This is a genomic window from Pantoea sp. JKS000250 (genome assembly GCF_003201065.1).
GTDB classification, from domain to species: Bacteria; Pseudomonadota; Gammaproteobacteria; order Enterobacterales; family Enterobacteriaceae; genus Pantoea; species Pantoea vagans.
The window spans coordinates 3,207,905-3,320,041 of the sequence record NZ_QICZ01000001.1; the positions used below are offsets into that span (position 1 = coordinate 3,207,905).

114 protein-coding genes, 1 tRNA gene, 1 other RNA gene, 1 pseudogene and 1 other annotated feature (2 of these 118 only partly in view) are annotated in these 112,137 nt (G+C 55.4%); of the genes and pseudogenes, 61 read left to right on the top strand and 56 right to left on the bottom strand.

The window, feature by feature from the left end; genetic code table 11:
* Both BY447_RS15090 and lysM read right to left on the bottom strand, forming a co-directional pair.
* Positions 1 to 466, bottom strand: the 5' portion of a protein-coding gene (locus BY447_RS15090) for a DUF3251 domain-containing protein (protein ID WP_107319378.1). Its footprint begins 113 nt before the window's first position; 466 of the gene's 579 nt are visible here — the first part of the coding sequence; the start codon lies at positions 464 to 466; its stop codon lies beyond the left edge, outside the window.
* Between the two features lie 16 nt (positions 467 to 482).
* Positions 483 to 920, bottom strand: coding sequence for a peptidoglycan-binding protein LysM (lysM, locus tag BY447_RS15095; protein WP_033782154.1), 438 nt, complete (start codon positions 918 to 920; stop codon positions 483 to 485).
* A gap of 186 nt (positions 921 to 1,106) precedes the next feature.
* Between lysM and nrdR the strand changes: the two genes are divergently transcribed.
* From nrdR to pgpA, 6 genes are all read left to right on the top strand, one after another.
* A complete protein-coding gene (gene nrdR, locus BY447_RS15100; RefSeq protein ID WP_009091750.1) occupies positions 1,107 to 1,556 on the top strand; it encodes a transcriptional regulator NrdR in 450 nt (149 codons plus the stop codon).
* Positions 1,557 to 1,559: 3 nt separating this feature from the next.
* Positions 1,560 to 2,660, top strand: a complete 1,101-nt coding sequence (gene ribD / locus BY447_RS15105) for a bifunctional diaminohydroxyphosphoribosylaminopyrimidine deaminase/5-amino-6-(5-phosphoribosylamino)uracil reductase RibD (RefSeq protein WP_013356974.1) — start codon at positions 1,560 to 1,562, stop codon at positions 2,658 to 2,660.
* A gap of 90 nt (positions 2,661 to 2,750) precedes the next feature.
* Positions 2,751 to 3,221 (top strand): 6,7-dimethyl-8-ribityllumazine synthase, encoded by a 471-nt coding sequence (ribE, locus tag BY447_RS15110; protein WP_013356975.1) that lies wholly within the window; start codon positions 2,751 to 2,753, stop codon positions 3,219 to 3,221.
* Between the two features lie 19 nt (positions 3,222 to 3,240).
* Positions 3,241 to 3,660 (top strand): transcription antitermination factor NusB, encoded by a 420-nt coding sequence (nusB, locus tag BY447_RS15115; protein ID WP_013356976.1) that lies wholly within the window; start codon positions 3,241 to 3,243, stop codon positions 3,658 to 3,660.
* A 55-nt stretch (positions 3,661 to 3,715) separates the two neighbouring features.
* Complete coding sequence (gene thiL, locus BY447_RS15120) at positions 3,716 to 4,693, top strand: thiamine-phosphate kinase (protein ID WP_033731746.1); 978 nt, start codon at positions 3,716 to 3,718, stop codon at positions 4,691 to 4,693.
* Positions 4,638 to 5,177, top strand: coding sequence for a phosphatidylglycerophosphatase A (gene pgpA / locus BY447_RS15125; protein ID WP_110331451.1), 540 nt, complete (start codon positions 4,638 to 4,640; stop codon positions 5,175 to 5,177). Before thiL ends, pgpA begins: the two co-directional genes overlap by 56 nt.
* Before the next feature lie 60 nt (positions 5,178 to 5,237).
* Here the strand turns inward: pgpA and BY447_RS15130 are convergent, their stop codons facing one another.
* The 4 genes from BY447_RS15130 to xseB form a co-directional block, all read right to left on the bottom strand.
* Positions 5,238 to 6,212 (bottom strand): aldo/keto reductase, encoded by a 975-nt coding sequence (locus tag BY447_RS15130; RefSeq protein WP_033782158.1) that lies wholly within the window; start codon positions 6,210 to 6,212, stop codon positions 5,238 to 5,240.
* Between the two features lie 81 nt (positions 6,213 to 6,293).
* The gene (gene dxs / locus BY447_RS15135) at positions 6,294 to 8,159 is read right to left on the bottom strand and encodes a 1-deoxy-D-xylulose-5-phosphate synthase (RefSeq protein WP_013356980.1); all 1,866 of its coding nucleotides are present in this window, start codon (positions 8,157 to 8,159) and stop codon (positions 6,294 to 6,296) included.
* Positions 8,160 to 8,178: 19 nt separating this feature from the next.
* On the bottom strand, positions 8,179 to 9,078 hold the full coding sequence (gene ispA / locus BY447_RS15140) for a (2E,6E)-farnesyl diphosphate synthase (protein ID WP_110331452.1): 900 nt from the start codon (positions 9,076 to 9,078) through the stop codon (positions 8,179 to 8,181).
* Positions 9,078 to 9,320 carry an exodeoxyribonuclease VII small subunit gene (gene xseB / locus BY447_RS15145; protein WP_013356982.1) on the bottom strand — a complete coding sequence of 81 codons (243 nt, stop codon included), beginning with the start codon at positions 9,318 to 9,320 and terminating at the stop codon, positions 9,078 to 9,080. The genes ispA and xseB overlap by 1 nt, the downstream gene beginning before the upstream one ends.
* Positions 9,321 to 9,552: 232 nt before the next feature.
* Here xseB and thiI point away from each other — a divergent pair, with 232 nt between their 5' ends.
* Positions 9,553 to 11,001: a tRNA uracil 4-sulfurtransferase ThiI gene (gene thiI / locus BY447_RS15150; protein WP_110331453.1), complete on the top strand. Its 1,449-nt coding sequence runs from the start codon at positions 9,553 to 9,555 to the stop codon at positions 10,999 to 11,001.
* A 66-nt stretch (positions 11,002 to 11,067) separates the two neighbouring features.
* Here thiI and yajL read toward each other — a convergent pair whose 3' ends face one another.
* A complete protein-coding gene (gene yajL / locus BY447_RS15155) occupies positions 11,068 to 11,664 on the bottom strand; it encodes a protein deglycase YajL (protein WP_110331454.1) in 597 nt (198 codons plus the stop codon).
* Positions 11,618 to 12,538: a 2-dehydropantoate 2-reductase gene (panE, locus tag BY447_RS15160; protein WP_033782161.1), complete on the bottom strand. Its 921-nt coding sequence runs from the start codon at positions 12,536 to 12,538 to the stop codon at positions 11,618 to 11,620. The genes yajL and panE overlap by 47 nt, the downstream gene beginning before the upstream one ends.
* Positions 12,539 to 12,673: 135 nt before the next feature.
* On the opposite strand from panE, the gene BY447_RS15165 reads away from it, so the two are divergent.
* Complete coding sequence (locus BY447_RS15165) at positions 12,674 to 13,165, top strand: YajQ family cyclic di-GMP-binding protein (protein WP_003852530.1); 492 nt, start codon at positions 12,674 to 12,676, stop codon at positions 13,163 to 13,165.
* A gap of 602 nt (positions 13,166 to 13,767) precedes the next feature.
* On the opposite strand, the gene BY447_RS15170 is transcribed toward BY447_RS15165, so the two are convergent.
* The 8 genes from BY447_RS15170 to BY447_RS15205 form a co-directional block, all read right to left on the bottom strand.
* Positions 13,768 to 15,132 (bottom strand): MFS transporter, encoded by a 1,365-nt coding sequence (locus BY447_RS15170; RefSeq protein WP_033782162.1) that lies wholly within the window; start codon positions 15,130 to 15,132, stop codon positions 13,768 to 13,770.
* 132 nt (positions 15,133 to 15,264) lie between these two features.
* Complete coding sequence (cyoE, locus tag BY447_RS15175; RefSeq protein ID WP_061061826.1) at positions 15,265 to 16,152, bottom strand: heme o synthase; 888 nt, start codon at positions 16,150 to 16,152, stop codon at positions 15,265 to 15,267.
* Positions 16,153 to 16,165: 13 nt separating this feature from the next.
* Entirely contained in the window at positions 16,166 to 16,495 is a 330-nt protein-coding gene (locus tag BY447_RS15180; protein ID WP_110331455.1) for a cytochrome o ubiquinol oxidase subunit IV, read from the bottom strand.
* Positions 16,495 to 17,112: a cytochrome o ubiquinol oxidase subunit III gene (locus BY447_RS15185; protein WP_013356987.1), complete on the bottom strand. Its 618-nt coding sequence runs from the start codon at positions 17,110 to 17,112 to the stop codon at positions 16,495 to 16,497. The genes BY447_RS15180 and BY447_RS15185 overlap by 1 nt, the downstream gene beginning before the upstream one ends.
* Entirely contained in the window at positions 17,112 to 19,094 is a 1,983-nt protein-coding gene (gene cyoB / locus BY447_RS15190; protein ID WP_013356988.1) for a cytochrome o ubiquinol oxidase subunit I, read from the bottom strand. The genes BY447_RS15185 and cyoB overlap by 1 nt, the downstream gene beginning before the upstream one ends.
* A 4-nt stretch (positions 19,095 to 19,098) precedes the next feature.
* Positions 19,099 to 20,025 carry a cytochrome o ubiquinol oxidase subunit II gene (cyoA, locus tag BY447_RS15195; protein WP_033731758.1) on the bottom strand — a complete coding sequence of 309 codons (927 nt, stop codon included), beginning with the start codon at positions 20,023 to 20,025 and terminating at the stop codon, positions 19,099 to 19,101.
* 444 nt (positions 20,026 to 20,469) lie between these two features.
* Positions 20,470 to 21,960: a muropeptide MFS transporter AmpG gene (ampG, locus tag BY447_RS15200; RefSeq protein ID WP_110331456.1), complete on the bottom strand. Its 1,491-nt coding sequence runs from the start codon at positions 21,958 to 21,960 to the stop codon at positions 20,470 to 20,472.
* Between the two features lie 57 nt (positions 21,961 to 22,017).
* On the bottom strand, positions 22,018 to 22,596 hold the full coding sequence (locus BY447_RS15205; protein WP_110331457.1) for a lipoprotein: 579 nt from the start codon (positions 22,594 to 22,596) through the stop codon (positions 22,018 to 22,020).
* A gap of 287 nt (positions 22,597 to 22,883) precedes the next feature.
* Here BY447_RS15205 and bolA point away from each other — a divergent pair, with 287 nt between their 5' ends.
* The 9 genes from bolA (at position 22,884) to BY447_RS15250 (ending at position 33,305) form a co-directional block, all read left to right on the top strand.
* Positions 22,884 to 23,198, top strand: a complete 315-nt coding sequence (bolA, locus tag BY447_RS15210; protein ID WP_033731761.1) for a transcriptional regulator BolA — start codon at positions 22,884 to 22,886, stop codon at positions 23,196 to 23,198.
* Between the two features lie 293 nt (positions 23,199 to 23,491).
* Entirely contained in the window at positions 23,492 to 24,796 is a 1,305-nt protein-coding gene (gene tig, locus BY447_RS15215) for a trigger factor (protein ID WP_110331458.1), read from the top strand.
* Between the two features lie 335 nt (positions 24,797 to 25,131).
* The gene (gene clpP / locus BY447_RS15220) at positions 25,132 to 25,755 is read left to right on the top strand and encodes an ATP-dependent Clp endopeptidase proteolytic subunit ClpP (protein WP_010255410.1); all 624 of its coding nucleotides are present in this window, start codon (positions 25,132 to 25,134) and stop codon (positions 25,753 to 25,755) included.
* 135 nt (positions 25,756 to 25,890) lie between these two features.
* The gene (gene clpX / locus BY447_RS15225; protein WP_003850494.1) at positions 25,891 to 27,162 is read left to right on the top strand and encodes an ATP-dependent protease ATP-binding subunit ClpX; all 1,272 of its coding nucleotides are present in this window, start codon (positions 25,891 to 25,893) and stop codon (positions 27,160 to 27,162) included.
* 186 nt (positions 27,163 to 27,348) lie between these two features.
* Entirely contained in the window at positions 27,349 to 29,703 is a 2,355-nt protein-coding gene (lon, locus tag BY447_RS15230) for an endopeptidase La (protein WP_003850493.1), read from the top strand.
* 214 nt (positions 29,704 to 29,917) lie between these two features.
* Positions 29,918 to 30,190, top strand: a complete 273-nt coding sequence (hupB, locus tag BY447_RS15235) for a nucleoid-associated protein HU-beta (RefSeq protein ID WP_033731763.1) — start codon at positions 29,918 to 29,920, stop codon at positions 30,188 to 30,190.
* Positions 30,191 to 30,437: 247 nt separating this feature from the next.
* Positions 30,438 to 32,306: a peptidylprolyl isomerase gene (gene ppiD, locus BY447_RS15240; RefSeq protein ID WP_013356996.1), complete on the top strand. Its 1,869-nt coding sequence runs from the start codon at positions 30,438 to 30,440 to the stop codon at positions 32,304 to 32,306.
* 140 nt (positions 32,307 to 32,446) lie between these two features.
* The gene (locus tag BY447_RS15245; protein WP_033782171.1) at positions 32,447 to 32,806 is read left to right on the top strand and encodes a ComEA family DNA-binding protein; all 360 of its coding nucleotides are present in this window, start codon (positions 32,447 to 32,449) and stop codon (positions 32,804 to 32,806) included.
* A gap of 100 nt (positions 32,807 to 32,906) precedes the next feature.
* Positions 32,907 to 33,305 (top strand): YbgC/FadM family acyl-CoA thioesterase, encoded by a 399-nt coding sequence (locus tag BY447_RS15250; protein WP_110331952.1) that lies wholly within the window; start codon positions 32,907 to 32,909, stop codon positions 33,303 to 33,305.
* Positions 33,306 to 33,355: 50 nt separating this feature from the next.
* Here the strand turns inward: BY447_RS15250 and queC are convergent, their stop codons facing one another.
* A complete protein-coding gene (gene queC / locus BY447_RS15255; RefSeq protein WP_110331953.1) occupies positions 33,356 to 34,051 on the bottom strand; it encodes a 7-cyano-7-deazaguanine synthase QueC in 696 nt (231 codons plus the stop codon).
* A 41-nt stretch (positions 34,052 to 34,092) separates the two neighbouring features.
* Positions 34,093 to 35,811: an SgrR family transcriptional regulator gene (locus tag BY447_RS15260; protein WP_110331459.1), complete on the bottom strand. Its 1,719-nt coding sequence runs from the start codon at positions 35,809 to 35,811 to the stop codon at positions 34,093 to 34,095.
* Between the two features lie 92 nt (positions 35,812 to 35,903).
* Between BY447_RS15260 and cof the strand changes: the two genes are divergently transcribed.
* A complete protein-coding gene (cof, locus tag BY447_RS15265; RefSeq protein WP_095707601.1) occupies positions 35,904 to 36,725 on the top strand; it encodes an HMP-PP phosphatase in 822 nt (273 codons plus the stop codon).
* Between the two features lie 34 nt (positions 36,726 to 36,759).
* Here the strand turns inward: cof and BY447_RS15270 are convergent, their stop codons facing one another.
* Complete coding sequence (locus tag BY447_RS15270) at positions 36,760 to 37,794, bottom strand: PLP-dependent cysteine synthase family protein (protein WP_110331460.1); 1,035 nt, start codon at positions 37,792 to 37,794, stop codon at positions 36,760 to 36,762.
* A gap of 117 nt (positions 37,795 to 37,911) precedes the next feature.
* Here BY447_RS15270 and BY447_RS15275 point away from each other — a divergent pair, with 117 nt between their 5' ends.
* From BY447_RS15275 to amtB, 5 genes are all read left to right on the top strand, one after another.
* A complete protein-coding gene (locus BY447_RS15275) occupies positions 37,912 to 38,373 on the top strand; it encodes an Lrp/AsnC family transcriptional regulator (RefSeq protein ID WP_033782182.1) in 462 nt (153 codons plus the stop codon).
* A 24-nt stretch (positions 38,374 to 38,397) separates the two neighbouring features.
* Positions 38,398 to 40,167, top strand: a complete 1,770-nt coding sequence (locus BY447_RS15280; RefSeq protein ID WP_110331461.1) for a SmdA family multidrug ABC transporter permease/ATP-binding protein — start codon at positions 38,398 to 38,400, stop codon at positions 40,165 to 40,167.
* Positions 40,160 to 41,935, top strand: a complete 1,776-nt coding sequence (locus tag BY447_RS15285) for a SmdB family multidrug efflux ABC transporter permease/ATP-binding protein (protein ID WP_110331462.1) — start codon at positions 40,160 to 40,162, stop codon at positions 41,933 to 41,935. Before BY447_RS15280 ends, BY447_RS15285 begins: the two co-directional genes overlap by 8 nt.
* A 257-nt stretch (positions 41,936 to 42,192) precedes the next feature.
* Complete coding sequence (gene glnK, locus BY447_RS15290; RefSeq protein ID WP_003850469.1) at positions 42,193 to 42,531, top strand: P-II family nitrogen regulator; 339 nt, start codon at positions 42,193 to 42,195, stop codon at positions 42,529 to 42,531.
* A gap of 34 nt (positions 42,532 to 42,565) precedes the next feature.
* On the top strand, positions 42,566 to 43,852 hold the full coding sequence (gene amtB, locus BY447_RS15295) for an ammonium transporter AmtB (RefSeq protein WP_013357006.1): 1,287 nt from the start codon (positions 42,566 to 42,568) through the stop codon (positions 43,850 to 43,852).
* Positions 43,853 to 43,909: 57 nt separating this feature from the next.
* Here the strand turns inward: amtB and tesB are convergent, their stop codons facing one another.
* Positions 43,910 to 44,773: an acyl-CoA thioesterase II gene (tesB, locus tag BY447_RS15300; protein ID WP_110331463.1), complete on the bottom strand. Its 864-nt coding sequence runs from the start codon at positions 44,771 to 44,773 to the stop codon at positions 43,910 to 43,912.
* Positions 44,774 to 44,963: 190 nt separating this feature from the next.
* Here tesB and BY447_RS15305 point away from each other — a divergent pair, with 190 nt between their 5' ends.
* Positions 44,964 to 45,521 (top strand): YbaY family lipoprotein, encoded by a 558-nt coding sequence (locus BY447_RS15305; protein ID WP_013357008.1) that lies wholly within the window; start codon positions 44,964 to 44,966, stop codon positions 45,519 to 45,521.
* Between the two features lie 28 nt (positions 45,522 to 45,549).
* On the opposite strand, the gene BY447_RS15310 is transcribed toward BY447_RS15305, so the two are convergent.
* Positions 45,550 to 45,867 (bottom strand): MGMT family protein, encoded by a 318-nt coding sequence (locus BY447_RS15310; protein ID WP_110331464.1) that lies wholly within the window; start codon positions 45,865 to 45,867, stop codon positions 45,550 to 45,552.
* 187 nt (positions 45,868 to 46,054) lie between these two features.
* Between BY447_RS15310 and ffs the strand changes: the two genes are divergently transcribed.
* An RNA gene (gene ffs / locus BY447_RS15315) (signal recognition particle sRNA small type) lies at positions 46,055 to 46,151 on the top strand.
* A gap of 138 nt (positions 46,152 to 46,289) precedes the next feature.
* Here the strand turns inward: ffs and BY447_RS15320 are convergent.
* The 3 genes from BY447_RS15320 to BY447_RS15330 form a co-directional block, all read right to left on the bottom strand.
* A complete protein-coding gene (locus tag BY447_RS15320; protein ID WP_003850458.1) occupies positions 46,290 to 46,505 on the bottom strand; it encodes an HHA domain-containing protein in 216 nt (71 codons plus the stop codon).
* Between the two features lie 24 nt (positions 46,506 to 46,529).
* The gene (tomB, locus tag BY447_RS15325; RefSeq protein WP_013357010.1) at positions 46,530 to 46,907 is read right to left on the bottom strand and encodes an Hha toxicity modulator TomB; all 378 of its coding nucleotides are present in this window, start codon (positions 46,905 to 46,907) and stop codon (positions 46,530 to 46,532) included.
* Positions 46,908 to 47,054: 147 nt separating this feature from the next.
* Positions 47,055 to 47,408, bottom strand: a complete 354-nt coding sequence (locus BY447_RS15330; protein ID WP_041456682.1) for a hypothetical protein — start codon at positions 47,406 to 47,408, stop codon at positions 47,055 to 47,057.
* A gap of 329 nt (positions 47,409 to 47,737) precedes the next feature.
* Between BY447_RS15330 and BY447_RS15335 the strand changes: the two genes are divergently transcribed.
* The 3 genes from BY447_RS15335 to BY447_RS15345 are packed head-to-tail and all read left to right on the top strand — an operon-like array spanning position 47,738 to position 50,140.
* Positions 47,738 to 48,406 carry a metal ABC transporter ATP-binding protein gene (locus tag BY447_RS15335; RefSeq protein ID WP_033782191.1) on the top strand — a complete coding sequence of 223 codons (669 nt, stop codon included), beginning with the start codon at positions 47,738 to 47,740 and terminating at the stop codon, positions 48,404 to 48,406.
* Positions 48,403 to 49,242 carry a metal ABC transporter permease gene (locus BY447_RS15340; protein WP_110331465.1) on the top strand — a complete coding sequence of 280 codons (840 nt, stop codon included), beginning with the start codon at positions 48,403 to 48,405 and terminating at the stop codon, positions 49,240 to 49,242. The genes BY447_RS15335 and BY447_RS15340 overlap by 4 nt, the downstream gene beginning before the upstream one ends.
* A gap of 19 nt (positions 49,243 to 49,261) precedes the next feature.
* Entirely contained in the window at positions 49,262 to 50,140 is an 879-nt protein-coding gene (locus BY447_RS15345) for a metal ABC transporter substrate-binding protein (RefSeq protein WP_110331466.1), read from the top strand.
* 45 nt (positions 50,141 to 50,185) lie between these two features.
* Here BY447_RS15345 and ykgO read toward each other — a convergent pair whose 3' ends face one another.
* The 4 genes from ykgO to BY447_RS15365 all read right to left on the bottom strand — a co-directional run bounded on the left by ykgO (position 50,186) and on the right by BY447_RS15365 (position 55,120).
* The gene (ykgO, locus tag BY447_RS15350) at positions 50,186 to 50,326 is read right to left on the bottom strand and encodes a type B 50S ribosomal protein L36 (RefSeq protein WP_009091664.1); all 141 of its coding nucleotides are present in this window, start codon (positions 50,324 to 50,326) and stop codon (positions 50,186 to 50,188) included.
* 11 nt (positions 50,327 to 50,337) lie between these two features.
* Positions 50,338 to 50,592: a type B 50S ribosomal protein L31 gene (locus BY447_RS15355; RefSeq protein ID WP_033782196.1), complete on the bottom strand. Its 255-nt coding sequence runs from the start codon at positions 50,590 to 50,592 to the stop codon at positions 50,338 to 50,340.
* Between the two features lie 162 nt (positions 50,593 to 50,754).
* A complete protein-coding gene (locus BY447_RS15360) occupies positions 50,755 to 53,910 on the bottom strand; it encodes a multidrug efflux RND transporter permease subunit AcrB (RefSeq protein ID WP_033782198.1) in 3,156 nt (1,051 codons plus the stop codon).
* Between the two features lie 16 nt (positions 53,911 to 53,926).
* Positions 53,927 to 55,120 (bottom strand): efflux RND transporter periplasmic adaptor subunit, encoded by a 1,194-nt coding sequence (locus BY447_RS15365; RefSeq protein WP_013357016.1) that lies wholly within the window; start codon positions 55,118 to 55,120, stop codon positions 53,927 to 53,929.
* 142 nt (positions 55,121 to 55,262) lie between these two features.
* On the opposite strand from BY447_RS15365, the gene acrR reads away from it, so the two are divergent.
* Positions 55,263 to 55,901, top strand: a complete 639-nt coding sequence (gene acrR / locus BY447_RS15370) for a multidrug efflux transporter transcriptional repressor AcrR (RefSeq protein WP_033731781.1) — start codon at positions 55,263 to 55,265, stop codon at positions 55,899 to 55,901.
* Here the strand turns inward: acrR and rsmS are convergent.
* Genes rsmS through priC form a run of 3 tightly spaced genes read right to left on the bottom strand, consistent with a single transcriptional unit; the run spans position 55,898 to position 56,892 of the window.
* Positions 55,898 to 56,050, bottom strand: coding sequence for a pleiotropic regulatory protein RsmS (rsmS, locus tag BY447_RS15375; RefSeq protein WP_013357018.1), 153 nt, complete (start codon positions 56,048 to 56,050; stop codon positions 55,898 to 55,900). The genes acrR and rsmS overlap by 4 nt on opposite strands.
* 8 nt (positions 56,051 to 56,058) lie before the next feature.
* Positions 56,059 to 56,304: a membrane protein gene (locus BY447_RS15380; RefSeq protein WP_013357019.1), complete on the bottom strand. Its 246-nt coding sequence runs from the start codon at positions 56,302 to 56,304 to the stop codon at positions 56,059 to 56,061.
* Between the two features lie 57 nt (positions 56,305 to 56,361).
* The gene (gene priC, locus BY447_RS15385; protein ID WP_033782201.1) at positions 56,362 to 56,892 is read right to left on the bottom strand and encodes a primosomal replication protein PriC; all 531 of its coding nucleotides are present in this window, start codon (positions 56,890 to 56,892) and stop codon (positions 56,362 to 56,364) included.
* Between the two features lie 57 nt (positions 56,893 to 56,949).
* Between priC and BY447_RS15390 the strand changes: the two genes are divergently transcribed.
* The 9 genes from BY447_RS15390 (at position 56,950) to BY447_RS15435 (ending at position 66,761) form a co-directional block, all read left to right on the top strand.
* Complete coding sequence (locus tag BY447_RS15390) at positions 56,950 to 57,339, top strand: DUF454 family protein (protein ID WP_110331467.1); 390 nt, start codon at positions 56,950 to 56,952, stop codon at positions 57,337 to 57,339.
* 144 nt (positions 57,340 to 57,483) lie between these two features.
* Entirely contained in the window at positions 57,484 to 58,035 is a 552-nt protein-coding gene (gene apt, locus BY447_RS15395; RefSeq protein ID WP_013357022.1) for an adenine phosphoribosyltransferase, read from the top strand.
* A gap of 158 nt (positions 58,036 to 58,193) precedes the next feature.
* The gene (gene dnaX / locus BY447_RS15400; RefSeq protein ID WP_110331468.1) at positions 58,194 to 60,263 is read left to right on the top strand and encodes a DNA polymerase III subunit gamma/tau; all 2,070 of its coding nucleotides are present in this window, start codon (positions 58,194 to 58,196) and stop codon (positions 60,261 to 60,263) included.
* Positions 59,605 to 59,666: a sequence feature (DnaX frameshifting element), on the top strand. Its footprint overlaps the gene before it by 62 nt.
* Positions 60,264 to 60,318: 55 nt before the next feature.
* The gene (locus tag BY447_RS15405) at positions 60,319 to 60,651 is read left to right on the top strand and encodes a YbaB/EbfC family nucleoid-associated protein (RefSeq protein WP_003850423.1); all 333 of its coding nucleotides are present in this window, start codon (positions 60,319 to 60,321) and stop codon (positions 60,649 to 60,651) included.
* A complete protein-coding gene (recR, locus tag BY447_RS15410) occupies positions 60,651 to 61,256 on the top strand; it encodes a recombination mediator RecR (RefSeq protein WP_013357024.1) in 606 nt (201 codons plus the stop codon). The genes BY447_RS15405 and recR overlap by 1 nt, the downstream gene beginning before the upstream one ends.
* Positions 61,257 to 61,353: 97 nt before the next feature.
* A complete protein-coding gene (htpG, locus tag BY447_RS15415; protein ID WP_013357025.1) occupies positions 61,354 to 63,228 on the top strand; it encodes a molecular chaperone HtpG in 1,875 nt (624 codons plus the stop codon).
* Positions 63,229 to 63,684: 456 nt separating this feature from the next.
* The gene (gene adk / locus BY447_RS15425; RefSeq protein WP_110331470.1) at positions 63,685 to 64,329 is read left to right on the top strand and encodes an adenylate kinase; all 645 of its coding nucleotides are present in this window, start codon (positions 63,685 to 63,687) and stop codon (positions 64,327 to 64,329) included.
* Between the two features lie 113 nt (positions 64,330 to 64,442).
* Positions 64,443 to 65,402 (top strand): ferrochelatase, encoded by a 960-nt coding sequence (gene hemH / locus BY447_RS15430; protein ID WP_013357028.1) that lies wholly within the window; start codon positions 64,443 to 64,445, stop codon positions 65,400 to 65,402.
* Between the two features lie 57 nt (positions 65,403 to 65,459).
* Entirely contained in the window at positions 65,460 to 66,761 is a 1,302-nt protein-coding gene (locus BY447_RS15435) for an inosine/guanosine kinase (RefSeq protein WP_033782211.1), read from the top strand.
* 280 nt (positions 66,762 to 67,041) lie between these two features.
* Here the strand turns inward: BY447_RS15435 and ybaL are convergent, their stop codons facing one another.
* The gene (gene ybaL, locus BY447_RS15440) at positions 67,042 to 68,736 is read right to left on the bottom strand and encodes a YbaL family putative K(+) efflux transporter (RefSeq protein WP_013357030.1); all 1,695 of its coding nucleotides are present in this window, start codon (positions 68,734 to 68,736) and stop codon (positions 67,042 to 67,044) included.
* Between the two features lie 595 nt (positions 68,737 to 69,331).
* Here ybaL and ushA point away from each other — a divergent pair.
* Complete coding sequence (ushA, locus tag BY447_RS15445) at positions 69,332 to 71,047, top strand: bifunctional UDP-sugar hydrolase/5'-nucleotidase UshA (protein WP_416376691.1); 1,716 nt, start codon at positions 69,332 to 69,334, stop codon at positions 71,045 to 71,047.
* 34 nt (positions 71,048 to 71,081) lie between these two features.
* Here the strand turns inward: ushA and BY447_RS15450 are convergent, their stop codons facing one another.
* Positions 71,082 to 71,513, bottom strand: a complete 432-nt coding sequence (locus BY447_RS15450) for a multidrug/biocide efflux PACE transporter (RefSeq protein WP_013357032.1) — start codon at positions 71,511 to 71,513, stop codon at positions 71,082 to 71,084.
* An 89-nt stretch (positions 71,514 to 71,602) separates the two neighbouring features.
* Between BY447_RS15450 and BY447_RS15455 the strand changes: the two genes are divergently transcribed.
* On the top strand, positions 71,603 to 72,472 hold the full coding sequence (locus BY447_RS15455) for a LysR family transcriptional regulator (protein WP_041457183.1): 870 nt from the start codon (positions 71,603 to 71,605) through the stop codon (positions 72,470 to 72,472).
* Here the strand turns inward: BY447_RS15455 and ybaK are convergent.
* From ybaK to copA, 3 genes are all read right to left on the bottom strand, one after another.
* Positions 72,469 to 72,948, bottom strand: coding sequence for a Cys-tRNA(Pro)/Cys-tRNA(Cys) deacylase YbaK (gene ybaK, locus BY447_RS15460; RefSeq protein ID WP_110331472.1), 480 nt, complete (start codon positions 72,946 to 72,948; stop codon positions 72,469 to 72,471). The two genes, BY447_RS15455 and ybaK, sit on opposite strands and share 4 nt — an antisense overlap.
* Positions 72,949 to 73,121: 173 nt before the next feature.
* Positions 73,122 to 73,925: a TraB/GumN family protein gene (locus BY447_RS15465; protein ID WP_110331473.1), complete on the bottom strand. Its 804-nt coding sequence runs from the start codon at positions 73,923 to 73,925 to the stop codon at positions 73,122 to 73,124.
* A gap of 71 nt (positions 73,926 to 73,996) precedes the next feature.
* A complete protein-coding gene (copA, locus tag BY447_RS15470) occupies positions 73,997 to 76,510 on the bottom strand; it encodes a copper-exporting P-type ATPase CopA (protein ID WP_110331474.1) in 2,514 nt (837 codons plus the stop codon).
* A gap of 97 nt (positions 76,511 to 76,607) precedes the next feature.
* On the opposite strand from copA, the gene cueR reads away from it, so the two are divergent.
* Positions 76,608 to 77,012, top strand: coding sequence for a Cu(I)-responsive transcriptional regulator (gene cueR / locus BY447_RS15475; RefSeq protein ID WP_013357037.1), 405 nt, complete (start codon positions 76,608 to 76,610; stop codon positions 77,010 to 77,012).
* On the opposite strand, the gene BY447_RS15480 is transcribed toward cueR, so the two are convergent.
* The 5 genes from BY447_RS15480 to tesA all read right to left on the bottom strand — a co-directional run bounded on the left by BY447_RS15480 (position 77,000) and on the right by tesA (position 80,786).
* Positions 77,000 to 77,446, bottom strand: coding sequence for an NfeD family protein (locus tag BY447_RS15480; RefSeq protein ID WP_110331475.1), 447 nt, complete (start codon positions 77,444 to 77,446; stop codon positions 77,000 to 77,002). The two genes, cueR and BY447_RS15480, sit on opposite strands and share 13 nt — an antisense overlap.
* Positions 77,446 to 78,360: an SPFH domain-containing protein gene (locus BY447_RS15485; RefSeq protein ID WP_013357039.1), complete on the bottom strand. Its 915-nt coding sequence runs from the start codon at positions 78,358 to 78,360 to the stop codon at positions 77,446 to 77,448. Before BY447_RS15485 ends, BY447_RS15480 begins: the two co-directional genes overlap by 1 nt.
* A 58-nt stretch (positions 78,361 to 78,418) precedes the next feature.
* Entirely contained in the window at positions 78,419 to 79,276 is an 858-nt protein-coding gene (locus BY447_RS15490; protein WP_013357040.1) for a thioredoxin family protein, read from the bottom strand.
* A 79-nt stretch (positions 79,277 to 79,355) separates the two neighbouring features.
* Positions 79,356 to 80,129, bottom strand: a complete 774-nt coding sequence (locus BY447_RS15495; protein ID WP_107320161.1) for an SDR family oxidoreductase — start codon at positions 80,127 to 80,129, stop codon at positions 79,356 to 79,358.
* 30 nt (positions 80,130 to 80,159) lie between these two features.
* Complete coding sequence (tesA, locus tag BY447_RS15500) at positions 80,160 to 80,786, bottom strand: multifunctional acyl-CoA thioesterase I/protease I/lysophospholipase L1 (RefSeq protein ID WP_187266175.1); 627 nt, start codon at positions 80,784 to 80,786, stop codon at positions 80,160 to 80,162.
* Here tesA and ybbA point away from each other — a divergent pair.
* Both ybbA and ybbP read left to right on the top strand, forming a co-directional pair.
* Positions 80,754 to 81,440 carry a putative ABC transporter ATP-binding protein YbbA gene (ybbA, locus tag BY447_RS15505; RefSeq protein ID WP_110331476.1) on the top strand — a complete coding sequence of 229 codons (687 nt, stop codon included), beginning with the start codon at positions 80,754 to 80,756 and terminating at the stop codon, positions 81,438 to 81,440. The two genes, tesA and ybbA, sit on opposite strands and share 33 nt — an antisense overlap.
* Entirely contained in the window at positions 81,437 to 83,854 is a 2,418-nt protein-coding gene (ybbP, locus tag BY447_RS15510; RefSeq protein WP_110331477.1) for a putative ABC transporter permease subunit YbbP, read from the top strand. The genes ybbA and ybbP overlap by 4 nt, the downstream gene beginning before the upstream one ends.
* A 90-nt stretch (positions 83,855 to 83,944) precedes the next feature.
* Here ybbP and purK read toward each other — a convergent pair whose 3' ends face one another.
* The 4 genes from purK to ppiB form a co-directional block, all read right to left on the bottom strand.
* On the bottom strand, positions 83,945 to 85,009 hold the full coding sequence (gene purK / locus BY447_RS15515) for a 5-(carboxyamino)imidazole ribonucleotide synthase (RefSeq protein ID WP_110331478.1): 1,065 nt from the start codon (positions 85,007 to 85,009) through the stop codon (positions 83,945 to 83,947).
* Entirely contained in the window at positions 85,006 to 85,512 is a 507-nt protein-coding gene (purE, locus tag BY447_RS15520; RefSeq protein ID WP_033782237.1) for a 5-(carboxyamino)imidazole ribonucleotide mutase, read from the bottom strand. Before purE ends, purK begins: the two co-directional genes overlap by 4 nt.
* Before the next feature lie 130 nt (positions 85,513 to 85,642).
* Positions 85,643 to 86,359: a UDP-2,3-diacylglucosamine diphosphatase gene (gene lpxH, locus BY447_RS15525; protein ID WP_110331479.1), complete on the bottom strand. Its 717-nt coding sequence runs from the start codon at positions 86,357 to 86,359 to the stop codon at positions 85,643 to 85,645.
* Positions 86,359 to 86,853 carry a peptidylprolyl isomerase B gene (gene ppiB, locus BY447_RS15530; protein WP_013357047.1) on the bottom strand — a complete coding sequence of 165 codons (495 nt, stop codon included), beginning with the start codon at positions 86,851 to 86,853 and terminating at the stop codon, positions 86,359 to 86,361. The genes lpxH and ppiB overlap by 1 nt, the downstream gene beginning before the upstream one ends.
* Positions 86,854 to 87,065: 212 nt before the next feature.
* Here ppiB and cysS point away from each other — a divergent pair, with 212 nt between their 5' ends.
* Both cysS and BY447_RS15540 read left to right on the top strand, forming a co-directional pair.
* Positions 87,066 to 88,451 (top strand): cysteine--tRNA ligase, encoded by a 1,386-nt coding sequence (cysS, locus tag BY447_RS15535; RefSeq protein ID WP_110331480.1) that lies wholly within the window; start codon positions 87,066 to 87,068, stop codon positions 88,449 to 88,451.
* A gap of 33 nt (positions 88,452 to 88,484) precedes the next feature.
* The gene (locus BY447_RS15540; protein WP_110331481.1) at positions 88,485 to 89,591 is read left to right on the top strand and encodes an AAA family ATPase; all 1,107 of its coding nucleotides are present in this window, start codon (positions 88,485 to 88,487) and stop codon (positions 89,589 to 89,591) included.
* Positions 89,592 to 89,618: 27 nt separating this feature from the next.
* Here the strand turns inward: BY447_RS15540 and ybcJ are convergent, their stop codons facing one another.
* Together ybcJ and folD are read right to left on the bottom strand one after the other, a co-directional pair.
* Positions 89,619 to 89,831, bottom strand: a complete 213-nt coding sequence (gene ybcJ / locus BY447_RS15545; RefSeq protein WP_003849455.1) for a ribosome-associated protein YbcJ — start codon at positions 89,829 to 89,831, stop codon at positions 89,619 to 89,621.
* Positions 89,832 to 90,698, bottom strand: a complete 867-nt coding sequence (folD, locus tag BY447_RS15550; RefSeq protein WP_110331482.1) for a bifunctional methylenetetrahydrofolate dehydrogenase/methenyltetrahydrofolate cyclohydrolase FolD — start codon at positions 90,696 to 90,698, stop codon at positions 89,832 to 89,834. It abuts the gene before it with no gap.
* A gap of 173 nt (positions 90,699 to 90,871) precedes the next feature.
* On the opposite strand from folD, the gene BY447_RS15555 reads away from it, so the two are divergent.
* Both BY447_RS15555 and BY447_RS15560 read left to right on the top strand, forming a co-directional pair.
* The gene (locus BY447_RS15555; RefSeq protein ID WP_110331483.1) at positions 90,872 to 91,375 is read left to right on the top strand and encodes a DUF1198 family protein; all 504 of its coding nucleotides are present in this window, start codon (positions 90,872 to 90,874) and stop codon (positions 91,373 to 91,375) included.
* A gap of 94 nt (positions 91,376 to 91,469) precedes the next feature.
* A tRNA-Arg gene (locus BY447_RS15560) sits at positions 91,470 to 91,546 on the top strand.
* Positions 91,547 to 91,578: 32 nt separating this feature from the next.
* On the opposite strand, the pseudogene BY447_RS15565 reads toward BY447_RS15560, so the two are convergent.
* Positions 91,579 to 91,845: pseudogene (locus BY447_RS15565) on the bottom strand (site-specific integrase); the annotation flags it as partial.
* An 18-nt stretch (positions 91,846 to 91,863) separates the two neighbouring features.
* On the opposite strand from BY447_RS15565, the gene BY447_RS15570 reads away from it, so the two are divergent.
* Together BY447_RS15570 and BY447_RS15575 are read left to right on the top strand one after the other, a co-directional pair.
* Positions 91,864 to 92,619 (top strand): hypothetical protein, encoded by a 756-nt coding sequence (locus BY447_RS15570; protein ID WP_323859493.1) that lies wholly within the window; start codon positions 91,864 to 91,866, stop codon positions 92,617 to 92,619.
* Positions 92,616 to 93,839, top strand: a complete 1,224-nt coding sequence (locus BY447_RS15575; protein ID WP_110331484.1) for an XRE family transcriptional regulator — start codon at positions 92,616 to 92,618, stop codon at positions 93,837 to 93,839. The genes BY447_RS15570 and BY447_RS15575 overlap by 4 nt, the downstream gene beginning before the upstream one ends.
* Positions 93,840 to 94,234: 395 nt before the next feature.
* Here BY447_RS15575 and BY447_RS15580 read toward each other — a convergent pair whose 3' ends face one another.
* The gene (locus tag BY447_RS15580; RefSeq protein ID WP_110331485.1) at positions 94,235 to 94,561 is read right to left on the bottom strand and encodes a SymE family type I addiction module toxin; all 327 of its coding nucleotides are present in this window, start codon (positions 94,559 to 94,561) and stop codon (positions 94,235 to 94,237) included.
* 514 nt (positions 94,562 to 95,075) lie between these two features.
* Here BY447_RS15580 and ddpX point away from each other — a divergent pair.
* Positions 95,076 to 95,657: a D-alanyl-D-alanine dipeptidase gene (gene ddpX, locus BY447_RS15585; RefSeq protein WP_110331486.1), complete on the top strand. Its 582-nt coding sequence runs from the start codon at positions 95,076 to 95,078 to the stop codon at positions 95,655 to 95,657.
* Between the two features lie 168 nt (positions 95,658 to 95,825).
* On the opposite strand, the gene BY447_RS15590 is transcribed toward ddpX, so the two are convergent.
* Positions 95,826 to 96,062 (bottom strand): DUF2171 domain-containing protein, encoded by a 237-nt coding sequence (locus BY447_RS15590; protein WP_098051257.1) that lies wholly within the window; start codon positions 96,060 to 96,062, stop codon positions 95,826 to 95,828.
* 341 nt (positions 96,063 to 96,403) lie between these two features.
* Here BY447_RS15590 and BY447_RS15595 point away from each other — a divergent pair, with 341 nt between their 5' ends.
* From BY447_RS15595 to BY447_RS15615, 5 genes are all read left to right on the top strand, one after another.
* Positions 96,404 to 97,000: a DUF1349 domain-containing protein gene (locus BY447_RS15595; protein ID WP_110331487.1), complete on the top strand. Its 597-nt coding sequence runs from the start codon at positions 96,404 to 96,406 to the stop codon at positions 96,998 to 97,000.
* Positions 97,001 to 97,096: 96 nt separating this feature from the next.
* Entirely contained in the window at positions 97,097 to 98,116 is a 1,020-nt protein-coding gene (locus tag BY447_RS15600; RefSeq protein WP_110331488.1) for a DUF481 domain-containing protein, read from the top strand.
* Positions 98,117 to 98,217: 101 nt separating this feature from the next.
* Complete coding sequence (locus BY447_RS15605; RefSeq protein WP_013357061.1) at positions 98,218 to 99,183, top strand: magnesium and cobalt transport protein CorA; 966 nt, start codon at positions 98,218 to 98,220, stop codon at positions 99,181 to 99,183.
* Between the two features lie 108 nt (positions 99,184 to 99,291).
* A complete protein-coding gene (locus tag BY447_RS15610) occupies positions 99,292 to 99,423 on the top strand; it encodes a DUF421 domain-containing protein (RefSeq protein WP_226892923.1) in 132 nt (43 codons plus the stop codon).
* 268 nt (positions 99,424 to 99,691) lie between these two features.
* Entirely contained in the window at positions 99,692 to 99,925 is a 234-nt protein-coding gene (locus BY447_RS15615; RefSeq protein ID WP_041457185.1) for a hypothetical protein, read from the top strand.
* 7 nt (positions 99,926 to 99,932) lie between these two features.
* Here the strand turns inward: BY447_RS15615 and BY447_RS15620 are convergent, their stop codons facing one another.
* Entirely contained in the window at positions 99,933 to 100,829 is an 897-nt protein-coding gene (locus BY447_RS15620; RefSeq protein ID WP_110331489.1) for a lipid kinase, read from the bottom strand.
* Positions 100,830 to 100,997: 168 nt separating this feature from the next.
* Here BY447_RS15620 and BY447_RS15625 point away from each other — a divergent pair, with 168 nt between their 5' ends.
* From BY447_RS15625 to BY447_RS15635, 3 genes are all read left to right on the top strand, one after another.
* Entirely contained in the window at positions 100,998 to 101,270 is a 273-nt protein-coding gene (locus tag BY447_RS15625; protein WP_110331490.1) for a cupin domain-containing protein, read from the top strand.
* Positions 101,271 to 101,282: 12 nt separating this feature from the next.
* The gene (locus tag BY447_RS15630; RefSeq protein WP_110331491.1) at positions 101,283 to 101,708 is read left to right on the top strand and encodes a DUF4186 domain-containing protein; all 426 of its coding nucleotides are present in this window, start codon (positions 101,283 to 101,285) and stop codon (positions 101,706 to 101,708) included.
* Between the two features lie 138 nt (positions 101,709 to 101,846).
* Complete coding sequence (locus BY447_RS15635; protein WP_033731819.1) at positions 101,847 to 102,164, top strand: hypothetical protein; 318 nt, start codon at positions 101,847 to 101,849, stop codon at positions 102,162 to 102,164.
* Positions 102,165 to 102,226: 62 nt separating this feature from the next.
* Here BY447_RS15635 and BY447_RS15640 read toward each other — a convergent pair whose 3' ends face one another.
* Positions 102,227 to 103,465 carry an AI-2E family transporter gene (locus tag BY447_RS15640; RefSeq protein WP_033731820.1) on the bottom strand — a complete coding sequence of 413 codons (1,239 nt, stop codon included), beginning with the start codon at positions 103,463 to 103,465 and terminating at the stop codon, positions 102,227 to 102,229.
* 352 nt (positions 103,466 to 103,817) lie between these two features.
* Between BY447_RS15640 and BY447_RS15645 the strand changes: the two genes are divergently transcribed.
* Complete coding sequence (locus tag BY447_RS15645) at positions 103,818 to 104,147, top strand: hypothetical protein (protein ID WP_013357070.1); 330 nt, start codon at positions 103,818 to 103,820, stop codon at positions 104,145 to 104,147.
* Positions 104,148 to 104,160: 13 nt separating this feature from the next.
* On the opposite strand, the gene BY447_RS15650 is transcribed toward BY447_RS15645, so the two are convergent.
* Positions 104,161 to 107,922: an NAD(P)-binding protein gene (locus BY447_RS15650; RefSeq protein WP_110331492.1), complete on the bottom strand. Its 3,762-nt coding sequence runs from the start codon at positions 107,920 to 107,922 to the stop codon at positions 104,161 to 104,163.
* 578 nt (positions 107,923 to 108,500) lie between these two features.
* Between BY447_RS15650 and BY447_RS15655 the strand changes: the two genes are divergently transcribed.
* A complete protein-coding gene (locus tag BY447_RS15655; protein WP_110331493.1) occupies positions 108,501 to 109,193 on the top strand; it encodes a YetF domain-containing protein in 693 nt (230 codons plus the stop codon).
* A gap of 17 nt (positions 109,194 to 109,210) precedes the next feature.
* On the opposite strand, the gene BY447_RS15660 is transcribed toward BY447_RS15655, so the two are convergent.
* The gene (locus tag BY447_RS15660) at positions 109,211 to 109,942 is read right to left on the bottom strand and encodes a GNAT family N-acetyltransferase (RefSeq protein WP_110331955.1); all 732 of its coding nucleotides are present in this window, start codon (positions 109,940 to 109,942) and stop codon (positions 109,211 to 109,213) included.
* A gap of 187 nt (positions 109,943 to 110,129) precedes the next feature.
* Between BY447_RS15660 and BY447_RS15665 the strand changes: the two genes are divergently transcribed.
* Positions 110,130 to 110,336: a hypothetical protein gene (locus BY447_RS15665; protein ID WP_110331494.1), complete on the top strand. Its 207-nt coding sequence runs from the start codon at positions 110,130 to 110,132 to the stop codon at positions 110,334 to 110,336.
* A gap of 55 nt (positions 110,337 to 110,391) precedes the next feature.
* Here BY447_RS15665 and BY447_RS15670 read toward each other — a convergent pair whose 3' ends face one another.
* The gene (locus tag BY447_RS15670; protein ID WP_013357075.1) at positions 110,392 to 111,585 is read right to left on the bottom strand and encodes a zinc-dependent alcohol dehydrogenase; all 1,194 of its coding nucleotides are present in this window, start codon (positions 111,583 to 111,585) and stop codon (positions 110,392 to 110,394) included.
* Positions 111,586 to 111,735: 150 nt separating this feature from the next.
* A protein-coding gene (locus tag BY447_RS15675) for a hypothetical protein (protein WP_110331495.1) crosses the window boundary here: on the bottom strand, positions 111,736 to 112,137 show its 3' portion. The gene runs 189 nt beyond the window's last position; only the last 402 of its 591 coding nucleotides appear in the window; its start codon lies off the right edge, out of view; its stop codon occupies positions 111,736 to 111,738.

The following is a 112,137-nucleotide window of genomic DNA, read 5'->3' on the forward strand; positions in this document are numbered from 1 at the left end:
TGCTCGCCGAATGCTGCGGCAGCAGCGAGGCAGGCAGCGCGACCGTCTGCGTCAGACTGTCACTGCTCAGCGGTTTACCGGTCGCCGGGTCGAGTTCACCCCAGATCACCGTCGCGTGCAGGGCGGGCAAAGGCCGATCGTCCATTGAGCGTACGGTCAGGGTTGCCCGCGAACCGCTGGCTTCCGCAGTGACAGGGGACAGCGTCAGTCGCAACGTGCCGAGCTGAGTCTGCAGCGCCACTGGCGTGTTCGCCTGTGGCACCAGCCAGGCACCCTGCTGCAACTGGCTGTTAAGCTGTCCCTGAATCTCCAGCGCGCTGGCCTGCGTGGTCAGATGCTGCATCTGCTGATTGAGCTGACTCACTTCCTGATGCAGCTCTCTGACCTGCGGGTTACCTGCACTGCTACTGCAGCCGCTCAGCGCCACCAGTGAGAACGCCACCGGAACCCAAACCATCCTGCTCATAAGTTATCCTTGTCCGTTATTTTGGAATACGTAAAACCTGGCCAGGATAGATCTTATCAGGATGGGTGAGCATTGGCTTATTCGCTTCGAAAATCTTGTTATATTCGTTAGCGTTACCGTAAACCTGTTTAGAAATAGCGCTCAGCGTGTCGCCTTTCTTCACGGTGTAAAGCTCTGACTCGGCCGCGCTGTCTGTCACGGTGACCTTGTCTTCCACTTTTGTGATGCCTGCCACGTTACCTGCCGCGATCAGAATCTTCTCTTTCAGCTCCTGAGAAAGGCCATCGCCGGTCACGGTCACGGTATCGCCATTGACCTTTACGTCCACCTTGTCGCTGTCTGGCAAGCCGAGCTTGTTGATGTGATCCTGCAGCTTTTTATTCTGATCGTCACCGCCGTTTACGGCGTCCCAGAGTTTTTCACCGGCTTCTTTCACAAAGTTAAACAGACCCATACAACCTCCAATGTGTTAGTGGAAAATTTTAATTACAGCTCTTAAAGCGTAGTCCCTTTTGCCGCAGACGAAATTTAGCATCGTTTATCCTGCGATGAGAAGCCCGCGAAAGACACGGAAGAGATTTTGTTGATTCGCAGTTCGCGCTACACTGTATGGCCCATCACTCTCGCGTCAGGAAACGTCATGCATTGCCCATTCTGCTCCGCTGTGGACACCAAAGTGATTGATTCTCGTCTGGTTAGTGAAGGCTCCTCGGTGCGACGCCGCCGCCAGTGTCTGATGTGTCATGAACGCTTCACCACCTTTGAGGTGGCGGAACTGGTGATGCCCCGCGTGGTGAAAAGCAATGATGTGCGCGAGCCTTTCAATGAAGACAAAATGGCCAGCGGGATGATGAAAGCGCTTGAGAAGCGTCCGGTCAGCGCCGACGCGGTAGAAAGCGCCGTAAACCATATTAAAACGCAGCTGCGCGCCACCGGCGAACGTGAGATCCCCAGTAAGCTGATTGGCAATCTGGTGATGGATGAGCTGAAAAAGCTCGATAAAGTCGCCTATATTCGCTTCGCCTCGGTTTACCGCAGCTTTGAAGATATTCGCGATTTTGGCGAAGAGATCGCCCGGTTACAGGATTAGAGTATGGACGAACGCTACATGGCGCGTGCGCTGGAACTGGCGCGACGCGGCCGTTTTACGACCATGCCGAACCCGAATGTCGGCTGTGTGATTGTGCGCGATGGTGAAGTCGTAGGTGAGGGCTGGCATCAGCGTGCTGGTGAACCCCATGCCGAAGTCCACGCTCTGCGCATGGCTGGCGAGAAAGCGCGTGGCGCAACGGCCTATGTCACGCTGGAGCCGTGCAGCCATCATGGCCGCACGCCGCCCTGCTGTGATGCGCTGATCGCCGCAGGTGTGATCCGTGTCGTCGCCGCCATGCAGGACCCGAATCCGCAGGTCGCGGGGCGCGGACTGCACCGTCTGCATCAGGCGGGCATCGACGTCAGCCATGGTCTGATGATGCCGGAAGCCGAAGCACTCAATCGCGGCTTCCTCAAGCGCATGCGCACCGGCTTTCCCTGGATTCAGCTCAAGCTGGGCGCGTCACTGGATGGCCGCACGGCCATGGCCAGTGGCGAGAGCCAGTGGATCACCTCTGAGGCTGCCCGCCGTGATGTGCAGCGTCTGCGGGCGCAAAGCGCCGCCATTCTCAGCAGTAGCGCTACGGTGCTGGCGGACGATCCCTCTCTGACCGTGCGCTGGTCTGAACTCAATACCGACAGCCAGGCTCTGGTTGATGAGCAGCAACTGCGTCAGCCGGTACGTGTGATTATCGACAGCCAGAATCGCGTGACGCCGCAGCATCGGCTCATCTCACAGCCGGGCGAAACCTGGCTGATGCGCCATCAGCCGGATCAGCAGCTCTGGCCCGCTGACGTCACGCAAATCGCCGTGCCGCTGCGCGAACAGCAGCTGGATCTGGTGGCGATGATGATGCTGCTGGGACAGCGACAGATTAACAGCGTCTGGGTTGAAGCGGGTGCGACGCTCGCCGGTGCCCTGTTACAGGCCGGGCTGGTGGATGAACTGATCGTTTATCTGGCACCTAAGCTGTTAGGTCATGAAGGACGCGGCCTGTGTCAGCTGCCGGGGCTCAGCCAGCTGGCTGACGCACCTGCGTTCCGTTTCAGCGATGTCCGGCAGGTCGGTGACGATTTACGTCTGACCCTGACACCGCAATAGCATGCCCGGAAAAGCGAGAGCACGCCGCCTAAGAGTATGATAGAATCCGCCCCCCTGCGCGGGGCCAACCAAACCCCTGAAAGGATAAGTATGAAAGTTATCGAAGCTGCTGTTGCAACGCCTGAGGCCAATGTTGCCATCGTCATCGCGCGTTTTAACAACTTCATTAATGACAGCCTGCTGGATGGCGCAGTTGATGCCCTGAAACGTATCGGCCAGGTCAAAGATGAAAATATCACCGTTGTCTGGGTGCCGGGTGCTTACGAACTGCCGCTGGCAGCACGTGCGCTGGCGAACTCCGGCAAACATGATGCGATTATCGCACTCGGCACCGTTATTCGTGGTGGCACTGCGCACTTCGAATATGTGGCGGGTGAAGCCAGCTCTGGTATCGCCAGCGTTGCCATGAACAGCGACATTCCTGTCGCGTTCGGCGTGCTGACCACTGAAAGCATCGAGCAGGCCATTGAGCGTGCCGGCACCAAAGCGGGTAACAAAGGTGCTGAAGCGGCGCTGACTGCGCTCGAAATGATCAACGTATTGAAAGCCATTAAAGCCTGATTTTTGTAAGGGGAATTTTGTGAAACCTGCTGCTCGTCGTCGCGCCCGTGAGTGCGCTGTTCAGGCGCTTTACTCCTGGCAGTTGTCGAATAACGACATTGCCGATGTGGAATACCAGTTTCTGGCGGAACAGGACGTCAAAGACGTCGACATTACTTACTTCCGCGAACTGCTGTCCGGTGTGGCGACCAACAGTGCGTATCTGGATGGACTGATGAAGCCCTATCTGTCGCGTCAGCTCGAAGAGCTGGGCCAGGTAGAAAAAGCTATCCTGCGCATCTCGCTGTATGAGTTGAGCAAGCGTGATGATGTGCCCTATAAAGTGGCCATCAACGAAGGGATTGAGCTGGCGAAAGTCTTCGGTGCCGAAGACAGTCATAAATTTGTTAACGGCGTGCTGGATAAAGCCGGTCCACAAATTCGACCCAATCGCAAATAAACAAAAAGGCCGGCTTGCCGGCCTTTTTTCATGAAGAGTTAAGCGGAACGTAATTATGTCTTGTGGTGAATTTGAACTCATCGCACGCTACTTCAACCGCAGAACACGCAGCCGCCGTGATGTCGAACTCGGCATCGGTGACGATTGTGCGTTACTTAGCGTGCCGGAAAAACAGACGCTGGCGATCAGCACCGATACCCTGGTCGCGGGTGTGCACTTCTTACGGGATATTCATCCTGCCGATCTGGGTTACAAAGCCCTGGCTGTTAATCTTAGCGACCTCGCTGCCATGGGCGCCGACCCCGCGTGGCTGACGCTGGCCTTAACGCTGCCGCAGGTCGATGAGAGCTGGCTCTCTGCCTTTAGCGAAAGCCTGTTTGAACTGCTGGAATATTACGACATGCAACTGGTGGGCGGTGACACGACCCGTGGCCCGCTGAGCCTGACGTTGGCGATTCACGGTCTGGTGCCGCAGGGCCGCGCCCTGAAACGCTCCGGAGCGAAGCCGGGCGACTGGATCTACGTGACCGGCACGCTGGGTGACAGCGCAGCGGGTCTGGCGCTATTGCAGCATCACTGCCGCATCAGCGATCCGGCGGTGCATGAGGCGCTGATTAAACGGCATCTGCGTCCGATGCCGCGCATTCTGCAGGGCCAGGCACTGCGTTCGCTGGCCTCTTCAGCGGTGGACCTTTCTGATGGCCTGATTTCCGACCTCGGCCACGTGCTGAAAGCCAGCGGCTGTGGTGCACGGCTTAACCTGGATGCGTTGCCGCTGTCGCCGGCGCTGCGCGACCATTTTGACCCTGAGCAGGTATTGCGCTGGGCGCTGAGTGGCGGAGAAGATTACGAACTCTGCTTCACCGTGCCTGAAGTGAATCGCGGCGCGCTTGATGTGGCGCTGGGGCATCTGGGCGTGCCTTATACCTGCATCGGACAGATAGCACCGGAATCAGAAGGCTTAACGCTGCTGGATAATGGCAAACCTGCCACATTCCATCATAAAGGGTTTGATCACTTTGATACTAAATAACGACGTGGCGAAGAGACGCCTGCGGATGAGCAATCCCTGGCATCTGCTGGCCACCGGTTTCGGCAGCGGATTAAGCCCGGTCGTGCCTGGTACCATGGGATCGCTGGCGGCCATCCCATTCTGGTGGCTGATGACCTTTCTACCGCAGGATCTCTATTCGCTGGTTGTGCTGGTGGGTATCTGCGTCGGTGTCTATCTCTGCCATCGCACCGCCAAAGATATGGGCGTACACGATCACGGCAGTATTGTCTGGGATGAATTTATCGGCATGTGGATTACGCTGATGGCGATCCCGGTCAACAGCTGGCAATGGGTGCTGGGCGGCTTTGTGCTGTTCCGTATTCTTGATATGTGGAAACCATGGCCGATTCGCTGGTTTGACCGCAATGTGCATGGCGGCATGGGCATTATGGTGGATGACATCATTGCTGGCGTGATTTCTGCGGCCATGCTTTATGGCTTTGGGGTCTGGCTAGAGGGTTAATCAGCCGAGGCTGAACGCCTGAATAAGAGGTGACGCCCGGCCAGGGCGTCACATTCTGATTTATTCGAATCCCACCGCCTGATGCGGCTGATAGACCTCTTCCAGCAGGGTAATCTCGTCGTCACTCAGGGTGACATCCACCGCCTTCACCAGATCCTCAAACTGCTCAGCGCGCGATGCACCAATAATCGGTGCCGTAACGGCAGGCTTGCTCAGCAGCCAGGCCAGCGCCACCTGCGCCCGCGTCACACCTTTACTTTCCGCCACCTGTGCCAGCCGCTCTGCAATCACGGCATCGTTCTCTTCGGTGTTGTCATAGAGCTTTGCCATCACCTGATCGGAGGCGGAACGTGCAGTGTTCTCACCCCACGGGCGGGTCAGCTTACCGCGCGCCAGGGGACTCCATGGCAGCACGGCGATCTGCTCTTTCAGGCAGAGCGGATGCATTTCCCGCTCCTCTTCACGCTGAATCAGGTTGTACTGATCCTGCATGCTGACAAAGCGATGCCAGCCCTGATCTGACTGCAGCTGCAACGCCTGCGCAAACTGACTGGCGTGCATGGATGAGGCGCCGATATAGCGGGCTTTGCCGGACTGCACTACGTCATGCAGCGCTTCCAGCGTCTCTTCCAGCGGTGTCTCGTAGTCCCAGCGGTGAATCTGCAGCAGGTCGACATACTCCATGCCGAGACGCTGAAGGCTGTCATCAATGGATTGCAGGATATTTTTGCGCGACAGTCCCTGTGAGAGATTGGTCAGTGGAAAATAGACTTTAGTGGCGACCACGATCTCTTCGCGGCGGGCAAAATCCTTCAGCGCCCGGCCCAGGATCTCTTCACTGCTGCCATCGGAGTAGCTGTTGGCGGTATCAAAGAAGTTGATGCCCGCGTTCAGCGCCTGCTGGATCAGCGGACGGCTGCTTGCTTCCGGCAGCGTCCAGGCATGATTACCGCGCGTTGGCTCGCCATAGGTCATACAGCCAAGACAGAGACGCGACACCTGCAGATCGGTAGTACCCAGTTGAATCGTTTTCATGGTGGAGGCTCCTGCGAAAGTGCAAAGGTTACAGCATAGCAGGATGTTGCGCTCCCCAGGGGGGAGCGCAGAGAGGAGAGGTTACTGCGCCAGCCAGCGGGCGATCTGTTGCTGAATGCCCTCCGCGTCCAGCAGATAGTCATGACGCACTTCATCCTGCGTGCCCTGCGGGATGAACTCATCGGGCAGGCCGATGTTCAGTACCGGAATGCCCAGGCGTTTCGCCATCACAAACTCATTTACGCCACTGCCCGCACCGCCTTTGATGGCGCCTTCTTCCAGCGTTATCAGCGAGTCGTGGGTGTTAGCGAGCTCGGCGATCAGCGCTTCATCCAGCGGCTTCACAAAGCGCATATCGACCAGGGTCGCGTTCAGCGCTTCTGCCGTGGCGGCGGCTTCCGGCAGCAGGGTACCGAAGTTCAGAATCGCCAGCTTTTCACCCTGACGTTTCACGACTGCTTTACCCAGCGGCAGGCTCTGTAGTGGGGCCAGCGGCGTGCCGACGCCCGTGCCGCGCGGATAGCGCACCGCACTCGGGCCAGCCTGATGGTGATAGCCGGTATAGAGCATCTGCCGACACTCATTTTCATCGCTCGGCGTCATGATCACCATATCCGGCACGCAGCGCAGATAGGCGAGATCAAACGCGCCCTGGTGAGTCTGACCATCCGCGCCAACAATGCCACCGCGATCGATAGCAAACAGGACCGGCAGTTTCTGGATGGCAACGTCATGGATCAGCTGATCGTAGGCGCGTTGCAGGAAGGTGGAATAGATGGCCACAATCGGTTTATAGCCGCCAATCGCCATACCGGCCGCGAAGGTCACCGCATGCTGCTCGGCGATTGCCACGTCAAAATATTGTTTCGGGAATTCGCGAGAGAAAGCCACCATGCCGGAGCCTTCACGCATCGCCGGGGTAATCGCCATCAGCTTCGGATCGTCGGCGGCCATTTCGCACAGCCAGTTGCCGAAGATTTTAGAGTAGCTCGGCAGACCCTCTGCGCTTTTCGGCAGTTCGCCAATCGCCGGGTCAAATTTAGGAACGGCGTGCCAGGCAATCGGATCTTCCTCTGCCGGGGCGTAGCCTTTACCTTTCTTCGTCATGATATGCAGGAACTGCGGGCCTTTCAGGCTGCGCATGTTGCTCAGCGTATTGACCAGCGTCAGCACATCGTGACCGTCAACCGGGCCAATATAGTTAAAGCCCAGCTCTTCAAATAGCGTGCCCGGCACGACCATGCCTTTGAGATGCTCTTCGGTGCGTTTGACCAGCTCTTTGATTGGCGGCAGATTTGTCAGCACGCGTTTACTGCCTTCGCGCAGTCGTGCGTAGGTTTTCCCCGACAGGATCTGCGCCAGGCGATTATTCAGCGCGCCGACGTTTTCGGAAATCGACATCTCGTTATCATTGAGGATGACCAGCATGTCCGGCTTGATATCACCGGCATGGTTCATCGCTTCAAACGCCATACCTGCGGTAATCGCACCATCGCCAATAATACAGGCGGTGCGACGGCCCTGACCTTCACGTTCTGCCGCCGCTGCCATGCCGAGACCGGCACTGATAGAGGTCGATGAGTGACCGACGCTCAGGACGTCATATTCACTTTCACCGCGCCACGGAAACGGGTGGACACCGTTTTTCTGACGGATAGTGCCGATGCGATCGCGGCGACCTGTCAGAATTTTATGCGGATAAGCCTGATGACCCACATCCCAGACCAGATGGTCAAACGGGGTGTTATAGACATAATGCAGCGCGACCGTCAGTTCAACCACGCCCAGACCCGATGCAAAATGGCCGCTGGAGCGGCTCACACTGTCTAACAGGTACTGACGCAGTTCATCACACAGCGCAGGCAACTTCTCTTTTGGCAGGGCGCGCAGCGCCTGAACCGTGTCTGCCAGCGCCAGTGTCGGGTATTTAGCAATATCAAAACTCATCAGAGACTCATTATGGAAGTTATTTGTCGCGTTCAATTATGAAGCTCGCCAGCGCCTGCAGTGCTGTAGTGTTATAAGAGTGCGCAGCGAGCAATTCTAAAGCATCAAGAGCTTCCTGATACAAATCCCGCGCTTTGGCACGGGCACTTTCAAGGCCTAACAGTGAAGGATAGGTGCTTTTCCCCAGATCCTGATCGGCACCCTGACGTTTTCCGATCACCGCTGTGTCGCCGATCACATCCAGAATGTCGTCCTGCACCTGAAACGCGAGACCAATCGCCTCTGCATAGCGGTCGAGCAGCGGCAGCGCTTCGCGACCCGCATCGCCTGCCGTTAATGCGCCTAACCGAACCGCTGAGCGGATCAGGGCGCCGGTTTTGTGGCGATGGATCTGTTCCAGCTGATCGAGATCGATGGATTTGCCTTCCGCCGCTAAATCCAGTGCCTGCCCGCCACACATCCCGGCTACGCCACTGGCTTTTGCCAGTTCGGAGAGCATCATCAATCGATATTCGGCGCTGACACCGGGCATTGCTTCATCGGCCAGAATGGAAAAGGCCAGCGTCTGCAGGGCGTCGCCCGCCAGAATCGCGGTATCTTCGCCATATTTAATATGACAGGTTGGCTGCCCGCGACGCAGTGCATCATCGTCCATCGCAGGGAGATCGTCATGAATCAGAGAGTACGCATGAATGCATTCAACTGCGGCGGCAGGAGCATCCAGACTCGCCGGATTGGCGTGGAGCATTTCGCCGGTCGCGTAGACCAGAAAAGGACGCAGACGTTTACCGCCTAATAATGCCCCATAATGCATGGCATTCACCAGAGGAGAACTCTGAAAAGGAAGTGGCTCTATAAAACGCGTCAGCGCGGCGTTCACCTGCTGCTGATAAACGTCGAGTAAGCGGGCAAAATCCATTAGTCATTTTCCGGCGTGAAAGCAGTGAGGTCGGCATCTTTATCATCGTTCAGCAGAATGCGGACCCGCTGTTCAGCCTGTTGCAGCGTCTGCTGGCCATTCCGCGCCAGCTGCACGCCGCGCTCAAATTCGTTCAGGGCTTCTTCCAGCGGCAGTTCACCACTTTCCAGACGGCTGACAATCTGCTCCAGCTGCTGCAATGACGTTTCAAAGCTGGCTGGCTGTTCGGCTTTTTTCGGCATATTTCGTGTCGACTCACGGTTGGGACATTATCTCGCAATCGGTCATGGTAGCTGAGACCCTATGATTAGCAAAATAATCAATGCGGCGGCTGATGAAGAAGCAGTCACCTGACAAAGGTGATATACTCCCGCGCCTCGGATGCGGTTGCGCCTTGCAGCCCGCAATTTTGTGATTTTACCAGCTAAGTGCCGCCTGTTTTAGCACTTATTTGCCCAACGAAGCTGTGTCGCCATGAAGTTTATCATCAAGTTATTTCCTGAAATCACCATCAAGAGTCCGTCGGTGCGTTTGCGCTTTATCAAGATTCTTGCCAGCAATATCCGCAACGTCCTGAAAACCGTCAGCGACGACATCGCCGTTGTGCGCTACTGGGATCACATTGAAGTGCGGTCAAAAAATGCGGCGCTGGCGGACATTATTCCCGATGAGCTTTCCCGCATTCCCGGTATCCATCACGTTTTAGCGGTTGAAGATCGCGAGTACACCGATATTCATCACATCTTTGAACAGACGTTAGCGCAGTATCGCGACAGTCTTGAGGGCAAGAGCTTCTGCGTGCGTGTGAAACGTCGCGGTAAGCACAGCTTCAGTTCGCAGGATGTAGAGCGCTATGTGGGTGGTGGTCTGAATCAGCATATTGAAAGCGCCCGCGTGCAGCTTAAAAATCCTGACGTGACGGTGAACCTTGAAGTTGAAGAGAATCGCCTGACGCTGGTGACGGCGCGCTACGAAGGTCTGGGCGGTTTCCCGATCGGCACGCAGGAAGATGTGCTGTCGCTGATTTCCGGCGGTTTCGACTCCGGTGTCTCCAGCTATATGCTGCTGCGCCGCGGCAGCCGCGTGCATTACTGCTTCTTTAACCTTGGCGGTGCCGCGCATGAGATTGGCGTGCGTCAGGTTGCGCATTATCTGTGGAATCGTTTTGGTCGTTCACACCGCGTGCGCTTCGTGGCGATCAATTTTGAGCCGGTCGTCGGTGAGATCCTCGAAAAAGTGGATGACGGCCAGATGGGCGTGGTGCTGAAGCGCATGATGGTGCGTGCCGCCTCGACGATTGCTGAGCGCTACGGCGTGCAGGCGCTGGTCACGGGTGAAGCGGTAGGGCAGGTGTCGAGCCAGACGCTGACCAACCTGCGCCTGATTGATAACGCGTCGGATACGCTGATTCTGCGTCCGCTGATCTCTCATGACAAAGAGCACATCATCAGAGTTGCCCGGGAGATTGGCACAGAAGATTTCGCCAGCACCATGCCGGAATATTGTGGTGTGATCTCAAAAAGCCCGACGGTGAAGGCGGTGAAGGCGAAGATCGAAGCGGAAGAGCAGAATTTCGACTTCTCAATTCTGGATCGGGTGGTGGAAGAAGCGACCAATGTCGATATCCGTACTATTGCTGAGCAAACGGAAGAGGAGGTGGTGGAAGTTGAGACCGTCGCGCTTCTGAGTGACAACGATGTGGTGCTGGATATCCGCTCTATTGATGAGCAGGAAGAGAAGCCCCTGACGCTGAACGCCACGGAAGTGAAGTCGCTGCCATTCTACAAACTCAGTACGCAGTTTGGCGATCTCGATCAGAACCGCACCTGGTTGCTCTACTGCGATCGTGGTGTGATGAGCCGTCTGCAGGCGCTCTATCTGCATGAGCAGGGCTTTAAGAACGTTAAAGTCTACCGCCCGTAGTCATCGCTCTGAGCCAGTCAGTGCCTGTTCAGGGCTGACTGGCTTTCTCGTTTTAAGCCTGAGTCTTTACGCCTGATAGTCATAAATGCCGGGAGCCAGCACCAGCTGTGCAGCGACCTCACGTGCCATCTCTTTTCCCACCAGCAGATCGATCAGCTTCAGCGCAAAATCCATTGCCGTGCCAGGTCCCTGGCTGGTCAGCAGATTAACGCGGGGATCCCAGACGACACGTCGCTCCATCCACTTTTCCTCCGGAATCGTCTCTTTCAGGCCAGGAAAGCCGGTCATGTTACCGACCGGGAAGAGATCGTGAGGGATCAGTACCGTGCCTGCGGCTGCGCATATCGCGGCGACAATCTTCTCATTGAGGTGAAACTGACGCACCGTTTCGACCAGCAGCGGACTGTCACGGAAGGTCTCAGCCCCTTTCAGGCCGCCGGGCAGAACAATGGCGGCGAAATCGTTATCGGCGACTTCGACCAGCGTGACGTCAGCCAGCAGACGAACACCGCGTGAGCAGACAATCTCCCGGCTGCCATCGCTTTCGACGCTGGCGGTGACAACCTTCAGCCCGGCCCGAACCAGCAGGTCGATGATGGTGACAGCTTCGGTTTCTTCACTGCCATGTGCCAGGCAAACCAGCACTGATGCGTTCGCGGTCATAATGGGACTCCTTGCGTTTTACAATGTCATACAGACGGGTGTTCTCCGTCAGCACCAGGCCGTGCGTCCGGGCGCGGCGCAGCAGAAAGCCGCTGATATAGTCGATTTCGGTGAGCCGCTGGGCGCGAACGTCCTGCAGCATCGATGAGGTATTGGCCGCCGTGCTTTCGATCACGTCGAAGATGATGTCCTGCAGGCTGTCACTGGCGACGTTCTGGCCTTCACGATCCATAACCCAGCTGATCTCTTCGCACAGTTGCGCGATCTGCTCCGGATACGCGCGCAGTGCGCCGTTCTGGCACTCATACTCCACGCTGAGCGGGTTGATGACGCAATTGACGGCCAGTTTGCGCCAGCAGGCCGCCCGGATGTTGTCATGCCAGGCAACATCGGGCAGGGCAGGGTGCAGGATGTCGGCGAGGTCACTGTAAGCGGCGCTTTTGCGGTTACCGGGACCAATGTGGGTGATGCCACTGGCGATGTGCTTGATAACGGTGCCATCACGCATCGCCGCATGCGTGGTGACGCCACGCAGGAGTGGCTGAGTCAGCCCTTTGAGTTCCTCCAGCGTACCCATACCGTTGTGCAGCAGCAGCACCGGGCAGTTTTCTGGCAGCACACTTTCCAGATTCTTCACGGCGGGTGAAACCTGTGGCGCTTTGAGCGTGACCAGCAGCAGCTGGCTTTCCGCCAGGAACAGCGGATCGTTGGCGATAAACGTGCGATTCGAGATGTTGCCCTGAGGATCGATTACATTGGCTGAGCAGTAAGGCTGCGGCACGCGCAGCCATCCCTGTACTTCATGTCCCTGGCGGGCAAGCGCTGTCAGCCAGACCTGACCCAATGCACCGCAACCTAACACGGTAATTTTCATGCTGCCTCCCGCTGGCGGGCTATCCATCTGTTATTTACTGTCACACCTACATTATAGCGTTGTGTGCAGCCTGATTTTATTTAGCACCTTAAGACGCGTATTATGCATGTCACTTTAGCGTCAGGAGAAGAAGAGATGCCATCTTTCGATATCGTTTCAGAAGTCGATCTGCAGGAAATTCGCAATGCGGTGGAGAATGCTAACCGTGAAGTGTCTACCCGCTTCGATTTCCGCAACGTGAGCGCCGAGTTTGAGCTCAACGAAAAGAATGAAACCATCAAGATCACCAGCGAGTCTGATTTCCAGGTTAAGCAGCTGGTCGATATTTTGCGTGAGAAGTTGTTGAAGCGCGGGATTGAAGGCGGAGCCTTAGAGGTGCCGGAAGAGATCGAGCACAGCGGCAAAAGCTGGGCGGTCGATGCCAAACTGAAGAAAGGCATTGAGAGCGACGTGGCGAAGAAGCTGGTAAAGCTAATTAAAGACAGCAAGCTGAAAGTACAGACCCAGATTCAGGGTGAAGCGTTGCGTGTGACCGGCAAAGCGCGTGATGATTTGCAGGGTGCGATGGCGATCGTGCGCGGCAGCAATCTGGGCCAGCCTTTCCAGTTTAAAAACTTCCGCGATTAAGTGGGAGAGGCTGAATTTTCAGCATGAATGCAGTGATAAAAAACCCGGCTCAGGCCGGGTTTTTTGTTATTAATAGGGGATATTACTTTGAAAATGTCTAGCGTATAGAGCAGGTTAGGAGTTGCGGCGTCTGCAAGATCGTGTACCGGCTCAGGGAGCCAGTGCCTTACGCAAAGACGCAACAGCGCCATCCATGGCGGGCTCAGCGCGGGCGATTACGCACCTCATCCCTGAGGTGCGCCCGTTGCCGGGCCAACGCTCTGCGTTGTTCAAAAACGCTCCCGGCGTTTTTGTCCCGGGCCCGCGATGCTTTGCTACAGGCACAGGCTCCCATCGCTTTAAGCTGGTTAGTGGTCTGTAAAAAGGATTGCGCGGGTTGATATTTATTCAGAAACTTAAATGCGGGTGAACCTGGCAGCAGCGCAAAAGCTCAGGGGCGCAGGGAACAGGGTCAGAGGAGGAAAGCGTCCCGCGCCAGGACGGCGCGGGCCGAGCATGCCATGGATGGCGGCTTTTGCGACTTTCCGATCTGACCGTTTTCCCTGAGCCAGCTCGATCTTACAGCTAAACGGGCAGATGGTGTCGCTAGAACAGTTTGGAAATCAGCAACTCCCCAGCAGCGCTTCCAGCTCAGGCCGGCTGGTGACCTTACTATCAATTTTGATATACGCGCTTTTCTCTTCCGGCACAATAAACACGGAATTAACGCCCTTCTGCGCCTTCAGTCGCTGCTCCAGATTCGGCACAGCCAGTGCCGCATCACTCAGCACGATGCGTAGGCTGCTGACATAAGGCGGCTCCTGCATCGTCATGCTGACAAACAGCCAGGCTGCAGCCACCATCGCGCCCACCAAAAACACGGTCTGCGCATCGAAATGACCAAACACCCAGCCACCCATGCTGCCGCCAACGGCCACGCCCAGGAACTGGCTGGTGGAATAAATCCCCATCGCCGTACCTTTGTAACCTGCGGGTGACTCTTTACTGATCAGCGAAGGCAGAATGGCTTCCATCAGATTAAAGGCGAAGAAGAAGAGCTGAACACCCACTACCAGCGTCCAGAAGTGGCCTTCTGCACCCCACAGCACGATCTCCGCAATGACAATCATCCCGACGCAGCCGACAAAGACGCGCTTCATACGGCGCTTCACTTCAGCATAAATGATGAACGGCACCACGCCGGCAAAGGCGATTAGCATCGTGGAGAGATAGACTTTCCAGTGCTCGGGGGCCGGGAATCCAGCCTGTTCAAACTGCCCAGGCAACGCAACAAAGCTCGACATCAGCAGGACGTGCAGACAGAAAATACCGATGTTGAGCTTTACCAGACGCGGGTTAGCCATCACTTTGCGGAAGCTGCCTTTCACCATGCCTGATTCACGGTTCAGGACATGATGGGAGGCGGATGGCACTACCAGCAGGGTGATCACGATTCCCAGTGACGCCAGAATCGCAATCATCCAGAACAGCGCATGCAGACCCAATGCATGAGTCACAACCGGGCCGACCACCATCGCAATCGCGAAGGTCACGCCAAAACTGATGCCGATAAAGGCCATCGCTTTGGTGCGGTTCTGCTCACGGGTTAAGTCTGATAACAGCGCCATCACCGCAGCCGCAATCGCGCCCGAGCCCTGTAATGCGCGGCCCAGAATAATGCCCCAGATGGAGTCGGTGCAGGCTGCGATAACGCTGCCCAGAACAAACAGCAGCAGTCCGCCAACGATCAACGGCTTGCGGCCGATGCGATCAGAGAGCAGACCAAAAGGAATCTGAAATATCGCCTGGGCAAGGCCATAGATGCCAATCGCCAGACCAATTAAGGTTTCACTCGCGCCCTGTAATGCCATGCCATAAGTGGTCAGTACCGGCAGGACCATAAACATCCCAAGCATACGCAGGGAAAAGACCGTACCGAGGCCCCATGTGGCGCGCAGCTCCACCGGAGTCATTTTATTATCGTTCATTCCAACCTCTGTTAATGTGCTGCATTTATTCTAGGGGGCGGGGCAGGGCGGGTAAAACAATAGTTTTTAAGCAGTGGTAACAAAAAGAAAGGGCGCGAAAATCGCGCCCTTTTCATGCTGTATCGGTGCCGGTTACCAGACGTAGGTCAGCAGGTCCTTCGAAGCCGGAGCCATCGAATCTACCGACATCATCACGCTCAGCGCGGTGATGGTTACGATAGAGAAGACAAACAGCTTACGCGCCCAGACACGATCATCTGCGGTTTTGTAACCCGATAACGCCATGCCCAGCCACCAGACGCTGACCGCAGCGGCCACCACCAGATATTTGTAGCCCGCGTAACCGCCCAGCGTCAGCATCAGCGTGGCAATCATAAACGCCAGAATATAGAGCGTAATATGATTCTTCGCGACGGAAATGCCTTTCACCACCGGCAGAACCGGGATGTTCGCTGCCTGGTAATCTTTAAAGCGGAAGATAGCAATCGCGTACGAATGCGGCATCTGCCACAGGCTAAAGATAGCCAGCAGGATCAACGCGCCAGCATCAAACTGGTTAGAGACGGCGCAGTAGCCGATAACCGGCGGCGCAGCACCCGACAGACTGCCAATCAGCGTTCCGTAAACGGAATGACGCTTCATGTACAGACTGTAGATGCCCACGTACACCACGAAGCCCATCACCGCCAGCCACATGGCCAGCGGATTAGCACCGAAGTAGAGCAACGCAAAGCCAGCAATACCCAGCACAGTGGCATAAACCAGGCTTACTTTCGCGGAGATAAGGCCTTTTACCAGCACCCGATTCCTGGTTCTCTCCATCTTGATGTCGATGTCGCGGTCAATCACGTTGTTGAAAACACAACCCGATGCAACCACCAGTGACACGCCCACCAGGGTGATGAGAAACAGGGCGTAATCCGTGTTGCCTTTGGAGGCCAACAGGAATCCGCCGATCACAGAAATTAAATTCCCGAAAATAATTCCTGGTTTTGTAACTTGCAGGTATTGCTTAAACATTACGCGTGACTCTTTAGTGAGGCATCATGTTGTAGTTGAGGTTCCACATGATCCACAGTGAGCCTACTACGACAATCAGGATGATGATGGCCGAGAAAACAATGGCTACCATGTTCCAGCCACCCTCAGATTTGCTGTCTAAGTGCAGGAAGTACACCAGGTGAACCAGCACCTGAATGACCGCACACACCAGAACAATACCGAGGATAGTACCGTGAGATGCACTGCCATCCATCACCATCCAGAACGGGATTGCCGTCAGGATGATAGAGAGGATGAAGCCGATCATGTAGGACTTCACGCTACCGTGTGAAGCGCCATGTTCGTTAACAGAATGACTCATTACATGGCTCCCATCAGGTAAACAACGGTGAAGACGCAAATCCAGACCACGTCCAGGAAGTGCCAGAACAGGCTCAGACACATGATACGGGTGCGGTTAGTCGCGTTCAGGCCACGTTTAGACACCTGGAACATCAGAACCAGCATCCAGATCAGACCGGAGGTCACGTGCAGACCGTGGGTACCGACCAGCGTAAAGAAGCCAGACAGGAAGCCACTGCGATCCGGACCAAAGCCTTCAGCAATCAGGTGATGGAATTCATAGATTTCCATCCCGATGAAGCCCAGACCGAACAGGAAGGTCAGCGCCAGCCAGCCGATAACGGCACCTTTTTGCTCCTTGTTCATGGAGATAACAGCCATGCCGTAAGTGATCGAACTCAACAGCAGCAGGGCGGTTTCTACCAGAACAAACGGCAGCTCAAAGATATCTTTACCTGCCGGGCCACCGGCAGTGTTGTTGACCATGACGGCATAGGTCGCAAACAGGGTTGCGAAGATAATGCAGTCACTCATCAGGTAGATCCAGAAGCCAAAGACTTTATTGGCTCCTGCATCGTGATGCCCATGCTCCGCATGGGCGTCGTGGTGATGTTTAATCAGAGTTTCAGTTGACATTATTTCAGACCTGCTTTGCTGATTTCGTCAAAGTGCTGGTTCTCAATCTTCTGAACTTCGGCAACCGGAACGTAGTAATCCACGTCTTCGTCGAAGCTCTTCACGATCCAGGTAACGATCATGCCGAGGAATGAAAGACCCGCCATCCACCAGATATGCCAGATCAGCGCGAAGCCCATCACAGTAGCGAATGCGCAGATGACGATTGCCGCACCACTGTTTTTCGGCATATGAATTTCTTCATACGATGCCGGCTGTTTGTACGCTTCGCCTTTCTCTTTCATTTCCCAGAACGCATCACGCTCATGGACATGTGGGATCACAGCAAAGTTATAGAACGGTGGTGGTGAAGAGGTTGCCCATTCCAGCGTACGACCGCCCCACGGGTCACCTGTCACATCACGGTTCTGATCGCGGTCACGTACGGAGACGTAGAACATGGTCAGCTGACACAGGATACCCAGTGCAATCAGACCCGCACCGACCGCAGCAACCACCAGAAGAGGGTGGAACTGTGGATCGATATCCTGGCTCAGACGACGGGTCATACCCATGAAGCCCAGTGCGTACAGCGGCATAAAGGCAACGAAGAAGCCAATGATCCAGAACCAGAATGCGCGCTTACCCCAGGTTTCGTTCAGGGTGAAGCCGAATGCTTTCGGGAACCAGTAGGTCACGCCCGCCATACAACCGAAGACCACACCACCGATGATTACGTTGTGGAAGTGTGCAATCAGGAACAGGCTGTTGTGCAGAATAAAGTCAGCGCCCGGAACGGCCAGCAGTACGCCGGTCATACCCCCTACAGAGAAGGTTACCAGGAAGCCAACGGTCCACAGCATGGCAGAGTGCATCTGAATGCGGCCCTGATACATGGTGAACAGCCAGTTAAAGATTTTAACCCCGGTCGGAATCGCGATGATCATCGTCATGATACCGAAGAAGGCGTTAACGTTGGCACCCGCACCCATGGTGAAGAAGTGGTGCAACCAGACGATGAACGACAGCACGGTAATGGCGATAGTCGCCCATACCAGCGAGGTATAACCAAACAGACGTTTTTTGGAGAAGGTCGCGGTAATTTCTGCGAACACACCAAATACCGGCAGTACCAGGATATACACTTCCGGATGGCCCCAGACCCAAATCAGGTTGACGTACATCATCATGTTCCCGCCCATTTCATTGGTGAAGAAATGGAAGCCGAGATAACGATCAAGGGTCAACAGCGCCAGGGTCACGGTCAGAACCGGGAACGCAGCGATGATCAGGACGTTGGTGCACAGCGCGGTCCAGGTAAAGACCGGCATTTTGAACAGGCTCATGCCCGGTGCGCGCATCTTCAGGATGGTCACGAAGAAGTTAATACCGGTTAAGGTCGTACCAATACCTGAGAGCTGAAGGCTCCAGATCCAGTAATCGACCCCGACGCCGGGACTGTACTCCGCGCCGGAGAGCGGCGGATAAGCCAGCCAGCCGGTCTGTGCGAACTCGCCCACACCCAGAGACAGGTTAACCAGGATCACACCGACCGCGGTAAACCAGAAGCTCAGGTTGTTCAGGAACGGGAACGCAACGTCACGTGCACCAATCTGCAACGGAACGGCGATGTTCATCAGGCCAACCACGAAAGGCATCGCCACGAAGAAGATCATAATCACGCCGTGCGCGGTAAAGATCTGGTCGTAGTGGTGCGGTGGCAGAATGCCCGCTTCACCGGCCGAAGCCATCACCTGCTGGGTACGCATCATAATGGCATCTGCGAAGCCACGAATCAGCATGACGAACGCCATGATGATATACATGATACCCAAGCGTTTGTGGTCAACTGACGTCAGCCATTCAGACCACAGATATTTCCACTTACCAAAATAGGTGAGCGCAGCGACCAGCGCAGCACCACCTATCAGGATAGCGGCAACCGTAACCATGATAATCGGCTCATGATACGGCACTGCATCAAGTGTTAATTTTCCTAACATCGTATTATTCCTCGGCTCCCGCGGAAGCGGCGTGACTCATGTCCATACCTTCATGCTGTGGCATGTCCATTTTCCCGTGGCTCATCCTGAACTTGTCCATAACCTGCATGAACAGTTTCGGATCAGCTGAAGAGAAATATTCCACCGGATGATTTTCGCTTGGCACAGCCACTTTCTCGAAATCTTCCATGGTGGTCAGCGTGTTAGGGGCTGCTTTGACTTTAGCCACCCACTGCTGGAATTCCGCATCGTCTTTGGTTGCAATGGCTTTAAACTTCATGCCAGAGAAACCGCGACCACTGAAGTTCGCAGAGATACCGTCGAAAGTGCCTGGTTCATTCGCAATCAGATGCAGTTTGGTCTGCATACCCGCCATCGCATAAATCTGGCTGCCGAGTGTTGGAATGAAGAAAGAGTTCATGACGGAGTTAGAGGTGATTTTAAAGTTCACCGGAGTATTTGCCGGGAAGGCAATCTGGTTCACGGTCGCAATACCCTGTTCCGGGTAAATGAACAACCATTTCCAGTCCAGTGCAACCACATCGATCTCAACCGGTTTCACATCAGATTGCAGCGGTTTGCTGGGCTCCAGTGCGTGGGTTGATTTCCAGGTCAGTACGCTGAGGAAGAGAATGATCAGGATCGGAATGGTCCAGACCACGGCTTCAACCTTGTTAGAGTGTGACCAGTTAGGGCTGTACTTCGCATTCGTGTTGGACGCCCGATACTTCCAGGCAAACACCACGGCCATCAGGACTGCAGGAATCACGACGATCAACATCAGGCCAAAGGCAGTCAGTATCAGCGAACGTTGCTCCAGTGCAATCTGTCCTTTGGGATTTAACAATGCACTATCGCAGCCACTCATTAATAAAGTGCCTGCAATTAATGACAAAATCCCCAAACTTTTATTGTATTTACTGAGTCTCATTTAACGACCTCAATGACAAAGGGCTCTATTGTCGTTTAAGTGTGCGCGCATTTTACGGGAAGGTTTATGCAGTGTAAACCAGCTTAAGGATGTGTCAGATACGTGTTGACACCTTTTGCTAAGGGTGTCACAGATGTTGCACCAGGTGACAAATAATTAACGCAGACAAGCAGTTGGCATCAATATAACAAAAACCGATGGAAGTAACCGTAAAAAAATCAGGGAAAGGAATAACCCTTACTTTTAACTCCCAAATATTTAACAAGTCTGCATCATTTGCGCGATGAAATTTAACTAAAGTAATTGCTAACCGGTTTTTAGTATTTCCGCTACGCCTCCTCAGGATCTATTCTTATTTTTTAAAAATAACACGCGATGATAAATGACGGCGACTTATCCGGACGTCACAAAATAAGCCGCAGCCCGTTAACCTATCGATTTCACTTAAGCATCTGACGCGGGCAACACCGGCGTTCTCTTCAGCGCCCTGTAATCCAGCAACACCCCGGCAAGCACCGCCAGCAGAGAGAGGCTCATGCCCAGCTCAAACAGGCGGGTCAATAGCGGTGCCAGCGCAGTCAGCCCCAGTTCATTCAGTGCCAACGCGAGCAGCCAGAGAGCCAGCACGCCGCAACCGGCTGCAAACAGACGATTAGTCCAGCGATAGCCATGAGGATAGTAGCTTCGTGTGAGGAAATTGCCACTCTGCTCGACCTGATTAAGCGTCTGGCGGCAAAAAGCCAGCAGCACCAGGCCCGGCACACCCGCGATCACCGTGAAAGCATAAAAAGTTGGCCAGCCCCAGAGTTCTACCAGCCACCCCGCTGCGGGGCCGACATAGACCCGGCCCACTGCGGAGAGCGCCGATAACAGGGCAAACTGGGTAGCTGAGAACGATTTATTGCACAGCGTCATTAACAACGCGACAAAGGCCGCGGTGCCCATGCCGCCGCAGAGGTTTTCGACAAAGACTGCGCTGGCCATGCTCCACAACTGTTTGTCGGTCACCGCCAGCAGCCAGTAACCAAAGTTTGAAACCGCCTGCAGCACGCCGAAAATCAGCAGCGCCCGGAACAGACTCAGGCGCTGCATCAGTACGCCGCCATAAAGCGCACCGATGATGGTCGCCAGCAGGCCCAGCGTCTTGTTAACCAGGCCGACGTCACCGGCATTGAACCCGACGCCGCGGATCAGAAAAGTGGTGGTCAGCGAGGCGGCAAAGGCATCGCCCAGCTTGTAGAGAATAATCAGCGTAATGAGTAGCCAGGCGTTGTTGCGCTGAAAGAAATCTTTCAGCGGGTCGACAACTGCCTCTCGCAGTGAATGCGGGGTGGAAGTGCGCGTGTCCGGCTCGCTCGCCATCAGCGTGGCAATAATGCCTGGCACCATCATCAGTGCCATCAGCCAGTAGGTCGCCTGCCAGCCCAGATAGCGGTCAGCCAGCCACAGCGCCAGCCCGCCTGAAACCAGCATCGCCAGTCGATAACCCAGCACGGTAATCGCCGCGCCGCTGCCGCGCTCTTCAGGTGGCAGAATATCGGTTTTCCAGGCGTCAAAAACGATGTCCTGTGAGGCGGAGCAGAAGGCGATCAGTACTGCCAGCGCCGCCATCAGGGTCAGATCGCGGCCTGGCTGCAGAAATCCCATCGCGACAATCCCGCCCACCAGCGCCAGCTGACTCAGCAGTAACCAGCCGCGACGCCGGCCAAGAAACGGCGGCGTATAGCGGTCCATCATCGGCGACCAGAGAAATTTAAAGACATAGGCCTGGCCGACCAGTGAAAAGAAGCCGATGGTTTTCAGATCGACATTTTCCACCGTCATCCATGCCTGCAACGTACCCGAAGTCAGTGCCAGTGGCAGTCCGGAAGCAAAACCAAGGATCAACAGTACAGCGGCGTTTTTCTGGCTGAAGAGGCGAAGATAGTGGTTCATGCGGATCCTGCAGATAACAAAAAGCCCTGCACGAGGCAGGGCAGAGGTGAGACGGTATTAACGGGTGTTCTGCTTGATGAAGTCGTTAACGCTGGTGTCCTGTGCCATATCCGCGATTACATCGCTCATGGTGGCGTTGACCGCGTTAGTGATCTTCTGGTTATTAGCGTTGAACGCGCCTTCTACGCTGTAAGTCTGGCGGTAGTTTTTAACCTGCTTGTTGCCGTTTTTGGCGGTCGCGATGATAGAGATGTCCGCTTTGGTGGTGATGCTGTAGCGCACATTGCCCTGCGTCACGTCAGCGTAGAGATTGTTAACCACAATCTGCAGATCGACCGCGCCATCAGGACCAATCATATAACCACGTGCGGTCATCTGCTTCTCCAGCACTTCCTGCAGCAGGAAACGGAGATCGCGCGATGGCGTCAGGGTCACTAACTGACCATCACGGTTAACTTTTGCCAGCGCCTGATCTTTACGCTGGTCGGCACCATTGATGCTCACAGTCACGCCCATCAGGCCCGGATCCTGCTGCGGCAGCTGAATTTTAGGCTGGATAGTGAGGGTATTATTGCTGGTTGCACAGCCGGCTAAAATGAACGCAGCCAACAGTGGGAATAACAGTTTTTTCAACATACTTTTTCTCGTGGGTGTCAGGGGGGTTGGTTTGCAAAAACTGCGGCCATCATAGCATTGCCCGGCAGTGAAAAAAGCCCTGTTACGGGTGAAATTGTCTCTGAAACCGTTTTAAGCCTCTTCTCTGACAGGCTGGTTTGCTGATGGTTTCGACTGCGTTATGATGCCTGCCGGAAGCGGGCTGACATAAAATGCAATATTTAGCGTCCGCCGGCGGGTAAGCGCACTAAAAGCGACTAAGATTGAATAAGATGGGGCACCGCGCTCGCCATTGAGGAGTAATAGCCATGATCCGTGAACAAATAGAAGAAAAGCTGCGTGTGGCGTTTCAGCCAGCTCATCTGGAAGTTCATGACGAAAGTTACCGGCACAACGTGCCTGCCGGATCGGAAAGTCACTTCAAAGTGGTTATTGTCAGCGACTGCTTTGCAGGCCAGCGCTTCCTGGCGCGTCATCGTCTGATTTATAGTGAACTGGCGGCTGAATTAGCGGGCAGTGTCCATGCCTTAGCCCTGCATACTTACACCCTGAAAGAGTGGGAAGGGTTGCAGGATACCGTTCTGGCTTCACCTAACTGTCGTGGTGCCGGAAGTCTCGCCTGATCTCCCTTCTCTGAAACGGCCTGCTGGCCGTTTTTTCTGTGATTTAGCGAAAAACGCGATCCCTGGCTCAAAAAAGCAGCAAACCTGCTGAAAAGTGGTGAGTTAGCGTCCTCGACTCATTCCAGCGATGCCGCTATAATGCTGCGTCTATTTTTCCGGAATGTCTTCGGGACGCTTCTGGTAACAGGGATCAGGTTCTCTTCACGGAAGCCGTCCCGGTTGTTGGATACGGCGCATTTCACGATGTGTGGTGTCTGAAGTTGACCGAGCACGTGATTTTTTGAGGTAACAAGATGCAAGTTTCTGTAGAGACCACTCAGGGCCTGGGCCGTCGCATTACGATTACTGTTGCAGCTGACAGCATCGAAAGCGCAGTAAAAAAAGAACTGGTTGACGTTGCCAGGAAAGTTCGCATCGATGGTTTCCGTAAAGGCAAAGTGCCGATGAACATCGTAGCGCAGCGTTACGGCGCTTCTGTCCGTCAGGACGTGCTGGGCGAGCTGATGACGCGCAACTTTGTTGACGCCATCATCAAAGAAAAAATTAATCCGGCTGGCGCACCAAACTACGTGCCAGGCGAATACAAAGAAGGTCAGGATTTTACCTACGCGGTTGAATTCGAAGTTTATCCGGAAGTTGAGCTGAAAGGCCTGGAAAACATCGAAGTTGAAAAACCTGTCGTTGAAGTGACTGATGCTGACGTTGATACCATGCTGGATACCCTGCGTAAGCAGCAGGCCAACTGGATCGAAAGCGACGCAGCTGCAGGCCCGGAAGATCGTGCAACTATCGATTTCAACGGTTCTGTTGACGGCGAAGAGTTCGAAGGCGGCAAAGCCACTGATTTCGTTCTGGCCATGGGCCAGGGCCGCATGATCCCAGGCTTTGAAGAAGGCGTTGTGGGCCACAAAGCGGGCGAAACGTTCACTATCGACGTGAAATTCCCGGACGACTATCACGCAGAAACCCTGAAAGGGAAAGATGCGAAGTTCGAGATCGTGCTGAAGAAAGTTGAAACGCGTGAGCTGCCAGAGCTGACTGAAGAGTTCATCAAACGTTTCGGCGTTGAAGATGGTTCAGTTGCCGGTCTGCGTACTGAAGTGCGTAAGAACATGGATCGCGAGCTGAAAGGCGCTATCCGTAACCGCATCAAAACTCAGGCGATCGACGGCCTGGTTGAAGCGAACGAAATCGACGTGCCAGCTGCGCTGGTTGACAGCGAAATCGACGTTCTGCGTCGTCAGGCTGCACAGCGTTTCGGTGGCAACGAACAGCAGGCGCTGGAACTGCCACGCGAACTGTTTGAAGAGCAGGCTAAACGCCGTGTTGTTGTCGGTCTGCTGCTGGGCGAAGTGATTCGTACCCACGAGCTGAAAGCTGACGAAGCGCGCGTTAACACCATGATCGAAGAGATGGCTTCTGCGTATGAAGATCCGAAAGAAGTTATCGAGTTCTACAGCAAGAATAACGAGCTGATGAACAACATGCGCAACGTCGCGCTGGAAGAGCAAGCGGTTGAAGCGGTCCTGGCGAAAGCTAAAGTGACCGAGAAAGAGACCAACTTCCAGGAACTGATGAATCAGACCGCTCAGGCCTGATCACGCAGTTAACCGTCTGTGCTAAGCCCGTGACTGAAAAGTCGCGGGCTTTTTTGTGTTTTGCGTACAGAACGCGACTCTTCGCCGCTATTTGCTTAATTAATCGGCAAGTTATTCACGCATCGCTTTTTCCGGGTTAGCGAACAGGGAAAAGATTGTTATGCTTGAAACATGCGTGCAGCATCCCCAAATAGTGGGAGTATGCAGAATGAAGAGTGAGGCTGGCTGATTAACCGTCCTGAAGGTGTCGGAAAAGGTGCGACGTGGAGTTTCCCGCGCGTCTTACGTAGAATCGGTACAGAATGTTGCCAATGAAATTTATCCAGGAGACGGTAATGTCATACAGTGGCGATCGTGAATATACTGCACCGCACAATGCGCTGGTGCCAATGGTGGTTGAACAAACTTCGCGTGGTGAGCGTTCTTACGACATCTACTCCCGTCTGCTGAAAGAGCGCGTTATCTTTCTGACTGGCCAGGTTGAAGACCACATGGCGAATCTGATCGTGGCGCAGATGCTGTTTCTGGAAGCTGAGAACCCGGAAAAAGATATCTATCTTTACATCAACTCGCCAGGCGGTGTGATCACGGCCGGTATGTCGATTTACGACACCATGAAATTTATCAAACCGGATGTCAGCACCATCTGTATGGGACAGGCCTGTTCAATGGGTGCGTTCCTGCTGACAGCGGGCACTAAAGGCAAGCGTTTCTGTCTGCCAAACTCGCGCGTGATGATCCACCAGCCGCTGGGCGGCTATCAGGGCCAGGCGTCAGACATTGAAATCCATGCACGTGAAATCCTTAAAGTTAAACAGCGTATGAATGAGCTGATGGCTGAGCACACCGGTAAAACGCTGGAAGAGATTGAGCGTGATACCGAGCGTGACCGTTTCCTCTCTGCAAATGAAGCGGTAGAGTATGGATTAGTCGATTCAATTCTGACGCATCGCCAATAAGACCCCGACTTACCGTTGTCCCTGGTCTATAGTTAACAGGACAACGGTACTATTATGGGTTGAATGAATTTCGGCCGTCCCTGTACGGCCTGAGCCGTACGCGGGTATGGCCTGAGAACAAGAAGAGGTTAACTGATGACAGATAAGCGCAAAGACGGTTCAGGAAAGTTGCTGTACTGCTCTTTTTGCGGCAAAAGCCAGCATGAAGTGCGTAAGCTGATTGCCGGGCCGTCAGTGTATATCTGCGATGAGTGTGTTGACCTGTGCAACGACATCATTCGCGAAGAGATTAAAGAAGTTGCCCCGCATCGTGAACGCAGTGCGTTGCCAACCCCACATGAAATTCGCCATCACCTCGATGATTATGTTATCGGTCAGGAAAGAGCGAAGAAAGTGCTGGCGGTTGCGGTTTATAACCACTACAAGCGTCTGCGTAACGGCGATACCAGCAATGGCATCGAACTGGGCAAAAGTAACATTCTGCTGATCGGCCCGACCGGTAGTGGTAAAACGCTGCTGGCAGAAACGCTGGCGCGCCTGCTGGATGTGCCATTCACTATGGCTGACGCCACCACGCTGACTGAAGCCGGTTACGTGGGTGAAGACGTTGAAAACATCATCCAGAAACTGCTGCAGAAATGTGACTACGACGTACAGAAAGCACAGCGCGGCATCGTTTATATCGATGAAATCGACAAAATCTCACGTAAGTCAGATAACCCGTCGATTACTCGTGACGTGTCAGGCGAAGGTGTACAGCAGGCTCTGCTTAAACTGATTGAAGGCACCGTGGCTGCTGTTCCGCCGCAGGGTGGACGTAAGCATCCGCAGCAGGAATTTTTGCAGGTTGATACCTCAAAAATTCTGTTTATCTGCGGCGGCGCATTTGCCGGCCTGGACAAAGTGATCTCCCAGCGTGTGGAAACCGGATCCGGTATTGGCTTCGGCGCTACCGTAAAAGGGAAGTCGCAGAAAGCCAGCGAAGGCGAACTGCTTTCACAGTGTGAACCTGAAGATTTGATCAAGTTTGGTCTGATCCCTGAGTTTATCGGTCGTCTGCCTGTGGTCGCGACCCTGAGTGAACTGAGCGAAGAAGCGCTGATTCAGATTCTGCGTGAGCCGAAAAACGCCCTGACAAAACAGTACCAGGCGCTGTTTAACCTGGAAGGCGTTGAGCTGGAGTTCCGTGACGAGGCATTAACCGCCATTGCGAAGAAAGCGATGTCACGTAAAACCGGTGCGCGTGGTCTGCGTTCCATTGTTGAAGGCGCGCTGCTGGAAACCATGTATGACCTGCCTTCCATGGATGACGTGGAAAAAGTAGTGATTGATGAATCAGTTATTGAAGGTCAGTCTGAGCCCATGCTGATCTACGGCAAGCATGAAGCGCAGGCATCTGGCGAATAATTAAACAGATCGTCCATGTTGTTCTATTAAAAAAGGGGAAAATGTTTCCCCTTTTGCTTTTCTCGCCTCTGTGACGTTGAATGTCGGACAATCATCCCCATATACTCAGATACCTGTGGGTTTAACTGCATACCTGCCTGATGCGGTTCCCATCACCTGGCGGACATTAAACAAAGAGAGAGCTCTATGAATCCTGAGCGTTCTGAACGCATTGAAATCCCCGTGTTGCCGCTGCGCGACGTGGTGGTTTATCCGCACATGGTAATTCCGTTGTTTGTTGGCCGGGAAAAATCAATTCGGTGCCTTGAAGCCGCAATGGATCATGATAAAAAAATCATGCTGGTCGCACAGAAAGAGGCTTCAACGGATGAACCTGGCATTAACGATCTCTTTTCAGTAGGGACCGTTGCCTCAGTATTGCAAATGCTGAAACTGCCGGATGGCACGGTCAAAGTCCTGGTGGAAGGTTTACAGCGCGCCCATATTACGACGCTGGCCGACAACGGTGACCATTTTGTGGCTCAAGCTGAATATCTGGTTTCGCCAGAGATTGAAGAGCGCGAGCAGGAAGTGCTGGTGCGTACGGCGATCAATCAGTTTGAAGGCTACATCAAACTTAATAAAAAGATCCCACCCGAGGTTTTAACCTCACTGAATAATATTGACGATGCGGCCCGCCTTGCCGACACCGTTGCAGCACATATGCCACTGAAACTGGCAGACAAACAGTCTGTGCTGGAGATGTCCGACGTCAATGAGCGTCTGGAATATCTGATGGCGATGATGGAATCTGAGATCGATCTGCTGCAGGTTGAGAAGCGTATTCGCAACCGTGTTAAGAAGCAGATGGAGAAGAGCCAGCGCGAGTACTATCTGAATGAGCAGATGAAGGCAATTCAGAAAGAGCTGGGCGAGATGGACGATGCGCCTGACGAGTATGAAGCGTTAAAACGCAAAATCGACGCGGCAAAAATGCCGGAAGAAGCGCGTGAAAAAGCAGAAGCTGAGCTGCAGAAGCTGAAAATGATGTCCCCGATGTCCGCTGAAGCGACCGTGGTTCGCGGCTACATCGACTGGATGGTGCAGGTTCCGTGGAACGCGCGCAGCAAAGTGAAGAAAGATCTGCGTAAAGCGCAGGAGACCCTGGATACTGACCATTACGGCCTGGAGCGCGTGAAGGATCGTATTCTTGAGTATCTTGCGGTTCAGAGTCGCGTCAGCAAGATTAAAGGGCCGATTCTGTGCCTGGTCGGACCGCCAGGGGTAGGTAAAACCTCTCTGGGACAGTCGATTGCCAAAGCGACCGGACGTAAATATGTCCGTATGGCGCTGGGTGGCGTGCGTGATGAAGCGGAAATCCGTGGTCATCGTCGTACCTACATCGGCTCCATGCCGGGTAAACTCATCCAGAAAATGGCGAAAGTCGGGGTTAAAAACCCGCTGTTCCTGCTGGATGAGATCGACAAAATGTCTTCGGACATGCGCGGCGACCCGGCTTCAGCGCTGCTGGAAGTGCTTGATCCAGAGCAGAACATTGCGTTCAACGACCACTATCTGGAAGTCGACTACGACCTCTCTGATGTGATGTTCGTGGCAACATCGAACTCAATGAATATCCCGGCACCGCTGCTGGACCGTATGGAAGTGATTCGTCTGTCGGGTTACACCGAAGATGAGAAACTGAATATCGCTAAGCAGCATCTGCTGACCAAGCAGATTGAACGCAACGCCCTGAAAGCCAGTGAAATTACGGTTGAAGATAGCGCGATTGTCGGCATTATCCGTTACTACACCCGTGAAGCCGGCGTGCGTAGCCTTGAGCGTGAGCTGTCGAAATTGTGCCGTAAAGCGGTGAAATCACTGCTGATGGACAAGACGAAAAAGCACATCACCATCAATGGTGAAAACCTCAAGGACTTCCTGGGCGTACAGCGCTTCGACTATGGTCGTGCTGACAGTGAAAACCGGGTGGGTCAGGTCACCGGCCTGGCGTGGACGGAAGTGGGCGGCGATCTGCTGACTATTGAAACTGCATGCGTACCGGGTAAAGGCAAGCTGACTTACACCGGTTCTCTGGGCGAAGTGATGCAGGAGTCGATTCAGGCTGCGCTGACCGTGGTGCGTGCCCGTGCCGAGAAGCTGGGCATTAATGGTGACTTCTACGAAAAACGTGATATTCACGTTCACGTGCCAGAAGGCGCCACACCGAAAGATGGTCCAAGTGCGGGTATCGCAATGTGTACCGCGCTGGTCTCCTGTCTGACCGGTAACCCGGTGCGTGCGGATGTCGCTATGACCGGTGAGATTACCCTGCGTGGTCAGGTTCTGCCGATTGGCGGTCTGAAAGAGAAACTGCTGGCAGCACACCGTGGTGGCATTAAAACCGTGCTGATCCCGGACGACAACAAGCGTGATCTGGAAGAGATTCCACAGAACGTGATTGCCGATCTGGAGATTCATCCGGTGAAACGCATTGAAGAGGTGCTGAATCTGGCACTGGAAAATGCGCCTTATGGCATGCAGGTCGCAACAGCAAAATAGTGATTAACGGCATAAACCGTTAAAAAGCGGAGCTGGCAAGGCAATTGGCGCTTGCCAGCTTTTTTTTGTGCCGCTAATTTAGGTGGCTGTCGGGGCGACGTTCTCAGAGAAATTCCGTTGTTTCGGCTCCACAGGCTTGATATAACTTGCTGCGCGTTCGTACCCGGCCGGAAGCCCGGTACGATGTGAAATAATAAAAGAGGGGATGAAGAGAGTGAATAAGTCACAATTGATCGACAAAATTGCTGCCGATGCTGATATTTCTAAAGCTGCAGCAGGACGTGTTTTAGATGCATTTATGGGCTCAGTTTCAGATGCGCTGAAAGAGGGTGATGAAGTGGCTCTGGTGGGTTTCGGCACATTCTCTGTGCGTGACCGCGCTGCACGTACCGGCCGCAATCCGCAAACCGGTAAAGAGATCACCATCCCGGCTGGTAAAGTACCCGGTTTCCGTGCTGGTAAAGCATTGAAAGACGCTGTCAATTAATAACAACGAATAGATTCATTGACGCATTTTCTTCAGTGGATTAGAGGACGATTAACCCGTTCTCATGTAACATACGGGCACATCAATGAGATGTGCCTTTTTTGTTTTAACCGGTGAGAATCGGGCCGTAAGATGGACCTGGACCGGATTGAGACTGCCAGCTAAGCCAGCAGTTGCGTGAGTCGCCAGCCAGTGGCGAATTGCGACCGAGCTTTACATTCACACTACAGCGGAGTGTTGCCATACCATGATGGACAATTTACGCGCGGCGTCGAACCATGTCGTGCTCAAGATTATTCTGGGACTGATTATCGTCTCTTTTGTGCTGACAGGCGTTGGCAACTATCTGATTGGCGGCAATAACGACTATGCGGCCAAAGTTAACGGTCAGGAGATAAGCCGGGGACAGCTGGAGCAGGCGTTTAACAGCGAACGCAGTCGCCAGCAGCAGATGCTGGGTGACCAGTTCTCGCAGCTGGCCAGCAACGATGGCTTCATGCAGCAGATGCGTCAGCAGGCGCTGTCGCAGTTGATCGACCAGGCGCTGCTCGACAGCTACATCAAAGAGCTTCATCTCAGCATCAGTGACGATCAGGTTAAGCAGGCTATCTTCAATCAGCAGGCTTTCCAGACCAACGGCAAATTCGACAATGCTAAATATCTGGCGCTGATCGGCAATATGGGTTTCAGCGCCGACCAGTATGCTGAAGCGCTGCGCAAGCAACTCTCCAATCAGCAGTTGATCAATGCGGTGGCGAACACAGACTTCACGCTGAAAGGCGAAGCCAGCAAACTGGTGGACCTGGTTTCACAGCAACGTGATATTCGTCAGGCGACGCTGGACGTTAATGCCCTGATGGCGAAACAAACCGTCACCGACGACGAAATCAGTCAGTACTATCAGCAACATAAAACCAGCTTTATGGCGCCGGAACAGTTCCGCGTCAGCTACATCCTGATGGATGCCGCCAGCATGCAGCAGGATGCCAGCGAAGCAGATATTCAGGCCTGGTACGACCAACATAAAGCAGACTATTCGCAACCACAGCGTAATCGCTACAGCGTTATTCAGACCAAAACGGAAGCGGATGCCAATGCGGTACTGGCTCAGCTGAAAGGTGGCGCTAACTTCGCGGATGTGGCGAAAGCCAAATCAATCGACCCCATCTCTGCGCGTAAGGGCGGTGATATGGGCTGGCTGGAACCGTCAACCACCCCGGATGAGCTGAAAAATGCGGGTCTGACTGAGAAAGGCCAGATGTCAGGCGTGATCAAATCGTCAGTGGGCTTCCTGGTGGTTCGTCTCGACGACATTCAGCCAGAGCAGGTTAAACCACTGGATGAGGTTCGCAGCGCTGTTGCAGCGAAAGTGAAGCAGGAGAAGGGCGTTGATGCCTTCTACAAACTGCAGCAGAAAGTCAGTGAAGCAGCCAGCAATGACAATGAGTCACTGGCGGGTGCCGAGCAGGCTTCGGGTCTGAAAGCGAAAGAGACCGGCTGGTTCAGTCAGGACACACTGCCAGACGCACTTAACTTCGATGCGGTGAAGCAGGCGATCTTTAACGGTGGTCTGGTGGGTCAGAACGGTGCGCCGGGTAACAACTCCGATATTATCACCGTCGATGGCGACCGTGCCTTTGTACTGCGTATCAGCGAGCACAAACCGGAAGCGGTAAAACCGCTGGAGCAGGTGAAGGCGCAGATTACGGATACGCTTAAGCATGACAAAGCGACACAGCAGGCTAAAGCCCAGGCCGATAAACTGCTGACCGACCTCAAAGCGGGCAAGCTGGACGCACTGACTGCAGCAGGCCTGACACTGAGCGTCAGCAAAACCGTTGATCGCAATGCACAGGATCCGGTGGCACAGGCCGCCTTTAACCTGCCTCAGCCTGCTGATAATAAGCCTTCATGGGGTGTCAGCGAAGATATGCAGGGCAATGTGGTGCTGGTGGCGGTAGATAAAGTTAAAACCGGCAGCATGCCGCAGGCGCAGATTGACGAAATGGTCAAAGGCGTTACGCAGAATAATGCGCAGCTGACGTTTGAAGCCCTACTGCAAAACCTGCGTAAAGAGGCCAAAATCAAGTACGGCGCTGCCGCACAAATGCAGTAAGCCTCGCAAAAATTACGCAACGACTGTAACAATCAAAGGCCGCATTCGCGGCCTTTTCCATTTCTGATATTCCGCTTTTGAGCCTTGTGCGGCGTAGTGCCACTCTGTCGCTGCTGTTTACACACAAGGAGAAACACAGCATGGCTAAATCTAAACTTGTTGCCTTTTATCTCTCACTCGCACTGGGCGGTGTACTCTGTCACGGCAGCGTCTCTGCGGCACCTGAACCTGCCAGTCCGGCGGTCTCGCAGAACACACATCCTGCACCGAAGCCGGAGACAGCCGCGCAGCTGCAGCCAAAGCAGGAGCAGGTCAGCATCAATGAAGCGACAGCGGAACAGCTCTCTGCCGCTATGAATGGTGTGGGGCTGAAGAAAGCGCAGGCGATTGTGAACTATCGCGAACAGTACGGACCCTTTAGCGCGATTCAGCAACTCAGTGAAGTACCGGGTATCGGTAACGCGCTGATAGAGCGAAATGCGGCCCGGCTGAAATTGTGAGGCAGTACACATCTGTGATGCTTAATCCACGCTAACCAGACGACTCTGCTAAAGTGAACAGGTCCAACCAGTTAACTCACAGTAGCAGGAGAGCATGATCATGCAGACCACCATAAAAGTGCGTGGCTATCATCTGGATGTCTATCAGCACGTCAACAATGCGCGCTATCTTGAGTTTCTTGAGGAGGCGCGCTGGGAATGGCTGGAAGTGGCTGAAGCGTTCCACTGGTTGCAGGAACAGAAACTGGCTTTTGTGGTGGTCAATATCAACATCAACTATCGTCGCCCGGCCGTGCTGGGCGACGTACTGGTTATCGACAGTGAGATTACGCAGTTAAATGGCAAAAGCGGCATTATTGCCCAGCGGGTGTTGCTGGCAGGTCAGGAGACCGTGGTGGCGGATGCCGTACTCACGTTTGTCTGTATTGATTTGCGGACCCAAAAGGCGGTTGCGCTGGAAGGGGAGTTACGCGAGCGACTGATGCGTCTGATGGCATGAGCCGATAAAAAGCGGCAAACCGAACTGCTTTGCCGCCACGCCAGACAGCCTTAATTAAGGCCGCTCTTTGCTTTCATTGCTGCCATGACGCCAGCACGATCGTTGAGATAACCCTGGAGGCCATTAGCCCGTAAATGACAGGCAGCACACTCACCACATCCGTCGCCTTTCACACCGTTATAGCAGGTCAGCGTCTGCTCGCGTACCAGCGCAAGCTGCTGCCAGTAATCTGCAAGCGCCCAGGTTTCCGCTTTATTGAGCCACATCAGCGGCGTCTCAAAACGCACCTCGCGCGCCATGCCAAGCGACACCGCATGGTTCAACGCTTTGACAAACTCATCGCGGCAGTCGGGATAGCCGGAAAAATCGGTTTCGCAGACGCCGGTGATGACCGCTTCTGCTTCGACCTGATACGCGTAAACCGAGGCCAGCGTCAGAAAGAGAATATTGCGGCCCGGCACGAACGTACTGGGTAAGCCACTGGCCTCAGAATTATAAGCCGGCACCGGAATGTTATCCCGCGTCAGGCTGCTGACGGCGAGTTCGTTCAGCATGGTCACGTCTAGCACTTTGTGTGCGCGCGCACCCAGTGTCATCGCCAGATCGCGGGCGACCTCGATCTCTTCCCGGTGGCGTTGTCCATAGTCGAAAGTGACGCAGTGAACTTCATCATAAAGCTGTACAGCCTGAATCAGGCAGGTAGTGGAGTCTTGTCCACCGCTGAAAACTACAACCGCGCGTTTCATGGTGTTTCCCTGATAATTAATTTTGCGCTTATGGTAATGCCTCAGTCCGCCGCTGAACAGCTGCAAGGCGGATCAATAGGCGGCGGAATCCATGCGCGGCTGAAATCAAACCAGCCCAGCGTGTTCAGCTCTATCCCTTCAACGGCAGGGGGGGCATAAATCTGGTAGCGATAATTGAACAGGGGCAGCAGGATGCCGTCCGTCATCAGTTGATGATAAAGCTGCTGCAGCGCACGGGTACGACTATTGCCGTCTGATATCTGCTGGATAGCCAGCAGTTGCGCCTGGACTTCTTCGCCCTGCGGTGTGGGCCACAGCCGACGCCATAGCGGGTCAATCTGTAACCAGCTCGCCAGTGTGAAGACCGGCGCATCGCCAATCAACCGATCGCCCATCACGATATCCGCCTCATCAGGCGGGGCGATATGATGCCAGCTTTTGACCGGATGAAAAACGACGTTCAGAGTACAGCCGTGCTGTTTTAACAGGGCGACCAGTGCCTGTGACATCTGATGCAGCTCAACCGGCAACTGATAATGCAGCGTCAGGGTGGGGGGCAAGGGGACCGGAACACTATCAATCAGCGGTACTTCCCAGCCGGGTAACAGCTCTTTGCTTGGGGTAATCAATCCCTCATCCAGTGGTAACCGGCTGACGATGCCGCTTTGCTGGATGAGCTGAAAAAGCGTGCGCGCCTGATCGGGTGTAAATCCGGCTCGCGGGCGGCAGACCAGATAACAGAAGCCGAGACTGATGCTACTGCTGACCGGCTTCAATGTCCTGAGCTCTGCTGCATCGCCAATGGCAATCTGCACCGGATGGCGACAGCTGCTGCCGAGTGCGGCATCAAACAGCTGAGGAGTAATCCAGTACTCTACCGCCTGCAACAGCGGACGCTGCAGATGCCAGCGCGCATGGCTTTCAATCCTGACCAGCTCAGCGCTGAAATGCCTGAGTTTCCATGGCCCGCTGCCTGTGGCGGGATAATCGGGATGGGGCAGCAGGCACAAAAGATGGGCAAGCCGGTGAGGCAGCCAGAAATCAGGTCGTCGCAGGGTAAACCGCACCGCCAGCGGGTGAGGCGCATCCACGCTGACCACATCGGCAAGCAATATTCTGACACGCGTATCCTGCAGCAGCTGGCGGAACTGCACCACCAGTTGCGCAGCCTGCACCGGCTCGTCGTTATGCCACATCAGCTGAGGCCGTAACCAGAATAACCAGCTACAGGATGCTTCATCGTGCTGCCAATGATGCGCCAGATCGCCGACCGGCTCATCCTGCTTAAAACGGGTCAGACCGGAATAGATCTGACGAACCAGATGCTGTTCAGCCCGTCCGGTAATCTGGCGCGGCTCGGTACTCTCCATCGGACGATAGTAGGGGATGCGCAGAACCGGCGTGTCGTTCTGCCACTGTCCACCCATTAACGGCCGCAGCATATTAATCAGCCTTTCCGGCGGCAGATCCAGCAGCTGTAAAGCGTCAGCTGCCTCTCCGGCATCAAGCTGTTTTTGCAGCAACTGCTGCCGTAACTGTTCAGGCGAGCGCAGAAACACTAACCGACCCTGTTTGCCACGGCCCGGTTCCCCGTGCCAGCTAAGCCAGCCAGCGTGCTGCCACTGTGACAGTAACGTGCGCAGATGACGCTCGCTGCAGATGCAGTGGCGCGCCATCTCTGCCACGCAGGTCTGCTGAGGGACGCCCTGGCTCTGCTGCCACAGGCGCTGAAACTGATTAAGGCGGTTAAGCTGACGCATCGTAAACCCGGAACAGTTTTTTAAAAGTATTCACTATTACTTCCGCAATTAACAGGCAATAGTAAGCTCATCTTTTCAGCAGGAGGGTAACCATAATGCGTTTAGCCGCATTCGATATGGATGGCACATTATTGCTGCCGGATCATCAACTGGGTCAGCAGACGCTGGACAGTCTGCAGGCGCTACATCTGCGCGGCGTTAATCTGGCGCTGGCGACAGGCCGCCATCTGCTGGAGATGCAGATTCTGCGGGAGAAATTAACGCTGCCCGCGTGGCTGATTACCGGGAATGGCACCCGCGTACACGATCGGTCTGGCAATCTGATCTTTGCCCGCGATCTGCCCTCTGCGGTAGCTGAAGAGGTCATTCATCGCCATTGGGAAACACCCGCGTCGATCCACGTTTTCAACGATCAGGGATGGTTTACCGATCGACCCCAGCCTGAGCTGCTGGTGGCCCATCAGATGAGCGGATTTGGCTATCAGCTGTGCGATCTGAAAAGGCTGCCCGCGCATCAGGTAACAAAAATCTGCTTTATCGATCAGCATCAGCGTCTGTGCCAGCTGAAAACAGAACTGGATGCGGCGCTGGGTGAGCAGGCAAATATCTGCTTCTCTGCGGTGGACTGTCTGGAAGTGTTGCCCGCCAGCTGCAACAAAGGCAGCGCGCTGGCACTGTTGTGCGACCATCTGTCACTGACGCTGGCGGAATGCATGGCGTTCGGGGATGCAATGAATGACAGAGAGATGCTGTCGCAGGTTGGACGGGGTTTCATCATGGGCAATGCGATGGCGCAGCTGAAAGCCGCGCTACCGCATCTGCCGGTATTAGGGCATTGCGAGACACAGGCGGTGTCTCACTATTTAAATCACTGGCTGGCTACACCCGACCTCGCGTATTCCCCCGAATGCTGAGGATTGCCGTGAACCGGACAGGATGTCCGGTTTTTTATTCGAGTTCGCGCTGCCACGGCGTGATATCGCCAATATGTTTTGCCACCCATTCCGGCTGATAGTAGCTATCGGGATAACGTTCGCCACTGTCGCACAGCAGTGTCACCAGGGATCCCTGCTGATTCGCTGCCCGTAACCTTTTCGCCACCTGCATCATGCCCCAGAAATTGGTGCCGGTAGAGGCGCCCGGTTTGCGTCCCAGAATCTTTTCCAGCTTCAGCATGGCGGCCAGCGTTGCACCATCCGGTACTTTGATCATTTCATCAATCACGTCAGGCATGAACGACGGCTCCACGCGCGGACGGCCAATTCCCTCGACCATGCTGCCACGTGTGCTGGTCAGCGTTGCATCACGCTGTTGCCAGTAATCGAAAAACACCGAATGCTGCGGATCCACCACCAGCAGTTTCGTATCCAGGCCCTGATAACGGATATAGCGGCCCAGCGTCGCCGAGGTGCCGCCGGTGCCCGCGCTCATAATCACCGTATGGGGAATCGGATAGGGCTCATGCTGCATCTGACGGAATATGCTTTCAGCAATATTATTATTACCGCGCCAGTCGGTAGCGCGTTCAGCATAGGTAAACTGATCCATAAAATGGCCATTCAGCTCACGTGCCAGCCGTTCAGATTCTGCGTAAAGCTGGCAGGGATCCTCGACAAAATGGCACTGTCCGCCATAAAAGGTGATCTGCTCAATTTTACGTTTCGCCGTACTGGCGGGCATCACCGCAATAAAGGGCAGGCCTAGCAGCCTTGCGAAGTACGCCTCAGAAACGGCCGTGCTGCCTGATGAGGCTTCGATAATCGGCGTATTCTCTTTAATCCAGCCGTTGGAGAGACCGTAGAGAAACAGGGATCGTGCCAGCCGATGTTTCAGACTGCCACTGGGATGGGTACTCTCATCTTTCAGGTAGAACCAGATGCCGGGAAAATCCGCCAGATCGAAACGGATCAAATGGGTTTCAGCCGATCGTTGAAAATCAGCGTTAATTTCGTTGATAGCGTGGCGAATCCAGCAGGTCTGCATCTCAGGCATCCGGTAAAGAAGTGATGCGGCTATTTTATGGCACGTGCAGGAAAAAGAGATTGCAAAAATACCGCTAAAATCGCGGTAATGGAGAAAATGATTCTCCCGGAGTCCCGTATGTTAGATAAAACTGACCTTAAACTGCTCTCACTGCTGCAGCAGGATTGCACGCTGTCACTGCAGGCGCTGGCGGATGCCGTCAACCTCACTACCACACCCTGCTGGAAGCGCCTGAAAAAGCTGGAAGATGATGGCATTATTCGCGCCCGGGTGGCGCTGCTGGATGGGGATAAAATCGGACTGTCACTGACGGCGTTTATGTTTGTGAAGACCCAGCAGCACAGCCGCGACTGGTATCAGGCTTTTGTCTCGGTGGTCAGCAGCATGCCCGAGGTAATGGCCTTTTACCGGATGGCAGGTGAGTATGATTACCTGCTGCGCATTCAGGTGGCGGACATGAAGAGCTATGATGCGTTCTACAAGCGATTAGTGAACGGTGTGCCCGGCCTGATTGATGTGACATCCAGCTTCGCTATGGAAGAGATTAAATACACCACGGCTTTACCTGTCGCCCCCTGAGGGCCTGAGATTGAGAGCAGCGTTGTGCGATTATTCAGTCAATTAAGTTGGTATTTTCTGCGGGAGTGGCGGCGCTATCTGGGCGCGGTCATCCTGCTGATTGTTATTGCTGTTCTGCAATTACTGCCGCCGCATGTCGTCGGTGTCATTGTTGATGGTGTCACACGTGACAACATGAGTACCAGCCGCATCATGATGTGGATTGGTATCATGCTGGCAACCGCAGTGGTGGTCTATCTGCTGCGTTATGTCTGGCGCGTGCTGCTCTTTGGTGCCTCCTACCAGCTGGCGGTTGAGCTGCGCGAAGATTTCTATCGCCAGCTGAGTCGGCAGCAACCGGCATTTTATCTGCGTCACCGTACCGGTGACCTGATTGCGCGAGCCACTAACGACGTGGATCGGGTGGTGTTTGCGGCCGGGGAAGGGGTGCTGACGCTGGTCGATTCGCTGGTGATGGGCTGTGTGGTGCTGCTGGTGATGAGTACGCAGATCAGCTGGCAGCTGACCCTGCTGGCGCTGGTGCCGATGCCCATTATGGCAATCGTCATCCATCGCTACGGTAATCAGCTTCATCATCGGTTCAAACTGGCCCAGGCGGCCTTCTCCAGCCTTAACGATCAGACGCAGGAGAGCCTGACCAGCATCCGGATGATTAAATCCTTCGGTCTTGAACAGCATCAGTCGCAGCAATTCTCCGATATCGCCCGCGATACCGGTGATAAGAACCTGCGCGTGGCGCGGGTCGATGCCCGTTTCGATCCCACAATCTACATCGCTATTGGTTTCTCAAACCTGCTGGCGATTGGCGGCGGCAGCTGGCTGGTGTGGCATGACCAGATGACGCTGGGGCAGTTGACCAGCTTTGTGATGTATCTCGGCCTGATGATCTGGCCGATGCTCGCCCTGGCGTGGATGTTCAATATCGTCGAACGCGGCAGCGCCGCCTGGAGCCGCATCGGTGCATTGCTGGCGGAAGCGCCCGCGGTGGAAGATGGCGATAAGTCTCTGCCACCTGAACCGGGCACGCTGCAGGTCGCGATTCGCGCCTTTCACTATCCGGCCAGCGCGGCTCCGGTGTTAAGTGATGTCAGCTTCCAGCTGAAGCCCGGCGAAATGCTGGGACTGTGTGGGCCAACTGGCAGCGGAAAAAGTACCTTACTGAGCCTGATCCAGCGCCATTTTGATATTCATCAGGGCGACATCCGTTATCACCAGATCCCGCTGACGCAGTTGCGGCTGGACAGCTGGCGCAGTCGTCTCGCCGTGGTCAGCCAGACACCATTCCTGTTTTCGGACAGCGTAGCGAACAATATTGCGCTGGGGAAACCGGGCGCAACCCGGCAGGAGATTGAACAGGCCGCCACGCTGGCCTGCGTGCATGACGATATTCTGCGGCTGCCGCAGGGTTATGAAACTGAAGTCGGGGAGCGAGGTGTGATGCTGTCGGGTGGACAGAAGCAGCGTCTTTCAATTGCCCGGGCACTGCTGCTGAACGCAGAAATCCTGATTCTGGACGATGCGCTCTCTGCGGTGGATGGTCGTACCGAGCACGAAATCCTGCATAACCTGCGCATCTGGGGGCAGGGAAAAACACTGATTATCAGCGCGCATCGCCTGTCGGCGCTGACGGAAGCCAGTGAAATCCTGGTGTTACAACAGGGCAGCGTGGCACAGCGTGGCGATCATGACGCGCTGACCACCAGCGCTGGCTGGTATCGTGACATGTACCGTTACCAGCAACTGGAAGCGGCGCTGGATGATGATGAAAATGAGAAAGGAGTGCCGCATGGCTAAGTCTGCCCGCTTGTGGCCCACCCTGAAGCGCCTGCTGAGCTACGGTAAGCCCTGGCGTAAATCCCTGTCGCTGGCGGTAGGCATGCTGTGGATCGCTGCCGCGGCGGAAGTAACCGGTCCGGTGCTGGTCAGCTATTTTATCGATAACCTGGTGGCGAAACATCAGATGCCCTGGGGGCTGGTGGCCGGTCTGGTCATCAGCTTTGTCCTGCTTCAGCTACTGGCCGCCGGGCTGCACTACTGGCAGGCGCTGCTGTTCAATCGCGCCGCCATTGGTGTGGTGCAGCGGTTACGCAGTGACGTGATGAATGCTGCGCTCTGTCAGCCGCTGAGCGCTTTTGATACTCAGCCGGTCGGGCAGATTATTTCGCGCGTGACGAATGACACCGAAGTGATCCGCGATCTTTATGTCACGGTAGTTTCAACCGTACTGCGCAGCGCTGCGCTGGTCGGCGCCATGATGGTGGCGATGTTCAGTCTTGACTGGCGCATGGCGCTGGTAGCAATGATGATCTTCCCGCTGGTACTGATAGTGATGCTCATCTATCAGCGTTACAGCACGCCGATTGCCCGACGGGTTCGCAGCTATCTGGCTGACATCAACAACGGCTTCAACGAAGTGATCAGCGGCATGAGTGTGATTCAGCAGTTTCGTCAGCAGGCGCGATTTGGTGAGCGTATGGGCGAAGCGAGCCGCTCTCACTATCTGGCGCGAATGGAGACGCTGCGTCTTGATGGCTTTCTGCTGCGTCCATTGCTGAGCCTGTTTTCAGCGATGGTGTTGTGCGGGCTGCTGATTCTGTTCAGTTTTTCGGTGCCTGGCGTGTTTGAAGTGGGGGTGCTCTATGCCTTTATTACTTACCTGGGCCGTCTGAATGAGCCACTGATTGAGCTAACCACCCAGCAGTCGATGCTGCAGCAGGCGGTGGTGTCTGGCGAGCGTATCTTCGAGCTGATGGATGCCGCCCAGCAGCAGTATGGTGCCGATCAGCAGCCACTGGCTTCAGGTCGTATTGCCCTGAACAACCTCAGTTTTGCTTACCGTGAAAACCGCGATGTGCTGAGTGATATCAATCTTGACGTCGCACCGCGTGAGTTTGTGGCGCTGGTGGGCCATACCGGCAGTGGCAAAAGTACCCTGGCTAACCTGTTAATGGGTTATTACCCGGTAACGCGCGGCGAAATTCGTATTGATGATCGTCCGATTGGCGACCTGAGCCATGCCGTGCTGCGACGCGGTATCGCGATGGTGCAGCAGGATCCGGTGGTGCTGGCCGATACGCTGCTGGCCAATGTGCGGCTGGGCCGCGACATCAGCGAAGAGGCCGTCTGGACCGTGCTGGAACAGGTGCAGCTGGCACCGCTGGCGCATGCCCTGCCGGAGGGGATTCACACCCGGCTGGGCGAGCAGGGCAATAATCTGTCGGTCGGGCAGAAGCAGCTGCTGGCGCTGGCCCGGGTACTGGTTGATCTGCCGCAGATCCTGATCCTCGACGAGGCGACCGCTAACATCGACTCCGGCACCGAGCAGGCCATTCAGCATACGCTTGCGACGCTACGGCAACACAGCACGCTGGTGGTGATCGCTCACCGCCTCTCAACGATTATCGATGCGGATAAGATTCTGGTGCTGCATCGTGGTCGTGTGGTTGAGCAGGGCACTCATCAGCAACTGCTGGCGCTACAGGGACGTTACTGGCAGATGTATCAGCTGCAACAGGCAGGGGAAGATCTGGCGTCGGGCGTACCTGTAACATCTGAAAGCTGACTTGCACCTTTTTTGCGCAGCTTTATCGGAATAATCTGTATAAATGCACTCCTTTGACGCCTGGAGCACCAAAGTAGTGCAGTCTCAGGCTGCGATCCCTGTCACACACCCATTCTCATTCATATCTTCCTTGAAGCATCCCTTGCTCCGTCTCGCCTGACTCACTGATTAAGGGCACTTTTACACTCTGGCACAGGCTTTGCTTATATCCCTGCGTGTCCATAAACGTTACCTATTTACTCGCTGGAGGGGATCCAATGAAGCTGGTTACCGTCGTAATTAAGCCATTCAAACTGGAGGATGTACGTGAAGCTTTATCCTCTATCGGCATTCAGGGACTGACCGTCTCCGAAGTGAAAGGTTTTGGTCGTCAGAAAGGCCATGCAGAGCTCTATCGTGGCGCAGAGTACAGCGTTAACTTCCTGCCGAAGGTCAAAATTGATATCGCGATTGCCGACGATCAGTTAGACGAAGTGGTGGATGTCATCAGTAAAGCGGCCTACACCGGCAAAATTGGCGACGGTAAAATTTTCGTGGCTGAACTGCAGCGCGTCATCCGTATTCGTACCGGCGAGACCGACGAAGCCGCTCTGTAATTAAGACTCAGTACTGTGATGGGATGGAATAAAAATGAATAAAATTTTCACGAAGCTGGGCCTCACCAGCCTGGCACTGTTACCCTCACTCGCAATGGCTGCGCCTGCCGTTGCGGACAAGGCTGATAACGCATTTATGATGATTTGCACCGCGCTGGTGCTCTTTATGTCAATTCCAGGTATTGCGCTGTTTTACGGCGGTCTGATTCGTGGCAAAAACGTTCTGTCGATGCTGACGCAGGTTGCTGTGACCTTCTCGCTGGTCTGCGTGCTGTGGGTGGTCTACGGCTATTCACTGGCCTTCAGTGAAGGCAATGCCTTCTTTGGCGGCTTTGGCTGGGCCATGCTGAAAAACATTCAGCTCACCGCCGTTATGGGCAGTTTCTATCAGTATATCCACGTAGCATTCCAGGCCTCGTTTGCCTGTATTACCGTGGGCCTGATTGTTGGTGCCATTGCAGAACGCATCCGTTTCTCTGCCGTACTGATCTTCGTCGGTGTCTGGCTGACGCTTTCATATTTACCTATCGCACACATGGTCTGGGCGGGCGGTTTCCTGGCTCAGGATGGCGCTCTGGACTTCGCTGGCGGTACCGTGGTGCACATCAACGCGGCTGTCGCAGGTCTGGTGGGTGCTTATCTGGTGGGCAAACGTGCGGGCTTTGGTAAAGAGGCGTTCAAGCCACATAACCTGCCGATGGTCTTCACCGGCACCGCTATTCTTTATGTTGGCTGGTTTGGCTTTAATGCCGGTTCAGCTTCAGCAGCAAACGAAATCGCCGCACTGGCTTTCCTGAACACCGTGGTGGCAACAGCGGGTGCCGTACTGGCATGGACCTTTGGCGAGTGGGCGGTACGCGGTAAGCCTTCATTGCTGGGTGCCTGCTCAGGCTTTATTGCGGGTCTGGTCGCCATTACCCCAGCCTGTGGTTATGTCGGCGTTGGCGGTGCATTAATCATCGGTCTGGTCGGCGGCCTCGCGGGACTGTGGGGCGTCACCACCCTGAAAAAATGGCTGCGCGTCGATGACCCGTGCGATGTATTCGGTGTGCATGGCGTCTGCGGTATTGTCGGCTGTATCCTGACCGGCGTGTTTGCTTCCTCTTCACTGGGCGGCGTCGGCTATGCGCAGGGCGTCACCATGGGCCATCAGGTCTGGGTGCAGCTCTTCAGCGTGGGTCTGACGATTGTCTGGTCCGGCGTTGTCGCTTTCATCGGCTTCAAGCTGGCCGATCTGATTGTCGGACTGCGCGTACCGGAAGAGCATGAACGCGAAGGCCTGGATGTAAACAGCCACGGCGAGAATGCTTACAACCAGTAATGGACAGGCACTGAAATGAACAATCGGGGGCGAGCAATCGCCCCTTTTTTATTGTCTTTATTCGCTGCGCTGGCGCATTACCCCTTCCTGAACGGTTGAGGCTACCAGCACACCCTGCTGATTGTAGAACTCGCCGCGGACAAAACCGCGTGCGCCAGAAGCTGAGGTACTGACCACGCTGTAGAGCAGCCATTCAGTGAAGTCGAACGGGCGATGGAACCACATAGAGTGGTCGATTGTGGCGACCTGCATATCCGGCTCTAAAAAGCCTTTGCCATGCGGCTGCAGCGCGACCGGCAGGAAGTTGAGGTCAGAGGCATAGCCGAGCAGGTACTGATGGATACGCAGGTCATCGGGCAGGGGGCCGGTGGCACGGATCCAGACCTGACGCTCCGGTTTATCCACATGTCCACGAAGCGGGTTATGGATCTGCACCGGGCGAATCTCCAGCGGACGTTCAGCAATAAATTTTTCACGTAACTTTTCTGGCAGCAGATGCGCCATTTTCTGCGCCATCGCCTGTTCGGTTAACAGGTTTTCTGGCCCCGCCACCTGGGGCATCAGATTCTGATGCTCAAATCCGCTTTCCGGTGACTGGAAAGAGGCCGTCATATAAAAAATCGGCTGGCCATTCTGAATGGCGCTGACCCTGCGTGCGCTGAAACTTTTGCCATCACGCAGCGTTTCAACATCATAGATAATCGCTTTCTGGCTATCGCCGGGCCGCAAAAAATAGCTGTGAAATGAGTGAATAATGCGATCTTCCGCGACGGTTTGCTTCGCGGCATACAGTGCCTGACCCACCACCTGACCGCCAAACACCTGGCGCAGTCCCAGATCTTCGCTCTGGCCGCGATATAAACCCTCTTCCAGTTTTTCCAGATTCAATAAATTCAGCAGATTTTGCAGTGCCTGACTCATGGCGCATTCCTCAATATAGTGACCCACTCAGTGTGAAAGATCGGACCAGTTGACGTCAATCAGACTTTCCGCTTTGCCTGTGCCAGGCAAAATTTCATTTTTGTGCCAATATTAAGCACATACGGCGAGTGAAGCGCTGTAAGCAGGATTCGCTGCCGACAATCATTTTGATCAAATGGAGACGACATCAATGAAACTCAGGCATGTGTTCAGTGGGGTAGTTATTGCGGTTGCTGTTGCGGGATGTGCCGACAAGAGTAAACCAGTGCCAACACCAACGCTGGGTTCTGCAGTTGCAGGACAGACGGCCGCGATTGCGCAGCCAAACGTAAGTGGTTCAGTCTTTATCCGCCAGCGCATTGCGCTGCCGCCGGATGCGGTATTAACCGTGACGCTTTCTGATGCCTCTGTATCCGACGCGCCATCAAAAGTGCTGTCGCAGCGCGTGGTGCGTACTGAAGGCAAACAGGCACCGTTCCAGTTTGTATTACCGTTTAACCCGGCCGACATTCAGCCCAACGCGCGCATTCTGTTAAGCGCAGCCATCTCAATTGATGGCAAGCTGGCCTTTGTCACTGAAGGCGTGAAGCCGGTCATCAACCAGGGCGGCACTAAAGCTGAACTGCTGCTGGTACCGGTACCGTCAGTAGCGATGCCAACTCAGCCAGGCGCAGCGACGACTGTTCCGTCGACGTCACCCACTCAGGTGACGCCATCGGCTGCTGTTCCGGCACCAACCCATATTTAATTTATCGGGGCGACGTTGTCGCCCCTTTTTACTGCCTGAAATCCCAGCGATAAGTTTCAAGATCGAGCTGTCCCTCATTACTGACCTCTATACCTTCCGCTTCCAGCGCATCCCGCTGCCGCAACAGACTGTCGCCCTGCAGTGAGATAGTACCGTGACGATTGACGACACGATGCCAGGGAAGCGTGGTGCCTTCTGGTAACCGGCTCAGCACGCCGCCCACCTGACGTGCCGCGCGCGGGGAACCCGCCAGTCGCGCAACGTCGCCATAGGTCGCGACGTGGCCATAGGGAATGGCGGCAACAATTTGCCAGATGCGTTGCCGGAAAGAGTCAGGCTGATCCATGTGCTTATTTCGTCTGCTTTTTTCATCAGGAATAGGGTTTTAACTTTAGCATGGCGAGGATGAAGAGACAGTGCCAGCACGTTGGTTGTTCAAGAAAACAACGGTTGTCCCGACTACGCTTGCAATTGCCACCTCCTTCCCAGATAATGCCCCCGCTCTCGTAAAGAGGGCTTGTCAATGGGGGCCCTGTTGGTTCTCCCGCAATGCTAGCTTGTGAACTCGGTCAGATCCGGAAGGAAGCAGCCGCAGCAGGTGACGCGTGTGCCGGGATGTAGCTGGCAGGGCCCCCACCATTTTCTCCCTCTGAATATCTCCTCTCCATAAACTGCAGACAGGCAAAACCCGCCTGGGCCGATCCTTTGCCGGCAGGCAGGAATATCTGGTACTAAAGAGGAGATTAAACGTAGCAGCAATCCGTCAGATTAGCGGACAAATTTCCATACTGAACCTGGGACTTTATCATAAAGCTTGTTCATCGTCAGTTCCGCCAGGCGATGGTCAGCTGCAGAGTAAAATACCGCTAATTCATCCTCGGGTAATTCATACTTATTTTTTTCAATGACCCTTTCCAGGGTATCCAGAGAGCGGCAACGCCGCAGTCGCATCAAATAATCGGTTTTAGTCAGGGTTTTGTTCATAAATAAACCGTTCTCATGTCTGTACTATAATGAATGGCTTGGTTGCTGGAGAAAAGCGCACTCTTCAGTAAACAGATTAAATAAGCGTTTTGCTGAACGTTGCCACCGTTGAAGATCCGGACTATTGATACCATAGTTGCTGAATAGCATAAAAGTATCATCAAGATATTCATCGATTTGCGAAATCAGCGCTTCATCTTCAACGTGCTTAATTTTGTAATTCATGGTGAAAGAGGCAATGTGTTCAATCAAATCGTTAAGCTGCAGATTGCTTTCAGAAGTGGGGTCGTTCACCCAGCCGTGATGGCTGTCGGTTAATGTTGCCATGCTGTCGTCAAACAGGCTCTCACACAGATATTTAAGCTGGGCAATATCATGCCGTTTCGGTGAGTATTCGTCCATCTTTTTCCCCTCCATAGCTAGCACAGTTGCCGCAGGGCGGCGATATTGGATAACGCGGCCAGGAAGCGATTATTCGGGCAGTTATTAAACGGGATACCTTAAAGATAGTGTAGAACCATTAGTTCTGCTCACCTCCATTACTAAATATTACAATTCATCGCCAGGGGAGGGCTGCTGATTGTCGATCACATCAAACTCAAGTGCTCCGGGCTTAATGTGAAAGTTCACCTGCTCAGATTGCGTCACGGTTTCATTTAGATCCAGACAGGGACTAAATAAATTCCAGTCAAAATCGTAAAGTAATTTAAAACTATTCATATCCAGGTATTCAACCGAAACAATTTTTAAACTGCCTGGAACTAACTGTGCATTCTGTGAGTACCAGCGTAAATCTCCCACCAGCAAATCTGTTATTTTGAGAATATTCCGCTGAACAATCTCTGCTATTTTTGCGCAGTCTGATTCGCCCGGGGCAATATCACATTCAATACGTGATAGCATATCTTATCCACTAATAACCGTTAATAAACCTATCATTGGTTTTCTGCAACTGGTTTGCAAGCCAGCAGAGCACAAAACTGTCAGCATCTGCGCGTCAGCAGGCGACTGTGCCTGCCAGCCTCCTGCCGTAAGTCCCATCGCTGTTTATCTTTTGATACACAATTACGCGTTTCCCTGACGGGAATATCCGGTATCTTGATTGTTATGTTATAACATATTGGTGAGACGATGCGTCAGAGTGGATTACTTATGTCATTGGGTGGACGGCTGAGTGTAGCGGTGCTATTCATCGCGCTGCTTGCCGTGGCTATAAAATGGGGGATCAGCGCATGATCCGGTTCAATACGCTTCGTGCTGGCTATCAGGGACAGAGCGTAACCCCGCCGGTTACCGGGCAGCTTGCAGCTGGCTCAATGACAGCCCTGGTCGGTGCTAATGGCAGTGGCAAATCAACCCTGCTCAAAACCATTGCGGGTTTGTTGCCACCGATAGCCGGACGTTGTGAATTGCAGGTTTCGCGTCGGGATATCGGCTGGATGCCGCAGCGTACAGAACTTGAAACCCGTTTTCCCCTGACAGTATTTGAACTGGTCTCCATAGGCTGCTGGCCGCGCTGCGGCTGGTTCGGCGGTATTAACCGGGTACTACGCCGGGAAATCTGGCAGGCGCTGGAGGCCGTTCAGATGGGTGATTATGCAGATGCGCAGCCCGCGACTTTATCAGGCGGACAACTTCAGCGCGTATTGTTTGCGCGGCTGATGTTGCAGCGCAGCCAGCTCTGGCTGCTGGATGAGCCTTTCAACGGCATTGACAGCCAGACCGTGACATTACTGATGTCGATCCTTGAACAGCAACAACAGGCCGGCACAACCCTGCTGGTGGTGCTGCACGATCGCCCGCTGGTGGCGCGCTACTTCAGTAACGTGATGTCGATGGATGATAGTGAGGTCAACTGCACCAGCCAGCCTGCTATCCCTTTGCGGAGTTGTGCGCCGTGACCCTGATGCAGCCTTTTATTGAGTTCGGTTTTATGCGGCGCGCGCTGGTGGCCTGCTTTGCACTGGCGGTCAGCGCTACGCCGCTCGGCGTGTTCCTTTCACTGCGCCGGATGAGCCTGATTGGTGATGCCTTATCACATGCAGTGCTGCCCGGTGCCGCTATTGGCTATCTGATTTCCGGCCTGTCACTGGTTGCGATGGGTATCGGCGGCCTGATCGCCGGTTTAGCCGTGGCGCTGCTTTCTGGCGCGGTCAGTCGTTATACGCCCCTGAAAGAGGATGCCAGTTTTGCCGGATTCTATCTTGGCTCCCTCGCGCTGGGCGTCACGTTGGTCTCATTACGCGGATCAAGCGTGGATCTGCTGCACGTTCTGTTTGGCTCGCTGCTGGCGGTGGATAATGCCGCGCTGCTGCTGGTCGGCGGCATCGCTGCCTTTACGCTGATTGTGCTGGCGATCATCTATCGTCCGCTTGTCATCGACGCATTTGACGGTGACTTTCTGCGGACGCAGGGGAAATGGAGCGCGCCGCTGGTGCATGGTCTGTTTTTAATGCTGGTGGTGCTGAACCTGGTCGCGGGCTTTCAGGTTCTGGGCACGCTGATGTCGGTGGGACTGATGATGCTGCCCGCCGCCAGCGCCCGTTTCTGGAGCCGTCATCTTGCCGCAATGCTGGTGATTGCCATTTTCCTGGCAATGATTTCAGCGCTGGCGGGACTGATGCTCTCCTGGCACTTTTCATTGCCGGCCGGCCCCGCTGTGGTGCTGAGCGCCGCCATGCTGTTTTTTCTCTCCATTCTTGCAGGGCCGTGCGGCGGGATTTTGCGCCGCCATTAATCTTAAGGGGTATCTATCTATGAAGAAATTACCGGTTAGCCTGGCGCTCGCGGCGCTGTTTGCCACGCCTTTTGCGATGGCAAAAACAGTGGATGTGGTGGCCAGCTTTACCGTGCTGGCAGACATCGCTAAGCAGGTCGGCGGCGACCATGTCAACGTGAAAAGCCTGGTGGGGCCGAATGGCGATCCTCATACGTTTGAACCGACGCCACAGGACAGTCAGGCACTGGCAAAGGCCGATCTGGTTTTTGTCAGTGGACTGGGACTGGAAGGGTGGATGGATCGGCTGGTCAGCGCCTCCGGATATCGCGGCCAGCCGGTTGTCGCCTCCACCGGCGTTACGACCCGCAGCATGGAGGAGGACGGCAAAACCGTTACCGATCCGCACGCCTGGAACAGCATGCAGAACGGTGTGATTTACGCGACCAATGTGATGAATGCGCTGGTCAAAGCCGATCCTGAAGATGCCGCAGCCATTCGTCAGCGCGGTCAGAATTACATTCAGCAACTGGAGGCGCTGGATAGCTGGGCAAAAATGGCCTTTGATGCTGTGCCTGTCGACAAGCGGAAAGTGCTGACCAGTCATGATGCGTTTGGGTATTTTGGACAGCGCTATGGCGTGACGTTTCTTGCGCCGGTAGGGTTCTCTACTGAAGCGGAAGCGAGTGCCAGTGACGTGGGTAGTTTAATCACCCAACTCAAGCAGCAGCATATCAACCGCTATTTCATCGAGAATCAGACCGACCCGCGCCTGGTTAAACAGATTGCCAGTGCCACCGGCGCTGAACCGGGTGGCGAACTCTATCCGGAAGCGTTGTCCACCGCCTCTGGCCCGGCAGCCACTTATCAGGCGGCCTTTAAACATAACGTGAATGCGATGCTGAAGAGCATGCGCTAAGCATAAAAAAGGCCGGGCAAGCCCGGCCAGTCATCACGACACACACTAGCGTTTTTTCTTCCTTCCCTGTACGGCTTTAAAGCGTGGATTCGTTTTACAGATCACGTAAATCCGTCCCTTGCGGCGCACTACCCTGCAATCCCGATGGCGATTTTTTGCTGAGCGCAGCGAACTCAATACCTGCATGAATCTTTTCCTTATTTACGGCCAAGAAAGCGCCCGAAACGCTGATTAAAGCGCGCGGTGCTGCCCTCTTTGGCGAAATCTTTCTGTTTGCCGGTATAGAAAACGTGCGAGGCCGACGACACATCCAGCGTGACGTAGGGCAGCGTTTCACCTTCAAACTCTACGGTGCGATCGGTTTTGATGGTTGAACCGATTTTGAAATAAACGTCAGCTGATGTGTCATGGAAGACCACGTGACGATAGTGAGGATGAATATTCGCTTTCATAATGCTCGCCTATGTAATGTTATAATATAACATTATTATGCGCCGCACCGTTCAGGATTGCAACTGCCATAACGTCAGCTCGCGTGAAGTGTCAGGAAGGGAGAAGGGCAGAATCGCAGGCATAAAAAAAGGCCGCTTGCGCGGCCTCAGATGATTTACAGCTTAGTGAGTCTGGTTGTGCTCAACCGGATGACTGTTCGCTGATTCTTCTTTTTTCTTGCCAAAGCGGCGGCGTACCACCACAAAGAACACAGGAACGAAGAAGATCGCCAGTATGGTCGCGGTGACCATGCCCCCGATAACGCCAGTACCTACGGCGTTTTGTGAACCGGAGCCAGCACCCGTACTGATCGCCAGCGGCAGTACCCCAAGAATAAACGCCAGTGACGTCATCAGGATAGGACGCAGACGCATACGACAGGCTTCCAGCGCTGCTTCAATCAGCCCTTTACCCTCTTTATCCATCAAATCCTTGGCAAATTCGACGATAAGGATGGCGTTCTTGGTCGAGAGGCCGATGGTTGTCAGTAACCCCACCACGAAGTAGACGTCGTTACTCAGGCCACGCAGCGTGGTAAAGATCAGCGCACCGATGACCCCGAGTGGAACAACCAGCATGACCGAGAATGGAATCGACCAGCTCTCGTACAGTGCGGCAAGACACAGGAAGACCACAATCAGCGAGATGGCATAGAGCGCAGGTGCCTGGTTGCCTGACAGACGTTCCTGATAGGACATACCGGTCCAGTCATAGCCGATGCCAGCAGGCAGCTTCGCCGCCAGCTCTTCCATCAGGTCCATTGCTGCACCGGAGCTTTTGCCTGGTGCGGCCTGGCCCAGAATTTCCATGGCTGGCAGACCGTTGTAGCGCTCAAGACGCGGTGAACCATATTGCCACTTCGCTGACGAGAAGGCAGAGAAGGGAACCATGGTTCCACTGCTGTTACGCACGTACCATTTACCAATGTCGTCCGGCAGCATACGGGAATCCGCATTACCCATGACATAAACTTTCTTCACACGACCGCGGTCGATAAAGTCATTTACGTAGGAGCCGCCCCAGGAGGCTGCCAGCGTGGTATTGATATCACTCAGTGATACGCCCAGCGCCTGCGCTTTTTCCTGATCGATAGTCAGTTTGTACTGCGGTGTATCTTCCATCCCGTTAGGGCGAACACCCACCAGCGTATCAGGATGCTGCGCAATCATACCGAACAGCTGATTACGTGCTTCCGTCAGCTTATCGTGGCCGAGGTTGTTCTGATCGATCAGCTCAAAGTCAAAGCCGGTCGCGTTACCCAGCTCGATAATCGCTGGCAGGTTGAAGGGGATGACCATCGCATCTTTGATCGCGCCCAGCGCCTGCATGGCACGGCCAGCAATCGCCGGAACTTTCATGTCGCTACCGGCACGCTCATCCCACGGCTTGAGACTGACAAAGGCGATACCGGTGTTCTGTCCACGACCAGCAAAGCCGAAGCCGTTAACGGTGAACACGGATTTAACCGTATCTTTCTCTTGCGTCAGGAAGTAATCCGTCACCTGATCCAGCACTTTCTGGGTACGTTCCTGAGTTGCACCCGCTGGCAGCTGAGCCTGAGCGAGCAGCAGACCCTGATCCTCTTCCGGTAAGAATGAAGAGGGCAGTCGCATAAACAGAAACGCCATACCGACCACGATCAGCAGGTAGATCACCATATAGCGACCCGTACTGCGGATCATGTGACCGACGCTGTCGACATAGTGGTGGGTGCTTTTGTCGAACATGCGGTTGAACCAGCCGAAGAAACCGGTGGTTTTACCGTGCTCGCCTTTTTTAACCGGCTTCAGCATGGTGGCACAGAGTGCCGGCGTCAGAATAAAGGCGACCAGCACCGACAGCGCCATCGCTGAAACGATAGTGATTGAGAACTGACGATAAATAACGCCGGTCGACCCACCAAAGAACGCCATCGGAATAAATACGGCGGCAAGCACCAGCGCGATACCGACCAGCGCGCCCTGAATCTGCTCCATGGAACGCTTGGTCGCTTCTTTTGGCGGCAATCCTTCTTCCGCCATGACGCGCTCGACGTTCTCGACCACCACGATGGCGTCATCCACCAGCAAGCCGATGGCCAGCACCATCCCGAACATCGTCAGGGTATTTATCGAATAACCAAACGCGCTGATAACGGCAAACGTACCCAGCAATACCACAGGTACGGCGATGGTAGGAATCAGCGTGGCGCGGAAGTTCTGCAGGAACAGGTACATGACCAGGAACACCAGCACAATCGCTTCGATCAGCGTTTTCACTACTTCGAAAATTGAAATCTTAACGAACGGGGTGGTGTCATACGGATAAACTACTTTTAACCCGGCAGGGAACGTTGGCTGCAGTTTGGCCAGCTCGGCTTTTACCGCATTGGCGGTATCCAGCGCATTCGCACCGGTGGCCAGCTTGATACCGATACCGGATGCAGGCTTGCCGTTATAACGGGCAACGATCTCGTAGTTTTCTGCGCCGAGCTCAATTCTGGCCACATCACGCAGACGAACCTGAGAACCATCCTCGTTTACTTTGAGCAGAATTTTACCGAACTCATCCGTTGAGGTCAGACGGGTTTGCGCAATGATGGAGGCGTTAAGCTGCTGGCCCGGAACCGGAGGCGTACCGCCCAACTGACCGGCAGCGACCTGGGTGTTTTGAGTGTTCAGCGCGCTGATCACATCGACCGGGGTCAGGTTGTAGTTGTTCAGCTTGTGCGGATCCATCCAGATACGCATCGCGTACTGCGCACCAAATACCTGGGTATCACCCACACCTTTGGTACGGCTGATAGGATCTTTGATGGACGATGAAATGAAATCAGAAATATCATTCTGCGTCATATTGTCATCGTCGCTGATGAAGCCCGCAACCATCAGGAAGCTGCTGGAGGATTTTTTAACCTGAATCCCCTGTTGCTGCACTTCCTGCGGCAGCAGCGGCGTCGCCAGCTGCAGTTTGTTCTGCACCTGAACCTGCGCAATATCCGCATCTGTTCCTGACTCAAAGGAAATAGTCAGGGTCAGCGTACCGGATGAGTCGCTGCTCGAGGACATATACATCAGTCCATCGATACCGTTCATGTTCTGCTCAATGACCTGCGTCACCGAGTCCTGCAGCGTTTTTGCATCCGCACCAGGGTAGGTCGCCTGAATCTCAATCGCCGGCGGCGCAACATTAGGATATTGCTCGATCGGAAGTTTGAGAATCGATAGCGCACCGACCAGCATGATGATGATGGCGAGCACCCACGCAAAGATGGGGCGATCGATAAAGAACTTAGCCATGAATCAACGGCTCCTGTTATGACGATGACTTGTCAGACTGCGGCTTTGAATCGGGTGCCGCTTTCGCATCGTCTGAGACTTCTTGTGGAGTAACCTGTGCGCCCGGTTTGGCTCGCTGCAGACCGGTGCTGATCACACGTTCGCCTGCTTTAACGCCGTCGGTCACTAACCACTTGTCACCGATCGCCTGAGAGGTGGTGACCTGACGTGATTCGACTTTGTTATCTGCACCCACAACCATCACGGTTGCCTGACCCGTTGGCGTGCGGGTGACAGCCTGTTGCGGCACCAGCATTGCATTCGGGTTGATCCCCTCATCCAGACGCGCACGAACAAACATGCCCGGTAACAGCGTGTGGTTCGGGTTCGGGACGATGGCGCGCAGGGTGATGGAGCCGGTGGTTTCATCAACGGTCACGTCAGAGAACTCCAGCGTACCGGTCTGTGCATAGCTGCTGCCATTCTGCATCAGCAGCGTCACGTTGGCTTTGCCATCATTCTGCTTCAGCTGACCCGATTCCAGTTCTGAACGTAAGCGCATGAAATCTTCGCTCGACTGGGTCACGTCGACATACATGGGATCAAGCTGCTGCACGGTAGCCAGCGCGGTGGTTTGTGCGCTTTGTACCAGTGCACCTTCGGTAACAGAGGATTTACCGATGCGGCCACTGATAGGCGAGGTCACTTTGGTATATGCCAGGTTAATACGGGCCGTTTCAACATTGGCTTTTGCCACCTGCACGGCAGCATCGTTCTGCGCGGCAGTGGCAACGGCGGTGTCATAATCCTGCTGACTGATATATTTGGTGCCGAGCAGCGGTTTATAGCGCTTGACGGTCAGCTGAGCGATGCGTGCATTCGCCTGAGCCTGAGTCAAATCGCCTTTAGCGCTGTCGTAAGCGGCCTGATAAGTCGCCGGATCGATCTGATAAAGAGACTGACCTGCTTTGACATCGCTGCCTTCAATGAAATTACGCTTCAGAATGATACCGGAAACCTGCGGACGGACTTCAGCCACACGATATGCTGAGGTGCGGCCAGGTAGTTCAGTCGAAATTTTCAGGGGTTCAGTTTTAAGTGTCACAACACCCACTGCTGGCGGTTGCTGGGCGGCTTGTTCGGATTTATTGTTGTCACATCCTGTTAACAAAAAGCTGCCTGATAGCATCAGGACGGCCGCCAGAGGCGATAATCCTCTGATTTTATTCATAAATAAACCTCTAGTGTCCGATATCAATTGGTCAATGGATCACAAACTGAAAAACCCATTGCTGTGTCAAGTCGCAGGTCATGCTATGGTACATACATTCACAAATGTATGTAAACTTACCTGTTTGTAAAAAAAGCCCCTTATGGCACGAAAAACCAAAGCGCAAGCACTTGAAACGCGACATCAAATTCTTGATGCCGCCATTGTTCTGTTTTCGCAGCAGGGCGTCTCAGCCACTTCTCTTGCAGAGATTGCCACCGCCGCCAGTGTCACGCGTGGGGCTATCTACTGGCACTTCAAAAATAAAGCCGATGTATTACATGAAATATGGCTTCGTTGTGATGCTGGTCTGGACGATGTGGAACTTGAGTATCAGACAAAATACCCGGGCGATCCACTCTCTGTGTTGCGCGCAATGCTGGTCTATATCTTTGATGCAACAGCAAAGGATCCGCAGCGCCGCGCTCTAATGGAGATCATTTTCCATAAATGTGAATTTGTAGGCGAAATGTCGGCGCTGAAAAATATTCAGCAAAGCCTGCTGCTGGAGTGCTACGACAAAATAGAAGATGTTCTGCGTCAGTGCATTGAAGCCGGACAACTTCCTGGCAGTCTCAGTACGCGTCAGGCCGCACTAATCCTGCGTGGTTACGTTAATGGCATGATGGAAAGCTGGCTGTTTGCGCCCGAAAGTTTTGATTTAGCCGCTGACGCGCCAACGCTGGTCAATGCCTTTATTGATATGCTGCGTCTTAGTCCGACGCTGACTGCTCAGCGCTAAGCAGGCTGCCCATCGCGCTTGTTCTCAAAATCGCGCTGCACCATGGCCAGCGCTGAAAGCACCGTTTCAACCGGCAATTGATGCTCTTCCAGAAGCTGAATCAGATCCACTGCCAGTTTGACGTCGTCAGGAGCGTTTTCCAGTGACATCTTTTCTCCTAAATACGTAAGCGGGCCGCGACCAGCAGCATCAGCACTGCGCCGAGAATCGCCATGCCCAGCGCGCCAGCATGCAACGTTGCCAGCGAGCCCAGTTCAAAATAGGTGGCGATATAGCCGCCAATCAGTGCGCCGATCATCGACAGCGTCAGAGTCGCCATCAGGCCGCCGGGTCGTCCCGGCATCAGCAGACGCTTCAGCAATCCCAGCAGCAGCCCGCATAGCAGCCAGGTCAGTAAACCCATGGTTCTTCTCCACGCAGAATTACACCCAGTATAGAAGCGCTTTTATCACGCTGCGCTTTATTCGCCATCTTCACTGCTGCGCAATGACGAGGCCCACTCAACCGAGCGAATCGCCTGTCGACAGCGTGCCAGTCGTCCCTCCAGCGTTTCCAGATCCTGCTTCAGCTGATGCTGTACCGCCAGGGTTTCAGCCAGTGCCAGCCGCTGCTCACGCTGATCGATCATCGCCAGTAAACGCCGTTCAAATTCACGGTACTCCTGATATTTAGTCGCGCGTGGGTTCTTTACTGGTTGTTCGCGTCGGGTACGCAACTGTTGGGTACTCGCCTCGCGTTGCAGGGCGGCAATCTGATCGACCAGGCGTTCAGCCAGCCAGGCACTGCGGGCAAGGTCATGACTAACATCGCATAATCGGGCGAAGTTCTGTTCCACCTCCTGCAGATAATCTGCCAGTCGCGTACCTTTGGTCTGGAATAGCTGAGTATCAAAACGTGGCAGACGGCAAACGCCATCGGGATGGCGGGCAATCTCCTGACGCAGGGCGATAAGGAGTTGGTGCAGGCGCTGTTGCACAGCGATCGCACTCATCGTCTGGCCCTGAGTTGTGCTAACGTACGCTGATGAGGAAAGAGCTGGGCGAGATTCATGCAACGCATTCTGTTATTAACCCTCGGCTGGCTGGCGATTGTGCTGGGGACGCTGGGCATTGTATTACCTTTATTACCCACCACGCCATTCATGCTGCTGGCGGCCTGGTGTTTTGCCCGTTCATCGCCGCGATTCCATCACTGGCTGTTGTGGAAATCACCGTTTGGCCGCTATCTGCGTCACTGGCAACAGCATCGCGCCATGCCACCGGGTGCCAAATTGCGCGCTATCTGCCTGATTGTCGCCACCTTTAGTCTCTCACTTTTACTAGTGCATCAGCTCTGGGTTCGCATCATGCTGCTGATCATGCTGGCGGCGCTGCTGCTGTTTATGTGGCGTATTCCGGTGGTGGCAGAAACAGCGGACGCACCGCCGCCGCCGCGATAAAGTTGCATTTAGCCGGTCATTTGCTTAGATTTGGGCGTCTTCGTGCGTGGCTTCCCTTTGTGAATTGACTTCCGCTGAGCCTTTTACCAGGTATTAGCGCTTTTGAAGCTGCGCGAAACAGAATTTTTTACCAGGCGTATCATTATGACCGACACTGCGCAGCAGCTTGAATTCATTAAAAACAGCATTAAAAGTATCCCCGATTATCCTAAGCCAGGCATCCTGTTCCGCGATGTCACCAGCCTGCTGGAAGATCCGAAAGCCTACGCCGCGTCGATTGCGCTGCTGGTTGAGCGTTACCGTAATAAAGGCATCACCAAAGTGGTGGGTACGGAAGCGCGCGGTTTTCTGTTTGGTGCACCTGTGGCATTAGGTCTCGGTGTCGGTTTTGTTCCGGTTCGTAAGCCTGGCAAACTGCCGCGTGAGGTTTACAGTGAATCCTATGAACTGGAATACGGCACCGATAAGCTGGAATTGCACAAAGATGCCATCCAGCCAGGCGATCTGGTGCTGGTGGTTGACGATCTGCTGGCGACCGGCGGCACCATCGAAGCGACCGTTAAACTGATTCGCCGTGCTGGTGGTGAAGTGAAAGACGCAGCCTTCATTATCAACCTGTTCGATCTGACCGGTGAATCGCGTCTCAATGCCCTGGGCGTTGAGAGCTACAGCCTGGTCAAATTCCCCGGCCACTAAGCCACGCTTTCGGTCTCGCTACCCGGCGAGGCCGTCACGCCTCCGACGTCAAGATAACGAGTGCCAGCCAAAAGCGTAGCTGATAGACTACTGCAATCTTATACAGGGGTTGCAGAGCGTCTGCGCTCATCTTTCCATCCAACTTCGTCGAACTCCACATGAGCTATCAGGTACTTGCGCGAAAATGGCGTCCCCAGGCTTTTGCTGATGTTGTCGGTCAGGAACATGTTCTGACGGCGCTGGCGAATGGATTGTCTCTGGGACGCATCCATCATGCTTATCTCTTCTCCGGCACCCGCGGCGTAGGGAAAACCACCATTGCGCGTCTGCTGGCCAAAGGCCTTAACTGCGAAACCGGCATCACCGCCACGCCCTGTGGTCAGTGCGATAATTGCCGTGAAATTGAGCAGGGCCGCTTTGTCGATCTGATTGAGATTGACGCCGCCTCACGCACCAAAGTTGAAGACACCCGCGATCTGCTCGACAACGTGCAGTACGCCCCGGCGCGTGGCCGCTTCAAAGTCTATCTGATCGATGAAGTGCACATGCTGTCGCGTCACAGCTTCAATGCGCTGTTAAAGACGCTGGAAGAGCCACCTTCACACGTTAAATTCCTGCTTGCGACCACCGATCCGCAGAAACTGCCGGTGACCATTCTTTCGCGCTGCCTGCAGTTCCACCTCAAAGCGCTGGATGTTGATCAAATCCGTCAGCAGCTTGAGCATGTGCTGAAGCAGGAACAGATTGAGAGCGAAACCCGGGCGCTGCAGCTGCTGGCGCGTGCCGCCGATGGCAGTATGCGTGATGCGCTGAGCCTCACCGACCAGGCGATTGCCATGGGGCAGGGCGCGGTGACCAGCAGCACGGTCAGCGTTATGCTCGGCACGCTGGATGATGAACAGCCTCTGGGTCTGCTGGAAGCGCTGGTTGACGGTAACGGTCAGCAGGTAATGAACCTGCTGAGCCAGGCCGCGTCACGTGGGGTGGAATGGGAGGCGCTGCTGGTCGAGATGCTGCGCCTGCTGCACCAGATTGCGATGGTGCAACTGCTGCCGGCCTCGCTCAACGATGACGAAGAAAGCAATGCGATCCGACTGCGTGAACTGGCCCGCGTGGTGCCGCCAGCCGATCTGCAGCTCTATTATCAGACCCTGTTGATGGGCCGTAAGGATCTGCCGATTGCGCCCGATCGCCGCATGGGCGTTGAGATGACGCTGCTGCGCGCCCTGGCGTTTCATCCTAAAGCGGCGGTGGCAGAACCCATTGCGCGTCCCGCGTTAACGGAACAGATGGCACCTGTTGCTCCGGCGCAGACGTCACCGGCACCATCCGGTCCTGCGCCTGTAGCACGACCCACGACAGCACAGCCAGCCACATCGTCACCTGCTCAGACAAGGTCGCCCGTAGCGCAGCAGCCGATGCCTGCTCCGCAACAGCAGGTGGCCGCTCAGCCACAGATGGCCGCGCCCGATCCGGCTCCGCAGCCTGCGCCGCCACCGGATGCGGCGCCTGACACGGCACTTTCCAGTTCCACCAGCCAGCTCCTGCAGGCGCGCACTCAGTTGCTGCGTCAGGGAGCGAACAAGCCAAAAAAGAGTGAGCCGGCGGCGCCAGGTGCGCGGCCGGCCAACTCCGCGCTGGAGCGGCTGGCCTCGGTTACCGAGCGCAGTCAGCAGCGTATCCGCGATCGTGAGCCCGCCGCCCCGGTAAAAGAGGAAGCATACCGCTGGAAAGCGGTTAATCAGCCGGTTGAAGTGGCGGAGCCGGTGGCGACGCCTAAGGCCTTGCGTTCCGCGCTGGAGCATGAGAAAACCCCTGAGCTGGCGGCGCGTCTGGCCGAAGAGGCGCAGCAGCGCGATCCCTGGGCCGCAGAGATTACAACCCTGCCGCTGCCAAAGCTGGTGCAGCAGCTGGCATTAAATGCCTGGAAAGAGACAACTGAAAATGGTGTCTGCCTGCATCTGCGCAGCAGCCAGCGTCACCTTAATTCACCGTCGGCGCAGCAGGTGCTAAGTGATGCGCTTAGCCAGAGTGCCGGGCAGAAAGTTGAACTCTCTGTCGTTGAAGACGATAATTCATCGGTGTTGACGCCACTGGAGTGGCGTCAGGCCATTTACGAAGAGAAACTGGCGCAGGCGCGTCAGTCGATCACCTGTGATACCCACATTCAGACGCTGCAGCGATTTTTTGATGCCGATCTGGATGAGGAGAGTATCCGACCTGTTTAGACACGCTGCTGCTATCGTAACGATAGCGTTGTAGCCTCAGCTGAGAGAGAAAACTATGTTTGGTGGTAAAGGCGGATTGGGCAACCTGATGAAACAGGCCCAGCAGATGCAGGACAAAATGGCCAAGGTTCAGGAAGAGATCGCCGCGATTGAAGTGACCGGTGAATCGGGTGCTGGCCTGGTAAAAGTCACCATCAACGGCGCGCACAACTGCCGTCGCGTGGAAGTCGATCCCAGCCTGCTGGAAGATGACAAAGATATGCTGGAAGATCTGATTGCCGCGGCGTTCAACGATGCGGCACGTCGCATTGATGAGACCCAGAAAGAGAAGATGGCGTCTGTCTCCTCAGGCATGCAGTTGCCACCAGGCTTTAAGATGCCGTTCTGATGCAAACCAGTCCACTGCTTGAATCATTGATGGAGTCGCTGCGCTGTCTGCCCGGCGTTGGGCCGAAGTCGGCACAGCGCATGGCTTTTCAGCTGCTGCAGCGCGATCGCAGCGGTGGCATGCGGCTGGCACAGGCGCTGACCCGGGCGATGTCGGAGATCGGACACTGTTCTGACTGCCGGACATTCACCGAGCAGGAAATTTGCACCATCTGCGCCAATCCACGGCGTCAGCAGAATGGTCAAATCTGCGTGGTAGAAAGCCCGGCAGATATCCACGCCATTGAGCAAACCGGTCAGTTTGGCGGTCGCTACTTTGTGCTGATGGGGCATCTCTCGCCGCTCGACGGCATCGGTCCGGCGGACATCGGTCTGGATCGTCTGGAGCAGCGGCTGGAGAGTGAAACGCTGCAGGAAGTGATCCTCGCCACCAACCCGACGGTAGAAGGCGAGGCAACCGCAAACTACATCGCGGAGCTCTGTGGCCAGTATGGCGTTGACGCCAGCCGTATCGCGCACGGTGTACCGGTAGGCGGAGAGCTTGAGATGGTGGATGGCACCACGCTGTCCCACTCGCTGGCAGGCCGCCAGAAGTTTAAATTTTAATCACTTGCCGGTGTTGTGACAGACACCGGCTTGAAATTCCTCCTGTCATCCCCACATCAACCTCAACGTTTGTTCAACCTGTTTTGTTGAGGTAGCAATGACCATGAAAGGACAAGAGACCCGTGGCTTTCAGTCGGAAGTAAAACAACTTCTGCACCTGATGATCCATTCTCTCTATTCAAACAAAGAGATTTTCCTGCGTGAGCTGATCTCCAACGCCTCGGATGCGGCAGACAAACTGCGCTTCCGTGCGCTGTCAGATTCCAGCCTGTATGAAGGTGATGGCGAGCTGCGTGTTCGTCTCTCTGTTGATAAGGACAACCGTACCATCACGCTCAGCGACAACGGTATCGGTATGCGTCGCGATGAGGTCATTGAGAACCTCGGGACTATCGCCAAATCAGGCACCAAATCTTTCCTGGAGTCGCTGGGCTCCGATCAGGCGAAAGACAGCCAGCTGATCGGTCAGTTCGGTGTCGGTTTCTACTCTGCCTTTATCGTGGCGGACAAAGTCACGGTGCGTACCCGTGCCGCTGGCGCATCAGCCGATGAAGGCGTGTTCTGGGAATCCGCAGGCGAGGGCGAATATACCCTGGCGGAGATTGAGAAAGCCGATCGCGGTACTGAGATCACCCTGCATCTGCGCGAAGGCGAAGATGAGTTCCTGGACGCATGGCGCGTGCGCAGCATCATCAGCAAATATTCCGATCACATCGCGCTGCCGGTTGAGATCGAGAGCAAAGATGAAGAGGGCGAGGGAACGCACTGGGAGAAAATCAACAAAGCCCAGGCGCTGTGGACCCGCAACAAATCTGAGATCAGCGACGACGAATACAATGAGTTCTACAAGCATATCGCCCATGACTACAGCGATCCGGTCGCCTGGAGCCACAATCGGGTGGAAGGTAAGCAGGAGTACACCAGCCTGCTCTACATTCCGGCGCGTGCGCCATTCGATATGTGGAACCGCGATCAGAAGCATGGCCTGAAACTTTACGTGCAGCGCGTCTTTATCATGGATGACGCTGAGCAGTTTATGCCGAACTACCTGCGCTTTGTGCGTGGTCTGATTGACTCGAACGATCTGCCGCTGAACGTCTCCCGTGAGATCCTGCAGGATAGCCGCGTGACCCAGAGTCTGCGTGCTGCGCTGACTAAGCGTACCCTGCAGATGCTGGAAAGACTGGCGAAAGAAGATAACGAGAAATACCAGACCTTCTGGAATGAGTTCGGTCTGGTGCTGAAAGAGGGCCCGGCGGAAGATAACGCCAACCAGGAAACCATTGCAAAACTGCTGCGTTTCGCCACCACCCAGAGCGAAGGTTCGGCACAGACCATTTCGCTGGAAGATTACGTCAGCCGCATGGTGGAAGGTCAGGAGAAGATTTACTACATCACCGCTGACAGCTATGCCGCCGCGAAGAGCAGCCCGCATCTGGAACTGTTCCGCAAAAAAGGCATTGAGGTGCTGCTGCTTTCCGATCGCATCGACGAATGGATGATGAGTTACCTTACCGAGTTCGACGGTAAAACCTTCCAGTCGGTCAGCAAAGCGGATGAGTCGCTGAGCAAGCTGGCGGATGAAGAGACCGAAGAGCAGAAAGAGGCGGAAAAAGCGCTGGAGCCGTTTGTTGAGCGGGTGAAAAATCTGCTGGGCGAACGCGTGAAAGAGGTGCGTCTGACCCATCGTCTGACCGATACGCCAGCGATTGTGACTACCGACGCCAACGAGATGACCACGCAGATGGCGAAGCTGTTCGCGGCGGCTGGACAGGAAGTGCCGGAAGTGAAGTACCTGTTTGAAATCAACCCGGATCACCCGCTGGTGAAACGTGTTGCCGATACGCAGGATGAAACACGCTTTGGTGAGTGGATTGAACTGCTGCTGGATCAGGCGTTGCTGGCCGAGCGCGGCACGCTGGACGATCCTAACCAGTTTATCCGTCGCATGAACCAGCTGCTGACCGCATAACGGCAACAGGCCGGTGAATTTCACCGGCCTCAGACGGCTGTTAAAGTCAAAGCACGGGGATTCTGGCCGCAACGAATGAACCCAGTGCGCAGGGAACACGGTCAGAAGAGGAAAGCGTCCCGCGCCATGGATGACGGCTTTTGCGTCTTTGCGATCTGACCGTGTTTTTTGCGCTGGCTCGATCAAACAGCAGTCCAGGCCTGACGCGGTCATCAAAATCAAGCCGGTGATGATCACCGGCTTTTTTTATGGCTGTGCGGCATCCCGCCATTTCTGCTCAGCGCAGGCGGTTAATCTGAAAAAGCAGCAGTCCGACCCGCCGGGTCGGGTTCAGGGCCACAAACAGAGTAAAGCCGCCCTGAGCGATCCTCGCCCTTCCTTGTGATGAGCGGGTCATAATGGTATGTTCTTCCGCTTCTAAGATAGATCAATGCGATTCGCAAGGGGATTTACGCAATGCGTATTATTCTGCTCGGAGCTCCGGGCGCAGGTAAGGGGACTCAGGCCCAATTCATCATGGAGAAGTACGGCATTCCGCAAATCTCCACTGGCGACATGTTGCGTGCAGCAGTAAAAGCAGGCAGCGAGCTGGGTAACCAGGCGAAAGCCATCATGGATGCTGGCAAACTCGTAACCGATGAGCTGGTGATTGCGCTGGTTAAAGAGCGTATCACTCAGGAAGACTGCAAAAACGGTTTCCTGCTCGACGGTTTCCCGCGCACCATTCCTCAGGCAGATGCAATGAAAGAAGCCGGGATCACCGTTGATCACGTGCTGGAGTTCGCTGTACCGGACGAGCTGATTGTTGAACGTATCGTGGGCCGTCGCGTTCACGCGCCATCTGGCCGCGTTTATCACGTCACCTTTAATCCACCGAAAGTGGAAGATAAAGATGATGTCACAGGCGAAGAGCTGACCACGCGCAAAGACGATCAGGAAGAGACCGTGCGTAAGCGCCTGGTGGAATACCATCAGATGACCGCGCCGCTGATTGCTTACTACAGCAAAGAAGCCGAAGCGGGCAACACCGCCTATCACAAAATCGACGGCACCCGTAAGGTGACCGAAGTGAGTGCCGAGCTGGCAAAGATCCTCGGCTAAGCTCAATGGGGCCGGTATCACTGGCCCCTTTTGCAGTAATTGCTTTTACCTCCCACTAATTCCGCTACAATTTCCCTGTTTTCACGCATCCCCGTTGTCATCAAGGAACTCAAATGAGGCAAGATAAGCCCGGCGTGTTATTGGTTAATTTAGGTACGCCAGACGCCCCAACCACACCTGCAGTTAAACGCTATCTGAAACAGTTTTTAAGCGATCCGCGCGTGGTCGATGCACCGCGCTGGCTCTGGTGGCCGGTTCTCAATGCTGTCATTCTGCCGTTTCGCTCGCCGCGCGTGTCGAAGCTCTACGCATCGGTCTGGATGGAAGGTGGATCACCGCTGCTGGTCTACAGTCAGCGTCAGCGTGATGCCCTGGCGGCTCGCGTCGATATGCCTGTCGAGCTGGGTATGAGCTATGGCAATCCGAGCCTGAAAAGCGCAGTGGATAAGCTGATGGCGCAGGGCGTCACCCGCCTGATTGTACTGCCACTCTATCCGCAATTCTCCTGCTCTACCGTGGCCGCGGTATGGGATGGCCTGACCACCGTCTTCAGAGGGTATCGCTCGCTGCCCGATGTGCAGTTTATCCGTGATTACGCCGAACATCCGGCCTATATCGCTGCACTGAAAGCGACGGTAGAGCGCTCGTTTGAGCGGCACGGTCAGCCCGATCTGCTGGTATTGTCGTTCCACGGCATTCCGCAGCGCTTCGCCAACGAAGGTGATGACTATCCGCAGCGCTGTGCCGATACCACGGCGGCCCTGGTCAAAGCGCTGGGTCTGCGTGAGGATCAGTACATGATGACCTTCCAGTCGCGTTTTGGTCGTGAGCCGTGGCTGATGCCTTACACCGACAAAACCATGGAAAGTCTGCCTGCCAAAGGGATCAAACATGTTCAGGTCATGAGTCCGGGCTTCTCGTCTGACTGCCTGGAAACGCTGGAGGAGATCAGTGGTGAAAACTGCGAAATCTTTATGCATGCCGGCGGTGAGAAGTTTGAGTATATCCCGGCGCTGAACGCCGATGAGGCGCATATCGACATGATGGTGCAACTGGTCGACGCACGCCGTTAAAGCGCAGGCGGAGAGTGTGATATCATTCTCCGCCTGTTTTTCCAGACGGCATTCCCGATGAAATTTCCCGGCAAACGCAAATCCAAACACTACTTTCCCGTCAGCGCACGCGATCCCTTGTTACAGCCCGCTCAGCACGATGTAGATGCTGGCAGCTGGGTGGTGGGTATCGACCAGACGCTGGTGGATATCGAAGCCAAAGTCGATGACGACTTTCTCGCCCGTTACGGCCTGAGTGCCGGGCACTCGCTGGTTATCGATAATGCCGTCGCGGAAGCGTTGTACAACGAGCTGATGCGCGATGCGCTGATCACCCATCAGTTTGCCGGTGGCACCATTGGTAACACGCTGCACAACTTCTCGGTGCTGGCCGATGACCGCTCCGTGCTGCTGGGCGTGATGTGCAACAATATCCAGATTGGCGGCTACGCCTATCGCTATCTCTGCAACACCTCAAGCCGGGTCGATCTTAACTATCTGCAGGGCGTTGATGGCGCTATTGGCCGCTGCTTTACGCTGATTGGCGAACATGGAGAGCGAACCTTCGCGATCAGCCCCGGCCAGATGAACCAGCTGCATCCGGATAATGTGCCGGAAGAAGTGATTGCTGGAGCGTCTGCGCTGGTGCTGACCTCCTATCTGGTGCGCTGCGCCGAAGGTGAACCCATGCCGCACGCAACGTTACAGGCGATTGAATATGCCAAACGCCACAACGTGCCGGTGGTGCTGACGCTGGGCACCAAACATGTGATTGGCGACAATCCTCAGTTCTGGCGGGATTTCCTGCGCGAGCACGTCAGCATCGTGGCGATGAACGAGGAGGAAGCGCTGGCGCTGACCGGCGAATCCGATCCGCTGCTTGCTTCCAATATGGCGCTGGACTGGGTGGATCTGGTGCTTTGCACCGCTGGCCCGATTGGGCTTTATATGGCGGGCTACACCGAAGACGAGTTCAAACGCAAAACCAACCATCCGCTGCTGCCTGGCGCGATTGCGGAATTCAACCAGTATGAGTTCAGCCGCGTGATGCGTCAGCAGGATTGCCAGCAGCCGCTGCGCATCTTCTCGCACATCGCGCCTTATATGGGCGGGCCGGAAAAGATCATGAACACCAATGGCGCCGGAGATGGCGCGCTGGCGGCGTTGCTGCATGACATTACGGCTAACAACTATCACAGCCTGAATGTGCCGAACTCCAGTAAACATGCGCGTCCGTATCTGACCTATTCGTCGCTGGCACAGGTGTGTAAGTATGCCAACCGCGTCAGCTATCAGGTGCTGAATCAGCATTCACCGCGTTTAACCCGCGGCCTGCCGGAGCGCGAAGACAGTCTGGAAGAGTCTTACTGGGATCGGTAACGCGGGTCGCCTTAGGGCGTAAAAAAGCCCTTCTGAACAGAAGGGCCTTAGATGACTGGCAACGTCTGGCTCGTTTAGCGGTGAGATCTAGCCTGCTAAGGGAACACGGTCAGATCGGAAAGGCGCTTAAACCATCCCTGGCCGCTCGGCCCGCACCGTCCATGGCGCGGGACGCTTTCCTCCTCTGCCCATGTTCCCTGCGCATTGAGTTTATTCGTTGCGGTAAAATTTACCCTGATTTTGATATATCAGTAGCCTGCGAGGCCTTGCTAAAAAGGCATTAGCGCACGACGTCGCAGGGCTGTAAATCTTCGCCCTGCGTCATCTCATCCTGCAGGATTTGCAGCATACTGCTGGCAATCTCACGTTCACCCATCACCACGCGCGAAGCGCCACGCTCCATGATGTACTCCACCTCATCGTCATAGTGAGCGCGGGCGATAATCTCGATATTCTGATGTTTTTCACGCGCTGCCGTCACCACTTCACCCGCTTCGTAGCCATTCGGGATGGTCAGTAACAACCAGCGGGCGCAGTCGAGCCGTGCCAGTTCCATGGTGTCCGCGCGAGCGGCATTCCCCAGCACCGCCTTGATGCCCTGTTCGCGCAGCGCTTCGACCCGCGTACGGGAGTTTTCAACCACCACTAGCGGAACATTAGCCTCAAGCAGCTTCTGACCAATCAGGCTGCCAACCCGGCCATAGCCCACAATCACTGCGTGATTGCAGAAATCCACTGGGATCTGCTTCTCTTCTTCAATAGCTTCTTCCAGCGTCTGTTCTTCCATGGATTCCGTTTTGGCCAGGAAACGCTCCAGCAGGGTAAACAGAATCGGGTTAAGCATAATCGACAGAATAGCGGCGGCCAGCACAAGATTACGGCCCTCATCACTCAGCAGGCCCAGCGAGATGCCCAGACCGGCGAGAATAAAGGCGAACTCACCAATCTGCGCCAGGCTGACCGAAATGGTCAGTGCTGTGCGGCGCGAATGGCCGAGCAGCGATACCAGCAGCCACGCGGCAACCGACTTGCCCACCACGATAATCACCAGCGCGCCCAGTACCGCCAGCGGCTGCGTCACCAGAATCGACGGGTCGAACAGCATGCCGACCGAAACAAAGAACAGTACGGCAAACGCATCACGCAGCGGCAGGGTATCGCGTGCGGCGCGGTGGCTCAGTTCCGACTCGTTTAATACCATACCGGCGAAGAAAGCACCCAGCGCAAACGAAACATCAAAGAATTCAACGGCCCCAAAGGCGATGCCCAATGCCAGCGCTAACACCGCCAGCGTAAACAGTTCGCGTGAGCCGGTGGCGGCGCTGCGGGCGAGGATCCAGGGCACGGCACGGCGTCCCACCACCATCATCAGCACCATAAACGCAGCGACTTTGCCGATGGTCCACAGCAGGTCCCAGGCCAGCAGTCCGGCGCTGGCGTTGCCCTGTTCCATCATGCCCGCAATGGCTGGCAGCAGCACCAGCGTCAGCACCATCACCAGATCTTCGACAATCAGCCAGCCAATGGCTATCTGTCCACGCTGGCTGTCAATCAGCTGTCGTTCCTCTAACGCGCGCAGTAACACCACGGTACTGGCGGTAGAGAGGCAGAGACCAAACACCAGGCCGGTCATCCACGACCATCCCAGCGTCCATGACAATCCCATTCCCAGTAGCGTCGCGACTGCGATCTGCGCGATGGCACCGGGAATGGCGATCGACTTTACCGACATGAGGTCTTTCATTGAGAAGTGCAGGCCGACACCAAACATCAGCAGGATAACGCCGAGTTCTGCCAGTTCAGGGGCCAGATTGGTATCTGCGACAAAGCCGGGCGTAAAGGGGCCAGCCAGCACGCCGGCCATCAGATAGCCAACGAGGGGCGAAATACGCAGGCGGTTTGCCAGCATCCCAAGGAGAAATGCCAGAACCAGCGCTCCGACAATGGTAGTGATCAACGGTGTGGTGTGATGCATGCCTGTCTCCTTGTATACAAATGTATCCGCTTGTAACAAATGAGTTTAAAACAAAATCACCTCTTTCGCTGAGCAATTTGCGGGAATACCTTAAAAAATCATGAAAAAAAGTCGAAAACACAATCGAAAGGGTGTTTTTGTCCATTATCCATAATATTGGCTGATTTGACGCTTTAAACAGGGCCGGATAAATAAAAATTAGCTTCGGTAAATTACGCCGCTCTGGGATGAATAAGGGATAAATGTGCGCGCAGAGGGTGTAAAGCCAGCCAGCGGCACTTTTGCAGCAGTAAACAATTGGTTAACAACATGGTTTACTGCCTGTTCCTGCTCAGCCGTGAGAAACCGGACCCGGGCTGGCACGATAGCCCGCTGTTGCACGGGGGTCACTCTGTGGCTCTGCAAAGGGGAGGCAGAGACGAAAAGCGTGAGCACCTGCAAGCATGCAGATGTGCATTGGCCTTGAGTTCGCCGGGGGAATATGCGACACAGTGGGGCAAAGCGGCAAATAATCGGGCCAGAAAGTAAATTAAGGAGAATCACCGTGTTGTTATCAAAATGGACAGGGGCAGGTGTGGCGCTACTGGTGGCCCTGATGCCGCTGTTTTCACAGGCCGCCGAGGCCGATCGCACCTATCGCTTCAGCCTGCTGCACACCAACGATGAGCATGGCCACTTCTGGTTTAATGCGCAGGGCGAATATGGTCTGGCGGCGCAGAAAACGTTGATGGATACCCTGCGCTACGATGTCCAGGCCAGAGGCGGCGGCGCACTGATTCTCTCTGCCGGTGATGTAAATACCGGCGTGCCGGAGTCCGACGAGCTGGATGCTGAACCCGATTTTCGCGCGATGAACCTGATTGGCTATGACGCGATGGCGCTGGGCAATCATGAGTTCGACAAGCCGATTGCGGTTCTGCGCAAGCAGGAGAAGTGGGCGCGATTCCCGCTGCTGGCCGCCAACGTTTATCAGAAAGGCACCGATCAGCGCCTGTTTAAACCCTGGGCGGTATTCAACCGTCTCGGGCTGAAAATCGCTGTCGTCGGGTTAATTACCCCGGACACCGCAAAACTGGCTAACCCGGCTGGGCTGAAAGATACCGAGTTCCGCGATCCTGTCGCGGAGACGGTGAAGGCGGTTGCTGAACTGCGTGCCGCCGAGAAGCCGGACGTGATTGTCGCGCTGACTCACCTTGGCCACTATGACGACGGTAAGCATGGCAGCAACGGCATCGATGACGTTACTCTGGCCCGCAGCCTGCCTGCCGGCACAATCGATCTGATTGTGGGTGGACATTCTCATGATGCGGTCTGCATGGAAAAAGAGAACGTCAGCGTTAAAAATTATCAGCCCGGCCAGCCCTGCAAACCCGATCAGCAGAACGGCATCTGGATTATGCAGGCCGACAAGTGGGGCAAATATGTCGGCCGTGGCGACTTCACCTTCCGTAATGGAGAGGTGTCGCTGGAGGCTTATCAGCTGGTGCCGGTCAACCTCAAACATCAGGTAAAGAATGCAGATGGCAGTGAAACCTGGCTCACCTGGCAGGAAGAGATCCCGAAAAATACCGCGATGATGAAGCTGCTGATGCCGTTTCAGAAGCGGGCAGAGGCGAAGCTGACCCTGAGTGTCGGCAGCGTTGACGGCGACTTCAGCGGTGAAAAAGAGCAGGTTCGGTTTGAGCAGACCAATCTCGGCCAGCTGATTCTGCGCGCCCAGATGACGCATACTAAAGCTGATTTTGCGGTGATGAGCGGCGGCGGTATTCGCACCTCGCTGAAATCGGGCAAGCTGAGCTGGCGTGATTTGCTGCAGGTCCAGCCGTTCAGCAACCAGGTAGTCTCGGTCAGCCTGACCGGCGCAGAGATCAAAAAATATCTGGATGTGGTCGCCAATATTCAGCCTGACTCAGGTGGCTATGCCCAGTTTGCCGGTATCAGCCTGACCGCCGACGGAAAGCATGTCAGTAACGTCCGTATTAACGGCAAACCGATTGAAGATACGCAGCATTATCGCATGGCGACCAACAGCTTTAATGCGGCGGGCGGCGACGGCTATCCGCGTCTGGATAATCATGCCGGGTACGTCAACAGCGGAGCAGTCGATGCGCAGGTGCTGCGCGACTTTATTAAGGCGCATTCACCGGTTAAAGCCAGTGACTATCAGCCGAAAGGCGAGATCGTAGATCTGACCGATGAGCAGATTCGGGCGCGGGATGAGGCAGCAGAGAAAGCACGGAAGCGTAATTATCCCAAAATGATTCTGGCGTGGATCTGGCCGTGGGGGAACGAAACAGCCGCCACGCATTGAACTGACCGGGAGGCGCTTGCGCCTCCCGTTTTTCTTATGCCCGGCAGGGGTGACGTCTGATCCAGCGCTCGCGCAGTTTGTCCCATCCCCAGTTGTAAGCCATGGTGAAAGGCAGGAAGAAGAGGAAGAAGGCTACTTCGACCAGGAAAGCTTCCCACAGGGTGATATCCAGCATCAGGGCGGCGATCGGCAGACCAATCAGGATAAATCCCCCTTCAAATCCCAGCGCATGTAACACGCGCACGCCCGGACCGCGTTTCTGGCCTGGCGCATAGATCCGATCAAACCCGCTGTTGTAAATCATATTCCATAGCATCGCGACCGTAGAGAGCATGATCGCCAGCGAGCCCATCTGAAACAGCGGTTTATTCATGATCCATGCTGCCAGCGGCGAAACGGTCAGAATCGCCAGCGTTTCAAAGCAGACAGCATGAAGAATACGTTCTTTAAGTGAGCGGGTACGCATTGTTTGTTCTCCTTCAATAATGCGGCGCATTTTCACATGTCAGAATGCTAAGATAAAATGAGCACCTATCGAAAAAAGCGATGGAACAGATGCGATACTCCCCGGAATCCCTTGAGGCGTTTATGCAGACCGTGGCGAGTGGCTCCTTTTCGGCGGCCGCGCGTGCGCTGGGTAAAAGTCAGTCCACCATCAGCGCAGCGGTGGCAAATTTAGAAGATGACCTCGGCTTTGAGCTATTCGATCGCACGGGCCGTCAGCCGATCCTCACCGAGCAGGGACGCCGGGTTGTTCCTCAGGTTCAGCAGATTCTGTCGGCCAGCGAGCGGCTGGATGCGCTGGCGATACGTCTGTCGCAGGGCGTTGAACCCCGGCTCAGTTTTGCCATGTCCGATTTCTGGCAAACCGATCATCATGAACATTTGCTGAGGCAATTTGATGCCCGTTATCCGGAGATCGAACTGGAAGTCATGATTGCTGAAGATGGGGATGTCCTGGATCTGCTGCAGGCCGGGCGGGTACATCTGGGCGTCGTGCGGGCGCAGCCCAATCTGCCGGTTGATATCGCAGTAGCGCGGCTGCAGGTTGAAGCGCAGATGGCGGTATTTTTACATCGCGATCATCCGCTGGCACAGCCTGATACCCTGAGCGAAAGCGAACTGGAAAGCGTGCGGCATCTGCGACTTAACACCTGGGTTGAGGCGCATGAACCCGCGCCCATGGGTCGCATCTGGTCAGCGCCCACCTATTTACTGTTGCTGGAGATGGCGGAGCAGGGATTTGGCTGGACGATTCTGCCACGCTGGCTGGTGAAACAGTTTGGGCATGGCGTGCTGAAAGAGTTGTCGATGTCGGGCTGGCCACAGCACATCGCCGTTGAAGTCGTCTGGTCACGACGAACGCCGCCCGGTCCGGCGGGGCGCTGGATGATCGATCAGCTGTGCGCCCAGCCGCGGGTTTAGTCGTGGCGGGCGATATCCGCAAACGGCGCGTCCAGCAGGCGTGAAAGATCCTGAGGCGCCAGTTCAATATCCAGGCCCCGTTTGCCGCCAGAGATAAACATGGCGTTAAACGCGCTGGCAGAGTCATCGATTACCGTGGGCAGACGCTTTTTCTGCCCCAGCGGACTGATACCGCCCACCAGATAGCCGGTAACCCGCTGTGCCAGCTGCGGATCGGCCATATCCGCTTTCTTCGCGCCCAGCGCTTTTGCCACCTTTTTCAGATCGAGTTGGGTCGATACCGGCGTAATCGCTACCGCCAGCTGTTTCGCCTCACCATTCAGTGCCACCAGCAGCGTTTTATAGACCTGGCGCGCATCAAGATTAAGCTTGCGGACCGCTTCGTCACCAAAATGCGTTTCGTTACTGTCATGCTCATAAGGATGCAGAATAAAGCTGACCTTTTGTTTTTCCAGCAATTTTACGGCGGGCGTCATACAGGTTCCTTACTAAGAAAAATCTTATTGCGCAGAATCATGGAAAAAGGTGGCGAAATTTTGTTCTTTGCGTAAAATTGGCCGCGCGCCAGCAATCTGATTGCTGAGCGATAACCAAAATCATAAACAAATTCCTCTTTGACGGGCCGATAAACTTATCGGCTCTCTTTTTTTCAGGGCTTCTTCAGCATCTCAGGCAGATTGTCTTCGCCGTAAAGATGCAAAGCACCCACCGCAACCACATAGTTTCCCGCCGCCAACCCCTGCAGCCGGTCACACCACTGCGCATTACGCTGACCGATCAACGTATCATTCAGCGCCTGACTGAACGTCGCGGGCAGGGTGATTTCCGGCTGGCGTGGCGGCGTATCAAGCCACCAGCTCACCATCATCTGCAGCAGTCGTGCATTAGTGTGCCAGTGCAGCAGCGTATCCTGTAACAGCGCCATGCCATCATCCGGTAACGCGGTCAGCAGGGCGATCTGCGCATCGGCGCCTTCCAGTTCAATCACGGGTTTGTTCAGGCTTTTCGCTGCCTGCAACAGCTGATAATCAATGCCGTAGTCAGGCCGTAATCCCAGCCTCTGTGCCTGTTGAGCCTGTAACATTAGCGCCACCTGCCAGGCAGGCAGATTATCCAGCAGGCTAAGCGTAAGACTCATCTCCTGACACAGTGCGGTGAGCGTTTGCATCGCGCTGCTCTCAAGTCGTTCAGAGAGCGCAGGACGATCGCCGTAATGGTCAAAGGGTGAGTCACCCTGGGTAATATCCGCTTCCACAATCAGCGCATCCGCCTGCTGCAACTGCCGCAGCAGGCGAGCGGGCAACGGCTGCATGTCACGCGTTCCCATGTGTATGCTGCCCACCAGATGCAGCTGACGATTGCCAATCCGGACATCCAGCGCAGGCCAGCGGTAACTGGCGGGAAAAAGTTGGCTGATAAGGCCGCGCAGTGAGCGCCAGATGTTGCCTGTCATTCCCGGTCCTTTGCGATTCAAAACCCCATGCTAGCGACTTCAGAGCGTGAAAAACAGCGCTGAAACGGCGATTACTGGCGCGGTGGCCGGTAACGCAGCAGGCGGTTAGCATTGCTGACCACGGTAATGGAGGAGAGCGCCATCGCCGCACCTGCCACAATCGGGCTGAGCAGGGTGCCGGTCAGCGGATAGAGCACGCCCGCGGCTACCGGAATACCGATACTGTTATAGATAAATGCGCCAAACAGGTTCTGCCGGATATTGCGCAGCGTCGCGGAAGAGAGCGCTAACGCATCTGCCACGCTGTTAAGATCGGCGCGCATCAGCGTAATACCCGCGGTTTCTACCGCCACATCGCTGCCGCCACCCATCGCAATGCCCACATCCGCCTGCGCCAGTGCAGGTGCGTCATTGATGCCATCACCGACCATCGCGACGCGACGGCCCTGCTGCTGTAGCTGTTCGATTGCAGCCGCTTTGCCTTCAGGCAATACGCCTGCAATCACTTCATCAATGCCGGTTTCGGCAGCGATGGCGCGTGCGGTACTTTCATGGTCGCCGGTCAGCATAATCAGGCGATAACCCTGCTGATGCAGTCGCTTAAGGGCTGCACTGCTTTCAGGACGCAGCCGGTCGCGCAGCGCGATAAGCCCGGTGAGTTGCCCCTGTTCCGCCAGTAATACCGGCGTGGCACCCTGTTGCGTCAGGCGCGTGATCGCTGCTTCTGCCGACCGGTAGTCGACGCCGTTATCCTGCAACAGCGCTGCGTTACCCAGCAGCAGCGCTCTGCCATCCAGACTACCGCTGACCCCTTTGCCGCGTATTGTACGAAATTGCGTTAACGACGCTGGCTGAGTCAGCTTCGCTTCGGCGACAATCGCTTTCGCCAGCGGATGACCTGAGGCGAACTCCAGCGCAGCCGCAGTCGTTAACACCGATTCACGGCTGGCATTACCCCAGACCAGCACTTCACTGACCTGCGGCTTTCCGGCCGTCAGGGTGCCGGTTTTATCAAACACCAGCGTGTCGATCTGGCTGGCGCGCTGCAGGGCATCGGCGTCGCGCACCAGTACGCCCAGCTCGGCGGCACGGCCAACACCGGCAATAATCGACATCGGCGTCGCCAGTCCCAGCGCACAGGGGCAGGCGATAATCAGGACGGTTGTCGCGATCACCAGCATGTAGGCGATTTGTGGCTGCGGCCCAAACAGGTACCACACTGCGCCGCTGAGCAGCGCAATTAATACCACTACCGGCACAAACACAGCGGAGATGCGATCGGCCAGGCGGCCCACATCCGGTTTGCTGCTCTGCGCCTGACGCACCAGCCGGATAATGCGCGACAGGGTGGTGTGATTCCCGGTCGCCCGGGCGATAAACTCTAACGCGCCATCCTGCACCAGGGTGCCGGCGAAGATCGCCGCACCCGGACTTTTGCTTTGCGGCACCGCTTCGCCGGTGAGCATCGCTTCATCAAACCAGGCTTCCCCTGTGGTGATGTCGCCATCGACCGGCACCCGATCGCCGGTGACCAGCCGCAGCGTCATGCCGGGCTGGACGTCACTGACCGCGATCAGCCTGTCGCCCCGGGGATCGACCAGCCGCGCCTGAGCCGGTGTCAGATCCAGCAGTCGTTCCAGCGCTTTGGACGATCGCTGACGCGCGCGCTGCTCCAGCGCATGCCCCAGATTGATCAGGCCCAGAATCATTACACTGGCTTCGAAATAGAGATGGCGCGCCTGCGGCGGGAAAAAGTCGGGCCACAGCACCACGCTAAAGGAGTAAATCCAGGCCGCGCCGGTGCCGAGTGCCACCAGCGTATCCATGGTGGCGCTGCCATTACGTAAACTGCGCCAGGCGCTGCGATAAAAGTGACTGCCGGTCACGACCATGATCAGCAGCGTCACGATGCCCAGCGTCAGCCAGATGCCATGGTTATGGTCGGTGAGCATCATGTTGTCGCCCACCATGCCCCAGACCATCAGCGGCACGCCAAAGGCTAACGCGACAGCCGCCTGCCAGCTGAAACGCCGCATCGCGCTGCGGGCGCTGTGCTGCTGCTTCTCACGTCGCTCCTGCTCGTCATCCACCACCTGCGCGCCATAACCCGCGGCATCAACGGCAGCGACCAACTGCTGCGGGTCAGCATTGCCCAGCACCAGCGCACTGCGCTCACCGAGATTGACCCGCGCCTGGCTGACGCCTGTGACCTGCTGTAGCGCTTTTTCCACCCGACTTACGCAGCTGGCGCAGGTCATGCCTTCAATCAGCAGCATATGGGCAGGTAATGTTTTTTCTGCCGGATGAGAAGGGATCTCCGTTGTCAGCGCCTCCGGCGGCGGCTCCGATGCTGTCAACGGTTCAGACTTTGGGGACGCGTCCGCCGTTTTCAGCGTCGCGTGATAGCCCGCCTGCTCAACCGTGGCGATCAGTGCAGCCGCATCCGCGTGACCGGAGACCTGCGCTTCCTGTTGGGTCACCTCAGCCTGGTCAACATCGTCGCGCTTTTCCAGTGCCTCTTTGACGCGTTTGACACAGTGGCCGCAGGACAAACCGTCCAGTGCCAGAGAAATAGTGTGTGACATAATCAACTCCTCTTGTTATCCCATTTGACCGATTGGTCAGTTTCGATTCATGCTTAAGCATAAACCTTCCATCAAGGGGAAGGTCAAGGGGACGAAAATGAACATCAGCGATGTGGCGAAAAAGACCGGGCTGACCAGCAAGGCGATTCGTTTCTACGAAGAGAAGGGCGTGGTGACGCCGCCGTTGCGCAGTGAAAATGGTTACCGCCATTACGACGGTCACCATCTGGATGAACTGAACCTGTTACGTCAGGCGCGGCAGGTGGGCTTCACCCTGGATGAGTGCCGCGAGCTGGTGGCGCTGTTTAATAATCCGTCGCGACACAGTGCCGATGTAAAAGCCCGTACGCTGCAGAAAGCCGAGGAAATTGCGGCGCACATTGAAGAACTGCATGCCATGCGCGCTCGTCTGCTGGCGCTGGCAGACGCCTGTCCGGGCGATGAGAGCGCAGAGTGCCCGATTATCAATAATCTGGCCGGGTGCTGCGGTCAGCGTGGCTGAATTCGCAGAGTAATCCCCTCAATGCCGACCACGACGACCGGCTTGCCGGCAGGCAGATCCTGCTCCGCCTCAACCCGCCAGCTGCTGTCACCGATGCGTATATGCCCGGTGCGGTTATGCAGCGCGGTATCCAGCGTCAGCTGCAACCCGATCATCTGGCTGCCGCGCTGGTTCAGGGCATTGGGCGTCTGACGCGTTTCACGGTGGCGCATCCAGCGATACCACAGAAAGACGCAGACCAGCGTCAGCACGGCAAAGAGTGACCCCTGTGTCGTCCAGCTCACCGGCACCAGCCACTCAAAGATGCCGACAATAACTGCCGCCAGGCCGCTCCACAGCAAATAACCGCTGGTGCCCAGCATCTCAGCCGCCAGCAGTAATCCACCCAGCGTCAGCCAGAACCAGTGCGGATGCGCGATGATTTCCATCAGCATCAGCGTTTCGACTCGGTACGCGATTCTTTCAGCAGTTCACCGATGCCTGCGATCGACCCCAGCAGACTGCTTGCCTCAAGCGGCATCATCACGACTTTGCTGTTAGTGCCTTCACCGATTTTTTGCAGCGCATCGGTGTACTTTTGCGCCACGAAGTAGTTGATAGCCTGAATGTCACCCGCGGCGATCGCTTCCGAGACCATTTTCGTAGCGTTAGCTTCCGCTTCAGCCTGACGTTCACGGGCTTCTGCCTGCAGGAACGCCGAGGTACGTTCACCTTCCGCTTTGAGGATCTGCGACTGCTTCTCCCCTTCCGCGCGCAGGATTGCCGCCTGTCGTACCCCTTCGGCTGTCAGAATATCGGCGCGCTTGGTTCGCTCCGCTTTCATCTGTGCATTCATTGCGCCGATCAGCTCCTGCGGTGGACGCACGTCGCGAATCTCGATGCGGGTAATCTTAACGCCCCACGGATTGGTGGCTTCATCCACGATATGCAGCAGACGGGTATTAATGCTGTCGCGCTGTGACAGCATTTCGTCCAGCTCCATGCTGCCCAGCACGGTACGCATATTGGTCATCGTGAGGTTCAGAATCGCCTGCTCAAGATTGCTGACTTCATAGGCGGCACGCGCCGGGTCAACGACCTGAATAAAACAGACCGCATCAATGGTGACGTTGGCGTTATCTTTGGAGATGATCTCCTGAGAGGGGATATCCAGTACCTGTTCCATCATGTTGATCTTGCGACCGACGCGATCCATGAACGGTACCACCAGACTTAATCCTGGCTGTAGCGTGCGGGTATAACGGCCAAAGCGCTCAACCGTCCATTGAAAACCTTGTGGCACGATCTTGACGGTCGCCCAGACCGCCACCAGTGCCAGAATAATCAGGGCAGGAATGACAGTTATCATACAACCTCCGCATTGTCAGATTAACGGGCCGAGTCGCTTCGGCCCGTGGTGCTGCTGTTTAGTACAGCAGGGAATAGAGCTGGCGACGATAACGCGCAGCCAGTGCATCGCCGGTTCCCAGCGCTGCCAGAATCTCCTGCAGCATTTTACGCGCCTGGCCATCAGCGGCATTGAGATCGGATTTCAGGAAGCTGAACAGCAGTTCCAGTGCTTCTTCATTACGACCCACCTGATGCAGCTGTAACGAGAGTTTAGCAGCCAGCCCGGCGTTAGACGGGTCCGCTTCCAGCTCGGATTGCAGCTGCTGAATCTCCGGCGTATCCGCAGCCTGTTTCAGCAGATCGATCTGCGCCATCAGGCTCTGATAGCGGGTATCCTGATCCTGAAGGGGGACAACTTTCAGCACCGCCTCCGCTTCATCGCTGCGGTTCAGGGTAATCAGCACGTCTGCCAGCAGGAAACCAATCTCACTGGACTGGTTGCTCAGCTGCCACGCATCTTTTAACAGCGGCAATGCCTCCAGCGGTTTACCTTCCTGCATCAGTGCCATCGCCTGCTGCGCTTTCAGTTCTTCTTCACGCGGCAGCACTTTTTCCAGCAGGGCACGGATCGCCTCTTCCGGCTGCGGTCCCTGGAAGCCGTCAACCGGCTGACCATCCTGGAACAGGTAGACGGTCGGGATTGAACGCAGACCAAACTGCGACGCCACCCTTTGCTCTTTGTCGCAATCGAGTTTTGCGAGAATAAACTGACCCGCGTACTCCTGCGCCAGACGCTCCAGCACAGGTGTCAGCTCCTGACAGTGCTGGCTGCGCTCAGACCAGAAGTAGAACAGCACCGGCAGCTGCATCGACTGCTCAAGGGTCTGCTGCAGGTTAGATTCGTTGATGTCGATGATAGAAGCGTGTGGTGACATGGATAAGTCTCTTTGCAAAAAGTGTTCTAAGAATATGGGGCCAACTGGCCCGGCTTCAAGCGCTATTGCGCATGGCTGATTAATGGCTGCGCAAAATGCGATCCAGCATCCAGCCTGGCAGTAACCGTTTCAGCAGGCTCATTACGTGTGCGACCAGCGTCACCGGATAGCGCAAACGTGGATGTTTACTCTCGAGTGCGTGACGAAGTTTAGGCAGAATGGCTTCCGCTGGCAGGGTAAAGCGTGCCGCGATACCCGGGTTACGCACCGGGTTATGCTGTTCCCCCTGCGTCACATTGTCGGTAAAGCGGGTCTCAATCGGGCCAGGCTCAATCAGGCTGACCCGGATGCCACGGCTGCGTACTTCGAGCCGCAGCGCATCGCTCCAGGCTTCCAGCGCATATTTACTGGCGGCATAGGCACCCCGGCCAGGCGTGGAGATCAGGCCCAGCACCGAGCTGGTATTAACAATGCGGCCATCACCGCTGGCCTGCAGCGCGGGCAACAGCCGCAGCGTCAGCTGATGGACGCCGAAAAAGTTGCTGGAAAACTGCTGCTCCAGCTGCTGACGCGAGAGCGTATGCAGCGGGCCATAGAGACCAAATCCGGCATTGTTAAACAGTGCGGCCAGACGGTTATCGCAGAGCGCGAGTACCGCATCCGCTGCCCGATCGACACTCTGCGGATCGTCGAGATCGAGCTGGATGCCCGTATAACCCAGCGTGTTCATGCGGGCGACATCGTCGGCTTTTCGGCAGGCGGCGATCACCTTATAACCCCGCGCCAGCAGATCGTGCGCGGCGACCAGGCCAATACCGCTGGAACAACCTGTAATCAGAATGGTTTTTTGCATTTCTTTACCCTTTTTGCGCATCCAGGTGCGCTACGGCTGCTTAACTAAGGGAGCCAGTTCTTTTGCCATTAATCCGGCGATAAACGGCTGAGCATCAGGATTGGGATGAATGCCATCCTGTTGCATCCACCCGGGCTTCAGATAGACCTGCTCCATGAAAAAGGGCACCAGAGGAATATCATGCTGCTGCGCGAGTCCAGGGTAGATGCCGCTGAACGCCTCGGTGTAGCGGCGGCCATAGTTGGCGGGCAGGCGGATCTGCATCAGCAGCGGCTTTGCATTGGCGGCTTTGACATCGTCAATGACTTTACTCAGATTCTGCGCGATAGCATCAGGCGGAAAACCGCGCAGACCATCGTTACCGCCCAGTTCGATTAACACCCATTGCGGCTGATGCTGTTTTAATAGCGCAGGCAGACGCGCCAGTCCCTGTGCGGCAGTATCGCCGCTGATGCTGGCGTTGACCACTTTCGGTTTTTGCTGCCACTGCTTATCGAGCAGGCTGGGCCAGGCCGCCGTGGCAGACATACGATAGCCTGCACTCAGGCTGTCGCCCAGCACCATCAGGGTATCTGCAGCAGCAAGACGTGACGCCATCAGAAGAATCAATAACAGGAAGGGATAATGCCAGCGGAAAACATTGTTGAAGTTCATCATCTTACTAAGTCCGTCGGTCAGGGAGAGCATCAGTTAACCATCCTCACCGGAGTTGAGTTGGTTGTCAAACCAGCCGAGACCATTGCGCTGATTGGCGAGTCCGGCTCCGGCAAGTCAACCCTGCTGGGCATTCTGGCCGGGCTGGACGATGGCAGCAGCGGCGAAGTTCATCTGCTGGGGCAGCCGCTGCACCAGATGAACGAAGAGCAGCGTGCGGCCCTGCGTGCCCGGCAGGTCGGCTTTGTGTTTCAGTCATTCATGCTGGTGCCGACCCTGAATGCGCAGGAGAACGTCCAGTTGCCATCACTCCTGCGCGGCGACAGCGACCACCAGAGCCGCGAACAGGCACGGGAACTTTTGACGCTGCTCGGGCTGGGTGAACGTCTGCATCATCTGCCCGCTCAGCTGTCAGGCGGTGAACAGCAGCGTGTCGCGCTGGCCCGCGCCTTCAGTGGTCGTCCGGGTCTGCTGTTTGCCGATGAGCCGACCGGCAACCTCGATCGTAAAACCGGTGATCGCATCGCCGATTTGCTCTTTTCCCTTAATCGCGACTTCGCCACCACGCTGATTCTGGTGACGCATGACGAGCAACTGGCGGCGCGCTGCGATCGTCGTCTGCGGCTGCGCGACGGTAAATTGTGGGAGGAGCAATGATCTGGCGCTGGTTCTGGCGCGAGTGGCGTTCGCCCTCGCTGCTGATTGTCTGGCTGGCCCTGACGCTGGCGGTGGCCTGCGTACTGGCGCTGGGGTCGATCAGCGATCGTATGGAAAAAGGGCTGAATCAGCAGAGCCGTGATTTTATGGCCGGTGATCGCACGCTGCGCAGCACCGATGCTGCGCCCGAAGCCTGGCTGGAAAAGGCGCGGGAAACCGGCCTGACGGTCAGTTCCCAGCTCACCTTTATGACCATGACTTTTGCAGATCAGTCACCGCAGCTCGCCTCCGTCAAAGCGGTGGATGACCGCTACCCGATGTTTGGCACGCTGCAGACGCAGCCGCCGGGGCTGCGGCCCCAGGCAGGCACCGCGCTGGCGGCACCGCGCCTGATGGCGCTGCTGAATCTGAAAGTGGGCGACATGCTGGAAGTGGGAGATACCCAGCTGCGCGTCAGCGGTGAGGTGATTCAGGAGCCGGATGGCGGCTTTAACCCGTTTGAGATGGCACCGCGCCTGCTGATCAATCTGGCGGATGCCGCCAGAACCGGTGCGATTCAGCCTGGCAGTCGCATCACCTGGCGCTATAAATTCTCCGGCAATCCTGAGCAGCTGGCCCGCTATGACCGCTGGATTCAACCACAGCTGAAGGCGGATCAGCGCTGGATCAGCGTAGATAACTCAGAAGATGCGCTGGGCCGTTCGATGCAGCGCGCGCAACAATTCCTGCTGCTCTCGGCCTTACTGACGCTGATGCTGGCGATTGCGGCTGTGGCGGTTGCCATGAGCCACTATTGCCGCAGCCGCTACGATCTGGTGGCGGTGCTGAAAACCCTTGGCGCGACGCAGGGCGCATTGCAGCGTTTGATCATCGGTCAGTGGCTGGCGGTGCTGCTGCTGGCGGCGATTGCCGGAGGTGTGGTGGGGCAGGGCGTGGAAGCGATCCTGATGACGATGCTGAAACCCGTATTGCCTGCCAGCTTACCGGCGGCCAGCGTCTGGCCGTGGATTTGGGCGGTGGGTTCACTGTTTGTGATTTCGCTGCTGGTGGGTCTGCGTCCCTATCGTCTGCTGCTGGCAACCCAGCCGCTGCGGGTGCTGCGGCGCGATACGGTGGCGAACCTCTGGCCACTGAAATTTTATATTCCGGTAATGATCGTGGTGGTGGTGGCGCTGTTAGCGCTGCTGGTCGGCGGCAGTAAAATGCTCTGGGCGCTGCTGGCGGGTGTAGTGGTGCTGGCGGGATTACTGGCGTTACTCGGCTGGGGAACCCTGCTGCTGCTGCGTCGGCTGGTGGTACGCAATCTGGCACTGCGACTGGCGATCAACCGGCTGCTGCGCCAGCCCGGGATGACGCTGAGCCAGCTCGCGGCCTTTTCGCTGTCGTTTATGCTGCTGGCGCTGCTGCTGGTGATGCGCGGCGATCTGCTGGATCGCTGGCAGCAGCAGTTACCGGCGGATAGCCCGAACTTCTTCCTGCTCAACATGACGGCGGATCAGGTGCCGCAGGTGCGTGATTTCCTGCAAGCGCATCAGATTAAGCCTGAAACCTTCTATCCGATTGCGCGGGTGCGGCTTAGCGAACTCAACGGTAAACCGGCCGATCCGAAACTGGATAATGCCCTTAACCGCGAGCTTAACCTGACGGCGCTGGCCGATCGCCCGGATCACAATCCGCTGGTGGCAGGCAACTGGCCGCCGAAAGCGGGTGAAGTGTCGATAGAAGTGGAGCTGGCGGATCGGCTGGGGCTGAAGCTCGGCGATACCCTGACGTTCGACGGTGATACGCAGACGTTCAGCGCCCGTATTACCAGCCTGCGTAAAGTGGACTGGGAAAGTCTGAAGCCGAACTTCTTCTTTATCTTCCCGCCGGGTGCGCTCGACAGCCAGCCGCAGACCTGGCTCACCAGCTTCCGCATGGAGGCGAATCCTGTTTTGCTGGCGCAGCTGAACCGCGCCTTTCCGACGCTGAGTCTGCTGGATATCGGCAGCATTATGCAGCAGATCGGTCAGGTACTGACGCAGGTCAGCCGGGCGCTGGAGATCATGGTGGTACTGGTCACTGCCTGCGGTGTGTTGCTGTTGCTGGCGCAGATTCAGGTCGGGATGCGGCAGCGTCGGCAGGAACTGGTGGTCTATCGCACGCTCGGTGCGGGCAAACGACTGCTGCGCACGACGCTGTGGTGTGAGTTTGCGCTGCTCGGCGTGGTCTCCGGCGTGGCGGCCGCAATGGGAGCAGAAGCGGCGCTGTGGGGATTACAGACTAAGATTTTCGACTTCCCATGGCAGCCTGACTGGACATTATGGCTGGCGTTACCGTTGTGTGGCGCGCTGCTGTTATCGCTCTGTGGCGGCTGGCTGGGAGTCCGGTTACTGAAAGGGAAAGCGCTGTTCAGGAAGTTTGATGCGGCATAAGGCAGGGCTGAAATAAGGCGGCGCCAGGCCGCCTTTGACCTTTATCCAGACGCACCCGTTACCCGCAATCGGGTAACGGGTTCAGGGAAACTACAGCTTTTCAACGGCCCAGGCGATGCCGCTGGCGTACTCTTCCGGAAGCTGAGGCACCAGCGCATTCAGCGCCGCTTTCAGCCGCTCTGCATTGCTGTCGGTCAGATTGAGGTGGCCCACTTTACGACCCGGACGCACTTCTTTGTCATACCAGTGCAGATGCACCAGCGGCTGCTGCAGCCAGCTGAGATTCACGTCGGTACCAATCAGATTCACCATTACCGACGGCGCAAACACCACCGGCTGCGGTAAGGCCAGGCCCAGAATGGCGCGCAGATGCAGCTCAAACTGGCTGATCGACGCACCGTTCTGTGTCCAGTGACCACTGTTGTGTACACGCGGTGCGAGCTCATTGATCAGCAGTCCGGCTGGCGTCACAAAACACTCCATCGCCATCACGCCCACGTAATTCAGCGCCTGCATGATCGCGCTCAGCATCGCTTCGGCCTGCTGCTGCTGTGTCTGATCCGCCTGCGGCTGTGCCACGCTGGTGCGCAGAATGCCGTCCTGATGCAGGTTATGCGTCAGCGGATAGAACACCACCGAGCCATCGTGACCGCGCGCGCCGACCAGTGACACTTCACCGGAAAAGTTAATGCCCTGCTCAACGATGCATTCGCCGTAGCATGCCTCTGGCAGCTGGTCAGTTTCATCAGCACGCAGACGCCACTGACCCCGCCCGTCGTAACCGCCGGTGCGGCTTTTCACAATCGCCAGCTCGCCCAGTGAATCAAACACCGCTGGCCATTCGCTTTTGTCCGCCAGCAACTGCCATGGCGCGGTCGCCAGTCCCAGCTGATCCAGCAGCTGTTTCTGCGTCAGGCGATCGGCCAGACGTGGGAAAATATCACGGTTAACAAAAGCCGGATGACTCGCCAGTTCGCGCGTCAGCGCGGTCTCCGGCCAGCGTTCGATTTCGGCGGTGATAACGCTGTCAGCGATCGGCAGGGCGGCAGGGTCGGCATCCAGACCTACCGGATAGACCGCGATGCCCAGCGGTTCACCCGCCTGGCGCAGCATACGACCTAACTGGCCGTTGCCCAGTACGCAGACCGGCTTCATGCATCCACCCGCGGATCGGGATGGTTCAGCACCTCATCGGTCTGGCTCTCACGCCAGGTATTCAGGCGGGATGCCAGCGCACTGTCATGCAGCGCCAGAATCTGCGCGGCCAACAGGGCGGCATTAGCCGCACCCGCTTTGCCAATCGCCAGCGTACCGACCGGAATACCGCGCGGCATCTGCACAATCGAATAGAGGCTATCGACGCCGCTCAGGGCCGCACTCTGCACCGGCACACCCAGCACCGGCACCAGAGTTTTTGCTGCCAGCATTCCCGGCAGATGCGCCGCGCCACCTGCGCCAGCAATAATCACCTGCAAACCGTTGTCCGCTGCCGTTTCGGCGAAGCTGAACAGTTTATCCGGGGTGCGGTGCGCAGAGACTACTTCAACATGAAAAGGGACGTCCAGGCTGGTGAGGATTTCAGCGGCGAACTGCATGGTGGCCCAGTCACTTCTGGAACCCATAACAATGGCGATGCGGGCCGGGGCGTTGGATGACATGCGGTCAACTCCTGTGAATAAACAAACAGACCTGGCCGGGCGGACAGGTTTTGAAGGGCACCGAGAATAGCATGACAACGACGCAAGGAAAACGGTTGCGTCGGCCAGATGTCGTGGATTTAACCGGCGATCAGAAGTCGAAATGGATAAGCTGAATGCCGCTGGCGTCGAGCTGAATCATCGAGCCACGGCTGTGCCAGGCACCCAGCACCGCGCGCTGCGCCGTTTCACCTTTTAAGCTCAGCGTATGGATTGCCGGGCGATGGGTGTGGCCGTGGATCAGCAGCGGCACCTGCTGGCGCAGCATCGCGGCGGCCACGGCATCCTGATTCACATCCATAATGGTCTGGGATTTGTGCTGGTTGGCCTGTTTGCTGTCGGCGCGCATCCGGGCGGCGATACGTTTGCGGATCCATAACGGCAGCACCAGGAACAGGCGCTGAATCCAGGGATTGTGCACTTTGGTACGAAAGCGCAGATAACCCGCATCGTCCGTACAGAGCGTATCGCCGTGCATGATCAGCAGCCGATGGCCGTAGAGCGTCAGTACCTGTTCTTCCGGCAGCAGCGTCATGCCGCTGGCGCGCGCAAAGCGTCGGCCAATCAGGAAGTCGCGGTTGCCATGAATAAAATAGACGGGAACTGGCAAGGCGCGCAGGGCGCGGGCAATCTGCTGATGCAGCGGATTGGGATCGTCGTCGCCAATCCAGGCTTCAAACAGATCGCCGAGAATATAGAGCGCGTCGCAGTGGGGCGCTTCGCGCTGTAAAAAATGCAGAAAACCGGCGGTAATCGCCGGTTCTTCCTGACACAGATGGAGATCTGCGATAAACAGCGTGCGCGACATTACTCGCTGACGGTCACTTTCTGGATCACGACGTCATCTTTTGGCACATCCTGGTGCATCCCGCTGCGGCCGGTAGAAACGGCTTTGATCTTCTCGACCACGTCCATGCCTTCAACCACTTCTGCAAATACGCAGTAGCCCCAGCCCTGAACGCTTTCGTCACGGAAGTTCAGGAAGTCATTGTCAGCCACGTTGATGAAGAACTGTGCGGTCGCAGAGTGCGGTGCAGAGGTACGTGCCATTGCCAGCGTACCTTTGGTGTTTTTCAGACCGTTGTTCGCTTCGTTCTGGATTTCATCTTTGGTAGCTTTCTGCTTCATGCCCGGCTCGAAGCCGCCGCCCTGAATCATAAAGCCGTTGATAACACGGTGGAAAATGGTGTTGTCGTAAAAACCTTCACGGCAGTAATCCAGGAAGTTCTGTACGGTTGCCGGCGCTTTATCATCGAAAGTTTTGATTACGATATCGCCATGGTTCGTCTGGAAAGTTACCATTTTTGTTGTCCTGTAAAGGTTGTGATCAGTTGCCGGGATCGCGCTGTTAACTGGCGTACCCCTTTTAGTCGACCGTTCTTATATCATAATTTCCAATGACGCGTCAGCAGCACGGCGCAGTTGGCTTGCTTTGCGTCGCGCGAGCGATAAAAATACGGCACAATGTCTGGATACTTAAAAAAGCCAACCACACGCGAAAACGGAACCGTTCAATGCTTAAGATTTATAACACCCTGAGTCGACAGAAAGAGGAATTCAAACCCATTCATGCCGGTAAAATCGGGATGTATGTTTGCGGCATCACGGTGTATGACCTCTGTCACATTGGTCATGGGCGGACGTTCGTGGCGTTTGACGTGGTGGCGCGCTACCTGCGTTACCTCGGTTATCAGCTTAACTATGTACGTAACATCACCGATATTGATGACAAAATCATCAAACGCGCCAATGAAAACGGTGAGAGCATCGAAACGCTGACCAACCGTATGATTGGCGAGATGCACAACGACTTCGCCGCGCTGGGGATCCTGCCACCTGATGAGGAACCGCGTGCCACCCGTCACATTGCGGAAATCATTGAACTGGTAGAAACACTAATCGCTCGCGGTCACGCCTATGTGGCGGACAATGGCGACGTGATGTTCGATGTGCTGAGCGACACCGATTATGGCGCCCTGTCGCGTCAGGATTTGGAGCAGCTGCAGGCAGGCGCACGCGTTGAAGTCGCGGACGTGAAGCGCAATCCGATGGACTTCGTGCTGTGGAAAATGTCTAAAGCGGATGAGCCAGCCTGGTCATCGCCGTGGGGCAACGGCCGTCCCGGCTGGCACATTGAGTGCTCCGCGATGAACTGCAAACAGCTCGGCACCCATTTCGACATCCACGGCGGCGGTTCGGACCTGATGTTCCCGCACCATGAAAACGAAATCGCCCAGTCGAGCTGCGCCCATGACGGTCCGTACGTCAACTACTGGATGCACTCCGGCATGGTGATGGTTGACCGCGAGAAGATGTCTAAATCGCTCGGCAACTTCTTCACCGTGCGTGACGTGCTGCAACATTACGATGCGGAGACGGTGCGTTACTTCCTGATGTCTGGTCACTATCGCAGCCAGCTTAACTATGGCGAAGATAACCTGAACCAGGCGCGTGCGGCGCTGGAGCGTCTTTATACCGCGCTGCGTCACACCGACAGCAGCGTGCCTGCGCACGGCGGCGAAGCGTTTGAAGCGCGTTTCCGCAGCGCGATGGATGATGATTTCAACACCCCGGAAGCCTATTCAGTGCTGTTCGATATGGCGCGTGAAGTGAACCGCCTGAAAAGTGAGGACGGCGCTTCAGCGCATGGCCTGGCGTCGAAGCTGCGCGAGATGGCTAACGTGCTGGGCATCCTGCAGCAGGATCCTGAGCTGTTCCTGCAAAGCGGCGCGCAGGTGAATGACGAAGAGGTTGCCGAGATCGAACATTGGGTGAAAGCCCGTGCCGATGCGCGTGCCGCCAAAGCCTGGGCGGAAGCGGACATCGCACGCGACAAGCTTAACGCGCTGGGGGTCATCGTCGAGGATGGGCCACAAGGCTCCAGCTGGCGTCGAAAATAAACCGGAGAGGGCGAGTAATCGCCCTTTTTTATTATGGCGATTGAACAGATTCAGATCCGCGGCTTCCGCTCAATACGTAACCTGACGCTGTCACTGCAGCAGCTGAATGTGGTGAGCGGTCCCAACGGCTGCGGTAAATCCAACCTCTACAAAGCGGTGCGACTGCTGCACGAAGCGGCCTCCGGTCGTCTGGCGCTGGCACTGGCTGATGAAGGCGGCATTCAGAAAACGATGTGGGCGGGTGGCTTGCGCCGGGGCGATCGCCGACACGATCCAAAGCGTCTGGAGCTGGCCGTGGTGATGGATGATATGGATTACCAGCTGGAGATTGGCTTTCCCGAGCCGCTGTCGACCAGCCTGTTCAATCTTGATCCGCTGGTGAAGCAGGAGCGGCTCTGGCTCAGCGGCCAGCGTCGTCGCCCTTCTGCCTGCATCATGCAGCGCGAAAATCAGACTGCTTTTCTGCACAACGTTGAAGGGGATCGCGTCGCTTATCCGGCGGTGCTGCATCCTGAAGAGTCGCTGTTTGGTCAGCTTGGCGAACCGCATCTCTACCCGGAGCTGTCGCAGTTACGCGAGCGGCTGCAGCAGTGGCGCTTCTACCATGAGTTCGCCGTCTGGCCTGGCTCACCGATTCGTGCGCCGCAGATTGGGGTGCGTGCGCCGGTGCTGAGCCATGATGGCAGCAATCTGGCAGCAGCCTGGGCAACCATCGTGGAGCGTGGTCATTCAGAACTGTTGTCTGAGGTGATGACGCAGGCGTTTCCCGACAGCCAGTTTGACGTCGACGTGCAGAAGGGTCGCTTTCAGATGCTGATGTCCCGCCACGGCATTCTGCGTCCGCTGGAGAGCGCGGAGTTTTCAGACGGCACGCTGCGGTTTCTCTGTCTGGTTGTGGCGCTGCTCAGCCCGCGCCCACCCGCCTTTATGGCACTGAATGAGCCGGAAAACAGTTTGCATGAAGATCTGTTGCCTGCGCTGGCGCGTTTAATCGCCGAAGCAAGTCAGTACAGTCAGCTCTGGATCACCAGCCATTCACCCCGGCTTGCAACGCTGATTGCGCAGCATACGGCGGTGAATCATATTGCACTGGAACAGCGGGAAGGGGAGACGCGTGTAGTGGGGGATGAACTGCTGTGACAGCGTCCCCGCAGGGACGCCCGGGAATTACTCGACGACAGTGATGCGGAAACCGGCAAATTCCACGGTCTGACCGGCAACGATCTTGCAACGCTTACGGGTCTCTACCGCGCCGTTGACCTTCACTTCACCCTCGGCAATCACGACTTTCGCCTGTGCGCCGCTCTGAACCCAGCCTTCCAGCTTCAGCAGGTCACACAGATCGACGTGCGGGAATTTACCCAGTGAAAAACTTGTCATTTATCTAACCTCTTTATCGTGAAACTCTTCGCACGCCTGCAGCGTATTTTGAATCAGTGTTGCGACTGTCATCGGTCCGACACCGCCCGGCACCGGTGTGATGTAAGAGGCGCGCTCTGATGCGCTGTCAAAATCAACGTCGCCCACCACTTTGCCGCTGTCCAGACGGTTAATGCCCACGTCGATGACGATGGCACCGGGTTTAATCCAGTCGCCCGGAATAAAGCCTGGCTTACCCACCGCAACGACCAGCAGATCGGCATGCTCAACGTGATGGCGCAGATCTTTGGTAAAGCGATGAGTCACGGTGGTGGTGCAGCCCGCAAGCAGCAGCTCCATGCTCATCGGACGACCAACAATGTTAGACGCCCCGACTACCACAGCGTTCAGGCCGTAGGTGTCGATGTTGTAGCGCTCCAGCAGCGTCACGATACCGCGCGGTGTGCAGGGACGCAGGGTTGGCGCACGCTGACACAGGCGACCGACGTTATAAGGGTGGAAGCCATCGACATCTTTATCCGGCGTGATGCGCTCCAGCACTTTCACATTATCGATGCCCGCTGGCAGCGGCAGCTGCACCAGAATGCCATCGATTTCATCGTCCTGATTGAGCTTATCGATCAGCTCCAGCAGCTCAGCTTCGCGGGTGGTGGCAGGCAGATCGTAAGAGCGGGAGTGAAAACCGACCTCTTCACAGGCGCGGCGTTTGCTGGCCACATAGATCTGCGATGCCGGGTTTTCACCCACCAGAACCACGGCCAGACCTGGCGCTCGTTTTCCGGCTGCCAGGCGCTGCTTCACTTTTTCCGCAACCTCAACGCGCACCTGCTGCGCAATCGTTTTACCGTCAATAATTTTTGCTGCCATCAGAGAGGAAATCCACTGTGTTGTGTTGAATCGGGGAAGGGGGCTATTTTGTCAGAAGCGGGGGCTGCTGTCAGTCACAGTTTCAGCCGCGTATGCGCTTTCCGGCTTTTTCGTCGCGACGAGTGCCTGCCTGCATGCGTATGATATCTGCAGGACAATCCGGGGACGATGTAATGATTTGGATAATGCTTGCTACGCTGGCGGTGGTGTTTGTCGCTGGATTTCAGCTGCTCACCGCTGGCTCACGCCACGCCGCTCAGCGGCTCAGCAAACGGCTGCAGCTGCCACCGGTACAGGTGGAATCAATGCTCTCTATGATGGGTAAAGAGGCGGCGAAAGAGTTTACCGACTATCTCAGCAGCGATAATGAAACGCACCTGCATAACGGCGCAGCGGTACTGCTGATCTGGCAGGTGTTGATTGTTGACGGCAGCGAGGAGAACAGCCAGCGCTGGCATGCGATTCTGAGTCGTGCCGGTTTTCCACCGCTTATCAGCCGCCAGCAACTGCTGCTCGCGCTGGGCTTTCTGCGCCAGCTGGAGCCCGACAGCCATGAGCTGCACGCACTTCGTGAGCAATACAATGCGCGTTTCACATCACAAGGGATTGAGCTGGAAGGAGAATTTACCGGCACCAGTAAACTCGTGTCGCTCAGCGAATGGCGCAGGCGTCACTGACGCTAATTGGTTATTACCGCAGCACTTCGCTGCGGTGAAACGGCAAAAACGTTGACGTACCCGCTTCCCGACGTATAATCCGTGCCATCTCCATGCGCCCTTAGCTCAGCTGGATAGAGCACCGGCCTTCTAAGCCGTAGGTCACAGGTTCGAATCCTGTAGGGCGTACCAAATAAATTCAACGACTTACCCCCTTCCTCCGACTACCAGATTTTCCACATGGGACAGATTTGGGACGCGACTGCCAAAATCGCATCAATTTGCCGTGCGTGCTCCGTTAGGTGGTTAGGTGCCAGGTGAGCATATCGCTGTACCATCTCAATACTTTCCCAGCCTCCCATTTCCTGCAGCGCCGATAATGGAACGCCAGCCTGAATCAACCAGCTCGCCCAGGTGTGCCTCAGGTCATGAAAGCGGAAGTCTTCTATCCCTGCCGCTTTTAGACTGATATTCCACGCCGTTTTATCATCACTACATAACTTTCCGTAATGAAACGCCTCGCTCTACCCTTAATGGGAAATTTTTTGGAGTTAAATTATGGACACACGAAAAAATATTGGGGTAAAATCACGACATCAACAATAATGGCACAGGAATTCGTCGTGAAAAAATCCAAGGTGGCAGATCTCATCGTTCAGCATGTTCAGAAACAGCTTCTCATGGCTCTTTCCGATGCCATCTACGCGGCGTCAAAGCGTTCTTACGATTCTGCTCAAAAGAAAAATCAGGGGCATAGAGCAACCGCTCTTGGTTACGAACGTTATCTGAATTTAAATGAGACGATCCATGAGGTTTTTGAGGCAAATGGCTGTAATCCGGAAAGCCTACGAGGCAATCGTATTGTGGAAGGGCGTAGCGGTATTTTCACAATTGTTCGTGAAAACTATAGTGATAACCGGTGGAAGAGGCTTTTTAACAGCAAACGTAAGCAAGCGCTCATTGCTGATAACACATTTGTAGAAAAGGTTGTGCAACCGGATCTGTTTTCCGATGGTTCTGATGTGCCTAAAGCTACACTCTTCATAGTATGCCGTTTTTCCGGTTCAATTCAGACCCACCCAGAAGCTCCCCTATCAATCGAATTGGTTGTTCCAAGTCCTGACGGGAAGCGCTGGGTTTTTCATGAACCACTTGAACTTTTTCTAACCCGATATGATATTGCCCCGCCTCAAGAAGATAACGCATTCACTAATCTGAAAAAGGGCGTTATCACGAAAGACGGGACAGAGGATGATGATGTATGAGCCGAGGAATTGCTGAATTTCAACCGGAAAGGCTAGTGCAAGTCCTGACTGCCCGGCGGCTATCCCAAACTCAACTAGCCACCATGGTTGGAGTGTCACCCGCAACCATTAGTAAATGGCGTTCTGGTCAACAGGCTCCAGAATCTGAGGCTTTAGAACGCTTGGCTTCTGTAGTAAATGTAACGTCTGAATGGTTTACACGGCCAATGTTGCCTGGAATGTCAAAACCGTTATTCAGAAGTAATGCTTCAGCACATGTAGCGGCGCGAGCTATGTTGGAAACGCGTATTCAATGGGCAAATGAGCTGGTTACAAAACTCACAGAGTTTGTTGATCTGCCGCAATTGAAATTACCTTCCCGCAATTTTACAAATATTGATGAGATAAGCGATGCTGATATAGAAGATGCTGCCAATGAATGTCGTGCCTTATGGAACTTGGGTTCTAAAGAAATTCCTGATCTTGCATTAGCTGCTGAAAGCAATGGCATCATCCTAGTCAGAGAAGAAACGGGTATCGCACAGATTGAAGGTCTATCAGCCTGGAATGAAGTCTTAGGTGTTCCCTTTATATTACTCTCCTCTGACAAAGGTAATGCTTTTCGTAGTAGATTCGACCTCGCTCATGAGATTGGACACTTAATCCTTCATCGTTATGTTGGAAGCGAACTTGAAGCTGAACGTTATAAACTAAAGGAAAGTCAGGCTCATAAATTTGCTGGAGCATTACTGTTACCAGCAGAAACGTTTGCAGAGGAAATTAGAATTCCTGTGACATTGGATAGCTTACTTCTGACTAAGCAGCGCTACGGTATTTCTGTTGCGGCAAGTATAATGCGTTTATACGCGCTTGATATCATATCTGAGGAAGAGAAACAAAATCTCTACAAACGCCGTTCTGCTCGCTGGGGCACAAAGTCAGAGCCGGGCGATGACTATCGTGAGCCGGAAAAACCACGTTTGTTGAAGCGCACAATCGAATTATTAGCATCTTCAGGAATAATTTCTGTTGAAGGGTTAGCTGCCTTCTCTGGATTGTCAGCAATTGATGTCGAGATGATTGTCGGATTGCCGGAAGGATATTTGACAGGCAAGAAGGCTGCTGTTGTGCATTTGGCACGATTAAAATCTATGCTTGCCCAACAACATACAGAACAAGCTGGCGAGCAAAAGGGCACTTTAGTTCAGTTCGCAAGATCTCCTAAACGCTTTAATTCTTAATATTCATATAAAGCCATACGTAATTATGTATGGCTATTTCTTAGTTTAATATGCCTGCCTATTTGAGTGCTTTACGTCAGGCAGTGTCTGAATCGACCCGCATCTTCCTGACGCTTGCCGTTGTCATCCCTCATCATTCCTTTAAAAAGCACAAGCCAGACGAGTCTTCTTCTCAATGACCAGGCCCAATACCTTACAGTTAGCGTTAACTTGCATCATAGATCACCGCGGGTTCAGCCCTTATGGTATTCTGATGGCCAGTCGATGATGAGCTGTTTCAGTAATCTTTGTTATGCTCTAAATGGATTAAGAAGCCAATAACGCCAGTTCACAATAATAAATGATCTACTCTGCCGCTCCCCAACCCGAAGCGGCATCCTTTCACCTCAATGCCATTAACCTGCAGCCACACTTGACAACGCCAGCACCTGCTTCTGTTTCTTTGCAGGCAGCTTGTTCAGCTGCGCTAACGCGTTAACCAGTTGTTCATCGACAGGCTCAGGTGGCTTCACGGTCAGCACGATACGGCCCTCTGTGACACTCACCTCAACTTCGGTGCCGGTGGTGAATCCGGCGGCTGCCAGCCACTGGCCTTTCATAATGATCGAGGGAATACGGATATAGTCTGGATACCGGCTGGCATAACTCACCGTTAATTTACGCCGGGTAACGGAAGAGGCTTCTGGATTTAAACCAACTGCATTACACTCTGACTCAGTCATGATCTCTATTCCTTGAAAATAGGATTGTGATTAGCGATTCAGGGGTGCTCCAACACCTCTGGATCGCGCTAAATACCTGTACATATAATCAACTAATGCGAATAAAGTCCAGTTGAAAATCGATGCAAATCAGCGAGTTTCCTCACAGTTAAAACGTTATTATTTGCGGCACAGATCGCAAAATAAAGTAATTAATCGCTGCACTTCATGTGAAGTAAAAGTGATAAAGGATTCGAATTTTCTGGAGTTGAAATATTGCCTTTCATCTGACTGTAATTATTTGTAAAACGCTATAGTTCCAGAATTCAGGTAACTGATTATTCCGCCTGTACTTATCTCTCAAGCCTTTAAACCTGCCAGCCACAATTCTGAGTAAACAAACTACCACACCACGCCCGGACCCAAAAATTTACGACACCTTTTTTTCCTTCCGCCGCAATGCCATGATAGCCGCCTCATAACCCTCCTCTCCGGCCAGCCCGCCACAGAGCACATAAACAGGGAGCACTCCGTAATGGAAAGTAAAAATCTTGTTGATATTGCTGAGGCCTTTCCTCAGTCAGCCATCGATCTGAAATACGCCACCGCCGACAACCTGACCGGTCAGCCGATCTACCGCGACGCACGCTGTCTGCTGCATGTTGATGCGGCAAGAGCGCTGGCGAAAAGTATCGATATTGCAAACGTGGCGGGCTATTCGCTGCTGATCCTCGACGCGTACAGGCCACCTGCCGCGCAGGCAATTCTGTGGCAGGCCTGCCCTAATCAGGATTATGTTGCACCGCTGACGCGCGGATCAAACCACAGTCGTGGTACGGCGGTAGACGTGACGCTGATTGACGAGCAGGGTGAAATCGTGGATATGGGGACCGGCTTCGATGAGATGAGTGAGCACTCCCATCCTTATCATCCTGCGGTGCCCGTTCAGGCTCAGCGCAACCGTCTGATGCTTAATGCCATTATGCTGGGTGGGGGCTTCACAGGCATTGCGAGCGAATGGTGGCATTTTGAATTGCCCGGTTCAGAAACTTATCCGCTGATCGACGGCGTATTTGGCTGTTACTCCTCACCGCAGGCCGAAAATATCAGCCTCTGAGAAGACAGAACAGTTTTGGTATATTCAGGGGAAATGCAGTAGCGCTGTTTATTCAGAGAATGCAGAAGGGCAGAGCGATAAAATAAGCGGGTTCGGGCAGGGTGATAACCAAAAATAGTGTAACGTGCAGAAAAGAAATAAGCCGTGGCAGGTGCCACGGCTAACGCTTTATGCAGACTGCCACTCGCTTTCGACATCCGCTTTGGCTTTAGACAGGATGACTTTATTATCATCAACGTCTTTCACCCAGCTGAATGGAATAATGTGGTGCTTGCCGCCTGCTTCAGGATCGCTTTTCGCCAGCTTGATTTTGTCGTCGCCTTCGAAATGGTCAACAATCCCGACATGTTCGCCATTCACATCAACAACCTGCGCGTGATCCAGAATCTCTGATTTATCTACCATGTTGACTTAATCCTTATATTTGATGAGTTCAGTTGCCTTCAGACAGAACAAGTCTGGTTGTTAAATGCGGTTTGCGCCAGGCAATTAACAAAATGAAATAGTTAAGCCGACTGGACCTGAACGCGATGATTTGTTTCCGCGACACGAAAAAACGAAACCGCTAACCGATCCCGATGTTTACAGTTTCGGGTCTGCTCAGCTAAGCACTTTCCAATCCGGTATGTTCAGATTTGCCGCGATCCTCTCCGGCTGTTTCACCAATCAACGCTATGATAATCAGGCCTGTCGCCGCGCCCGGGTCTGCCTGAACGCAGCGATTTAACTCACATAAAGGAGTGCCTATGTCTGCAGTCAGCTCAATGACCACCGAAGGCGGCGTCTGGATTAATCAGCCGCCGGTACACAGTTTTGATAGCGATACGCTACAGTTTGAAACCGCGTTAAACAGCGATTTCTGGCAGCGCACCTGGTACGGCTTCGAACGGCATAGCGGCCACGCTTTTGGCTTCTGGGTAGAAAACGATTTTACCGTTCAGGTGCAGGTGAGGGCGGACTTCAGCCAGCTCTACGATCAGGCCGGTCTGTTTATTCAGGATAATGAAACGCAGTGGGTTAAAGCGGGCATTGAGTTTAACGATGACCAGCCTGCCATCGGCAGCGTGGTCACGCGTGAGTTTTCTGACTGGTCTACCGGTGTATTCCCTGGTGATGCGCGTCAGTTCTGGCTGCGCGCCACGCTGGAAAAAGGGGCGCTGAGAATTCAGTACTCCACCGACGGCCTGACCTGGCCGCTGTTGCGACTCTGCTCGTGGCCGGGTCAGGCGCGGCGTTTTGTCGGCGTGATGGGCTGTTCGCCTGAACGCGAGGGGCTGGCGATCCGTTTCAGCGACTTCACGCTGGGTCCGCCATCCGGCAAAGCCCTGCACGACCTTTCCTGACTTCATTGCATATCATCGCGGAATCAGCTTAATTGTCAGGTCCGAATTTGCGGTGACGCGTCGTCCATACCGAACGACGCCTTTACAGGGAAAGCTATGCGTTGCGCCATCTTACTGACCCGGCTGCTGGTCATCTTCTGCTGTACCGGATGGGCAGAGCAGGCCGCAGCCGATACCGTCTGGCTGAATAATGGCGATCGGCTGACCGGCACGATCCGTTACCTCAGCGACGGCAAGCTGGCGATTGAGACACACTACGCGGGCACCGTCACCCTGGACTGGAATGCGGTCAGTACGCTCGCCAGCGACAATCCGGTTAATGTCGAAAACAAAAAGACCGGCGAACACTATCAGGTGCGGCTCTCATCGTCCGATCCCGGTTATGTCTGGGTGGAACGCAATGAGCAGGAGCAGCAGGTCTCCGTCAGTCGCATCGATGAGTTTATGAAAGCCAAAGTCCGCACCGATCAGCTCGCCTGGACTGGCAACATCGATGCGGGCGTGAAGGTTAAAAAAGCCTCCACCAAGACCGACGACTACAGCTTTGCGCTCAACACCAAACTGAACCAGGGCAAATGGCGGCACGATATCGGTGCGACCTACAATCGCGAGCAGGAAAACGCGAGCATCAACACCAATAACTACAGCCTGCGCTACGCCTTCGACTATCTGGTCAGTGAGCAGTTCTTCTGGCAGACCCGCGCCACCTACAAGCGCGACTGGGTGGAGAATCTGTCACGGCAGGCGCTGCTCGGCACCGGCCCCGGTTATCAGCTATGGGACACCGAACTCAGTTCCTTCTCACTCTCGCTACTTGGCGGTGCCTTTGAGTATGGCTACAGCGACGATCGCGAAGAGCGGCACTTTGGCGGCTCGCTGCGCTGGAACTATCAGCGCTATCTGCTGGGCAAGTCGGTCACGCTTTACAGCAACGGCGATGTCGGTCACTCGCTGGATGATGACGGGGTATTTATGCTGGATGCCGAAGTCGGGATGCGTTACAGCCTGACCTCCTGGTCAACCCTGCACCTTGGCTATCATCGCAATCTGGTCAGCGGCATTCCCGATACCCTTAACGAAGGCATCTTCTCCACCGGATTAGGCCTGAAGTGGTAACCCGCTGATAGTGGAGTCGCAGCAAATCCTTACTGTTTTTATCCGGTTACCGGCCCGGCTTTGGCTAAGCTGCATATACTGTCACAACGGGAATGCAGAAGATGATCGTAAGCAGCAGGGTGTATCGTCCTGGAAGTGCGGGCGAAGAGGTCGACGTTGAAGATATCAGTGAAGTGATCAAAGAGCCGGAAGCGTTTATCTGGCTCGGGCTGTGGCAGCCAGACGCTGAATTTATGGCGAAGATTAAAGAGGAGTTCGGCCTGCACGAACTGGCAGTTGAAGATGCGCTTAATGCCCATCAGCGACCTAAAATCGAACATTACGGTGACTCACTGTTTATCGTGGTCAAAACGGTTTGTGCAAAGGATGACAGCTGCGAACTGGGCGAAACCCATTTCTTTGTCGGAAAAAAATTCCTGATCAGCATCCGTCACGGCGCATCTGAAAGCTATACCCCGGTGCGGCAGCGGGCGTCTGAAAATCCGGCGCTGCTGAAGCTTGGCCCTGCCTGGCCGCTCTACTGCCTGCTTGATTTCATTGTCGATCGTTATGCTGCGCTCTCCACCTCGCTGAATGAGCGGGTGGGGCAGATGGAGAACGATCTCTTCACCAGCGAATTTGACCGTAAGTCGGTCCAGTCAGTCTACACCATGCGGCGTCATCTGCTGTCACTGCGCAATGCAGCGCTGCCGGTAGAAGAGATCTGTAATCAGCTTATCCACCTGCATGAAGATCTGATCCCGCGTCCGCTGCGCGCCTATATCCGCGACGTGCAGGATCACGCCCGTCATGTGGTGACCGACGCGGAAGATATGCGCGAGATGCTGACCAGCGCCATGCAGGTCAATCTGGCGCTGGTGACGGTGCAGCAGAATGAGGTGGTCAAAAAGCTGGCGGGCTGGGGCGCGATCCTGGTGATCCCAACCGTGGTGTTCAGCATGTACGGCATGAACTTCGAACATATGCCGGAGCTGAAGTCGCTGTATGGCTATCCGCTGGCGGTGGGGCTGACGCTGCTGGCCTGCGGCGGGTTGTGGGCTAAACTGCGCCGATCGGGCTGGCTGTAATCGTCGTCAGGCAGCATTGGATACTGAGGCGTTTGGCGCAATTCTGAACCTGCGCCTTTGCGCTACGATTAACGTAATGATGGATTTCCGTTCCTGATCCGCCTGAAGATGACCGGCATCAGCCCTGACGATGTGCTGGCAGCGGCGCGATCCGGTCCGGGGCTGGAGCGGTTCAATCAGATTAAATATGCGGTGCTGGAGGTTAATGGCCATATCTCGATTATTCCGCAGACTGATTAGCCGGGGCGCTGATTATAGCCTCTGACCGGAAAGGATTCACCTACGCCAGCGCCTCGGTTAACAGGAGGCGCTGGCATGATTTACCGGCATTTGCCTGTCAGGTCAGGCTCCAGGCACCGCAACGATGCTAACCGTTTAACGCTGCGCTTATTCTGCCGCTTCCCTTGTAATCCTGTGGATTTAGTTCAGACTCAGCACTCCACTCATGTTTTATTATCAGAGCTGGCCTGACCCCAATCAGCGTTATGCTTGTATAGTCAGGATCAAAGTGAATGAATTTAATCGTTTTATCTTCTATCCGGTTACCGGCTGGCATATTGGCCCCTTAAGCAATCATAAGGCGCTGGTCCTGCAGTTCAGCTACCTCGACCCTGAGGCCTCCCGCGAGCAGGCTCCGCAGGAGACGCTCTTTCTTGGCCTGACCATTGAGATGGCAAAAAAACTGGTCAGCAACCTCTCTGAACAGATCGAATACGCCGAAAATAATGTCGCTAAGCATTAATCCTGCGTTATCTGACTGACTGACCGGCGGGTGCATAAACCCGCAGTGCACGGGTGAGCAGGCGAAAATGTGCGGGTGTCTGACCGACAATCTCGCCGTCTGCATTGATATAGTGAGGACGACGCGTCTCAATGGTCAGTTCCGTGGTGCTGAATGCCCGCACGTTGCGCCAGCGGCCATGGGTGCCGCGCCGCAGAAAGGGCAGCAGCGCAATCAGCTGCCAGCTATGCTGCAACTCCAGGCTGTAGACATCCAGTAGCCCATCGTCGGGTGCTGCGCGCTGTTCCACTGTCATGCCACCGCCGTAGAAGCGCCCGTTGCCCACCGACACCTGAACCGTTTTGATTGGTATCCGCTGACCCTGATGCACCAGCGTGGCGCTGAACGGACGGCTCTGCCGCAGCAGCCGTAAAGCCGCCAGGGCATAACCGCCCACACCCCAGCGTTTTTTCGATTCCGCCGTAAGGTTATGCGCCAGCTCGGCCGAAAAGCCGATGCTGGAGACGTTGAGAAACAGGTGCTGATTAACTTCCCCCAGATCTACGGCGCGCAGCTGTCCATCTGCGATAATTTTTACCGCCTGTTCAAGGCTGGCGGGAATGCCCAGCGTACGGGCAAAATCGTTGGCGGTGCCCAGCGGTAAAATGCCCAGCGGCAGGCTGGTCTGCATCAGTCCCGGCGCGGCCGCGTTAAGCGTGCCGTCGCCACCGCCGACGATCACCGCATCGATGCGACCGGCATACGCCGCGATGAGCTGGCTGTAGCTGCAGGTCTCATCCTCGTCCGGTTGCAGCAGGGTGAACCCTGCCTGAACCAGCAGCGCCTTCGCCCGACTGGCCTCAATGCGTCCTTTACGTGAGTGCTGATTAATCAGCAACAGAGCCGTTCTTTGAGGGTAAGACATACTTTTACATCATCCTGCTGTCAAAATGGGGAACGAGACGGCAAGTACAGCATCGGCCTGACCCGTGAACAACCCTGTTTGCGCGACTTTACGTACCCGTTCCATGCCATAAGCGGCGATAAAGATCGTCTACACTGCTTAGGATCAGTTCCATATTGAGGCGTTGCGATGACAGAACACGAATTCAGAAAATTGTTAGCCGAACAGGGCTTTGATGAGCCACTGCTGATTGAGCGTGCCGCATCAGCCCGGCTTGATAATCACGTCCATCCTTTTGAAGCGCTGGCCCTGATTCTCACGGGTGACATCACTATCAGTACCGAGCAGGGCGACACCACCTATCATCCCGGCGAGACGTTTCACCTGCAGCCGAATGAACTGCATCGCGAAGCGTTCGGACCACAGGGCGTCAGCTATCTTGCGGGGCGTAAATATGAGTAACCGGCAATCAGTATGAACGTGTCTGACGATCTGTTTACCCGGCTGGCACGTTCGCCGTTTCGTCAGCGCTTTCGTCTGGGACGCGCTGAGTACGATTATGCGAGCAGCAAAGGCGAGCCGGTTTTGCGACAGCACGCCGCAGAGTTTGTCGCACAGCGACTGGCGCCTGCTCAGCCGGAAAATGATGGCAAACAGACGCCGATGCGCGGTCATCCGGTGTTTATCGCCCAGCACGCTACCGCGACCTGCTGTCGTGGCTGTCTGAGCAAGTGGCACCACATCGGGCAGCATCAGCCGCTGAGCGCTGAGCAGCAGGAATATGTGGTGACGGTGTTACTGGCGTGGATCGCCCGGCAGATGCAGCAGCCGGCACCTCTTGCTCGCGTGAGCCGGAATAAGCCGAAACCGGACGATGATCCGCAGCTGGCGCTCTGGTAATGGATAAAAAAGCTACAGTTAGCGGATTTTTCTGGTGAAAACTGGCCCTTTTTCATTCCTGGTTTATTCTTAAATCTTTCCTGGGAAGGCTATGCCAGGATTAAAACCTACACGGCAACGATGAATACAGAGGGAATTATGAAGAAATCAATTATTGCACTGTCTGCTATTTTGCTGGCCTCGCCAGTATTTGCTGCTACCACTACCGATAACACCGTTGCGGAAGCGCATAAAGGCGCTGACACCGCGAAAGAAAAACTGCATCAGACCCAGAACGAAGGCAAAGAGCTGAAGCTGAAGTCTGAGCACGCCGCTGAAGGCAAAAGCCACACCACCGGTAGCAAAATCACCGAAGGTGCTCAGAAGGGCTGGCATAAAACCAAAGAAGGCACTGAAAAAGGCTGGGATAAAACCAAGCAGGGTGCTGAAGATCTGAAAAATAAAGCGACCAACTAAGACGCTGGTTTTCAGGTAAAAAAGAACCCACCGAAAGGTGGGTTTTTTATGGCTGAGCCGGATTACGCTTTGTTTTCTGCCGCCTTTCTTTCTGCGGCTTCTCTTTCCGCCGCGGCTAACGCTGACACTTTGATTTCCGCTTCAGCGGCCGCATCGGCTGCAGCAGAAGCGGCTTCCGCTGCGGCTTCTGCCGCTGTCTCTGACTGCTTCTTGCCTTCTTCGATCACTTCTTCGTCGATGACTTCGATATTTTCGCGGTTATCGCGGCCGGAAAGCAGATTCCAGCAGGCGATAAACAGCGCGGCAATCACCGGACCGATCACGAAACCGTTGATGCCGTAAATTTCCATCCCGCCCAGCGTGGCGATCAGAATCATATAGTCCGGCATCTTGGTGTCTTTGCCGACCAGCAGCGGACGCAGAATATTATCCACCAGACCGACAATCACCACGAAGAAACCAACCAGGAACAGCCCTTTCCACAGTGCGCCCGTAGCGAAGAAGAAGATTGCCGCAGGTACCCAGATGATGGCGGAACCGACCGCCGGAATCAGGGAGAGGAAGGCCATCAGCGCGCCCCACAGCAGGCTGCCGTCGATGCCGGTAAACCAGAAGGCCAGCCCGCCGAGAATACCCTGCACGATACCGACCACCACCGTACCTTTCACCGTCGCGCGTGCCACGGCAGCAAACTTCACCATCAGGTGATGCTTCACGTAGGTGGAAAGCGGCAGCGCTTCCAGAATCAGATGCACCAGATAGGAGCCATCTTTCAGCAGGAAGAACAGCAGATAGAGCATGATGCCAAAGCCGACGGTGAAGCTGAACGTCCCTTTACCGATGATAAAGGCGCTGCCCGCCACATACTGACCGCCCTTAAGTGCAAATGAGGAGAGCTTCTGCTGAATCTGTTCGGCGTTATCCAGATTATTTTCAGCCAGGAAATGCTTCGCCCAGCGCGGCAGATGCTGCAGCAGATCGGCGAACACGGCCGGGAACTGCGATGAGTTGGTCTGCAGTTTGTGATAGACCGCGTTGGTTTCAACCACCAGTGAGGAGGCGATGATCGCCAGCGGTGTGAAGACAATCAGGCAGATACAGAACAGGGTAATTAGCGCGGCCACGCCGTTGCGGTCACCCAGTCGGTTGCGCAGCCAGGTTTTCAGCGGATGGAAAATCACCGCCAGAATCGCCGCCCATAAAATCGGCGAGAAATAGGGCGAAAGCACCTCGAAAAATGCGACGGTGGCAATAGCCAGAATCAAAATGAAAAACCCGATGTTCAATCCTTTAAAACGCATGGAGAAACCTCATCTGGAACAAACTCTGATAAACCCGACGCGCAAATTTGCTGTGTCCGGCTTCGCTTGCGCGGCAGCCTCGTGACAAATTAACGCTCAGGCTTTGCTCGTTAAATGCTGCTGCTGGCAGCATCATGCTGGCTAACTGTTTGAAAGGTCTTGCAGAAGTGATGAACGGGCAATGTGCGTTCGCTGCGTGACTTCCGGTCGGTAGCGGGCCGCCTCTGACTGCAGCCCGCTGAATCCTACATTAGCGTAGCGGTTTCGACCATTATTGGTAGGTCAGAGACTCATGTTCCCGGTGTATGCTGCCGATAACATTATTAAGTGAGCAAAAAACAGGCAGTGAGAAATGAGCAAACAGAGAGTCTTAGTGGTGCTGGTGACGCTGGTATTGACCGGCTGCGCGACCAAGCACTATCCACAGGCGGCTGCGGTGACGCCGCAAGAGACAGCGACGCTAAACTGCAACGCCCTGGATCAGGAGCTGGTCAAAGCGCACGGTGTGCAGAGTGATATCGAGCAGACCGGCCAGTTTAATGCCCTGACCGTGCTGGGTTTTGTCGGGGATTTCGGACTGGGTAATGGCATTGCAAAATACAATGCCACCCGGAAAGCGGAAAATCGGGTCACTGCGTTGCAGTCACTGAAAGCCGCAAAGTGCAGCCAGCGTCTTTCATAACGGCTGAGTCAGATCAGCCAAGCGTCCCTGCGCTGACATGTTGCAAACGGACATTTTCGGCCGCGCGTTTACCGGCCAGGAAGGCGTGATCCGAGTTGTAATATTCCCACTCGCTGTAACGACCCGACAGATGGATATCCTGAGTCAGCAGCCACTGGCGGATCAACGCCACGTTATCGCTGCGCGCATGGTCATAGACCACGTAGGCGTAAGGCATATCAACCTCAGATGCGCAGAGCAGCGGATCGTCCGCGGTGATCATGCCGACCCGGATGCAATCCTGACGGCAGCGCTCAATCAGCGCATCACCCTCCAGCGGCAGCGGATTAGCCGCGTTGTAGGTAATTTCACAGGTTAAGCCGAAGCCACCCGGCGGATTGCAGTGCGGACTGGCATTACCCTGCACAAAAATGCGATGAAATAGCGTATCGCCAGGGTAGTAAATCCAGTGTTTTTCAGTGAGGTCAGCCCGGCCAATGCCCAGATTCACACAGCGCACCGACACAAACTGCAGCTGCTGCGCCGCCAGCTGGACGCTCTCCGGCGCCTCATCACCCATCAGCTTAATCAGCTCCGGCAGCGGCATGGTGCTGATCAACTGCTCATACCGGTAGTGGCGACCATCCGCCAGCAGGGCGACATGCGCCTGCGGGTAGATGCGCGTCAATGTTGTTTCGGTCTCCAGCGTGCATTTCAGGTGCGGTAAAAAGCCTGACATCAGTGCCTGGAAGCCACCGCGCAGCGGATAGCCGAATCGGGCGTTGGGGCCGACCGGTTTCGCCAGCGGTTGCAGCGCGCCATCGATGATCTGTGACAGATCGGGCAGCGGCACGCGTCCGCCCAGCCATGAGGTTTCCATGTCGGTCAGCGGCACTTTCCATAGTTTCTGGTTGTAGGGCAGGGCGAAATGCCGCGCGATGCCTTTACCCCAGGTGCGCATAATAAAGTGCTGGAAATCCTCTTTGCCCTCCACCACGCCGGTGCTGCTGCCCTCATCGGGGATTGCGCCATCCGCACAGCAATCCCGCCGCGCACGCGCCCGATCCAGCGGCACAGCGGCGACGGCTGTTTCGCCATAGCGTGCTTCGATAGCGCCCAGCACGCACTCTTTTACCACCTCGACCGGCAGGCCGTGCAGCGCGGACTGGAAGGGATAGCGGGTATAAACACCGTCGCTGTAAACCCAGGCCTCGCGCGCCTGCCAGTGCAGATTGTCGCCCAGCAGCATCTCATAGAGCTGCAACACGTAGGGATCCTGCGAGAACATGATGTGACCGGCATAGTCGAAGGTGAACCCCTGATCGTCAATCGAGCGGCACCAGCCGCCTGGGGTGCTATTTTTCTCCAGCAGCACTGCGCCTTCGCCATAGTGATACCCGGCGCTCAGACCCGTCGGTCCGGCGCCGATAATCAGGCAGGGCACTGCGTCGCTCTCCAGCATCGCTGGCGTTAAAGGCATGACGTTAGCCTGCGCGCGGGTCTGGCTGGCTGACTTCAGAGCAGACTGACGCTGCGTCAGCGCCTGCTGGATCAGGCCATGTATCTGCTCTGCGGTGCGATCCCAGGAGGTGGCATCGACTTTTGCCTGCATCCGTCCCGCCAGCATGAGCCGTTCTGCGGCACTGATTGCCATTGCCTGTTCACAGGCGGCAATAAATTCCGCATGCGTCTCTGCTACCGCCACTTCCTCTGCGTAGTGGCGCGCCACATCGACAATGGCAGTACTGACAATCGGCAGCTGCGCTGCCATATACTCCAGCACCTTGGTCGGGGAGATGTAGCGGGTCGAAGCATTGATGGCAAACGGCATCAGACAGACATCCCAGCCCGCCAGAAACTGCGGCAGTGCCTGATAGGGCTGCTGACCGAGCCAGTGAATATTGGCGCGCTGCGGCAGGCTGGCGGGATCAATTTTCACCACCGGTCCGACCATAATGATCTGCCATTCGGGATGGCTATCTGCCAGCGCGGCTATCAGCGGCAGGTCAATACGCTCATCCAGAACGCCGTAATAACCCAGACGCTGCGACGGAATGGCATCCTGTAACGGATGACGATTCGTGCGATCGCGCGCCTGTTCAAAATGAATGGCATCAACGCTGCTGGGGAAGCAGTAAACCTGAGCGTGTTTATCACGCTTCGCTTCATAGAGGCTGGAGCCGCCGGTAAAGACCAGATCGGCGCGGGTCATGAGCGCCGATTCGCGCTGCTGCAGCTGGCGCGGCGCATTCTGGAAGGCCGAAAGCTCATCCATACAGTCGTAAATTACCAGTGCCGGATCAAAAGGCGTCAGCAGCGGCAGTGCCATTGGCGTATAGAACCAGATCAGCGGCTGATCGTCCTCCTCCAGCAGCGGCGTCAGCAGCAGCAGCAGCGGGGCGATCTGGCTATCGTGAAAGCCGGGCGCGTCGTTGTCGGTATGTGGCTGGATCACTGTGATGTTGGCGGCAGGCGAACTCTGATGCAGGCCTGGTGGCCCTGCCTGCCAGACCGGCTCCTCGACAAACAGTACGCGATAGTGCTGTGCCAGGCGAGTCAGTAGCTGCTGCGGACGCTGAAAAACAAAACCCCAGCGTAAATGGCTGAAAACGATGAGAACAGGTGGTTTCATAGTGTGCTCCTGGCGAGGATGTTGTAGGGACTGGATGTGCTGCAAAAAGCGCTGCGCCTGACGCAGGGCGTCGGCATAAGGCTGCTGTAACTGGCGGGCGTAAGGATCGGCGCCCAGAAGATCGAGGTCCCACAGGCCGCTGCGGGTCCAGAAGGTGGTTTCCTCCCACAAGGGACGATCGAGAATCGGATAGAGGCAGATGCCGAGCAGATCCGCGCCCGCCAGCTGCGCCTGTGCAACCTGTGTGGCGATCTCACGGATCCAGGCGCCGCGGCCGCTGCCGACGTGGCTGGTTTCCGCCAGCAGCAGTGGCCGCTGATAACGCTGCCAGACCTGCAGCAGCAGCTGATGCAGCGGCTGACGTCGGCTGTCGCCCAGATGCCAGTAAAGCCGCCGGTTTGAACCCTGTTCCCACTGGTTGTCGTGGTAGTAATTCACACCAATCAGATCGAGATAGCGGGGTGCGCCGCCCAGCTCCGGATTACGGCGACCACTGAGCATGTCCCATGCCTGATACTGGGTGTCACACATCTCACGTGCCAGACGGCCGCTGTCGGGATCGGCGGGATCGGGCGCGATATGGATCAGCGGATCGCAATGCAGCACACGGGCACGCGGATCGGCCTGCCAGATCGCATCACAGGCAGCCAGGGTAGCGCGCACGAGCTGCCGCTTGGCGGCATCGGCCCGATCCGGCTCCGGGATCGCCTCACAGGCGAACAGCCCGACCGAGATGCCCCAGCTGACAAAGGAGATCTCATTCATCGGGGAGTAGATCGGTGCCTGCTCATACCAGGGCGCCAGGAAGCGGGCCAGTGCACCACAGAAGGCAGCGAAACGGGGGATAAAGTCGTGATCAAACAGGCTGACGCCCGTGGGCCAGCCGTAGTGACAGATTGTCCAGCTCAGCTGAATGCCCTGCTGCTCTGCAGCCAGCATCCGTGCAGCGACTGTGGAGAAGTCATAGCGGCCGTCGCGTTCACATAGCCGCCAGCCGACGCTTTCCCGCACGGTGCGAATGGCAAAGGGGCTCAGCGCTGCATAATCTTCTGCCGCCCGCGCCAGATGCTGGTTCAGATCGTTCATCGACAGCGCAAGACCGGCCGGATTGATATGATCGGCACCTTCATAGCCGGCCTGCCAGAAACTGGAAAAGGGCGTCATGGCATCTCCCGAAAAAAAGCAACACGCTTCCCGCTGACGAGCCGCTATGAAACGGGTCAGGGCGTTACAGGTATGCAAAGCAGACTGGCGATCCTTGCCATAAGCCACAGACGCTAAATTGCAGGCAACAGAGCCTGTGACGGTTTGGATGCGTGAGATAGCAGAACTAAACGTGCGGCGCTATCGGCAGGAAAAAGAGTGGCTTCTCTGAATGTTAACGGATTTTGTGGAAGCCTTACTGGAAAGTATAGACAGGGAAAGATGCTTCGCAAATTACTGAAGTGAAAAGGAAAAAGCGCAGCGGCAAAAGTCATCCATTCAGAAACAGGAATTATTCACTTTTGTCTGCGCTGTCGGGTTGATAAGCGCAGCGTGAAGCGCGTCAGCGCTATTTTCAGCTTTGTTAACCTTTTCCTGAACATGCAGAGCGGTCAGACTTACCTGTTTTAACCTTACTGCTTCGCTTGCCTTTTAACGGGCTGACGACAAGATTGACTTATTACTGGCCTGAATCTGCGGGCGATCAACGGGCGGCCGGCTAAGCGGCGCGCCGCTTAAAACAGGATGTTTAACTGACTATGTTCTCATTCGACTGGCACCGCTTCTTACTTAACGACCAACCGGCCACCTTTTTGTTTGAGGTGATCGCGCGGGTTCTGATCGCTTATCTGGTGGTTTTTACTTTTCTGAAAGTGTCAGGACGACGCGGCGTGCGTCAGCTGTCGCTGTTCGAACTGGTGGTGATCCTGACGCTGGGTTCTGCGTCCGGTGACGTCACGTTTTATGACGATGTACCGGTGCTGCCGGTGATTATGGTGTTTGTGGTATTGCTGGCGCTCTACCGCCTGACCACCTGGCTGACGTCACACAGTCCGCGCTTTTCACGGCTGATTCAGGGCGACGTCATTACCCTGATTAAAGATGGCCTGTATGTGCTGGAAAGTCTGGATCAGCTGAATATTTCCGAAGATGAGTTCTATATGGAGTTGCGCCAGAGCGGCGTAGAGCATCTGGGGCAGATCCGGCTGGCGCTGGTGGAAGTCGATGGTCAGCTCAGCCTCTATTTCTATGATGATGACGAGATGCGCGCCGGATTAAGCGTGCTGCCGCCAGAGCACCGACAGGATTACAGCACCGTACCGGTCAGTGCGCTCTACGCCTGCACCCATTGTGGCCAGACGCAGAGGATAGAGGCGGAGCAGCAGGCTGTCTGCCCGCGCTGTCAGCGACAGCGCTGGTCTGCGGCACTGAGCGTACGTCGGTTGCATTAGCGTTCAGCGCCAGCTCATTATTCAGGCCCCTGCGTGTCGGCATTGCCAGGATTAACGTCGGCGAAAAAGGCACTGAGCGGACGCTTTTGCTGACCTGCGACGCTGAAATTATCCGCCCTCAGCCAGGCGCTCAGGGCGCGATGAACCTCCGGCCATTCACGATCGATTATCGACAGCCAGTCTGTATCGCGGTTACGTTGTTTGCGAGTCATTACCTGACGAAAACGTCCCTCAAAGCGGAACCCCAGTCGTTCAGCTGCAAGTCGTGAAGCGACATTAGTAGAATCACAGCGCCACGCCACCCGACGATAGCTGAGAGCAAAAGCCTGTTGCAGCAGCAGAAAAATCGCCTCGCTGCCCATTGCACTGCGCTGCATCAGCGGCGACCAGATGACGTGACCGATTTCAAGGGTGCCATGTTCTGGCTCTATGCTGGCGAAGGAGACCACACCATAGGGCTGCTGATTCAGCCCGCAGACCGTGAAGGGCACCAGGGACGCATCCGCCACTTTATCCGCAATCCAGCGCTGCATCTGCGGCAGTGAGGCGGGCCGCTCCGCGCTCAGCCAGGTCCAGTCCCGATCATCCGGTGCCTGCATAAATGCCAGCAACAGCGATTCCGCATGATCCATGCTTAATGGCAGGAGAAGGCAGTGCTGGCCGTGGATGGAGGCACTGGGCGGTCTGGCGACAGGTTGCCAGTCGGGCAGGGCTTCACCGACTGGCTGATCAAACTGATTGATGTTCACTGGCATCCTCCTGAAGAAAAACGGACGGTAAGCAGGGAAAATTAAGATGTGTTCTGACGGGCTATCCTGAACCGCGATTAAACCCGTCGCAGCTTGTTCCCGCTCTCCACATAACTTTGCCTGTTACTGACAGAAAATGAAAACCCGTCGGGCAGCATAGCGACACCGTTATCAGAGAGGTGTGCGTATGAAAGTGAGGGCGGCCAGTGCATTACTGTTTTTACTGTTATCGTTTGGTGCATTTTCACAACAGGTGATCAGCGAACGTCATCCCCATTCACGCAGTGCGCGACTGCTGGAGCAGGGGAGTCAGGTCGATACGGCGGACTCGCCGGATGAACATCTGCTGGAGAGGCGGGAGTGGCGAAGCAGTCTTCAGCGCAAGCCGTATTAAAATGCGATCCCCGGCAGCGAGCTCTGCCGGGGATCCGGTAGTGAGGTTCAGGCGATTAAATCGTGGCCTGCGTGGCGGCCATGCCTGGCACCAGAATCACCTTCCGGCACTCCTCTTCGCGTTTAGCGAAAATATCGTAGCCGCGAGCGGCATCTTCGAGCGGCAGATGATGGGTCACAATCTCTTCCGGCGTCAGATGCCCCTGTTCAATCAGCTTCAGCAGATCGGGCAGATACGCATGCACATGTGTCTGTCCCATCTTAAAGGTCAGCCCTTTGTCGAAGGCATCACCAAACAGGAAGCCGTGAATGAATCCAGCGTAGACGCCCGGCACGCTGACGATACCGCCACGCCGCACCGCAGCAATACACTGACGCAATGCTTTACCACTGCTGCCTTCCAGCTTGAGATTGGTGAGCACGGTTTCAGTCAGGCTGCCTTTCGCCTCGAACCCGACGGCATCGATCACGGCATCCACACCGCGATTGCCGGTACTGTGTTCGATAATCCAGCCGGCCGGATCATCGATCTCATCGAAGTTAATCGGGATGACGCCGTAGCGATCGCGGGCAAAGTTTAAGCGGTAGTTGTTGTGATCAATCATGTAAATCTGTTCGGCACCCTGCTGTCGGGCGCAGGCTGCACTGAGCAGGCCAACCGGGCCGGCACCGAAAATCGCCAGGCTGGAGCCGGGTTTAACTTCGGCATTTTTAACCGCCTGCCATGCGGTGGGCAGAATGTCCGACAGGAACAGCACTTTCTCATCTGACAGTATGGACGGCACCTTGAACGGACCGGTATTGGCTTTCGGCACTCTGACATACTCCGCCTGGCCGCCGGGCACACCGCCATAGAGCTTACTGAAACCAAACAGCGCTGCGGGCGGCGTGATGTTTTTACGGTTCAGAATAGCACCCCGTCCGCTGTTGGTATTTTCACAGGCGGCATACTGGCTCAGCAGGCAGAAAAAGCAGTCGCCACAGGCGATCACAAACGGAATGACGACCCGATCGCCTTTGGCGACGGCAGTCACTGCGCTGCCCGCCTCAACCACTTCGCCCATAAACTCATGACCAAAAATATCGCCATGCCCGGTGCCGGGAATTTTGCCGCGATAAAGGTGCAGGTCTGAACCGCAAATGGCGGTAGCGGTCACGCGCAGGATAATGTCATCGGCCGCTTCCAGACCCGGGTCGGGTACGTTATCCACGCTGACTTTATGCGGGCCGTGATACGTTAATGCTTTCATTTGTTGATCTCCTGCTGACGGGGGAAGGGCGGCCAGACCAGAAGGTGTGGCTGCCTGCGAGAAAGACTCAGGGAATCTGAGATCGAAACCTGCCTGAAGTGTAGTAACCCTTTGAGGAGTAAGCCGAGCGGTGCTGGAGGCGGGGCAGTTTCAGATCGGCGGGCTGGGTGAGTGTCTTTGCAGGGCGGCGACAGTAACAGACGGCGCATCCGGTTGGCAGCCAGTGAGATCAGCCAGCGCGCGCCGGTAAGGGGTGTCGATTTGCGACGGAACCTGCCCGAGGTAGTGAAAAGCATGCTCACGCGTTTCACCGGTAAGATTCTGAAGATAGTGTCGCGCATCATCCAGCGTCGGTATCTGCCCTTCAACTCCCGCCATGCGGGCAGGCAGACCGGTCCAGATTAATCCTTCGATGCCTTTCGCCTGCGCCCATTCCGCCAGCGGTCCCACTGAGGTTTCTGTCACCGTCATCATGCCGACGCCATCGACGCGGCTGTCTGGTATCGCCTCCCGAATGCGCAACGCGCGGCAGGCACTCTCCAGTGAGGCGGT

Excerpts from the sequence above, each read along its gene's own strand:
- lysM (WP_033782154.1), bottom strand. The coding sequence starts at position 920 with ATGGGTCTGTTTAACTTTGTGAAAGAAGCCGGTGAAAAACTCTGGGAC.
- nrdR (WP_009091750.1), top strand. The coding sequence starts at position 1,107 with ATGCATTGCCCATTCTGCTCCGCTGTGGACACCAAAGTGATTGATTCT.
- ribD (WP_013356974.1), top strand. The coding sequence starts at position 1,560 with ATGGACGAACGCTACATGGCGCGTGCGCTGGAACTGGCGCGACGCGGC.
- ribE (WP_013356975.1), top strand. The coding sequence starts at position 2,751 with ATGAAAGTTATCGAAGCTGCTGTTGCAACGCCTGAGGCCAATGTTGCC.
- thiL (WP_033731746.1), top strand. The coding sequence starts at position 3,716 with ATGTCTTGTGGTGAATTTGAACTCATCGCACGCTACTTCAACCGCAGA.
- pgpA (WP_110331451.1), top strand. The coding sequence starts at position 4,638 with ATGGCAAACCTGCCACATTCCATCATAAAGGGTTTGATCACTTTGATA.
- BY447_RS15130 (WP_033782158.1), bottom strand. The coding sequence starts at position 6,212 with ATGAAAACGATTCAACTGGGTACTACCGATCTGCAGGTGTCGCGTCTC.
- dxs (WP_013356980.1), bottom strand. The coding sequence starts at position 8,159 with ATGAGTTTTGATATTGCTAAATACCCGACACTGGCGCTGGCAGACACG.
- ispA (WP_110331452.1), bottom strand. The coding sequence starts at position 9,078 with ATGGATTTTGCCCGCTTACTCGACGTTTATCAGCAGCAGGTGAACGCC.
- xseB (WP_013356982.1), bottom strand. The coding sequence starts at position 9,320 with ATGCCGAAAAAAGCCGAACAGCCAGCCAGCTTTGAAACGTCATTGCAG.
- thiI (WP_110331453.1), top strand. The coding sequence starts at position 9,553 with ATGAAGTTTATCATCAAGTTATTTCCTGAAATCACCATCAAGAGTCCG.
- yajL (WP_110331454.1), bottom strand. The coding sequence starts at position 11,664 with ATGACCGCGAACGCATCAGTGCTGGTTTGCCTGGCACATGGCAGTGAA.
- panE (WP_033782161.1), bottom strand. The coding sequence starts at position 12,538 with ATGAAAATTACCGTGTTAGGTTGCGGTGCATTGGGTCAGGTCTGGCTG.
- BY447_RS15165 (WP_003852530.1), top strand. The coding sequence starts at position 12,674 with ATGCCATCTTTCGATATCGTTTCAGAAGTCGATCTGCAGGAAATTCGC.
- BY447_RS15170 (WP_033782162.1), bottom strand. The coding sequence starts at position 15,132 with ATGAACGATAATAAAATGACTCCGGTGGAGCTGCGCGCCACATGGGGC.
- cyoE (WP_061061826.1), bottom strand. The coding sequence starts at position 16,152 with ATGTTTAAGCAATACCTGCAAGTTACAAAACCAGGAATTATTTTCGGG.
- BY447_RS15180 (WP_110331455.1), bottom strand. The coding sequence starts at position 16,495 with ATGAGTCATTCTGTTAACGAACATGGCGCTTCACACGGTAGCGTGAAG.
- BY447_RS15185 (WP_013356987.1), bottom strand. The coding sequence starts at position 17,112 with ATGTCAACTGAAACTCTGATTAAACATCACCACGACGCCCATGCGGAG.
- cyoB (WP_013356988.1), bottom strand. The coding sequence starts at position 19,094 with ATGTTAGGAAAATTAACACTTGATGCAGTGCCGTATCATGAGCCGATT.
- cyoA (WP_033731758.1), bottom strand. The coding sequence starts at position 20,025 with ATGAGACTCAGTAAATACAATAAAAGTTTGGGGATTTTGTCATTAATT.
- ampG (WP_110331456.1), bottom strand. The coding sequence starts at position 21,960 with ATGAACCACTATCTTCGCCTCTTCAGCCAGAAAAACGCCGCTGTACTG.
- BY447_RS15205 (WP_110331457.1), bottom strand. The coding sequence starts at position 22,596 with ATGTTGAAAAAACTGTTATTCCCACTGTTGGCTGCGTTCATTTTAGCC.
- bolA (WP_033731761.1), top strand. The coding sequence starts at position 22,884 with ATGATCCGTGAACAAATAGAAGAAAAGCTGCGTGTGGCGTTTCAGCCA.
- tig (WP_110331458.1), top strand. The coding sequence starts at position 23,492 with ATGCAAGTTTCTGTAGAGACCACTCAGGGCCTGGGCCGTCGCATTACG.
- clpP (WP_010255410.1), top strand. The coding sequence starts at position 25,132 with ATGTCATACAGTGGCGATCGTGAATATACTGCACCGCACAATGCGCTG.
- clpX (WP_003850494.1), top strand. The coding sequence starts at position 25,891 with ATGACAGATAAGCGCAAAGACGGTTCAGGAAAGTTGCTGTACTGCTCT.
- lon (WP_003850493.1), top strand. The coding sequence starts at position 27,349 with ATGAATCCTGAGCGTTCTGAACGCATTGAAATCCCCGTGTTGCCGCTG.
- ppiD (WP_013356996.1), top strand. The coding sequence starts at position 30,438 with ATGATGGACAATTTACGCGCGGCGTCGAACCATGTCGTGCTCAAGATT.
- BY447_RS15245 (WP_033782171.1), top strand. The coding sequence starts at position 32,447 with ATGGCTAAATCTAAACTTGTTGCCTTTTATCTCTCACTCGCACTGGGC.
- BY447_RS15250 (WP_110331952.1), top strand. The coding sequence starts at position 32,907 with ATGCAGACCACCATAAAAGTGCGTGGCTATCATCTGGATGTCTATCAG.
- queC (WP_110331953.1), bottom strand. The coding sequence starts at position 34,051 with ATGAAACGCGCGGTTGTAGTTTTCAGCGGTGGACAAGACTCCACTACC.
- BY447_RS15260 (WP_110331459.1), bottom strand. The coding sequence starts at position 35,811 with ATGCGTCAGCTTAACCGCCTTAATCAGTTTCAGCGCCTGTGGCAGCAG.
- BY447_RS15270 (WP_110331460.1), bottom strand. The coding sequence starts at position 37,794 with ATGCAGACCTGCTGGATTCGCCACGCTATCAACGAAATTAACGCTGAT.
- BY447_RS15275 (WP_033782182.1), top strand. The coding sequence starts at position 37,912 with ATGTTAGATAAAACTGACCTTAAACTGCTCTCACTGCTGCAGCAGGAT.
- BY447_RS15285 (WP_110331462.1), top strand. The coding sequence starts at position 40,160 with ATGGCTAAGTCTGCCCGCTTGTGGCCCACCCTGAAGCGCCTGCTGAGC.
- glnK (WP_003850469.1), top strand. The coding sequence starts at position 42,193 with ATGAAGCTGGTTACCGTCGTAATTAAGCCATTCAAACTGGAGGATGTA.
- amtB (WP_013357006.1), top strand. The coding sequence starts at position 42,566 with ATGAATAAAATTTTCACGAAGCTGGGCCTCACCAGCCTGGCACTGTTA.
- tesB (WP_110331463.1), bottom strand. The coding sequence starts at position 44,773 with ATGAGTCAGGCACTGCAAAATCTGCTGAATTTATTGAATCTGGAAAAA.
- BY447_RS15305 (WP_013357008.1), top strand. The coding sequence starts at position 44,964 with ATGAAACTCAGGCATGTGTTCAGTGGGGTAGTTATTGCGGTTGCTGTT.
- BY447_RS15310 (WP_110331464.1), bottom strand. The coding sequence starts at position 45,867 with ATGGATCAGCCTGACTCTTTCCGGCAACGCATCTGGCAAATTGTTGCC.
- BY447_RS15320 (WP_003850458.1), bottom strand. The coding sequence starts at position 46,505 with ATGAACAAAACCCTGACTAAAACCGATTATTTGATGCGACTGCGGCGT.
- tomB (WP_013357010.1), bottom strand. The coding sequence starts at position 46,907 with ATGGACGAATACTCACCGAAACGGCATGATATTGCCCAGCTTAAATAT.
- BY447_RS15330 (WP_041456682.1), bottom strand. The coding sequence starts at position 47,408 with ATGCTATCACGTATTGAATGTGATATTGCCCCGGGCGAATCAGACTGC.
- BY447_RS15335 (WP_033782191.1), top strand. The coding sequence starts at position 47,738 with ATGATCCGGTTCAATACGCTTCGTGCTGGCTATCAGGGACAGAGCGTA.
- BY447_RS15345 (WP_110331466.1), top strand. The coding sequence starts at position 49,262 with ATGAAGAAATTACCGGTTAGCCTGGCGCTCGCGGCGCTGTTTGCCACG.
- ykgO (WP_009091664.1), bottom strand. The coding sequence starts at position 50,326 with ATGCAGGTATTGAGTTCGCTGCGCTCAGCAAAAAATCGCCATCGGGAT.
- BY447_RS15355 (WP_033782196.1), bottom strand. The coding sequence starts at position 50,592 with ATGAAAGCGAATATTCATCCTCACTATCGTCACGTGGTCTTCCATGAC.
- BY447_RS15360 (WP_033782198.1), bottom strand. The coding sequence starts at position 53,910 with ATGGCTAAGTTCTTTATCGATCGCCCCATCTTTGCGTGGGTGCTCGCC.
- BY447_RS15365 (WP_013357016.1), bottom strand. The coding sequence starts at position 55,120 with ATGAATAAAATCAGAGGATTATCGCCTCTGGCGGCCGTCCTGATGCTA.
- acrR (WP_033731781.1), top strand. The coding sequence starts at position 55,263 with ATGGCACGAAAAACCAAAGCGCAAGCACTTGAAACGCGACATCAAATT.
- rsmS (WP_013357018.1), bottom strand. The coding sequence starts at position 56,050 with ATGTCACTGGAAAACGCTCCTGACGACGTCAAACTGGCAGTGGATCTG.
- BY447_RS15380 (WP_013357019.1), bottom strand. The coding sequence starts at position 56,304 with ATGGGTTTACTGACCTGGCTGCTATGCGGGCTGCTGCTGGGATTGCTG.
- priC (WP_033782201.1), bottom strand. The coding sequence starts at position 56,892 with ATGAGTGCGATCGCTGTGCAACAGCGCCTGCACCAACTCCTTATCGCC.
- BY447_RS15390 (WP_110331467.1), top strand. The coding sequence starts at position 56,950 with ATGCAACGCATTCTGTTATTAACCCTCGGCTGGCTGGCGATTGTGCTG.
- apt (WP_013357022.1), top strand. The coding sequence starts at position 57,484 with ATGACCGACACTGCGCAGCAGCTTGAATTCATTAAAAACAGCATTAAA.
- dnaX (WP_110331468.1), top strand. The coding sequence starts at position 58,194 with ATGAGCTATCAGGTACTTGCGCGAAAATGGCGTCCCCAGGCTTTTGCT.
- BY447_RS15405 (WP_003850423.1), top strand. The coding sequence starts at position 60,319 with ATGTTTGGTGGTAAAGGCGGATTGGGCAACCTGATGAAACAGGCCCAG.
- recR (WP_013357024.1), top strand. The coding sequence starts at position 60,651 with ATGCAAACCAGTCCACTGCTTGAATCATTGATGGAGTCGCTGCGCTGT.
- htpG (WP_013357025.1), top strand. The coding sequence starts at position 61,354 with ATGACCATGAAAGGACAAGAGACCCGTGGCTTTCAGTCGGAAGTAAAA.
- adk (WP_110331470.1), top strand. The coding sequence starts at position 63,685 with ATGCGTATTATTCTGCTCGGAGCTCCGGGCGCAGGTAAGGGGACTCAG.
- hemH (WP_013357028.1), top strand. The coding sequence starts at position 64,443 with ATGAGGCAAGATAAGCCCGGCGTGTTATTGGTTAATTTAGGTACGCCA.
- BY447_RS15435 (WP_033782211.1), top strand. The coding sequence starts at position 65,460 with ATGAAATTTCCCGGCAAACGCAAATCCAAACACTACTTTCCCGTCAGC.
- ybaL (WP_013357030.1), bottom strand. The coding sequence starts at position 68,736 with ATGCATCACACCACACCGTTGATCACTACCATTGTCGGAGCGCTGGTT.
- ushA (WP_416376691.1), top strand. The coding sequence starts at position 69,332 with ATGCCGCTGTTTTCACAGGCCGCCGAGGCCGATCGCACCTATCGCTTC.
- BY447_RS15450 (WP_013357032.1), bottom strand. The coding sequence starts at position 71,513 with ATGCGTACCCGCTCACTTAAAGAACGTATTCTTCATGCTGTCTGCTTT.
- BY447_RS15455 (WP_041457183.1), top strand. The coding sequence starts at position 71,603 with ATGCGATACTCCCCGGAATCCCTTGAGGCGTTTATGCAGACCGTGGCG.
- ybaK (WP_110331472.1), bottom strand. The coding sequence starts at position 72,948 with ATGACGCCCGCCGTAAAATTGCTGGAAAAACAAAAGGTCAGCTTTATT.
- BY447_RS15465 (WP_110331473.1), bottom strand. The coding sequence starts at position 73,925 with ATGACAGGCAACATCTGGCGCTCACTGCGCGGCCTTATCAGCCAACTT.
- copA (WP_110331474.1), bottom strand. The coding sequence starts at position 76,510 with ATGTCACACACTATTTCTCTGGCACTGGACGGTTTGTCCTGCGGCCAC.
- cueR (WP_013357037.1), top strand. The coding sequence starts at position 76,608 with ATGAACATCAGCGATGTGGCGAAAAAGACCGGGCTGACCAGCAAGGCG.
- BY447_RS15480 (WP_110331475.1), bottom strand. The coding sequence starts at position 77,446 with ATGCTGATGGAAATCATCGCGCATCCGCACTGGTTCTGGCTGACGCTG.
- BY447_RS15485 (WP_013357039.1), bottom strand. The coding sequence starts at position 78,360 with ATGATAACTGTCATTCCTGCCCTGATTATTCTGGCACTGGTGGCGGTC.
- BY447_RS15490 (WP_013357040.1), bottom strand. The coding sequence starts at position 79,276 with ATGTCACCACACGCTTCTATCATCGACATCAACGAATCTAACCTGCAG.
- BY447_RS15495 (WP_107320161.1), bottom strand. The coding sequence starts at position 80,129 with ATGCAAAAAACCATTCTGATTACAGGTTGTTCCAGCGGTATTGGCCTG.
- ybbA (WP_110331476.1), top strand. The coding sequence starts at position 80,754 with ATGCCAGCGGAAAACATTGTTGAAGTTCATCATCTTACTAAGTCCGTC.
- tesA (WP_187266175.1), bottom strand. The coding sequence starts at position 80,786 with ATGATGAACTTCAACAATGTTTTCCGCTGGCATTATCCCTTCCTGTTA.
- ybbP (WP_110331477.1), top strand. The coding sequence starts at position 81,437 with ATGATCTGGCGCTGGTTCTGGCGCGAGTGGCGTTCGCCCTCGCTGCTG.
- purK (WP_110331478.1), bottom strand. The coding sequence starts at position 85,009 with ATGAAGCCGGTCTGCGTACTGGGCAACGGCCAGTTAGGTCGTATGCTG.
- purE (WP_033782237.1), bottom strand. The coding sequence starts at position 85,512 with ATGTCATCCAACGCCCCGGCCCGCATCGCCATTGTTATGGGTTCCAGA.
- lpxH (WP_110331479.1), bottom strand. The coding sequence starts at position 86,359 with ATGTCGCGCACGCTGTTTATCGCAGATCTCCATCTGTGTCAGGAAGAA.
- ppiB (WP_013357047.1), bottom strand. The coding sequence starts at position 86,853 with ATGGTAACTTTCCAGACGAACCATGGCGATATCGTAATCAAAACTTTC.
- cysS (WP_110331480.1), top strand. The coding sequence starts at position 87,066 with ATGCTTAAGATTTATAACACCCTGAGTCGACAGAAAGAGGAATTCAAA.
- BY447_RS15540 (WP_110331481.1), top strand. The coding sequence starts at position 88,485 with ATGGCGATTGAACAGATTCAGATCCGCGGCTTCCGCTCAATACGTAAC.
- ybcJ (WP_003849455.1), bottom strand. The coding sequence starts at position 89,831 with ATGACAAGTTTTTCACTGGGTAAATTCCCGCACGTCGATCTGTGTGAC.
- folD (WP_110331482.1), bottom strand. The coding sequence starts at position 90,698 with ATGGCAGCAAAAATTATTGACGGTAAAACGATTGCGCAGCAGGTGCGC.
- BY447_RS15555 (WP_110331483.1), top strand. The coding sequence starts at position 90,872 with ATGATTTGGATAATGCTTGCTACGCTGGCGGTGGTGTTTGTCGCTGGA.
- BY447_RS15570 (WP_323859493.1), top strand. The coding sequence starts at position 91,864 with ATGAAACGCCTCGCTCTACCCTTAATGGGAAATTTTTTGGAGTTAAAT.
- BY447_RS15575 (WP_110331484.1), top strand. The coding sequence starts at position 92,616 with ATGAGCCGAGGAATTGCTGAATTTCAACCGGAAAGGCTAGTGCAAGTC.
- BY447_RS15580 (WP_110331485.1), bottom strand. The coding sequence starts at position 94,561 with ATGACTGAGTCAGAGTGTAATGCAGTTGGTTTAAATCCAGAAGCCTCT.
- ddpX (WP_110331486.1), top strand. The coding sequence starts at position 95,076 with ATGGAAAGTAAAAATCTTGTTGATATTGCTGAGGCCTTTCCTCAGTCA.
- BY447_RS15590 (WP_098051257.1), bottom strand. The coding sequence starts at position 96,062 with ATGGTAGATAAATCAGAGATTCTGGATCACGCGCAGGTTGTTGATGTG.
- BY447_RS15595 (WP_110331487.1), top strand. The coding sequence starts at position 96,404 with ATGTCTGCAGTCAGCTCAATGACCACCGAAGGCGGCGTCTGGATTAAT.
- BY447_RS15600 (WP_110331488.1), top strand. The coding sequence starts at position 97,097 with ATGCGTTGCGCCATCTTACTGACCCGGCTGCTGGTCATCTTCTGCTGT.
- BY447_RS15605 (WP_013357061.1), top strand. The coding sequence starts at position 98,218 with ATGATCGTAAGCAGCAGGGTGTATCGTCCTGGAAGTGCGGGCGAAGAG.
- BY447_RS15610 (WP_226892923.1), top strand. The coding sequence starts at position 99,292 with ATGACCGGCATCAGCCCTGACGATGTGCTGGCAGCGGCGCGATCCGGT.
- BY447_RS15620 (WP_110331489.1), bottom strand. The coding sequence starts at position 100,829 with ATGTCTTACCCTCAAAGAACGGCTCTGTTGCTGATTAATCAGCACTCA.
- BY447_RS15625 (WP_110331490.1), top strand. The coding sequence starts at position 100,998 with ATGACAGAACACGAATTCAGAAAATTGTTAGCCGAACAGGGCTTTGAT.
- BY447_RS15630 (WP_110331491.1), top strand. The coding sequence starts at position 101,283 with ATGAACGTGTCTGACGATCTGTTTACCCGGCTGGCACGTTCGCCGTTT.
- BY447_RS15635 (WP_033731819.1), top strand. The coding sequence starts at position 101,847 with ATGAAGAAATCAATTATTGCACTGTCTGCTATTTTGCTGGCCTCGCCA.
- BY447_RS15640 (WP_033731820.1), bottom strand. The coding sequence starts at position 103,465 with ATGCGTTTTAAAGGATTGAACATCGGGTTTTTCATTTTGATTCTGGCT.
- BY447_RS15645 (WP_013357070.1), top strand. The coding sequence starts at position 103,818 with ATGAGCAAACAGAGAGTCTTAGTGGTGCTGGTGACGCTGGTATTGACC.
- BY447_RS15650 (WP_110331492.1), bottom strand. The coding sequence starts at position 107,922 with ATGACGCCCTTTTCCAGTTTCTGGCAGGCCGGCTATGAAGGTGCCGAT.
- BY447_RS15655 (WP_110331493.1), top strand. The coding sequence starts at position 108,501 with ATGTTCTCATTCGACTGGCACCGCTTCTTACTTAACGACCAACCGGCC.
- BY447_RS15665 (WP_110331494.1), top strand. The coding sequence starts at position 110,130 with ATGAAAGTGAGGGCGGCCAGTGCATTACTGTTTTTACTGTTATCGTTT.
- BY447_RS15670 (WP_013357075.1), bottom strand. The coding sequence starts at position 111,585 with ATGAAAGCATTAACGTATCACGGCCCGCATAAAGTCAGCGTGGATAAC.